This is a genomic window from Massilia sp. PWRC2, assembly GCF_049896725.1.
Lineage (GTDB): Bacteria > Pseudomonadota > Gammaproteobacteria > Burkholderiales > Burkholderiaceae_D > JAFCUW01.
This window is the reverse complement of record NZ_JAFCUW010000011.1, coordinates 57672-170937: the sequence shown is the minus strand read 5'-3', so window position 1 is coordinate 170937 and position 113266 is coordinate 57672. Positions and strand designations below refer to the sequence as shown.

At 62.7% G+C, this 113266-nt stretch carries 109 protein-coding genes and 1 tRNA gene (2 of these 110 only partly in view); 48 read left to right on the top strand and 62 right to left on the bottom strand.

What is annotated here, in order from left to right:
• The 8 genes from dapF to ACP7BZ_RS19940 form a co-directional block, all read left to right on the top strand.
• Positions 1 to 286 carry the 3' end of a diaminopimelate epimerase gene (gene dapF / locus ACP7BZ_RS19975; RefSeq protein WP_426116404.1) on the top strand. It extends 581 nt beyond the left edge of the window, so the window shows 286 of its 867 coding nt (coding positions 582–867); its start codon lies beyond the left edge, outside the window; the stop codon is at positions 284 to 286.
• Between the two features lie 240 nt (positions 287 to 526).
• Positions 527 to 1585 carry a porin gene (locus ACP7BZ_RS19970; protein WP_426116402.1) on the top strand — a complete coding sequence of 353 codons (1059 nt, stop codon included), beginning with the start codon at positions 527 to 529 and terminating at the stop codon, positions 1583 to 1585.
• Between the two features lie 228 nt (positions 1586 to 1813).
• On the top strand, positions 1814 to 3163 hold the full coding sequence (locus ACP7BZ_RS19965) for a porin (protein WP_426116400.1): 1350 nt from the start codon (positions 1814 to 1816) through the stop codon (positions 3161 to 3163).
• 102 nt (positions 3164 to 3265) lie between these two features.
• The gene (locus tag ACP7BZ_RS19960) at positions 3266 to 3928 is read left to right on the top strand and encodes a DUF484 family protein (RefSeq protein ID WP_426116398.1); all 663 of its coding nucleotides are present in this window, start codon (positions 3266 to 3268) and stop codon (positions 3926 to 3928) included.
• Positions 3929 to 3963: 35 nt separating this feature from the next.
• A complete protein-coding gene (locus ACP7BZ_RS19955) occupies positions 3964 to 4896 on the top strand; it encodes a tyrosine recombinase XerC (RefSeq protein WP_426116396.1) in 933 nt (310 codons plus the stop codon).
• A gap of 120 nt (positions 4897 to 5016) precedes the next feature.
• Positions 5017 to 6060: a CobW family GTP-binding protein gene (locus ACP7BZ_RS19950; RefSeq protein WP_426116394.1), complete on the top strand. Its 1044-nt coding sequence runs from the start codon at positions 5017 to 5019 to the stop codon at positions 6058 to 6060.
• Positions 6061 to 6217: 157 nt separating this feature from the next.
• Positions 6218 to 6670, top strand: coding sequence for an RNA polymerase-binding protein DksA (gene dksA / locus ACP7BZ_RS19945; protein WP_426116392.1), 453 nt, complete (start codon positions 6218 to 6220; stop codon positions 6668 to 6670).
• A 234-nt stretch (positions 6671 to 6904) separates the two neighbouring features.
• A complete protein-coding gene (locus ACP7BZ_RS19940; RefSeq protein ID WP_426116390.1) occupies positions 6905 to 8263 on the top strand; it encodes an STAS domain-containing protein in 1359 nt (452 codons plus the stop codon).
• Positions 8264 to 8290: 27 nt separating this feature from the next.
• On the opposite strand, the gene ACP7BZ_RS19935 is transcribed toward ACP7BZ_RS19940, so the two are convergent.
• Positions 8291 to 9190 (bottom strand): LysR family transcriptional regulator ArgP, encoded by a 900-nt coding sequence (locus ACP7BZ_RS19935; protein WP_426116388.1) that lies wholly within the window; start codon positions 9188 to 9190, stop codon positions 8291 to 8293.
• 73 nt (positions 9191 to 9263) lie between these two features.
• Between ACP7BZ_RS19935 and ACP7BZ_RS19930 the strand changes: the two genes are divergently transcribed.
• From ACP7BZ_RS19930 to ACP7BZ_RS19915, 4 genes are all read left to right on the top strand, one after another.
• Positions 9264 to 9914, top strand: a complete 651-nt coding sequence (locus ACP7BZ_RS19930) for a LysE/ArgO family amino acid transporter (RefSeq protein WP_426116386.1) — start codon at positions 9264 to 9266, stop codon at positions 9912 to 9914.
• A 90-nt stretch (positions 9915 to 10004) separates the two neighbouring features.
• Positions 10005 to 10541, top strand: coding sequence for an ATP-dependent protease subunit HslV (hslV, locus tag ACP7BZ_RS19925; protein WP_426116384.1), 537 nt, complete (start codon positions 10005 to 10007; stop codon positions 10539 to 10541).
• Between the two features lie 5 nt (positions 10542 to 10546).
• Entirely contained in the window at positions 10547 to 11887 is a 1341-nt protein-coding gene (gene hslU, locus ACP7BZ_RS19920; protein WP_426116382.1) for an ATP-dependent protease ATPase subunit HslU, read from the top strand.
• Positions 11887 to 12078, top strand: coding sequence for a hypothetical protein (locus tag ACP7BZ_RS19915; protein ID WP_426116380.1), 192 nt, complete (start codon positions 11887 to 11889; stop codon positions 12076 to 12078). Before hslU ends, ACP7BZ_RS19915 begins: the two co-directional genes overlap by 1 nt.
• An 87-nt stretch (positions 12079 to 12165) precedes the next feature.
• Here ACP7BZ_RS19915 and ACP7BZ_RS19910 read toward each other — a convergent pair whose 3' ends face one another.
• Entirely contained in the window at positions 12166 to 12621 is a 456-nt protein-coding gene (locus tag ACP7BZ_RS19910; RefSeq protein WP_426116378.1) for a hypothetical protein, read from the bottom strand.
• A 276-nt stretch (positions 12622 to 12897) separates the two neighbouring features.
• On the opposite strand from ACP7BZ_RS19910, the gene ACP7BZ_RS19905 reads away from it, so the two are divergent.
• Positions 12898 to 13635: a helix-turn-helix domain-containing protein gene (locus ACP7BZ_RS19905; RefSeq protein WP_426116376.1), complete on the top strand. Its 738-nt coding sequence runs from the start codon at positions 12898 to 12900 to the stop codon at positions 13633 to 13635.
• 12 nt (positions 13636 to 13647) lie between these two features.
• Here ACP7BZ_RS19905 and ACP7BZ_RS19900 read toward each other — a convergent pair whose 3' ends face one another.
• The 17 genes from ACP7BZ_RS19900 to gpmA form a co-directional block, all read right to left on the bottom strand.
• Entirely contained in the window at positions 13648 to 15849 is a 2202-nt protein-coding gene (locus tag ACP7BZ_RS19900; RefSeq protein WP_426116374.1) for a patatin-like phospholipase family protein, read from the bottom strand.
• Positions 15850 to 15930: 81 nt separating this feature from the next.
• Positions 15931 to 16539, bottom strand: coding sequence for a type II secretion system protein N (locus ACP7BZ_RS19895; protein WP_426116372.1), 609 nt, complete (start codon positions 16537 to 16539; stop codon positions 15931 to 15933).
• A 23-nt stretch (positions 16540 to 16562) separates the two neighbouring features.
• Complete coding sequence (gspF, locus tag ACP7BZ_RS19890; RefSeq protein WP_426116370.1) at positions 16563 to 17783, bottom strand: type II secretion system inner membrane protein GspF; 1221 nt, start codon at positions 17781 to 17783, stop codon at positions 16563 to 16565.
• 6 nt (positions 17784 to 17789) lie between these two features.
• Positions 17790 to 19217, bottom strand: a complete 1428-nt coding sequence (gene gspE, locus ACP7BZ_RS19885; protein ID WP_426116368.1) for a type II secretion system ATPase GspE — start codon at positions 19215 to 19217, stop codon at positions 17790 to 17792.
• A gap of 12 nt (positions 19218 to 19229) precedes the next feature.
• Entirely contained in the window at positions 19230 to 21521 is a 2292-nt protein-coding gene (gene gspD, locus ACP7BZ_RS19880) for a type II secretion system secretin GspD (protein WP_426116366.1), read from the bottom strand.
• Entirely contained in the window at positions 21518 to 22291 is a 774-nt protein-coding gene (gspN, locus tag ACP7BZ_RS19875; protein ID WP_426116364.1) for a type II secretion system protein N, read from the bottom strand. Before gspN ends, gspD begins: the two co-directional genes overlap by 4 nt.
• A complete protein-coding gene (gspM, locus tag ACP7BZ_RS19870) occupies positions 22288 to 22803 on the bottom strand; it encodes a type II secretion system protein GspM (protein WP_426116362.1) in 516 nt (171 codons plus the stop codon). The genes gspN and gspM overlap by 4 nt, the downstream gene beginning before the upstream one ends.
• A complete protein-coding gene (gspL, locus tag ACP7BZ_RS19865; protein WP_426116360.1) occupies positions 22800 to 24017 on the bottom strand; it encodes a type II secretion system protein GspL in 1218 nt (405 codons plus the stop codon). Before gspL ends, gspM begins: the two co-directional genes overlap by 4 nt.
• A 43-nt stretch (positions 24018 to 24060) precedes the next feature.
• On the bottom strand, positions 24061 to 24981 hold the full coding sequence (gene gspK / locus ACP7BZ_RS19860) for a type II secretion system minor pseudopilin GspK (protein ID WP_426116358.1): 921 nt from the start codon (positions 24979 to 24981) through the stop codon (positions 24061 to 24063).
• Between the two features lie 41 nt (positions 24982 to 25022).
• A complete protein-coding gene (locus ACP7BZ_RS19855; protein ID WP_426116356.1) occupies positions 25023 to 25640 on the bottom strand; it encodes a PulJ/GspJ family protein in 618 nt (205 codons plus the stop codon).
• Positions 25637 to 26014, bottom strand: a complete 378-nt coding sequence (gene gspI / locus ACP7BZ_RS19850) for a type II secretion system minor pseudopilin GspI (protein WP_426116354.1) — start codon at positions 26012 to 26014, stop codon at positions 25637 to 25639. Before gspI ends, ACP7BZ_RS19855 begins: the two co-directional genes overlap by 4 nt.
• Positions 26014 to 26469, bottom strand: a complete 456-nt coding sequence (locus tag ACP7BZ_RS19845) for a type IV pilin protein (protein ID WP_426116352.1) — start codon at positions 26467 to 26469, stop codon at positions 26014 to 26016. The genes gspI and ACP7BZ_RS19845 overlap by 1 nt, the downstream gene beginning before the upstream one ends.
• A gap of 73 nt (positions 26470 to 26542) precedes the next feature.
• Complete coding sequence (gene gspG, locus ACP7BZ_RS19840) at positions 26543 to 26995, bottom strand: type II secretion system major pseudopilin GspG (protein WP_426116350.1); 453 nt, start codon at positions 26993 to 26995, stop codon at positions 26543 to 26545.
• Positions 26996 to 27168: 173 nt separating this feature from the next.
• A complete protein-coding gene (locus ACP7BZ_RS19835; protein ID WP_426116348.1) occupies positions 27169 to 27921 on the bottom strand; it encodes a HesA/MoeB/ThiF family protein in 753 nt (250 codons plus the stop codon).
• A gap of 24 nt (positions 27922 to 27945) precedes the next feature.
• Positions 27946 to 29478 carry a S41 family peptidase gene (locus ACP7BZ_RS19830; RefSeq protein ID WP_426116346.1) on the bottom strand — a complete coding sequence of 511 codons (1533 nt, stop codon included), beginning with the start codon at positions 29476 to 29478 and terminating at the stop codon, positions 27946 to 27948.
• Between the two features lie 56 nt (positions 29479 to 29534).
• Complete coding sequence (locus tag ACP7BZ_RS19825; RefSeq protein ID WP_426116344.1) at positions 29535 to 31007, bottom strand: peptidoglycan DD-metalloendopeptidase family protein; 1473 nt, start codon at positions 31005 to 31007, stop codon at positions 29535 to 29537.
• 5 nt (positions 31008 to 31012) lie between these two features.
• A complete protein-coding gene (gene gpmA, locus ACP7BZ_RS19820; protein WP_426116342.1) occupies positions 31013 to 31759 on the bottom strand; it encodes a 2,3-diphosphoglycerate-dependent phosphoglycerate mutase in 747 nt (248 codons plus the stop codon).
• Positions 31760 to 31878: 119 nt separating this feature from the next.
• Here gpmA and ACP7BZ_RS19815 point away from each other — a divergent pair, with 119 nt between their 5' ends.
• The 5 genes from ACP7BZ_RS19815 (at position 31879) to ACP7BZ_RS19795 (ending at position 34769) form a co-directional block, all read left to right on the top strand.
• Positions 31879 to 32280, top strand: coding sequence for a rhodanese-like domain-containing protein (locus tag ACP7BZ_RS19815; protein ID WP_426116340.1), 402 nt, complete (start codon positions 31879 to 31881; stop codon positions 32278 to 32280).
• Positions 32281 to 32301: 21 nt separating this feature from the next.
• Positions 32302 to 32580, top strand: a complete 279-nt coding sequence (grxC, locus tag ACP7BZ_RS19810) for a glutaredoxin 3 (protein WP_426116338.1) — start codon at positions 32302 to 32304, stop codon at positions 32578 to 32580.
• Positions 32581 to 32704: 124 nt separating this feature from the next.
• Entirely contained in the window at positions 32705 to 33175 is a 471-nt protein-coding gene (gene secB / locus ACP7BZ_RS19805) for a protein-export chaperone SecB (protein ID WP_426116336.1), read from the top strand.
• Positions 33176 to 33291: 116 nt separating this feature from the next.
• On the top strand, positions 33292 to 33750 hold the full coding sequence (locus ACP7BZ_RS19800) for an SH3 domain-containing protein (protein ID WP_426116334.1): 459 nt from the start codon (positions 33292 to 33294) through the stop codon (positions 33748 to 33750).
• The gene (locus ACP7BZ_RS19795; protein ID WP_426116332.1) at positions 33750 to 34769 is read left to right on the top strand and encodes an NAD(P)H-dependent glycerol-3-phosphate dehydrogenase; all 1020 of its coding nucleotides are present in this window, start codon (positions 33750 to 33752) and stop codon (positions 34767 to 34769) included. The genes ACP7BZ_RS19800 and ACP7BZ_RS19795 overlap by 1 nt, the downstream gene beginning before the upstream one ends.
• A gap of 2 nt (positions 34770 to 34771) precedes the next feature.
• Here ACP7BZ_RS19795 and ACP7BZ_RS19790 read toward each other — a convergent pair whose 3' ends face one another.
• The 4 genes from ACP7BZ_RS19790 to mscL are packed head-to-tail and all read right to left on the bottom strand — an operon-like array spanning position 34772 to position 37490.
• Entirely contained in the window at positions 34772 to 35122 is a 351-nt protein-coding gene (locus ACP7BZ_RS19790; protein WP_426116330.1) for a cupin domain-containing protein, read from the bottom strand.
• A gap of 29 nt (positions 35123 to 35151) precedes the next feature.
• Positions 35152 to 35850, bottom strand: coding sequence for a DUF2461 domain-containing protein (locus tag ACP7BZ_RS19785; RefSeq protein WP_426116328.1), 699 nt, complete (start codon positions 35848 to 35850; stop codon positions 35152 to 35154).
• A 32-nt stretch (positions 35851 to 35882) separates the two neighbouring features.
• Positions 35883 to 37058, bottom strand: a complete 1176-nt coding sequence (locus ACP7BZ_RS19780; protein ID WP_426116326.1) for a Do family serine endopeptidase — start codon at positions 37056 to 37058, stop codon at positions 35883 to 35885.
• A gap of 12 nt (positions 37059 to 37070) precedes the next feature.
• Positions 37071 to 37490, bottom strand: a complete 420-nt coding sequence (gene mscL, locus ACP7BZ_RS19775; protein WP_426116324.1) for a large conductance mechanosensitive channel protein MscL — start codon at positions 37488 to 37490, stop codon at positions 37071 to 37073.
• Between the two features lie 287 nt (positions 37491 to 37777).
• On the opposite strand from mscL, the gene petA reads away from it, so the two are divergent.
• From petA to ACP7BZ_RS19745, 6 genes are all read left to right on the top strand, one after another.
• Positions 37778 to 38392 carry a ubiquinol-cytochrome c reductase iron-sulfur subunit gene (gene petA / locus ACP7BZ_RS19770; protein WP_426116322.1) on the top strand — a complete coding sequence of 205 codons (615 nt, stop codon included), beginning with the start codon at positions 37778 to 37780 and terminating at the stop codon, positions 38390 to 38392.
• A 1-nt stretch (position 38393) separates the two neighbouring features.
• Positions 38394 to 39806 (top strand): cytochrome b, encoded by a 1413-nt coding sequence (locus tag ACP7BZ_RS19765; protein ID WP_426116320.1) that lies wholly within the window; start codon positions 38394 to 38396, stop codon positions 39804 to 39806.
• 28 nt (positions 39807 to 39834) lie between these two features.
• The gene (locus tag ACP7BZ_RS19760) at positions 39835 to 40602 is read left to right on the top strand and encodes a cytochrome c1 (protein ID WP_426116318.1); all 768 of its coding nucleotides are present in this window, start codon (positions 39835 to 39837) and stop codon (positions 40600 to 40602) included.
• 109 nt (positions 40603 to 40711) lie between these two features.
• Complete coding sequence (locus tag ACP7BZ_RS19755) at positions 40712 to 41323, top strand: glutathione S-transferase N-terminal domain-containing protein (protein ID WP_054265664.1); 612 nt, start codon at positions 40712 to 40714, stop codon at positions 41321 to 41323.
• 114 nt (positions 41324 to 41437) lie between these two features.
• The gene (locus tag ACP7BZ_RS19750) at positions 41438 to 41929 is read left to right on the top strand and encodes a ClpXP protease specificity-enhancing factor (RefSeq protein WP_426116316.1); all 492 of its coding nucleotides are present in this window, start codon (positions 41438 to 41440) and stop codon (positions 41927 to 41929) included.
• A gap of 18 nt (positions 41930 to 41947) precedes the next feature.
• Positions 41948 to 42023: transfer RNA gene (locus ACP7BZ_RS19745), tRNA-Thr, on the top strand.
• Positions 42024 to 42256: 233 nt separating this feature from the next.
• On the opposite strand, the gene ACP7BZ_RS19740 is transcribed toward ACP7BZ_RS19745, so the two are convergent.
• The 18 genes from ACP7BZ_RS19740 to ACP7BZ_RS19655 form a co-directional block, all read right to left on the bottom strand.
• Positions 42257 to 42517: a hypothetical protein gene (locus ACP7BZ_RS19740; RefSeq protein WP_426116314.1), complete on the bottom strand. Its 261-nt coding sequence runs from the start codon at positions 42515 to 42517 to the stop codon at positions 42257 to 42259.
• A gap of 96 nt (positions 42518 to 42613) precedes the next feature.
• Positions 42614 to 42823 (bottom strand): hypothetical protein, encoded by a 210-nt coding sequence (locus ACP7BZ_RS19735; protein ID WP_426116312.1) that lies wholly within the window; start codon positions 42821 to 42823, stop codon positions 42614 to 42616.
• 1024 nt (positions 42824 to 43847) lie between these two features.
• On the bottom strand, positions 43848 to 50246 hold the full coding sequence (locus ACP7BZ_RS19730) for a hypothetical protein (RefSeq protein WP_426116311.1): 6399 nt from the start codon (positions 50244 to 50246) through the stop codon (positions 43848 to 43850).
• Positions 50236 to 52242 carry a hypothetical protein gene (locus ACP7BZ_RS19725; RefSeq protein ID WP_426116309.1) on the bottom strand — a complete coding sequence of 669 codons (2007 nt, stop codon included), beginning with the start codon at positions 52240 to 52242 and terminating at the stop codon, positions 50236 to 50238. Before ACP7BZ_RS19725 ends, ACP7BZ_RS19730 begins: the two co-directional genes overlap by 11 nt.
• Positions 52243 to 52680: 438 nt before the next feature.
• A complete protein-coding gene (locus ACP7BZ_RS19720; protein ID WP_426116307.1) occupies positions 52681 to 53202 on the bottom strand; it encodes a hypothetical protein in 522 nt (173 codons plus the stop codon).
• 28 nt (positions 53203 to 53230) lie between these two features.
• The gene (locus ACP7BZ_RS19715) at positions 53231 to 53542 is read right to left on the bottom strand and encodes a hypothetical protein (protein WP_426116305.1); all 312 of its coding nucleotides are present in this window, start codon (positions 53540 to 53542) and stop codon (positions 53231 to 53233) included.
• Between the two features lie 2 nt (positions 53543 to 53544).
• The gene (locus tag ACP7BZ_RS19710) at positions 53545 to 54063 is read right to left on the bottom strand and encodes a hypothetical protein (protein WP_426116303.1); all 519 of its coding nucleotides are present in this window, start codon (positions 54061 to 54063) and stop codon (positions 53545 to 53547) included.
• On the bottom strand, positions 54064 to 54333 hold the full coding sequence (locus ACP7BZ_RS19705; RefSeq protein WP_426116301.1) for a helix-turn-helix transcriptional regulator: 270 nt from the start codon (positions 54331 to 54333) through the stop codon (positions 54064 to 54066).
• A 104-nt stretch (positions 54334 to 54437) separates the two neighbouring features.
• On the bottom strand, positions 54438 to 55022 hold the full coding sequence (locus tag ACP7BZ_RS19700) for a recombinase family protein (RefSeq protein WP_426116299.1): 585 nt from the start codon (positions 55020 to 55022) through the stop codon (positions 54438 to 54440).
• Between the two features lie 407 nt (positions 55023 to 55429).
• Complete coding sequence (locus ACP7BZ_RS19695) at positions 55430 to 55897, bottom strand: type II toxin-antitoxin system PemK/MazF family toxin (protein ID WP_426116297.1); 468 nt, start codon at positions 55895 to 55897, stop codon at positions 55430 to 55432.
• A 123-nt stretch (positions 55898 to 56020) separates the two neighbouring features.
• Positions 56021 to 56248 carry a hypothetical protein gene (locus ACP7BZ_RS19690; protein WP_426116295.1) on the bottom strand — a complete coding sequence of 76 codons (228 nt, stop codon included), beginning with the start codon at positions 56246 to 56248 and terminating at the stop codon, positions 56021 to 56023.
• Positions 56249 to 56483: 235 nt separating this feature from the next.
• A complete protein-coding gene (locus ACP7BZ_RS19685) occupies positions 56484 to 56666 on the bottom strand; it encodes a hypothetical protein (protein ID WP_426116293.1) in 183 nt (60 codons plus the stop codon).
• Positions 56667 to 56858: 192 nt separating this feature from the next.
• Positions 56859 to 58148 carry an AAA family ATPase gene (locus ACP7BZ_RS19680; protein ID WP_426116291.1) on the bottom strand — a complete coding sequence of 430 codons (1290 nt, stop codon included), beginning with the start codon at positions 58146 to 58148 and terminating at the stop codon, positions 56859 to 56861.
• Complete coding sequence (locus ACP7BZ_RS19675; RefSeq protein ID WP_426116289.1) at positions 58142 to 58561, bottom strand: helix-turn-helix domain-containing protein; 420 nt, start codon at positions 58559 to 58561, stop codon at positions 58142 to 58144. The genes ACP7BZ_RS19680 and ACP7BZ_RS19675 overlap by 7 nt, the downstream gene beginning before the upstream one ends.
• Positions 58552 to 58755: a DNA-binding protein gene (locus ACP7BZ_RS19670; protein WP_426116287.1), complete on the bottom strand. Its 204-nt coding sequence runs from the start codon at positions 58753 to 58755 to the stop codon at positions 58552 to 58554. The genes ACP7BZ_RS19675 and ACP7BZ_RS19670 overlap by 10 nt, the downstream gene beginning before the upstream one ends.
• Before the next feature lie 107 nt (positions 58756 to 58862).
• The gene (locus ACP7BZ_RS19665) at positions 58863 to 59711 is read right to left on the bottom strand and encodes a hypothetical protein (protein ID WP_426116285.1); all 849 of its coding nucleotides are present in this window, start codon (positions 59709 to 59711) and stop codon (positions 58863 to 58865) included.
• 196 nt (positions 59712 to 59907) lie between these two features.
• Entirely contained in the window at positions 59908 to 60126 is a 219-nt protein-coding gene (locus tag ACP7BZ_RS19660) for a hypothetical protein (protein ID WP_426116284.1), read from the bottom strand.
• A 604-nt stretch (positions 60127 to 60730) separates the two neighbouring features.
• A complete protein-coding gene (locus tag ACP7BZ_RS19655; protein ID WP_426116282.1) occupies positions 60731 to 62062 on the bottom strand; it encodes a tyrosine-type recombinase/integrase in 1332 nt (443 codons plus the stop codon).
• Between the two features lie 566 nt (positions 62063 to 62628).
• Here ACP7BZ_RS19655 and ACP7BZ_RS19650 point away from each other — a divergent pair.
• A complete protein-coding gene (locus tag ACP7BZ_RS19650; RefSeq protein ID WP_426116280.1) occupies positions 62629 to 63678 on the top strand; it encodes a stealth family protein in 1050 nt (349 codons plus the stop codon).
• A 33-nt stretch (positions 63679 to 63711) separates the two neighbouring features.
• Here ACP7BZ_RS19650 and ACP7BZ_RS19645 read toward each other — a convergent pair whose 3' ends face one another.
• Positions 63712 to 64284 (bottom strand): SOUL family heme-binding protein, encoded by a 573-nt coding sequence (locus tag ACP7BZ_RS19645; RefSeq protein WP_426116278.1) that lies wholly within the window; start codon positions 64282 to 64284, stop codon positions 63712 to 63714.
• Between the two features lie 245 nt (positions 64285 to 64529).
• On the opposite strand from ACP7BZ_RS19645, the gene ACP7BZ_RS19640 reads away from it, so the two are divergent.
• From ACP7BZ_RS19640 to ACP7BZ_RS19620, 5 genes are all read left to right on the top strand, one after another.
• Positions 64530 to 64904: a DUF5710 domain-containing protein gene (locus tag ACP7BZ_RS19640; protein ID WP_426116276.1), complete on the top strand. Its 375-nt coding sequence runs from the start codon at positions 64530 to 64532 to the stop codon at positions 64902 to 64904.
• A 134-nt stretch (positions 64905 to 65038) separates the two neighbouring features.
• Positions 65039 to 65269 carry a hypothetical protein gene (locus ACP7BZ_RS19635; protein WP_426116274.1) on the top strand — a complete coding sequence of 77 codons (231 nt, stop codon included), beginning with the start codon at positions 65039 to 65041 and terminating at the stop codon, positions 65267 to 65269.
• 79 nt (positions 65270 to 65348) lie between these two features.
• A complete protein-coding gene (locus ACP7BZ_RS19630; protein ID WP_426116272.1) occupies positions 65349 to 65747 on the top strand; it encodes a hypothetical protein in 399 nt (132 codons plus the stop codon).
• 234 nt (positions 65748 to 65981) lie between these two features.
• Positions 65982 to 66206 (top strand): hypothetical protein, encoded by a 225-nt coding sequence (locus tag ACP7BZ_RS19625; RefSeq protein ID WP_426116270.1) that lies wholly within the window; start codon positions 65982 to 65984, stop codon positions 66204 to 66206.
• 23 nt (positions 66207 to 66229) lie between these two features.
• Complete coding sequence (locus ACP7BZ_RS19620) at positions 66230 to 67003, top strand: GIN domain-containing protein (protein ID WP_426116268.1); 774 nt, start codon at positions 66230 to 66232, stop codon at positions 67001 to 67003.
• Between the two features lie 37 nt (positions 67004 to 67040).
• On the opposite strand, the gene ACP7BZ_RS19615 is transcribed toward ACP7BZ_RS19620, so the two are convergent.
• The 12 genes from ACP7BZ_RS19615 to ACP7BZ_RS19560 form a co-directional block, all read right to left on the bottom strand.
• Complete coding sequence (locus ACP7BZ_RS19615; protein ID WP_426116266.1) at positions 67041 to 68153, bottom strand: LytR C-terminal domain-containing protein; 1113 nt, start codon at positions 68151 to 68153, stop codon at positions 67041 to 67043.
• A gap of 40 nt (positions 68154 to 68193) precedes the next feature.
• Complete coding sequence (locus ACP7BZ_RS19610) at positions 68194 to 69135, bottom strand: type II secretion system F family protein (protein WP_426116264.1); 942 nt, start codon at positions 69133 to 69135, stop codon at positions 68194 to 68196.
• An 8-nt stretch (positions 69136 to 69143) separates the two neighbouring features.
• A complete protein-coding gene (locus ACP7BZ_RS19605) occupies positions 69144 to 70124 on the bottom strand; it encodes a type II secretion system F family protein (protein WP_426116262.1) in 981 nt (326 codons plus the stop codon).
• Positions 70125 to 70148: 24 nt separating this feature from the next.
• Positions 70149 to 71504 carry a CpaF family protein gene (locus ACP7BZ_RS19600; RefSeq protein WP_426116260.1) on the bottom strand — a complete coding sequence of 452 codons (1356 nt, stop codon included), beginning with the start codon at positions 71502 to 71504 and terminating at the stop codon, positions 70149 to 70151.
• 15 nt (positions 71505 to 71519) lie between these two features.
• Positions 71520 to 72698 carry an AAA family ATPase gene (locus ACP7BZ_RS19595; protein WP_426116258.1) on the bottom strand — a complete coding sequence of 393 codons (1179 nt, stop codon included), beginning with the start codon at positions 72696 to 72698 and terminating at the stop codon, positions 71520 to 71522.
• A 70-nt stretch (positions 72699 to 72768) separates the two neighbouring features.
• Positions 72769 to 73041 carry a hypothetical protein gene (locus ACP7BZ_RS19590; protein ID WP_426116256.1) on the bottom strand — a complete coding sequence of 91 codons (273 nt, stop codon included), beginning with the start codon at positions 73039 to 73041 and terminating at the stop codon, positions 72769 to 72771.
• Positions 73042 to 73050: 9 nt separating this feature from the next.
• Complete coding sequence (locus ACP7BZ_RS19585) at positions 73051 to 74565, bottom strand: type II and III secretion system protein family protein (protein ID WP_426116254.1); 1515 nt, start codon at positions 74563 to 74565, stop codon at positions 73051 to 73053.
• Positions 74566 to 74607: 42 nt separating this feature from the next.
• Positions 74608 to 75456, bottom strand: coding sequence for a Flp pilus assembly protein CpaB (gene cpaB / locus ACP7BZ_RS19580; RefSeq protein WP_426116252.1), 849 nt, complete (start codon positions 75454 to 75456; stop codon positions 74608 to 74610).
• Positions 75453 to 76862: an ATP-binding protein gene (locus tag ACP7BZ_RS19575; RefSeq protein WP_426116250.1), complete on the bottom strand. Its 1410-nt coding sequence runs from the start codon at positions 76860 to 76862 to the stop codon at positions 75453 to 75455. The genes cpaB and ACP7BZ_RS19575 overlap by 4 nt, the downstream gene beginning before the upstream one ends.
• Positions 76863 to 76964: 102 nt before the next feature.
• Entirely contained in the window at positions 76965 to 77498 is a 534-nt protein-coding gene (locus ACP7BZ_RS19570; protein WP_426116248.1) for an A24 family peptidase, read from the bottom strand.
• A 131-nt stretch (positions 77499 to 77629) separates the two neighbouring features.
• A complete protein-coding gene (locus ACP7BZ_RS19565; RefSeq protein WP_426116246.1) occupies positions 77630 to 77806 on the bottom strand; it encodes a Flp family type IVb pilin in 177 nt (58 codons plus the stop codon).
• Between the two features lie 321 nt (positions 77807 to 78127).
• Positions 78128 to 79348: an HD-GYP domain-containing protein gene (locus ACP7BZ_RS19560; protein ID WP_426116244.1), complete on the bottom strand. Its 1221-nt coding sequence runs from the start codon at positions 79346 to 79348 to the stop codon at positions 78128 to 78130.
• Positions 79349 to 79612: 264 nt separating this feature from the next.
• Between ACP7BZ_RS19560 and icmF the strand changes: the two genes are divergently transcribed.
• The 6 genes from icmF (at position 79613) to ACP7BZ_RS19530 (ending at position 91252) form a co-directional block, all read left to right on the top strand.
• Complete coding sequence (gene icmF, locus ACP7BZ_RS19555) at positions 79613 to 82909, top strand: fused isobutyryl-CoA mutase/GTPase IcmF (RefSeq protein WP_426116242.1); 3297 nt, start codon at positions 79613 to 79615, stop codon at positions 82907 to 82909.
• A 56-nt stretch (positions 82910 to 82965) separates the two neighbouring features.
• On the top strand, positions 82966 to 83277 hold the full coding sequence (locus ACP7BZ_RS19550) for a hypothetical protein (RefSeq protein ID WP_426116240.1): 312 nt from the start codon (positions 82966 to 82968) through the stop codon (positions 83275 to 83277).
• Between the two features lie 127 nt (positions 83278 to 83404).
• Positions 83405 to 86182, top strand: coding sequence for an XrtA/PEP-CTERM system TPR-repeat protein PrsT (gene prsT / locus ACP7BZ_RS19545; protein WP_426116238.1), 2778 nt, complete (start codon positions 83405 to 83407; stop codon positions 86180 to 86182).
• Positions 86183 to 86278: 96 nt separating this feature from the next.
• Complete coding sequence (wecB, locus tag ACP7BZ_RS19540) at positions 86279 to 87391, top strand: non-hydrolyzing UDP-N-acetylglucosamine 2-epimerase (RefSeq protein ID WP_426116237.1); 1113 nt, start codon at positions 86279 to 86281, stop codon at positions 87389 to 87391.
• 171 nt (positions 87392 to 87562) lie between these two features.
• Positions 87563 to 90268, top strand: a complete 2706-nt coding sequence (prsT, locus tag ACP7BZ_RS19535) for an XrtA/PEP-CTERM system TPR-repeat protein PrsT (protein WP_426116235.1) — start codon at positions 87563 to 87565, stop codon at positions 90266 to 90268.
• Between the two features lie 204 nt (positions 90269 to 90472).
• Positions 90473 to 91252: an N-acyl amino acid synthase FeeM domain-containing protein gene (locus ACP7BZ_RS19530; protein WP_426116233.1), complete on the top strand. Its 780-nt coding sequence runs from the start codon at positions 90473 to 90475 to the stop codon at positions 91250 to 91252.
• 15 nt (positions 91253 to 91267) lie between these two features.
• Here the strand turns inward: ACP7BZ_RS19530 and ACP7BZ_RS19525 are convergent, their stop codons facing one another.
• The 8 genes from ACP7BZ_RS19525 to ACP7BZ_RS19490 form a co-directional block, all read right to left on the bottom strand.
• Positions 91268 to 92821: an FAD-binding oxidoreductase gene (locus tag ACP7BZ_RS19525; protein WP_426116231.1), complete on the bottom strand. Its 1554-nt coding sequence runs from the start codon at positions 92819 to 92821 to the stop codon at positions 91268 to 91270.
• A gap of 126 nt (positions 92822 to 92947) precedes the next feature.
• Positions 92948 to 93943, bottom strand: coding sequence for an EDSAP-1 family PEP-CTERM protein (locus ACP7BZ_RS19520; RefSeq protein ID WP_426116229.1), 996 nt, complete (start codon positions 93941 to 93943; stop codon positions 92948 to 92950).
• A 296-nt stretch (positions 93944 to 94239) separates the two neighbouring features.
• On the bottom strand, positions 94240 to 95331 hold the full coding sequence (locus ACP7BZ_RS19515; RefSeq protein ID WP_426116227.1) for a nucleotidyltransferase domain-containing protein: 1092 nt from the start codon (positions 95329 to 95331) through the stop codon (positions 94240 to 94242).
• The gene (locus ACP7BZ_RS19510; RefSeq protein ID WP_426116225.1) at positions 95328 to 96254 is read right to left on the bottom strand and encodes an HprK-related kinase A; all 927 of its coding nucleotides are present in this window, start codon (positions 96252 to 96254) and stop codon (positions 95328 to 95330) included. The genes ACP7BZ_RS19515 and ACP7BZ_RS19510 overlap by 4 nt, the downstream gene beginning before the upstream one ends.
• Entirely contained in the window at positions 96251 to 96526 is a 276-nt protein-coding gene (locus ACP7BZ_RS19505) for an HPr-rel-A system PqqD family peptide chaperone (RefSeq protein WP_426116223.1), read from the bottom strand. Before ACP7BZ_RS19505 ends, ACP7BZ_RS19510 begins: the two co-directional genes overlap by 4 nt.
• A gap of 42 nt (positions 96527 to 96568) precedes the next feature.
• On the bottom strand, positions 96569 to 97153 hold the full coding sequence (locus tag ACP7BZ_RS19500) for a hypothetical protein (RefSeq protein WP_426116221.1): 585 nt from the start codon (positions 97151 to 97153) through the stop codon (positions 96569 to 96571).
• A 179-nt stretch (positions 97154 to 97332) separates the two neighbouring features.
• Positions 97333 to 97917, bottom strand: a complete 585-nt coding sequence (locus ACP7BZ_RS19495) for an XrtA/PEP-CTERM system exopolysaccharide export protein (protein ID WP_426116468.1) — start codon at positions 97915 to 97917, stop codon at positions 97333 to 97335.
• Positions 97918 to 98149: 232 nt separating this feature from the next.
• On the bottom strand, positions 98150 to 98956 hold the full coding sequence (locus ACP7BZ_RS19490; protein ID WP_426116219.1) for a S1 family peptidase: 807 nt from the start codon (positions 98954 to 98956) through the stop codon (positions 98150 to 98152).
• Between the two features lie 35 nt (positions 98957 to 98991).
• On the opposite strand from ACP7BZ_RS19490, the gene ACP7BZ_RS19485 reads away from it, so the two are divergent.
• From ACP7BZ_RS19485 to ACP7BZ_RS19430, 12 genes are all read left to right on the top strand, one after another.
• Entirely contained in the window at positions 98992 to 99252 is a 261-nt protein-coding gene (locus tag ACP7BZ_RS19485; RefSeq protein WP_426116218.1) for a hypothetical protein, read from the top strand.
• Positions 99253 to 99523: 271 nt separating this feature from the next.
• Positions 99524 to 101065, top strand: a complete 1542-nt coding sequence (locus ACP7BZ_RS19480) for an XrtA system polysaccharide chain length determinant (RefSeq protein WP_426116216.1) — start codon at positions 99524 to 99526, stop codon at positions 101063 to 101065.
• Positions 101066 to 101087: 22 nt separating this feature from the next.
• Positions 101088 to 102140 carry an XrtA-associated tyrosine autokinase gene (locus ACP7BZ_RS19475; protein ID WP_426116214.1) on the top strand — a complete coding sequence of 351 codons (1053 nt, stop codon included), beginning with the start codon at positions 101088 to 101090 and terminating at the stop codon, positions 102138 to 102140.
• Entirely contained in the window at positions 102121 to 103686 is a 1566-nt protein-coding gene (locus tag ACP7BZ_RS19470; RefSeq protein WP_426116212.1) for a TIGR03016 family PEP-CTERM system-associated outer membrane protein, read from the top strand. The genes ACP7BZ_RS19475 and ACP7BZ_RS19470 overlap by 20 nt, the downstream gene beginning before the upstream one ends.
• A 16-nt stretch (positions 103687 to 103702) precedes the next feature.
• Positions 103703 to 104710, top strand: a complete 1008-nt coding sequence (locus ACP7BZ_RS19465) for an XrtA/PEP-CTERM system-associated ATPase (RefSeq protein ID WP_426116210.1) — start codon at positions 103703 to 103705, stop codon at positions 104708 to 104710.
• A gap of 2 nt (positions 104711 to 104712) precedes the next feature.
• The gene (locus ACP7BZ_RS19460) at positions 104713 to 105585 is read left to right on the top strand and encodes an XrtA system polysaccharide deacetylase (RefSeq protein ID WP_426116209.1); all 873 of its coding nucleotides are present in this window, start codon (positions 104713 to 104715) and stop codon (positions 105583 to 105585) included.
• Positions 105582 to 106640, top strand: a complete 1059-nt coding sequence (locus tag ACP7BZ_RS19455) for a FemAB family XrtA/PEP-CTERM system-associated protein (RefSeq protein ID WP_426116207.1) — start codon at positions 105582 to 105584, stop codon at positions 106638 to 106640. Before ACP7BZ_RS19460 ends, ACP7BZ_RS19455 begins: the two co-directional genes overlap by 4 nt.
• A gap of 3 nt (positions 106641 to 106643) precedes the next feature.
• Positions 106644 to 107837, top strand: a complete 1194-nt coding sequence (locus ACP7BZ_RS19450; RefSeq protein WP_426116205.1) for a TIGR03087 family PEP-CTERM/XrtA system glycosyltransferase — start codon at positions 106644 to 106646, stop codon at positions 107835 to 107837.
• Entirely contained in the window at positions 107834 to 109366 is a 1533-nt protein-coding gene (gene xrtA / locus ACP7BZ_RS19445; RefSeq protein ID WP_426116203.1) for an exosortase A, read from the top strand. The genes ACP7BZ_RS19450 and xrtA overlap by 4 nt, the downstream gene beginning before the upstream one ends.
• A gap of 2 nt (positions 109367 to 109368) precedes the next feature.
• The gene (locus tag ACP7BZ_RS19440) at positions 109369 to 110568 is read left to right on the top strand and encodes a TIGR03088 family PEP-CTERM/XrtA system glycosyltransferase (RefSeq protein WP_426116201.1); all 1200 of its coding nucleotides are present in this window, start codon (positions 109369 to 109371) and stop codon (positions 110566 to 110568) included.
• Positions 110553 to 112457, top strand: a complete 1905-nt coding sequence (locus tag ACP7BZ_RS19435) for an XrtA/PEP-CTERM system amidotransferase (RefSeq protein WP_426116199.1) — start codon at positions 110553 to 110555, stop codon at positions 112455 to 112457. Before ACP7BZ_RS19440 ends, ACP7BZ_RS19435 begins: the two co-directional genes overlap by 16 nt.
• Positions 112458 to 112495: 38 nt before the next feature.
• Positions 112496 to 113266 carry the 5' portion of a TIGR04063 family PEP-CTERM/XrtA system glycosyltransferase gene (locus ACP7BZ_RS19430; RefSeq protein ID WP_426116466.1) on the top strand. 444 nt of this gene lie beyond the right edge of the window, so only the first 771 of its 1215 coding nucleotides appear in the window; the start codon lies at positions 112496 to 112498; the stop codon falls past the right edge of the window.

Below are 113266 nucleotides of genomic sequence, written 5' to 3'. Positions count from 1 at the left end.
GTGCCACCCGCGCTTTCCCAAGCGCGTCAATGCCGGCTTCATGCAGGTGATCGCGCGCCATCACATTCGCCTGCGCGTGTTTGAACGGGGCGCCGGCGAAACCCTCGCCTGCGGCAGCGGCGCCTGCGCCGCCGTGGTGGCCGGCATCCGCCGCGGTCTGCTCGACTCGCCCGTGCAGGTCGACGCCCGCGGCGGCACGTTGCGCATCGCCTGGGGCGGCGCCGGCAAGCCCGTATTGATGAGCGGGCCGGCAGAAACCGTTTTTGAAGGCGAAATCACGCTCTGATTTGGTGCATTTTTGCTACTTAAAAGACAACAGTGGTGCAAACTTTGCACCGCCGCGTTTCATAAAAACAACAGCAAAGTCGGAATTATTGGCTTTCGACCAAGTGCTTAGCCCATAATTGACCAATCCGGCATTGTTGACGCAGCAAGCATTTAAGGTTCACCACATCGGCGTGCTCAGGAAATAAGACGCAAGTCGATGATTAACGGATTCTACGATTTACTTTTAAAGGATTGATACATGAAAAAATCACTTTTGGCAGTGGCACTTCTGGGCGCATTCGCCGGTGTTGCACACGCACAAACCGCAGTTCAGATCTACGGCACCGTTGACGCCGGCGTCACCAAGCGTACCGACCAGACCCTGGCCATCGGCAAGCGCGCCAACAACACCCTGGGCTTCAAAGGTACTGAAGATCTGGGCAATGGCCTCAAAGCCCTGTTCCAACTGGAGATTCGCTACGAGCCGGACACCGGTACCATCGAGCAAGGCGCCGGTGGTGTACAGCGCCCATTGTTCCAAGGTCAAAGCCGCGTCGGCCTGCAAGGCGACTTCGGTATGGTTCGTCTGGGCCGTGGTCTGACCGCGTTCCAAGAGTCGAGCACCGCCTTTGAGCCATGGCACGGTCTGCCAACGCCAGCCGGTTTCCAAACCGACCTGCAAGTGGCTGGCTACACCTCGGACCCACTGGGCTACGCTGGTAACTCGACCAACCGCTTCTCGAACGCGATTTTCTACAACTCGCCAGAAGTCATGGGCTTCCAGTTGAACACCACCGTCGGCATGAAAGAAGCGTTCGGCGCTGCTTACACCGGCCGCGGCACCACGCTGTTGCCTCAGTACCCAGTGGGCACCGAAGCATCGGTCCTGCCGTACTCGATCACCGGTACCTACAAAAACGGCCCTGCCGCCATGATGATCGCCAACGAGCGTAACGCCGTTGAGCACCGTCTGTGGTCGATCGCCGGTTCGGTGATGGCAATGCCTGACCTGAAACTGATGGCGTCGTACCAGCGTCAGAACATGGATCACACCAAGCCAGTCAATCCAATCACCAAAGCCTGGATCCTGGGCGCGAACTACACCATGGGCCCAGGCAAAGTTCTGGCCGGTTATGGTCAAAAGTCGCCGGACGGTCTGGCTAAAGTACGTCAGGCATCGCTGGGCTACGAGTACAGCCTGTCGAAGCGCACATATGTGTACGCCGATCTGTCGAACAAAAAAGGTCTGCCAGTCACCGTGCCTGCCACGCCTGGTTCGATCAACACCTACTCGCTGGGTGTGAACCACGCTTTCTAAGCTGATGCGCGGCTCGCCGCGCACAGTGTGAAAACAGCAAAGGGCAAGGATGAGCAATCATCCTTGCCCTTTTTGCATGCATGTTGCACTGCACCGTGTATCTTTTACGCAACCGTGATGCAATCTGACATTTTGCCGCCTATACACGGTCGGTGAACGATGGCATATTGGATTGATACGAATTAGTACGCACGTTCGTTTATAAAAAAATCTAATCTTGGAGACGCAATGAAAACAAAATTCCTCGCCGCCATCGTCGCGACCTGCTTCGCTGCCCCCGTGATGGCGCAATCGAACGTATCGATCTATGGTGTGGCCGACGCCGGCCTGATGAAACAGAGTGGCCAGACGCTGCGCGTGGTCAGCGGCATCGCCGACGGTTCGCGCCTGGGCTTCAAGGGCAGTGAAGATCTGGGCGGCGGCATGCGCGCCATCTTCAACCTGGAAGCGCGTGTCGAACTCGACACCGGCAGCCAGAAACCGACCCTGCTGTCCGACGAGCAAGGCCTGTACCTGACGCGCGGCATGGGTCCGGGCTTTACCAGCGTGCTGGCGCCGCTGGGCGCGGCCAACGCCGGCGCCCTGTCGGCCGGCTTGCTGCAAAGCATACGCGGCGGCTTGCAGGTGAAAAATGCACCGGCCGTCAATCCGGAAGGCGCGCTGTTTGACCGTACCTCCTACGTCGGCCTGGTGACCCCGGGCGGCGCCATCATGCTCGGCCGCATGTACACTCCTGGCTATGAAGTGTTCGCCGCCGCCGACGTCTTCGAAAGCGGCACCGCCGGTACCTGGGGCGGCATCACCGGCGGCACCGCCGGCTTCACCAATCTGGGCGCCGACATCCGCTCGTCGAAATCGATCCAGTACCGCGTGGCCACGCCGGCCGGCTTCGGCGGCTCGCTGATGTACGGCGTCAAGGGCTCCGGTTACCTCAACCGCTACAACAAATTCATGGGCATTGCCGCTACCTACAAGGCCAATGGCTGGGACGTCGGCGTCGCCCATAACCGCAGCTATGACCAGAGCGACAAAGTCAGCCTGATCACCAGCACCATCGGTGGTTCCTACACCATGGGCGATTTCAAATTCTTCGCCGGTTACCACGACCAGCGCAACCGTAACTCGGTACTGCTGGCCGACTACACCGCTGCCTACACCACCAGCATCGCACCGGCAGTGACGGCCCAACTGACCGCCGCCGGCTTGCCAGCGGCCAACGTCACGGCCCTCAGCGCCGGCCTGCGCACTGTCTTCCTCAACAATATCGCGGTCAATTCGCAGGTCGATGCCGCCAGCTACCAGGTCGGTCTGCATTACCGCGTGGGCGCCGGCCGCATCATGGCATCGGTGGCGCACCAAAACGACCGCACGGCGTCCGACAGCGATGCCACCCTGGCTGCCCTCGGTTACGACTACAACCTGTCCAAGCGTACCGATGTGTATGCAGTCTACGCCCACATCAAGAACAAGAACGATGGCCAGTACATCCCTGGCGCCGCCGGTTCGCCGGGTGGCTTTACCAAGACCCCGGGCGAGAGCACCCAGGCGTTCCAGATCGGCGTGCGTCACCGCTTCTGAGCGACGCGCTGCTGCACACGAAAAGACGCCTGCGGGCGTCTTTTTTTATGCGCTGCGTCGGTTAAAATTGCGGACGAACCACAGCCCTCAAAAAAGAATCCCATGATAGCCGCCATTGACCCCGCCGCGCTTGCCCAGTACCTGGTCGACCATCCTCAATTTTTCGAACAGCATGCCACCCTGCTGGGCCAGGTCAAGCTGTCGAGTCCACTGACGGGCAAGACGGTGTCCCTGCAAGAACGGCAGATGGAAGTGATGCGCGACAAGTACAAGGCGCTCGAACTGCAAATGGCCGACCTGATCCGCCTGGCGCAGGAAAACGCCGCCATCGCCAACAAGTTTCATGGCTGGACCCAGGCCTTACTAAAGGCCCAGCATGGCGCCGACATGCCGCGCGCCCTGGTCGATGGCTTGTGCAGCCAGTTCGGCGTGCCGCAAGCGACCCTGCGCTTGTGGAACCTGGCACCGGGCCATAGCACCGAGTGGTACGCGCGCGACGTCTCCGATGATGCCCGCCTGTTCGCCAACAGCCTGCTGGCGCCGTATTGCGGCAGCAACCACGACTTCGAGGCGGTACGCTGGCTCGACGACGCTGGCAGCGTCGCCTCCACCGTCATCCTGCCGCTGCGCAGCGGCGGCACCGCGTTTGGCCTCTTGATCCTCGGTTCGCCCGACAGCCAGCGCTTCCGCGCCGACATGGCCACCGATTTCCTGATGCACATCGGCGAGACGGCCAGCGCCGCACTGGCCGCCCTGCGCGCTTGAACATGGCGGCCCGTCCGGCTGCACTGCCGCCGGGTTTGGCAGAACCACTGGCCGCCTACCTGGCGCAGCTGGCGACGCAGCGCCAGCTGTCGCCGCTCACCGTGGCCGCCTATGGCCGCGACCTGCACGAACTGGCGCAGTTATCTGGCCAGACGGACTGGGTCGCCATCGGCCACCACGACATCCGCCGTTTTGCCGCCAAACTGCACGGCGGCGGCCTGGGAGCGCGCTCGATCGCCCGCAAGCTCTCCAGCTGGCGCGGCTTTTATGCGTGGCTGGCGGGGCAGACGGCGCTGGCCGCCAACCCGGTCGATGGCGTACGCGCCCCGCGCGCGCCAAAAACCTTACCAAAAGCCTTGTCGGTCGATGCCGCCGTCCATTTGGTGAGCAGCGTGGCGCCGCAGCGCGCCGCCGAACCCGACGAACTGTGCAACCGCGCCATGTTCGAACTGCTCTATTCGAGCGGCTTGCGGGTGTCCGAACTGGCGGGCCTGGACAGCGTCTACCAGCGCGCGCCGGGCGCCCAGGGCGCACCCGCGCCGCTCGGCTGGCTGGACCGCGCCGCCGGCGAGGTGGTGGTGACCGGCAAGGGCAACAAGATGCGCCGGGTACCCGTCGGCAGCCATGCGCTGGCGGCCATCGATGCCTGGCTACAGGTACGCCCGCCAGCGCGCGACGGCAGCAACGCGCTGTTTTTGTCGAGCCGCGCCACCCGCGTGTCGCCGCGCCTGATCCAGCTGCGCCTGGCGCAGCACGGCGCCGCCAGCGGCACCACCGTCAAGGTCCATCCGCACGTGCTGCGCCACTCGTTTGCCGCGCACCTGCTGCAATCGTCGGGTGACCTGCGCGCCGTCCAGGACATGCTGGGCCACGCCAGCATCACCTCGACCCAGGTCTACACGGCGCTCGATTTTCAACATTTGTCGGCCGTCTATGACCAGGCCCATCCACGCGCCAAACCAAAATAGGCAGTGGCTCCTTGATGCGTATCAAGCCGAGCATGGCTTTCCGAATCCATTTTAAGAAATACGGCATAATCGCTCGATTCTTCAGCGCCCCTGCGCGCCAGGCTTTTATTTAGGACCACCATGGCATTGATTCCAAGCACCATCCTGACGGGTTTTCTGGGCGCCGGCAAAACCACTTTGCTCAAGCGCATCCTGCAAGAAGACCACGGCATGCGCATCGCCGTCATCGAAAACGAATTCGGCGAAGAAAACATCGACAATGACATCCTGGTCGAGCGCAGCACCGAGACCATCGTCGAGATGAACAATGGCTGCATCTGCTGCACCGTACGCGGCGACCTGATCGAGGCGCTGTCGACGCTGGCGCGCAAGCGCGACGCTGGCGAAGTGCAGTTCGACCGCATCGTCATCGAAACGACCGGCCTGGCCAACCCCGGCCCCGTCGCCCAGACCTTTTTTGTCGATGAAGAAGTGGGACTGTATTACGTGCTCGACGCCGTCGTCACCGTGGTCGACGCCCACCACGCGATGGCGCAGCTGGACCAGTACGAAGAAGCGCAGCGCCAGGTGGGCTTTGCCGACAAGATTCTGATTTCCAAAACCGACCTGGTCGACGCCGGCCAGCTGGCGGCGCTCACTGCGCGCCTGCTGCGCATCAACCCGCGCGCACCGATCGGCCGCGCCGATTTTGGCAAGGCGCCGCTGGCCGAGGTGCTCGACCTGCACGGCTTCAATTTAAATGACAAGCTCGACATCGATCCCGCTTTTCTGCACACCGAGGACGCGCACGTCCACGGCCCCGACTGCGGCCACGGCCATGCACACGATCACGATCACGAGCACGACCACCACAGCGGCCACCACAGCGACGACATCGCCGCCTTCGTCTTCAAAAGCACGCGCGCCTTCAATCCGGAGCGGCTGGACAATTTCCTGGGCGGCCTGGTCAATGTATTCGGCCCCCGCATGCTGCGCTACAAGGGCGTGCTGCTGATGGACGGCGCCGACCGCAAGGTGGTATTCCAGGGCGTGCACCAGATCATGGGCAGCGACATGGGCGCCAAATGGGCCGACGGCGAAGAACGTGGTAGCAAAATGGTTTTTATTGGCAAAGATTTACCAAAGGACGTGTTTATCCGCGGCCTGGAGCAATGTTTGGTATAAACTATCCCGGCTTTGCGACGCGGCACGACAGCCGCGTATGTCGAACCGGCCAGCTAATTGGTCACCGCGGCTGCCTTGGCGCCATCCGGAACATCGGACGGTGCAGCCGAATTAGCTCATCAATGAAACCTCTGTCGTATCGAAGGTAAGCGAAGTCATGACTAAAACAACCAAATCCAATACCGCCGCGACTGCCGAAGTGGTCATCCTGACCGACGATCAAATCCGCGCGATGGGCGAGAAGGACTACATGAACGCCGCCCAGCTGGCGTTTTTCAAATCCAAGCTGCAGCAGCTTGAAAAGGACCTGCTGAAAAACGCCGGCGAAACCACCGAACACCTGCGCGAAACCGTGCTGGTGCCGGATCCGGCCGACCGTGCCACCATCGAGGAAGAGCATGCGCTCGAATTGCGCACGCGCGACCGCGAGCGCAAGCTGCTCAAGAAGGTGCAGCAGTCGATCGCCGCCATCGATGCGGGCGACTATGGCTGGTGCGAAGAAACGGGCGAGCCCATCGGCATCCCCCGCCTGATCGCCCGGCCGACCGCCACGCTGTCGCTGGAAGCCCAGCAGCGTCGCGAATTGAAGCAAAAACTGTACGGCGACTGAGATCGACCCACGATCTTGGCAAAAACGATAAAAAAGCATGCGCTCGCGCATGCTTTTTTTGCATTTGACTCACACTTATTTGACATTTTCGTTCACATTGTTTGGCTAAGTTTTCTATTGGGCTACACTGTAGCCCCACGCCCGAGCATTGATGCCGCGCAGACGATGCTGCCCCGGCGCTGGCGGCAGCGTGCTAATGTCATGCTTTGAGCGGTAACCGCTTACAGGAAGAGAATGGGACTGTTCGACTTTCTCAAGAAAAAAGATAGTGGGCGCGACAACAGCGCCGGCCCGACCACGCGCTTGCGCATGGGCGAACCGTCGCGCCTCGACACCGAGACCGAGCGCGCGCGCCAGCGCGAAATCGCGCGCGCCACCACGGCCAAGATCGATGCCATCGAATCGGCCATGGCCAATGACATCTTTAATGCACCGGAACCAGCCTGGGGCGCGCGCCGTCCCCTCTTGACCACCGCGCAGGCGGCCGCAGCCGATGCGGCCGCCGACGCTGCTGCGGCCGCCGGCAGCGAGACCATCCCCATGTCGCAACTGCCCCATACCGACTTGCTGGCCCACGGCCATCCGCCGCTGGCGGCCAGCCTGGGCGAGCCGGAGACGGCGGCGGTGGTTGACGAAATTGCCATCATGTTCGCGAATAACGAACTCGACATTGCCCAGCACATGTTGCAAGACAGCCTGGCCGACAGCAACGGCGACGACCGCACCGTCTGGTGGATGTTGTTCGACCTTTACCACGTGCGTGGGCGCCAGGATGCCTTCGAGGATTTATCGATCGATTACGCCAGCCGCTTCGAAACCTCACCGCCCACCTGGGCGCCGCTGGTCGCCGCCAACGAAGCGGCTGCCAACCGGCCGTACGCCGGCGTCACCCCCACCGAAGCGTTCGGTCCCGTACTCGATGACAGCATCGCCGCGCAACTACAGCGCCTGCTTGAGCTGGCCCCCACGCGCGCCGCTTGCCGGCTCGAATTCGGCCGCGTCCATGCGGTCACTCCGGAAGGCTGCGCCCGCCTGGTGCAGGCACTCATCGCATTGCGCAGCGGCCCGCGCGAGCTGATCGTCGTCGGTGCCAACGAACTGGCCGAGATCGTGCGCGCCAGCCTCGTCATCGGCGCCCGCGATGCCCCGGAAGCGCCCTGGCTGCTGCTGCTCGAATTGCTGCAGCTGATGGACCGCGAAAAAGACTTCGAAGAAACGGCGATGGACTACTGCGTCACCTATGAACTGTCACCGCCGCAATTCGAGGCGCCGGTCAACGTCGCCACCGCCGTCGCCGCGCGGGCGCCATCGCGCTCCGACCGCTTCATGCTGCCTGCACTGATCGAGGGCAACGCCACGACGCTCTTCGATGCCATCGATGGCTACGTTGCCCAGACCGATCTGGCGGTGCTCGACGGCTCGCGGCTGGGACGCATCGACTACGCCGCCGCCGCTGCCTTGCACCAGCGCCTGCGCGCCCTGACCAGCGCCGACAGGGTGGTCGAACTGCGCGACATCAATCACCTGGTAGCCGCCCTGTTCCGGCTGATGGCGTATGGCGACGTCGCCCGCGTGTTTCCGCACAAGTACTGACGGGCCCGCCCACGCGGGCGGGCCGCTTTAGGGCTGAATCAGGGCGCCAGCGGCGGCCAGCACCTCGCTGGTCAAACCATCGAGCAGGATCGATGCGGCGCGTGCCTGCTGCCAGTACAGGGGGACATCGAGTGGCAGAGCGGCCACCAGTTCGACCAGCGTTCCCTGCGCCAGCTGGTCCACAATCAAGGCCTGCGCATGTAAACCCCAGCCCATGCCGGCGACGGCTGCCATCACAAACGCTTGCGGCGACGGCAGCGTGTGACGCGGCAATTGAACATGGCGCTGACACAGCCGTTGCACCCACTGGGCCTGCAATTCATCCTTGCTGTTAAACATCAAGCTGGGCGCCAGCGCCAGGCTGCTGGCATCTATTCCGTGAGAAAAATAGCGCTGGATAAACCCAGGGCTGGCCGCCGCCAGATAACGCATCGCCCCCAGCGGCCGGCTATTGCAACCGGCTGCCGCCTGCGCGCTGGCAGTCACCGCCGCCAGCACTTTACCGGAACGCAACCATTGCGCCGTGTGCTCCTGATCGTCCACGGCGACGTCCATCAACACCGGGGCGGCGGCGGCGAAGCGCGTCATGGCGGGAGCAAACCAGGTGGCCAGACTGTCCGCGTTGACCACCACCGGCAGCGGGACCAGCAGCGGCCCGCCAGCGTCGACCGCCAGCGTGGGCAGGGCGCCGTGCAATTCGTGCTCGAGCAGGCGCACGCGGTCGACGTGCTGGCACAGGCGGCGCCCCGTTTCAGTGGCGTAGCAGGGCTGGGCGCGTACCACCAGCGCACAGCCAACCTGTTCTTCCAGCAAACGAATGCGTTGCGACACCGCTGACGGCGTCACATGCAAGGCGCGCGCGGCCCGTTCAAAACTGCCTTCGCGTACCACGGCAGCGAGCGCCGCCAGTGAAGCATAGTCGAGCATGAGATTAGGTAAACTTAATTGGCTTTAATAAAGATAGTTTGTCTTTATTGCTGACAATAGGCAAGCTTGCTGCATGACCAATCTGACTTCCCTCCTTTCTTTGATTGCGCCCGCCTTTGTGCAGGGGCTGACCCTGGGCCTGGGCCTGATCATCGCCATTGGCGCGCAAAACGCGTTCGTGCTGCGCCAGGGATTGCGCCGCGAGCATGTCGCCGCCGTCGTGCTGTTCTGCGCCAGCGCCGACGCGCTACTGATCGGCGCCGGCGTGTTTGGCATGGCGCAGGCACTGGGCGAGCGTCCACACATCGCGCGCCTGCTGGCGCTGGCAGGCGCCGTTTTTCTCGCCAGCTACGGCTGGCAAGCGCTGCGCCGTGCGCGGCAACCGGGCACGCTGCAGGCTGGCGCCAAGGACAGCTTGCCCAGCCTGACGGCGGCGCTGGCACAGGCCGCCGCCTTCACCCTGCTCAATCCGCACGTCTATCTCGATACGGTGCTACTGGTGGGCAGCATCGGCGCCCAGCAGGCAACGCCACTGCGGCCGTGGTTCATCGCTGGCGCCAGTATCGCCAGCCTGTTCTGGTTCACCCTGCTGGGCTTTGGCGCGCGCTGGCTGGCGCCCTGGTTTGCCAGACCGCGCGCCTGGCAATTGCTCGATGGCTTCGTTGGTGTCACCATGTGCGTGCTGGCCGCCCTGCTGGTGCGCCAGGTGCTGACAGGTGTTTGAGCCGCCGCGTGGCGCCGCCCGCGCCCCTTGCCGCTTGATATTTCTCCTGTCGCCCCCAGTTTCTTGATATCGGATCATCATGAGGCAGACATGGAACAATTTCACGGCACCACCATCCTGTGCGTGCGCCGGGGCAAGCAAGTGGCCCTCGGCGGCGACGGCCAAGTTACCCTCGGCAACATCGTCATGAAAGGCACCGCCCGCAAGGTACGCAAGCTGTACCAGGGCAAAGTGCTGTGCGGCTTTGCCGGCGGCACCGCCGATGCTTTTACCCTGCTCGACCGTTTTGAAGGCAAGCTGGAAAAACACCAGGGCAACCTGTTGCGCGCCTCGGTCGAACTGGCCAAGGACTGGCGCACCGACCGCGTGCTGCGCCGCCTCGAAGCGATGCTGCTGGTGGCTGACAGCGAGTCGACCCTGGTGATCACCGGCAATGGCGATGTGCTCGAGCCGGAAGACGGCATCGGCGCCATCGGCTCGGGTGGCATTTACGCCCAGTCCGCTGCCAAAGCCCTGCAAGAAAATACTGAACTGGCGCCAGCCGAGGTGGTCAAAAAATCACTGACCATCGCCGGCCAACTGTGCATCTACACCAATTTGAACCACATCATCGAAACTCTCGACTGAGCGCCATGAACCTGACTCCTCTGGAAATTGTGTCCGAACTGGACAAGCACGTGGTAGGCCAAGCCAAGGCCAAGCGCGCCGTCGCCATCGCCCTGCGCAACCGCTGGCGCCGGCAGCAGGTGGCCGAGCCCCTGCGCCATGAAATCACGCCGAAAAACATTCTGATGATCGGCCCCACCGGGGTCGGCAAGACGGAAATCGCGCGCCGCCTGGCGCGCCTGGCCGATGCCCCCTTCATCAAGATCGAAGCGACCAAATTTACCGAGGTCGGCTATGTCGGCCGCGACGTCGACACCATCATCCGCGACCTGATCGACATCGGCATCAAGCAAACCCGCGCCAGCGAAGCGGCCAAGGTGCGCCAGCGTGCCGAAGAAGCGGCGGAAGAGCGCATCATCGATATCCTGGTGCCGCCGGCGCGCGACTTCGGCTTTAATGTAACGGCCACCAGCAGCGACGGCAAGGAAGGCGACAGCACCCGCCAGACTTTCCGCAAGCGCTTGCGCGAAGGCACCCTCGACGAGCGCGAAATCGAGATCGAGGTCGCCGATGCCGGCCCGCAAATGGAAATCATGGCGCCGCCCGGCATGGAAGAAATGACCGAGCAAATCAAGGGCATGTTTTCCGGCATGGCGGGAGCCCGCAAAAAGCCGAAAAAATTAAAAATCAAGGACGCCATCAAGGTGCTGGTGGACGAAGAAGCGGGCAAGCTGATCAACGAAGACGAGCTCAAGCAGAAGGCCATCGCCAACGTCGAACAGAATGGCATCGTGTTCCTCGATGAAATCGACAAGATCGCCTCGCGCTCGGAACACGGCGGCGCCGAAGTCTCGCGCGCCGGCGTACAGCGCGATCTGTTGCCGCTGGTCGAAGGCACCACCGTCAACACCAAGTACGGCATGATCAAGACCGATCACATCCTGTTCATCGCGTCCGGCGCTTTTCATTTGGCCAAGCCGTCCGACCTGATTCCCGAGTTGCAGGGGCGCTTTCCCATCCGCGTCGAACTGGAATCCTTGTCGATCGCCGATTTTGAACGCATCCTCACCAGCACCGACGCCTGCCTGACGGCGCAATACGAAGCCTTGCTGGCGACCGAAAACGTCACCGTCACCTTCCATCCGGAAGGCATCACCCGGCTGGCCGAGATCGCGTTCGCCGTCAACGAGCGCACCGAAAACATTGGCGCGCGCCGGCTCTACACGGTGATGGAAAAGCTGCTCGAGGAAGTATCGTTTACGGCCAGCGAATCGGCTGGCCAGGCCGTCACCATCGATGCCGCCTACGTCAACGAGCGGCTCGACGCGCTGGCCGAGAACGAAGACTTGTCGCGCTACGTGCTGTAATGGCCAACAAGGCGCTGGCCAAACGACAAGTCATGCGGGTCAGCGTGCCACCATCGACGGCCAAGCCGAGAAACCCGGTGGCGGTGGCCGCCAGGCTGCGCGCGGCCGGTCCCCACAAAAAGGGGGCGACGGCGGCGCGCCAGGCGGAAAAGCGGGCGCTGGCCAAGGCCAAGCTGGTGGCGGACGATTGAGCTGCTTGCCGCAAAGGCGGGCGCCTGACCGCAGGGGGACTGGCAGCGCAGGTGCCGGTCCGATTTTTCGTTCACCAAACCCTGTTTTTATTTACGCTCCCAGCCGGCGTCGGCGGGCGGACACGTCACTTCTCGCGCCTTGCTGCTGTCGTGCAAAATACCAGGCACATAGTTATGCGTGCTGCTGGTAACGCAATAACTTTTGCCGCCATACGTCACGCGCTCGATGGTCACGCCATCGGGCGAGCGGTAGTGGTCGATCACGCGGCTGTTTGAGCGGTCAATGAAGGCCGCGCTGGCCGCCTTGTCGAAGCGCTCGAGGGGGGTCTCGGCGCCGCCACCGAAGTCGGGATTTTTTTTGGTTGGCACCGGCTGGTCGGCGCGCATGTCCTTGTCTGCCTCGACCGCTTCGCGCTTGGCTTTTTCAAGATCGGCGACGCCCTTGGCGGTAGGCGCAGGGGCGCTGGCCTGACGGGCAGCAGCGGGGACAGCGCAGGCCGCAGCCAGCGCCGCGCACAACATCAATGGTAGGCAATTTTTCATGGTGGATTGATGATAGCAGACTGGCCCTATTCGGCCAGTGCCCGCCGCTGCAATTGGGGCCGCCTGCGGGCGCCGCAGCGGCGCCCGCGTTCTGGCCATCTGGTACAGGGTAGACGGGTGGCGCCTCGGGGTGCGCCCATGCGAAGCAGTGTCGTCGTTTCCGGGGCGCGCCACCATCGCCTTGTGTAAAGCATCGTGGCACGCTACATTAGGTGCTACATTTCGCTACCATGCTGCGGTAGCCGTCGCCGGCCATCCATTTTCGCAAGGAATTTCATGAGTTCACCCGAACTGGTACTGCAAGTGCTGCGCGCCGAACTGCGCGCCGCCGCCATCACCTATAAAACCCTGGCCGAGCGGATCGGCATGAGCGAGTCGAGCGTCAAGCGCATGTTCGGCCAGAAAGACATGACCCTGTCACGGCTGGCGCAAATCTGCGGCGCCAGCGGCATTGCCATGGATGACGTGCTGCGCCGCGCGGCCGATGTCCAGCCGCACGCCGACACCCTCACCGCCGCCCAGGAAAAAGCGCTGATCGCCAAACCGAAGCTGTTACTGGTGGCGATTTGCTGCCTCGGTCACTGGAGCCTGGAACAGATCGTCGACACCTATGCCATCAGCGAGCCCGAGTGCATCGGTTTTCTGGCCGAACTGGACCGCCTGGGACTGATCGAATTGAAGCCCCTGAACCGCTACAGCCTGCGCGTGTCGAACGCCTTTCACTGGCTCGGTGATGGCCCGGTCCAGCAGTATGTGCGCCAGCATGTGGTGGGCGATTATTTCAGCGGCCACTTCGATGGCGCTGGCGAAACCTTGATGTGCCTGCCGGCGCGGCTGTCGCTGCCCAGCGCCCGCGAGCTGGTGCAAAAAATCCAGCAACTGGCGGCCGAACTGGCGCGCCTGCACCAGCACGACCGCCGACTGCCGAACGATGAGAAAGATGGTTTTACCCTGCTGCTGGGATTTCGCTCGTGGGAATTTGCCGCTTTTACGGAGATGCGCCGGCCCCTTTGAACGGCGCCCGCCTCACCAGATCGGACCGAGGAACAAATACAGCGTGCGATTGCCATCGCGGGTGGCGCCAGCGCCCAGGTAAGCGGGGCCGAAACGGGTATCGACCGACAGGAAGGCGCTGCCAGCCTGCTTGCGCGCGCTGTTTTTGAGCGCCAGTGACTGGTCAAAGCCGCCGCCCGTTTCCAGCGAAAAGCCGGCGCGCAAGGTGCCGCCCAGGGTCACCGGCAAGACGCCGACGCGGCGCGCCAGCACCATGCGGGCAAACACAATGGTTTGCCCTTGCACCGAGTCGGCGGCGGTGCCCGACAGGCGCAAAAAACCGCCCAGACTGAGCGGCGCGGCGCCGCTTTGCGCATGCGCCCATTCGCCATACAGATGGCCGGCCCAGTTATCGGTATGCAGGGCAGTCATGCCCACCACCGAGGAGCGCGCCAGCGAGGCGCCATCGGCCCCCAACGAGCGCTCCACCGAGGCGTCGAGCAACAGCCCGCGGCTGGGAAAGCCCAGCGAGTCGAGGGTGTCGACGCGGTAGCGCACGAAGCGGGTGGTGTCGAAGGTTTTCACGCTGGCGTCCAGCTCGGGCACCACCACGCGTGCGCTGGCGCTCTGGCGGCGCAGACCGAGTTGCAGGTCGCCCCAGTTGCCCAGTTCACGCCCCAGCACAAAGCTGGCGCTGCTGACGTTGTACGCGGCGCGCGCCAGCCGCCGTCCATTCGAAAAAATGTCGCCAGCGGAGGCGCCGTACTGCAGCGCCGGCGCCACATACCATTGGGACCCGGCGCCCAGCGGCTGCCAGAACTGCACGCCGATATCGCGGCGGTCACCAATACCCATCACCGCGCGCACCTCGGCATCCCAGGCGTTGACGGAGGTGCGCACGTACATCAGCTTCATGGCGAAGCTGTTGGCTTCATTAAAATCGCTGGCCAGCTCGAGGCCGACGCGCAGGCGGCTGGTGGCCCACGGCGCTTCGCTGGCGACCAGCGCAACGTTGCGCTTGCCGCCGATGTCGATCACATCGGACTCCACCCGCGCCAGGTCGCCGCGGCCGTACAGGGCGTCGGTGGCGTCGCGCACCTGCGCCATGGTGACCGCCTGGCCCGGCGCCAGGTTGGCCTGCGCCACCAGCACCTGCGGGTTGATGCGCCCGCCGGTGGTGGCGCTCACTTCGCCCACCGGCAGCGCCGAATCGACCAGCGCGGGTGCCGCCAGCCGGCGGTTTTCAAACTGCGCGTAGGCCGCTTCGTCCAGCGCCAGCGCGGCCAGTTGCGGCGCCACCGCGCGCGCCGCCAGTTCGCCGGCGGCGATCGCGCTTTGCACGCGGCTGAAATCGAGAAAGCTGACATCGGGCAGCTGCGGCGCGATCAGGATGTCGCGCGGCGTCAGTTCGCGCAGCGAGCGCTGGACGTTTTGCTCGGTGAGGATGTTGAGCATCTGCTGGGCCACGCCGAGCGCGCTGCCCAGCGTCTTTTCCGGCGCCAGCGGGGTCCCCACATTGACGGCGATGACGATGTCGGCGCCCATCTCGTGGGCCATGCCGACCGGCAGATTGCGCACCAGGCCACCGTCGACCACCAGCCGCTCCTTGATGCGTACGGGGGCAAACACGCCCGGCACGGCGAGCGAAGCGCGCATGCTCAAAAACAGTGGGGTGTCGACCAGTTCGACGGCGTCACCCGTCAACAGGTCCGACGCCACCGAGCGAAAAGGCAGCGACAGCTGGTTCGACGGCAAATCACGGGTACCGGCCGGCAGCAGGCGGCCCAGTGCCTGTTCGAGGGCGGCGTTACCAGCGGCCGATGGTGGCAGCTTGATGCCATCGCGGTGCACGCCGAACTCGATGCGCGACGGCAGCAGCACGTCTTCCTCGCGGCGCCGGTAGGCCAGCAGATCGCGCGCCGGGCGGTCGGCCACCACCTGGTCCCAGTCGGTCTCGCGCGCCATGCGCGCCAGTTCGTCGACCGACGCGCCAGCAGCATAGGCGCCGCCGACCACGCTGCCCATGCTGGTGCCGACGACGATATCGACCGGCACGCGCAATTCGCGCAGCACGCGCAGCACACCGATGTGGGCAAAGCCGCGGGCGCCACCGCCGGAGAGCACGACGGCGATCACCGGGCGCAAAGTAGCGGGCGCGGAAGCTGCAGCAGCTGCTGCAGCGCTGGCAGCCGGCCCCTGCTGCGGGACCGCGCTGCAGACGGCGGGTGGCAGCATTGCCAGCGTCAGGCTCAGGCAGAGGACGCAGCAGCTTCTGCTCGTTGCCAGCACGGCGGGCGAGGCGGCGCGCGCCACCGCTTACTGCAGTACCGGCTGGCCCGTCATGCCGGGCGTATTGCGCAGTGGCGGCGCCAGCGGCATGACGTTCGGCGGCGGCGGTGTAGCGGGCATGGGGGCGCCCGTCATCGACGGCTGCGGCATCTGGATCGGCGCCGCCTGGGGTTGCTGGACTGGCTGCGGCTGCGGCATCACTGGCAACGCTTGCCCCGGCTGGCCGGCCGCAGCAGCGCCAGCGCCGCCAGCGGGCCGGTTATCCTGGGCGATCTCGATACGCCGGCCATCGGAGAGCAGCACGTAACGCGGGTAGACCTGCTGCACGCGCAGGCCGCTGGCCAGCTCGCGGCCCACCTTCAGGGTCAATGGCGTGCCATTGTCGACGACGATGATGGCGGCGCTGTCACGGCCGGCGGCGACCACGCCGAGCAGCTGGTAATTGCTGGCGCTGGCCGCCGGCTGGCCGCCGAACAGGCTGGCCGCCGCATCGATGGCCGGATCGGCCAGCGATGCCACCGGCGCCGTCGCCAGCGGCCGCTGGGCCGGTTTATACAGCTGCATGACCCAGTAAGCGCTCGACGCCGACAGGGCGATCAGCGCCAGTAAAGTCATTAACAGGGGCATGCGCTTCATGGTTTCCTTCGTTGCGTGCGTGCTTAATGCACCAGCTGGTTGATTTCAATAATCGGCATCAGCACCGCCAGCACGATCAGCAGCACCACCACGCCCATGGCGAGGATCAGGGCTGGCTCGAGCAGTCCGGCGATGGTCAGCGCGCGCCGTTCGAGGTCGGCCTGTTGCGAAGCGGCCGCGCGCTCGAGCATGGCGGGCAGCTCGCCGGTCATTTCGCCAGCGCGGATCATGTGCACCAGCATTGGCGGGAAGTGCTTTTGCGCCGACAGCGCGCGCCCCAGGCCGACCCCTTCGCGCACGCTGGCCGCCGCTTCTTCGACCAGCGCCTTCATGGCCGTATTCGACAGGGTATCGCGGCTCGTTTCAAGCGCGCGCAGGATCGGCACGCCCGAGCCGGTGGTAATGGCCAGGGTGCTGGCAAAGCGCGCGGTGTTCATGCTGCGCTCGAATTTGCCGTACACCGGCGCCGTCAGCAGCCAGGTATGAAAGCGCCGTTTGAGCAGCGGGTTGCGCAGCGCGCGGCGCCAGGCGACAAAGGCACCGATGGCGGCGATGGCGACGATGATGCCGTAGCTGCGCACGAAATTCGACAGCGCCAGCATCATCACCGTCAGCAACGGCAGCTTTTGCTTGGTGTTGGCGAATACCGAGACGATCTGCGGCACCACGTAGGTGAGCAAAAAAATGACGATGGCAAAAGCGACCACGGTGACGATGGCCGGATAAATAAACGCGAGGCGCACCTTTTGCACCAGCGCGTTGCTGCGCTCGATGTAATCGGCCAGGCGCGAGAGCACGCGCGCCAGCTGGCCGATCTGCTCGCCGGCGGCGACCAGCGCCCGGTAGATATCGGCAAAGTCGCGCGGGTGGCGCGAGAGGGCGTCGGAGAACGACACACCGCCCATCACTTCGGCGCGGATCGATGCCACCAGGTCGCGCACGAACGGCCGCTCGGCCTGCTCGAGCAGGGCCGACAGCGCCTGCTCGAGCGGCAGCCCCGCTTCGAGCAGGCTGGCCAGCTGGCGCGTGAACAGCGCCAGCTCGACCTGCGAGAGTTTTTCGCCGAAGCCGCGGCTCTTGGCGACACCGGCGGCGTCGAGCTGGGTGGCGATGGCGTCGACGCTGATCGGCGTGAGTCCCTGGCCGCGCAGGTCGGACCTGGCCGAACGGGCGGTGTCGGCGTTGACCACGCCCTTCCTGGTGACACCGCCTTCATCGACGGCTTCGTAGCGAAATGCGGGCATCGGTGCTTAATCCTTGGTCACGCGCAGCAGTTCGGCCTGGGTGGTGACGCCGGCACGCAGAAAGCGCTCGCCGTCCTCACGCATGGTACGCATGCCGGCGTTCTGGCCCGCCACCCGGATCTGCGCTTCGGAGGCGCGGTTGTGAATCTGCGCGCTGATGGCGTCATTCGTCTCGAGCAGCTCATACACGCCGACGCGGCCGTGATATCCGGTGTGGCCACACTTGTCGCAACCGACCGCGCGCCAGTACGGGCCATCCGGCTCGGGCTCCTTGCAAAATTCGCACAGCTTGCGCACCAGCCGCTGGGCCATCACGCCAAGCAGCGACGACGACAGCAAAAACGGCTCGATCCCCATGTCGAGCAGGCGGGTGACGGCAGCGGCGGCGTCGTTGGTGTGCAGCGTTGCCAGCACCAGGTGACCGGTCAGCGACGCCTGCACGGCGATCTGCGCCGTTTCCAGGTCGCGGATTTCGCCGATCATGATGACGTCCGGGTCTTGCCGCAGGATCGCCCGCAGGGCCTTGGCAAAGCTCATGTCGATGCGGGCGTTGACCTGGGTCTGGCCGACACCGGCCAGGTCGTATTCGATCGGGTCTTCCACCGTCAGGATATTGGTGGTCGAAGCGTTCAGGCGAGAGAGCGCGGCGTACAGCGTGGTGGTTTTACCGGAGCCGGTGGGACCGGTGACCAGCACGATGCCGTGCGGCTGGCCGATCATCTTGTCGAACTGCGGCAGCAGGTCGGCGCTCATGCCCAGGTGCGACAGGTCGAGCCGGCCCGCTTCCTTGTCGAGCAAACGCAGTACGGCGCGCTCACCGTGGCCGGTGGGCAGCGTCGAGACGCGCACGTCGACCGGTTTACCACCCACGCGCAAGGTGATGCGGCCATCCTGCGGCAGGCGCTTTTCGGCGATGTCGAGCTGCGACATGATTTTAATGCGCGAGATCAGCGAGGCGTGGATGGCCTTGCGGGGCCGGACGACATCGCGCAGGGCGCCATCGATGCGAAAGCGCACCACCGACGTCTGTTCGAACGGCTCGATGTGAATGTCGGAGGCGCCTTCGCGCAGCGACTGCGTCAGCAACGCGTTGATCATGCGGATCACCGGGGCGTCATCGGACGACTCGAGCAAGTCTTCGATGGCCGGCACGTCTTGCAGCAGTTTAGTCAGATCGAGGTCGGCATCGAATTCATCGACCACCTGCGAGGCGTCGCCGCCGGCGCCGGCGTAGGCCGTGGCAATCGCCGCTTCCAGTTCGGCGCGCTCCATGCGGCGCAGCGCGATGCGGCCGAAACGGCGCGACACCTCGGCAATCGCCGCCGGCGCGGTGGCGCCGGAGACCCATACCTCGACCGCATCGGCGCCGCCATCGACGCTGCGTGCCAAGACACCAAAATCGCGCGCGAAGGCATACGGGAGCAGATTACTCATGTGACCAATCCCTTATTTTTGCACGGGCCGGTACACGGGCGCATCGGTGCTGGCCGGCGCACTCGGTGCGGTGGTCGGTGGCTGCACCGGGGTGCCGCTGTCACCAGGGCGCGCCAGCGTGGACGCGCCCGGCCGCGCCGCTGCCGGCAGGTTTTTCTTGATCGGCACCGCGGCCATCGAGCTGCCCACCGGTGGCTGCCCTTCGGACAGCGGCGGCAGGATCGGCGAGCCCAGTTCTTTCACCAGCACGGTGTCGTCCTTGGGCTGCGCCTGGGTGCCGGTGGCGCGCATGTATTCGTAGCGGTTCATCGCCAGGGTGGCACTGTCTTCCTTGCTGCGCACGATGACGGGACGCAGGAACACCATCAGATTGGTCTTGGTGCGCTTTCTCGACTGGTATTTAAACAGGTTGCCGACGATCGGCAGGCTGCCCAGGCCCGGCACTTTTTCCTCGGTCGCACTGGCGTCATCCTTGATCAGGCCACCGAGCACGATGATCTGGCCATCGTCGGCCAGCACATTGTTTTCGATGATGCGGATGTCGGTGGTCACGCCGGCCGGGTCGAGGCGGCTCGACTGCACCACGCTGGAACTCTCGTTGTAGATCGCCAGCTTGATGGTGCCGCCTTCGGAAATCTGCGGCCGCACCTTTAAGGTCAGGCCGACATCGCGGCGGTCGATGGTCTGGAACGGGTTGGTATTGGTGCCGCCAGTGGTGGTGAACTGGCCGCTGATGATCGGCACGTTCTGGCCCACCTTGATGGTCGACAGTTCGTTGTCGAGGGTGAGCATGTTCGGTGTCGACAGGATATTGCCGTTGTTGTCGTTTTCCAGCGCGTGGGCGATCGCCCCCAGGCCCAGCGCGCCATTGATCTGGCGGAACAGACCGATCGACAGACCGGCGCCGGGCGCCGTTTTGCCGTTGCCGGCAATCAGGCCTGCCAGACCATTGCCGCTGGTGGCGTTGAAATTCTGGATGCCACCGACCCGGTAATTGCTGGTCGAATCGCCACTGGCAGCGAGCCACTGGACGCCGAACTCGGACGCCTTGTCGGAATTGATTTCGACCACCAGCGCCTCGATATACACCTGCGCACGGCGCACGTCGAGCTGGTCGATGACGGCGCGCAGGTTGCGGTACACCGCTTCGCTGGCGGTGATGATCAGGGTGTTGGTGGAGGCATCGGCCTGGATAAAACCGGCGCCGGTGGCGCCGCTGGTGCTACCGAGGGTCTGGCCCGGGCTTTGCGCGTTGAGGGTGCCGCCGCCCTGGCCCAGAGCGCCGCCCTGCTGGCCGGCACCTCCTGCGCCACCAGCGCCACCACTGGCGCCGGTGCCAACCGAGCCGCCCGCGGTGCCCTGCTGGGTCTGCGGTAACGAGGTATCCGACGACACCACCGCGCGCAACGTTTGTGCCAGCTTGGTGGCATCGGCATTTTTCAGGTAGACCACGTGGACGTTGCCCGCTTCCGCGGTTGGCTGGTCCAGTTTGGAAATGAGCGACTTGGCGAGATTGGCGCGCGCCGCCGACGGCGCCCGCACCACCACCGAGTTGGTGCGTGGATCGGCCAGCACCGACACGCGGCCGGAATCGCCACCCGGTGCCGGTTCCATCAGGCGGCTGACCATCGCCGCGACATCGCTGGCAACCGCGTAGCGCACCGGCACCACGTCGAGGTCGGCGGAAACGGGGGCGTCGAGCGCGGCAATGATTTTCGACAGGCGGTTCAGGTTGTCGGCGTAATCGGTGATGACCAGGCTGTTGTTGCCCGGGTTGGCCATGATCGAATTGTTCGGCGAAATCAGCGGCCGCAGCACCGCCGTCAGATTGGCCGCCGACTCGTAATTGAGGCGGAAAATCTGGGTGGCGATCTGGTCGCCGCCGATCGGCCGCGCGCCCACCCCCACGCGGGTCGGCGACGATTGCAGCTTCGCTTCCGCTTCCGGCACCACCTTGGCAAAACCGTCACCGGTGACGACGGCAAACCCCTGCAGGCGCAGTTGCGAAGTGAGCAGGGAAAACGCCTGCGATTTCGACAGCTGGCGCTCGGACACCAGCGTCAGCGTGCCTTTGACGCGCGGGTCGATAATAAAGGTCATGCCGGTGTAATGGCCGACCGCCTTGATGACCGACTCCATGTCGGCATTGACGAAATTGAGGGCGGCGCCGGAAGCCGGTCCTTCCTGCGCCAGCGCAGGCGCTGCAGGGAAAACGGCACAGGCGGCGCAGGCCAGCATGGCGCCGGCGGCAAGCCGGCGCAGCGCGGGAACGGAAGGGGAAGGTGTGACCAATTTTGTCTTCATTTGAACTCTAACGCGATAATGTTCTTGCCGCCTACCAAACGGCGCTGGCCCAGCAAATTGAGCATGTTGCCCAGCGTCTCTTCATATCCATCGGCCGCCGCCGCCTGGCCGGCAAAGCGCAGCCGGCCATTGTCGAGCGCGCCGTTACCCGACAACAGCAGGGCGCCGCGCACCGTCGTCAGCAGCAGTTGCGCCTGGGCGCCATGCCAGTCCATCACCAGCTGATAACTGCCCAGCGGCTTGACGGCCGACATGCGCGAACCCATATCACTCATCGACAGCACCGTGCGGCCGTTGACGCTGATCGTATGGCCCAGTCGCAGCAGCTCGAGCGTGGTCCATGACAGCCGCAGGGTGCCGCTCGGCGCCAGCGTGTTCAACGGCGCTCCCAGGCCGGCCAGACCAGCGGCCGGCAACAGCAATTCGGCGGGACTGACCTGCCACTGCGACCAGCTGCCCTCCACGTGCACACTTTGCGAGAACGCCTGCGGGTTGGCCAGGTCGAGCGCCACGTGGCCGAACAGCACCAAGGGCGACAGCTGCCAGCTAAAACGCCCTGGCAACAGCGGCGTCACAGCGCCCCCTTCACCGGGCGCGCCACCGATAAACGCCGAGCCTCGCCACAGCGTACCTTGGGCATCTCCCAGAGTCAAACGGCCACCCGTCTGCTGTTCCACCAGCGGCGCCAGCCAGCTGGCCGGAAAGCCCACCAGTACCGTCGCCAAGGCCGCCAGCACGGCGGCCGCACACCATAGCACAGCGCGCTTCATCGGGCGCCCGGTTCCTGGCGCAGTGTCAAGGTCGCATCGACCTTGCCACCCTCGCCCGCCGCGCTGATGCTGGCGTCCTGCACATTGATGCGGCCGTCGCGGCGCTGGGCGTCGAGCCAGCCGACCAGACTGGCAAACGGCACGCCCGTGAGCGTCAGCTTGGCGAACTCGCCTGTCATGCTCAGCGATTGCGCCGTCATGCCCATTTGCGTCAGGCTGGCAGCGAGCGCTTCACGCGACATCGGTGCCCCCTGCGCTGGCGGCAGGCGCGCCAGCTCGCTCGCTTCCAGCGCCATGCTGCGCAACTGGGCGGCATCCTGGCGCAGCTGCGGCAAGGCTTTTTGCAGCTGGCTGCGGCCAGTAACGGCAGGGTTGATGAACAGCACATAGATCAGCGCGCCCGCCACCACGCCGGCGCCAATCGTCAGCAACTTGCGCTCCTGCGCCGTGCGCGCCAGCCACGCCAGCGTCAGTTGCGCCTTCACCTGGGCAATACGGCTGGCAGCGTTCATGGCTTGGCTCCCGGCGTCGATTTGAGCAGCCACACGGCGGGGGCTGCCTCGGTGAGGTTCAGGTTGCGCGTGGCCAGGCTGCTTTTGAGCTGGGCCAGCACGCCGGGATCGGCCGACTCTGGCTTGATTTTAATGGTCAGGGTTTGCTCCTTGAATTCGAGGCCATTGATGCCCAGCGGGCGCGGCAGCGCGCGCGCCGCTTCGCCGAAGGCTGCCGCCAGCCAGGTAAATTCGGTCGGCCCGACCTGGCCGATGGCGGCCTTGGCGCGCGCGTTATTCATGCGCATCTGCACCATCGGGTCCTGGATCACCGTGTCTTTCGGGTAAGCCGCGCGGAAGGTTTGCAGCATCGCCTGGCGGATGCCATCGGCTTCGCGCTTCATGCGCAGCCACTCGATATTCACGCCGACCAGGTTGACGACCACCGCCAGCAGCGCCAGCGCCATCGGCCAGCGCCAGCGCGCCCAGTCGGTGGCGCGGGCGCCGGCCGCGCCCAGCGCCGGCACCATGTCGAGCGCGCTGGTCTTGGCGCCGGCCACCCAGTGCGCCCAGCTGTCGGCTTCGACGGCAACCGGCGGACTGGCGTCGCCCGCCAGCGCCTGGTAGACAGCCAGCTCGGCGGCCGGCACATACAAGGTCAAGGGGGCGTCGCCGGCCAGCGCGCGCGCCGTTTGCACCGCCAGCTCGGGACTCGCTTCCAGCGCCAGGCCGATACCGTGGTAGAGGCCGTCACGCAGGGTCAGTGCGTGTTGCCCGATCAGGCCGCTGACCTGGCCCGGTGAAATGGGCAGGCACAGCTGGGCGGGAATGGCAGTGACGGCGCGCGCGCCCAGCGCCAGCATGGTGCGCACCAGCGGCTCGAGCAGCGCGCGCTGGACCACGGCGACGCTGCGCACGCCGTCGGCCGACAGCACCGGCGCAGGTGTGAGCACGCAATCGTAAGGGTCGCCCAGCACCTGTTCTTCGACCAGCCCGGGCAGGGCCGCTTTCAGACGCGCGCCCGACAGGGGCGGCGCCTTGACATGCAAAATCGTGACGTCCGCGGCGGCGAGCAGCAGCACCACCCGGCGCACCGCGCCGACCAGGTCGCCCAGGCCGCGCAGGGCGCCTTCGCCCTGCTGGCCGATCAAGCCGCTGTCAGCGACCATGGCATAGCGGGCCAGCGCCCCCTCGCCATCGGCCCGTGCCGGCAGGCGAATATATAAAGTACTCAAACGATCTCGCTTTCTGCGTTTGTTTTTGACGGTGTCAGTGCCATTAATTTTGGCGCGTCCATAGTACCGTGGTCTGACCGCCCAGGTTGGACTCAATCAGCGATTCGGCATCGAGGGCGGCGCGGTCGAGGCGGATGCGGCTGTGGGCCAGAAAATAGCTGCTCATCACGTTCACTTTTGCGCCATCCATGAAGACCGTGCCCGGATTCAAGGTGGTGAAATTGGTCGGGCTGATGGCCGGTGTCTGCTTGCGTTTTTCGACAATCGCCGCGGCCTGGCTCATCGAACAGTTTTGCAGCACGGCGCTGAGCACTTCGGCCGGCGCCGTGTTGACATTCACCGCCGCCGACGCCGGCAACACGATGACGAATTCGCGCAGCCGTTCGACGGCATCGAGGTTGAGGCCGGTGACGGCCAGCAAATCGTTGACTTGGACCAGGCCCATCGGCACGTTGGTGGCGCTGCGGCTGACGCTGCCTTGCGCCCCCGCGGTCGGCGCCGGGTTGGCGCTGGCGACCAGCTGGGCCACCTTGACGGCCAGGCCCGGATCGAGCTGCAGATTGCTCAGCAGGCGCTTAAAAATGGCAATCTGCTCGGCGTCGGCGACGCCGTTTGCGGCCAGCAAATTGAGGTTGTAGCGCGCGGTGGCGTCGCTCAGGCTGCCCGACAGGGTGGCGTTGAACACTTCGTTTTCCAGCCGTTCGCGCTCGATGTACTGGTCGAGCCGGGTCTCGGCCAGTGGCGTGGTCCACACCTGGTCGAGCGAGGTGTACTGGGCGGCCTGGCCGCTGCGGCTTTTAAGAATCAGGCTCGACAGCTCGAGCGCGCCGCGCAGGATCCACTGCGTTTGCAGGTGCAGGCGCTGGTTTTCCATCGAGCGCACCTGCACCTGCTGCTGCCAGAACAGGCTGGCGACGATGGTCACCGCCAGCGTGGTCAGCAGCAAGGCGGTAATGACGGCCACGCCGCGCTGTTGACAGCGATACGTCAATGGGCGGCGCACCATCAGGCGCCGCCGAGCAGAAAGGTTTTGACCATGGGCGCCGCCAGGTTTCTCGTTTGTAGCACCACCTGCAAACCATAACGGGCGCCGGGCGTCACAGCAGCGGGGGCGACCAGCGGCGCCTGGATCGCTTGCCATGCATTGTTCGCCCAGTTTTGCACATTGATGCCCGTCACCCCTGCCTGCAGGGCCACCGGCGCGGTGGTGTCGGCGTCGCTGGTGGCCGCCTTCCACATCACATCGAGTTCGGTCATGTTGCGGGTGGCGCTCGATTCGCGCCGCAACAGCACGCCGTCGCGTACCCGGTACGACACCACCTGCAGGCGGGTCGGTTCATTTTCCACCATTGCCAGCCGCACCATGGTCAGGCGCTCCTGGTCGAACAGCAAGTACGGGCGGGTGCCCAACAACACGCCGTCGACGGGAATATGTTCGCAATCGCTTTGCATCTGGGCGAAGGCCAGCTGCATGCCGCGCGTGACTTCCATCTGTTCGGTGAGCGACACGCGCGCGCGCACGATGCCATCGAGGCCGCGCCAGCCCAGCACGGCGACCATGGCAAGGATGCTGATCGCCACCAGCAGTTCGATCAGCGTAAAGCCGCGTGCAGGCGTCCTCATGGCGGCGCCACCAGTTGCACCAGCTTGACGATGCGGCGCTCGGGGTTTTTCAGGTCATACACGCTCACTTCGACGCGCCGCAACAGGGGATTGGGACTGACCAGCACTTCTTCGTCGCACACCAGCTGCAAATCGCCCTGCGGACAGTCGTATCTTTGCTTGCCGATGGCGGGAAACACGTGTTGCAGGCGCACTTGCACCAGGCGGTTCTCGGCCGACCAGGTGGCCATCATGGCGCTGCGCAAGCCGGCGCTGTTGGCGGCCAGGCTGCCGACCGCGCGCAGCGACGCCCCCAGCGCGGTGCCGACGATGACCAGCGCCACCAGCACTTCGAGCAGGGTAAAGCCACGTTGACTGGGAAAGGGTTGCCGCATCACTGCTCCACCACAAAATGGCCGATGCCGTCGGCGCGGATGGCAACGCGGGCATTGCCGGCCACTAAAGTGAGCAGAAACGGCTTGTCGACCGGCTCGCGGCCAAAGGTGATACGCAGCGGCGCGCCCGGCACGGTGGTATTCGGGTCCATCAGCAGGGTCACCGGGCCATCCTTGAATGCGCGCTGGCGCAATAAATCATCGTCGACGATGGCATCCCAGCGCGTCTCGTTGCGGACAATAAAACGGTATTGAAGCTCGTCAGCCTCGAAGGCGACCAGGCGGTTGCGCACGATGGCTTCATCGCGCGCCAGCTGCAGCAGCAGGGCCAGGCGGCTGGCCTCGTTTTGCAGGTGCTGCTGCGGGCTGGGAATGGCGTTGAGCGAGACCAGCCCCAGGGTGATGCCGATGATGACCATCACCACCATCAGCTCCACCAGCGTGAAGCCACGCATGCTGCGAGTCAAAGGAACAGGCACGCTGGCCTCGGCAAAATAATGGTCGTCAGGTGGCGGCCTGGTTAATCAATCAATTGTCCCAGGAGCCGATGTCGGCATCTTCACCGGTTCCGCCCGGCTGGCCGTCGGCGCCCAGCGAAAACAGGTCGACTTCGCCATGCACACCCGGTTGCATGTACTGATAGGCATTGCCCCATGGGTCTTTCGGCAGCTTGTCGATGTAGCCACCGGCTTTCCAGCCGTTGGCGGCGGGGCCGGCGGTCGGCTTGGTGACCAGCGAGACCAGACCCTGCTCGGTGGTGGGGTAGCGCTGATTGTCCAGTTTGTACAATTTGAGCGCCTGCATCAGGGTCGAAATATCGACCTTGGCGGCAGTGACGCGCGATTCGCCCGTGCGGCCCATCAGCTTGGGCACCACCAGGGCACCGAGAATGCCGATGATGACCACCACCACCATGATTTCCACCAGGGTGAAGCCGCGCGCGCGGCGAATCGAAGGCTTGTTGCGGAAAGCACTATGCATGATGTCTGTCGTCAGTACCGAAAGGAGTGAAGTATAAGGGGGTTTCAGTGGCGGTGGCGCGCTGGCGGCGCTTTTACCGTCGATCTGCAGCCGATTTACACCGGTAAGCTATTGTAAGTGGCGCGCCACCGTGAAGGCGATGGCAGAGCGATATCGTCAGCGCCGGTCAGACACTAGCCACGCGCCGCGCACACCGGACAGGCCGGATCGCGCGCCACGCTGATGCTGGTCCACTCCATCGCTTTACCATCGAGCATCAGCAGGCGGCCCGCCAGCGACACGCCGATGGCGGCGAGCAGTTTTAAGGCTTCCGCCGCTTGCATGGCGCCAATCACCCCGACCAAGGGCGCGAACACGCCCATCGTGCTGCAGGCAGCGTCTTCAAAGCCGGCGCCCGGTGGAAACAGGCAGGCGTAGCAGGGAGAGGCAGCGTCGCGCGGGTCGAATACCGATAGCTGGCCATCGAAGCGGATCACGGCGCCCGCCACCAGCGGCACGCCAGCGGCCACGCAGGCGTGGTTGACCGCGTGGCGGGTGGCAAAATTGTCACTGCAATCGAGCACCACGGTGGCGCCGCTGACCAGTTCGGCCAGGCGGGCACCGGCCAAGCGTTCGCGCACGGCGACGATGTCGATTTCAGGATTGATTTGCAGCAGCGCGATTTTGGCCGAATCGACCTTGGGCTGGCCGATGCGCCCGGTGGTGTGGACAATCTGCCGCTGCAGATTGGTCAGATCGACCTCGTCATCGTCGACCAGCACCAGTTGCCCGACGCCGCTGGCCGCCAGATACAGGGCGGCCGGCGAGCCAAGGCCGCCGGCGCCGATCACCAGCACGCGCGCGTCGAGCAGGCGCTGCTGGCCTTCGATACCGACTTCGTCGAGCAGGATGTGGCGCGAGTAGCGCAGCAGTTGATGATCGTTCACGTCGCCTGATATACCCTGTTCGCCTTATTTGACAGGCTTGCCCTTGATGTCGGCCGGCTTGACGGCATCGTCGCCAGTCTTGCCGTCGAAGGTAGATACGGGCGTCGGCAGCAGCTTTTGCGCATCGACCACTTCGATGGCGGGGGCCGGCGCCAGTTTGACCGGCAAGCCCTTGAAGTGATTGAGCGCTTGTTGCAATTGAAAATCGTCCTTGCCGCCAAACTCGACCGGCTTGCGGTTTTTCAGGGCGGCGGCGCGTTTTTCCATTTCCAGCATATCGATGCGGGTCTTGGTTTCGGCGACCGCCTTGTCGCCTTCGCTGCCCAGGTGACGCTCGAGATCGGCCTCGTGCTCGCGCAAGGCATTAAAACCGTCGTCGTTGGCCGTTTCGTCGACCATCAGGTCGGGCATGATGCCGCGCGCCTGGATCGAACGGCCCTTGGGCGTGTAGTAGCGCGCGGTGGTGAGCTTGACGGCGGTGTCGGGAGTGAGCTGGCGCAGGGTTTGCACGGATCCTTTGCCAAAGGTCTGGGTGCCCATGATGATGGCGCGCTGGTAATCCTGCAGGGCACCGGCGACGATTTCCGAGGCCGAGGCCGAGCCGGTATTGACCAGCACCACCATCGGCACCGTTTTTAAGCCGGCCGGCAATTTGGCGAGCGGATCGTTGCCGCTGCGGCCGACGTAAAATTCGCGGCGCCCATAAAAACTCTGGTTGGAATCGGGCAGCTGGCCCTTGGTCGAGACGATTTCCTGCTCTTTCGGCAAGAACGCGGCCGATACGCCGATGGCGCCCGGCAGCAAGCCACCGGGGTCGTTGCGCAGGTCCAGCACCAGGCCCTTCAGGTGGGGATCCTGGGCGTACAGGGCGCTGGCCTTGGCCGCCAGTTCGTCGAGCGTCTGCTCCTGGAACTGGCTGATGCGCAGCCACGCATAACCGGGTTCGACGATTTTTGCCTTGACACTCTTGACCTGGATTTCCTCGCGGATCAGGGGGATGGTCAGCGCCTTGTCTTCGCCCTTGCGGGCAATCGTCAACAGCACCCGGCTGCCCGGTGCGCCGCGCATTTTTTTGATCGCTTCGTCGAGCGTCAAGCCCTTGATGGCGACGCCGTCGATACGGGTGATCAGGTCGCCCGACTTGACACCGGCACGCCAGGCTGGCGAATCTTCGATGGGCGAGACGATCTTGACATAACCGTCTTCGGTCGACACTTCGATGCCGAGACCGACAAACCGCCCCTGCATGCTCTCGCGCATTTCCTTGAACGCCGTCTTGTCCAGATAGACCGAATGGGGATCGAGCGAGGACACCATGCCGCCGATGGCTTCGGACAGCAGTTTTTTGTCGGCGACGGGCTCGACGTAGTCGGACTTGATCAGGCCGTAAACATCGGCCAGCTGGCGCAGTTCATCGAGCGGCAGGGGCGAGCCGGCGGCTTTCTGGGCGACGGCGGGAAACTGGAACGACAGGGCGACGCCAGCGACCACGCCAAGGCCGATCAGGCCGGCGGTACGGGTGCGTTGGCGCAGTTTGCCAGGTGTTGAAGAAGTCATGCGTTGCCTTAGTGGGGTGCGGATCGCGAGTGAACTCGCGGGTCGAATGTCATTGATTAAAATTTGATCCAGGCGGATGGGTCAAAGGCCTGACCCAGGTGCCTGAGTTCAAAGTATAGACCCGATTCTTCGCGCCCGCCGGTGTTGCCCGCGCTGGCGATGGTGTCGCCCGCCTTGACTACCTGACCGGCCTGTTTGAGCAAGCTTTGGTTATTCCCGTAGATTGACAGGTACTGGCCGCCATGGTCGACGATGATCAGGTTGCCAAAGCCACGCATCCAGTTGGCCCACACCACGCGGCCGCCGGCGACCGCGTGGACGTCGGCGCCCTCGGCAGCCTGGATGAACACCCCTTTCCAGGTGGCCTCGCCCCGTTTGGCGCCGAAGCGGGCGGCCAGCCGGCCCGCCACCGGCGCGCGCAGCTGCCCTTTCAGGCTGGCGAAGGCGCCATCGGGCGCCGCTGGCGCCAGCGCGACGTCGGCCGGCCGCGCCGCCGGTTCGGGCGCGCGCTCGGGCTTCGGTTGCGGCTGCGCTGCCACCCGCGGCGGCTCGTCGTTGTCGATCGGGTCCGGCTGGAAGGCCGGTTTGCCAGCCGGCGCCGTGCCCGGCTTGGGCACGGGCTTCGGCCTGGCTGCTTCGCGCGCCAGCCGTTCGCGTTCCGCCTTGCGGCGCGCGTCGGCCAGCAGGCGCGCTTGTTCCGCGGCCTGGGCCCTGGCGGCGGCGACCGCAGCGAGGCGACGTTGCTCGGCGGCCGCCGCTTCAGCCTGCTGTTTGATTAATTTGGAAAGATTATCGACCAGCGCGCTCATGCGCTGTTCGTCGCGCTGCAAATTGCCCACTTCCTTGCGCTGCGCCGCCAGCTGCGTCGACAGCGAGCGCAGCAATTCGGCGCGGCGGCCCTTTTCCTGTTCCAGCTGGGCTTTTTTTTGCTGCTGTTCGGCAGCAATTTCGAGCAATTCATCGCGGGCGTTTTGCGCCGCTTCCTGGTTGGTCTCGACCGCCGCCAGGTTGGCGCGCAGCGAGTCGAGCAGGCGCGCCTGGGCTTGCGACAGGTAGGCCATCAATTGCAGGTCGCGGTTGATGCGGTTCGGATTGTCGCCCGACAGCAGCAGCTTGATGCGGTCTTCGTTGCCGGCCACGTATTGCTGGCGCAGCAGCTTGGACAATTGCTGCTTTTGCGCGGCGATGGTGGCGCTCAGTTTGGCGCTTGCGACAGCCAGTTCGGCAATTTTGACGTTGGTGTCGGCCTGCTCATCCTTGAGCTCGCGCAGCGCCCGGTTGGCGTCCGAGATCGCTTCTTCGGAGGCGGCCAGGGTATCGGCCGCGCTCTCCTTCTGGCTCTCGGTTTTGCTGATGTCTTTCTTGAGCGACTGTAACTTTTGGACGATGCCGGCGCGATTCGCTTCGGCCACGGCCTTTTGCTTGCTGCGCTCGGTCGGCTTGGCCGGCGCCGCCTGCGCCAAGGCGCAACTGGCCAGGGCCAGCAGCGCTGCGGCGCTTACTTTGTTGACAAAAAAATAAAATGACAAAATACTTACTTCGCCTTACCTTGGTTGGCCACGGCGGCAGCGGCGGCGGCGATGGCGGCGGCGTCACCGAGGTAGTAATGTCGGATCGGTTTGAGATCGGCGTCGAGTTCATACACCAGCGGCTGGCCGTTGGGAATATTCAGGCCGACGATATCGGTGTCGCTGATGCCATCGAGCATTTTGATCAGCGCCCGCAAGCTGTTGCCGTGGGCGGAAATGAGGATCTGGCGGCCGGCGCGGATGGCCGGGGCGATCTCCTTGTCCCACACGGGCATGACGCGCTCGACGGTGTCCTTGAGGCACTCGGTGAGCGGGATCGCTGCCGGCTCGAGGCGGGCATAGCGGGGATCATGAAACGAGGTGCGCTCGTCGCCGGCGGCCAGCGGCGGCGGCGGCGTGTCGTAGCTGCGGCGCCAGACCAGCACCTGGGCGTCGCCATACTTGGCCGCCGTCTCGCCCTTGTCGAGCCCCTGCAGGGCGCCGTAGTGACGCTCGTTGAGGCGCCAGTCGTTGACCACCGGCAACCACACCATGTCCATTTCTTCCATCGTCAGCCACAGCGTACGGATGGCGCGCTTGAGCACCGAGGTGTAAGCGAGGTCAAACGTAAAACCGGCCTCCTTGAGCACCTTGCCGGCCTGTTTCGCCTCCAGCACGCCCTTGGCGGTGAGGTCGACGTCGGTCCAGCCGGTGAAGCGGTTTTCCAGGTTCCAGGTCGATTCGCCGTGGCGCATGAATACGATTTTGTACATAGATTCTTCTGTAGGTGGCAGGTGGATCGGGCGGGCGCGGCCACAAAAACAAGTTGGCCCAATTCGCTTTCGCCTTCTATTTTATAATGCGCAGATTAAGTTAACCCACTGGACGCCTTGTGAAATTTATTCTGGACCATATTTTTACCGTTGTCGTCGTCCTCATTTCGGGCGGTTACTTGCTCTTTGCCGGGCTGGGACGGGGCGGCAAGCGCGCCTCGCCGCTCGAAGTGACCCAACTGATCAACCGCGGCAAGAGCACCGTGGTGGACGTGCGCACCCCGCAAGAATTTGCCACAGGGCATTTGCGCGACGCCAAAAACATTCCGCTGGCAGACTTGACGGCGAGAATCGGCGAACTCGAGAAATCGAAAAACCGCGCCATCGTCGTCGTTTGCCAGTCCGGCGCGCACGCTGGCAAGGCCGTGCGCCAACTGGGCGCGGCCGGTTTTGCCGACGTCGTCCGTCTCGATGGCGGCATTGCCGCCTGGCAGACCGCCGGCTTGCCCATCGCTAAATAAACCAGTTCAGGAGTTTCAACCATGACCACCCAAGCCCACGTTGTGCTGTATCACACCGCCAGCTGCCCCTATTGCGTACGTGCCGAGCGCCTGCTCGAAGCGAAAGGCGTCACCGCCATCGAACGGATTCGCGTCGATCTCGACCCGGAACAGCGTACCATCATGATGCAACGGACCGGCCGCCGCACGGTCCCGCAAATCTATGTGGGCGACACCCATGTGGGCGGTTTCGATGATTTGTATGCGCTAGATCAGGCCGGCCGCCTTGAACCCTTGTTAAATGGGCTTGCGCCCGCCTAAATGGCATGCTGTCTTCTCGCTATTGTTAGCAGGGTTGTTTTGATACAATTACCACCGCATTTGCTCACACGCATATACGGAACGGCGCCCTGCCTTTTCCCTTATCTCTCAACGAAAGCGTTCCATGTCTGACGAAAACCTGCAACCCGTATTCCAAATCCAACGCGTCTACCTGAAAGACATGTCGCTGGAACAGCCGAATTCCCCTGGCATTTTCCTCGAGCAAGAAGCGCCTACCATCGAAGTCTCGCTCGACGTCGGCGCTGAAGCCATCGCCGACGGCATCTACGAGTCGACCGTGACGATCACCGTCACCGCCAAGATCGGCGAAAAAGTCGCTTTCCTGGTCGAAGGCAAGCAAGCCGGTATCTTCGAAGCACGCAACATCCCTGCTGACCAGCTCGACCCGCTGCTGGGCATCGGTTGCCCGAACATCGTCTACCCTTACCTGCGTGGCAACATCGCCGACGTCATCACCCGCGCCGGCTTCCCACCAGTGCACCTCGCCGAAATCAACTTCGAGGTGTTCTATCAGCAGCGTCGCGCCGCCCTGGCCGAGCAGGCAGCCGCCCCGGAAGCGCCTACGCTGAACTAAGCGACGGCGCTACCAGCGAGCGCCTTTGCAAGTTTTCGAGCGGGACAGGCCAACAGCCTGTCCCGTTTTAGTTTGCTGCGCTCACCCTGCTTTTTATGCCACTTTCGAGACTGTCGATGACACGCACGCGCCCTGCTCCACTCCTTGCCGCCGCTACACTTGCACTGGCACTGGCCTTGCCGGCGTCTGCCGTCGACTTCAAAAGCATCGGCGCCGCCCCCGCCATCCTCTACGATGGGCCATCGAGCAAGGCCGGCAAACTGTACGTGGCACCGCGCGGCATGCCCGTCGAGGTGGTGATCAGCTCGGGCCCCTGGCTCAAGGTGCGTGACATGAATGGCGACCTGGCCTGGGCCGAAGCGAAGGCCGTCAGCGCGCGCCGCATGCTGGTGGTCCGCAGCGCCAGCGCACGCGTGCGCGCCAGCGCCGACGACAATGGCGCCATCGTCCTGACGGTCGAGCGCGGCGTGCTGCTCGAACTGGTGGAAGCGGCGCCGACTTCGCTGTGGCTGAAAGTACATCACCGCGACGGCGCCAGTGGCTTCGTCAAGGCAACCGACGTCTGGGGGACCTGATGGCCAACATTACCGTACTGGGCGCCGGCGCCTGGGGCACTGCCGTGGCCCTGTCGCTGGCCAGCCGCCACCAGGTGTGCCTGTGGGGCCGCGACAGCGCCGCCATGGCGACGATGGCGGCGGCGCGCGAGAACGGCCCCTACCTGCGCGGCTTTAGCTTGCCGGCCACTATGACGGTGACGGCCGACTTCGACGCCGCCCTGGCCCACGTGGCGGTCGGCGCGCTTGATGACGCGACCGCCACCCCGCTGCTGATCGCCGCCTGCCCGGTGGCCGGCCTGCGCCCCCTGCTGGGACAATTGAAAAGCCGCCCGATTCCCAACCTGGTGTGGTTGTGCAAGGGGTTTGAGTACGGCAGCGGCCTGCTGCCGCACCAGGTGGTGGCCGAGGTGCGGGGCGAGCCGGTGGCGGGCGGCGCCCTGTCGGGTCCGTCGTTTGCGCAGGAAGTGGCGCAAGGTTTGCCGTGCGCGCTGACAGTCGCCTCGGACTGCGCCGAATTGCGCCAGCGCGTGGTCGCGCTGGTCCATGGCGGCAACATGCGGGTCTATTCGTGCGACGACCTGGTGGGCGTCGAAGTGGGCGGTGCCGTCAAGAACGTGTTGGCGATTGCCACCGGCGTCGCCGACGGCCTGGGCCTCGGCCTGAACGCGCGCGCCGCCCTGATCACCCGCGGCCTGGCGGAAATCACCCGCCTCGGCACCCGGCTGGGCGGGCAAGCGGCCACCTTCATGGGTTTGACGGGCATGGGCGACCTGATCCTCACCTGCACGGGCGACCTGTCACGCAACCGCCGGGTGGGCCTGGAACTGGCCAGCGGCAAGAAGCTCGACCAGGTGGTGGCAGAGCTGGGCCACGTTGCCGAGGGGGTGCCGTGCGCGCGCGCTGTGCGTGCGCTCGCTGCCAGGCTGGGCGTCGACATGCCGATCACCAATGCGGTGGCCGGCGTGCTATTCGATGGCGATGACCCCAGCGCCATGGTGGCGCAGTTGCTGGCGCGCGACCCGCGCGGCGAATCCTGAACTTAGACGGCTGACGGACCTGGCGGGCGCGCCAGCAGGATGGTCATCAGGCCGACCGCATCGTCGACCGCCCGCACCGTGTGCGGCACGCCGGCGGCCAGATACAACATTTCGCCGGGCCGTAAATTGGTGAGGCGGTCGTGGGCCTCGACCTCGATCTCCCCTTCGAGACACTGCAGGGTCAGTTCGCCGTCCACCTTGTGCAGCGGAATGGGGCGCTCTTTCGGCAACACCAGCCGGATCAATTCCATGTGCGCGGTCTTGACCAGGGCCACCGAGGTGAAGAAGGCGATGTCGTCATCGCCGCGCGACAGCGCGATCTTGTCGCCAGATGCTGCGTGTTGCAATGCCATGGTGTGTCCTGATCAATGAAATGGTGTGATTAAACCTGTTCGGCGTCGTCAAACGTTTCCGGTACTGCCCGCAGCCAGCTCACCAGCGCCTGCGCATCCTTGAAGCCAGCCGCCACCTGCGGCACCAGCTTGTCGGGCTCGTTGAGCGCCAGCTTGACTTCGGTCCACACAAAGAAGCCCTTCATTTTGAGGTACTCGACGTGCACATGGTCCGCATCGAAGCCTTTTGGCGGCCGTTGCAGGACGTGGTCGTGATCAAAACCGTCGAAGGTCTGGCGCAAGGCTTTATTTTTGATCAATTTTGCAAAACCTGTCGCATCGTTGACCACGTGCTGGCGGATCGCCTTCAGGCGCGCCGGCGGCGGCAGGTACTCGCCGGCGCCAAAGCCGAGCGTGCCGTCGCCCTCGATATGAAAATAATAGGTGGGACCGCCGCCGGCGCTGGGGCGGCGCAGGTCGTTCGGCGTCAGGCCGGCAGAAAAGCGGGTTTTATAGGGGCGCTTGTCATGCGAAAAACGGATGTCGCGGTTGATGCGGAACAGCGCTTTTTTCGGGTTGCAGGCGGCGATCGGGCGGTCAAACTTGCCAATCTCGGCGATTAGCTGGGTCACCACGGCCAAAAATTCTTCCCGCAAGATGTCATAGCGGGGCTTGTTCATGATGAACCAGGGACGGTTGTTATTGTCTTTGAGCTCGGTCAGATATTGGGTCAGGTCGCGCAGATGCATGGGTCACTATCGAAATGGTGGGATCCGTCATCTTACTCGTCATCGGCGCTGGGCTTCGGCCGTGGACGCTTGCCGACGACAACATCGAGGGTCAATTGCTGGTTTTTGCGAATCACCGTGAATTGCGCCTTTTCACCAGGCGGCAGGGAAGAAATCAGCGTCAGCATCTGGTTGGTGTCGCCCACCGGTTTGCCCTGCGCGGCAGCGAGAATGTCGCCGGGCCGGATGCCGGCGCGCTCGGCCGGACCACCGCGCACCACGCCGGCAATGATGGCACCACTCTTGCGGTCGAGGCCGAAGCCCTCGGCCAGTTCGGGCGTGATGTCCTGGGTTTCGATGCCGATCCAGCCGCGCACCACCTGGCCGTTCTTGATGATGGCATCCATCACCGATTTGGCGGTACTGACGGGAATGGCAAAACCGATGCCGACCGAGCCGCCCGACTGCGAATAAATCGCCGAATTGATGCCGATCAGGTTACCGGCCACATCGATGAGGGCGCCGCCCGAGTTGCCAAAATTGATGGCGGCGTCGGTCTGGATAAAATTTTCGAACTGGTTGATGTGCAAATTGTTGCGTCCCACCGCAGAGACAATGCCCATGGTGACGGTCTGGCCCACACCAAAAGGATTGCCGATGGCCAGCACCACATCGCCCACCCGCGCCTGCTCCGAACTGCCCAGCACGATCACCGGCAAATTGCGTTCGGCGATGCGAATCACCGCCAAATCGGTTTCCGGGTCGGTGCCGACCACCTTGGCGGCCGCCTTGCGGCCATCGGCCAGCACCACCTCGATTTCATCGGCCGCTTCGACCACGTGATTGTTCGTCAGGATATAGCCGTCGGGACTGACGATCACCCCCGAGCCCAGGCTCATTTGCTGCTCGGTGCGGGGGGCGCGGTCACCAAAGAAGCGACGGAAAAACGGGTCGCGCATCAAGGGATGGTTTTGCGGTAAGGCTTTACTGGTGAGAATGTTGACCACGGCCGGCATGGCGCGCGCGGCGGCATCGCGGTAACTGCCGACCCCGGCGCCCCTGGCCGAGGCGGCGGGCGCCTGCAATACCGGCACCGTGCTCGACGGCGTGACGCCTTCGAGACGGGCGCCGGAGCGCGACAGCCACTCGGGCCGCAGGGCCTGCACCACCATGAACAGCGCCAGCGCCACCGTGATGACCTGGGCGAACAGCAGCCACAATCGTTTCATCTACGCAGATCCTTAGCGGCGCAGGGCGTCGCGGATTTCACGCAGCAGCAAGACGTCTTCCGGCGTGGCGGGCGCGACCGGCGCGACCGCTGGCACTGGCTTTTGCAGGCGGTTAATCATGCGCACCATCTGGAAAATAATGAAGGCGAGCAAAATAAAATTCAAGGCGACCGTCAAAAAGTTGCCATACGCAAGCACGGCGCCACCTTTTTTTGCCTCGGCCAGCGCCAGCCCGTAAGCCTGGCCATTCAGGGGCACATAATAATTGGCGAAATCGAGACCGCCGAACAATTTACCGATGGGCGGCATGATGATGTCTTGTACCAGCGAATCGACAATTTTGCTGAACGCCGCGCCGATAATGACACCAACGGCCAGATCAATCACATTGCCCTTCATCGCAAACTGCTTGAATTCGCCCATCATGCTCATACGATTTCCCCAATAAATGTTAAAAATGATACATCATCATACCGCGAAGTGACGCGCAACGGCAGCCCGGCGACGCCCTTCGCCGGGCTCGCGCTAACATAAGGAGACGTTGCCGCAGCAGGGGCGCCGCCATTTCGCTGCATCGCAGCACGCGAATGCCGAATCTATGATAGGTAGCTTGCAACTTTTTATTTAATTCGCTATCGGCTTACCTTATAATTTAAGGTTGCTAGAAGTTCAGCATGGCTTCTGGGAGTTTCGTATTTTGACTAAACTTGGGGTTGGTTATGAGTAACGAAAAACAGGTCGATCCAGGCCGTCGGGGACTAATGGTCGCCACGTGCGCAGCTGGTGGAGTTGTTGGTTTGGCCACGGCAGGTGCTCTGGTCAGTACGTTCCAGCCATCGGAGCGCGCCAAAGCGGCAGGCGCCCCGGTCGAAGTAGATATCTCCGACGTTGCTCCCGGCACCATGAAAGTGGTCGAATGGCGCGGCAAACCCGTGTGGATCTTGCGCCGCACCCCTGACATGATGGCCTCCCTCGCCAAGAACGACGACAAGGTCGCCGATCCCAAGTCCGAAAAATTTTATCAGCTCGACGTCCCGGCCTATGCCAAAAACGAGCAGCGCGCCCGCGCCGAGCACAAGGAAGTGCTGGTGGTGGTCGGTATTTGCTCGCACCTCGGTTGCTCGCCGTCGTCGCGCTTCGCCGCCGGCGCCCAGCCGAGCCTGCCCGACGACTGGAATGGCGGCTTCCTGTGCCCCTGCCACGGCTCCACCTTCGATTTGTCCGCGCGCGTGTTCAAGAACAAACCGGCGCCGACCAATCTCGATGTGCCGCCGTATATGTACCTGTCGGACAACCGCATCGTGATCGGTAAAGACGAGAAAGGCGAGGCATAACATGGCAGCGTTTAAAGAAACCAAGTTCCCGGCCAATGCGCCGGTGGCAGAAAAAGCCGTCGGCTGGATCGATGACCGCTTTCCCCTGTCCAAACTGTGGAACGACCAGTGGGGCAAGTACTACGCTCCCAAAAACTTCAATTTCTGGTACATCTTCGGCATTCTCGCCACCTTTATTCTGGTACTGCAGATTGTTACCGGCATTTTCCTGACCATGCACTACAAGCCCGATGCCAACCTGGCGTTCGGCTCGGTCGAGTACATCATGCGCGAGGTGCCATGGGGCTGGCTGGTGCGTTACATGCACTCGACGGGCGCCTCGGCGTTTTTTATCGTCATTTACCTGCACATGACGCGGGCCCTGCTGTACGGCTCGTACCGCAAGCCGCGTGAACTGCTGTGGCTGTTCGGTTTCGCCATTTTCCTCGCGCTGATGGCCGAAGCGTTCTTTGGCTACCTGCTGCCGTGGGGCCAGATGTCGTACTGGGGCGCCCAGGTGATCGTCAACCTGTTCGGCGCCATTCCCCTGATCGGGCCGGACCTGTCGCTGTGGATTCGCGGCGACTACGTGGTGTCGGATGCCACCCTGAACCGTTTCTTTGCCTTCCACGTCATCGCCATTCCGCTGGTCATCCTCGGACTGGTGGCGGCCCACCTGATCGCCCTGCACGAAGTGGGCTCGAACAACCCCGACGGCATCGAAATCAAGGACACCCTGGGCGCGGATGGTCACCCGCTCGACGGCGTGCCGTCGCACCCGTATTACACCTTCCACGACCTGTTCGGCGTCTCGATCTTCCTGCTGATTTTCAGCGCAGTGATTTTCTTTGCGCCGGAAATGGGCGGATATTTCCTGGAATATAACAATTTTATTCCCGCCGATTCGCTTAAAACGCCGACCCACATTGCCCCCACCTGGTATTTCACACCGTTCTACTCGGTGCTGCGCGCCACCACGGCGGACTTCATGTATGTGCTGATGGGGGTGGTGGCGGCCTATGTCGTGTTCCTGTGGCTCAAGTCGCGGCTGTCCTTCGTCACCAAGATCGTTGTCGCCATCATCGGCATCGTGCTGATCATCGGCATGTTGCCCTCGGTGCTCGACGCCAAGTTCTGGGGCGTGGTGCTGTTCGGCTCATCCGTCATCATCATCTCCCTGATGCCGTGGCTGGACCACTCGCCGGCCCGCTCGATCCGCTATCGTCCCACCTGGCACAAGCTGGTGCTGGCGGTATTCGGTTTATCCTTCATCACCCTCGGCTACCTCGGCACCCAGCCGCCGAGCCCGATCGGCGGCGTGGTCTCGCAGGTGTGCACCCTGCTGTACTTCGGCTTTTTCCTGCTGATGCCGTGGTGGAGCACGATGGGCACGTTCAAGCCCGTGCCCAAGCGCGTGACCTTCCATCCGCACTGACCGCCCCCAGAGACGAGGATAGCCCACCATGACTTTTGTGAAAAAATTACTTGCGACCCTGGCGCTGACCGTGCTGCCGGCGCTGGCGCTGGCCAACGAAGGCGGCTTTGCCCTCGACAAGGCGCCCGAGCGGGCTAGCCTGTCGTCGCTGCAAAACGGCGCCAAGCTGTTCGTCAACTATTGCCTTAATTGCCACGCCGCATCGAGCATGCGTTACAACCGCCTGAAGGACCTGGGCCTGACGGACGAGCAGATCAAGGGCAACCTGCTGTTTGCCGGCGACAAGGTGGGCGACTTGATGACCACCGCCATGCGCCCGGCCGATGCCAAGGCCTGGTTCGGTGCGGTGCCGCCCGACCTGTCCGTGATTGCCCGCGCCAAGGCATCCTCGGCCGGCAGCGGTGGCGACTACCTGTATACCTATTTGCGCACCTTTTACAAAGATGACACCCGGCCGACCGGCTGGAACAACATGGTGTTGCCGAACGTGGCAATGCCCCATGTGTTGTGGCAACTTCAGGGCGTGCGCACCGTCAAGATGGCGGAAGAAAAAGACCCGCACGATCACAGCAAGACGGTGCACAAGTTTGCCGGATTCGAACAAGTCACGCCGGGCAGCATGACGGCGGCCGACTTCGACACCGCCATGGCCGACCTGGTCGGCTATCTCGAGTGGATGGCTGAGCCGGCCCAGCAAACGCGCAAGCGCCTGGGCGTGTGGGTACTGTTGTTTCTGTCGCTATTCGTGCTGTTGACCTGGCGTCTGTCCGCGTCCTACTGGAAAGAAGTCAAGTAATTCACCTATACTACTGCGCCAGCATTTCTCGCCCGTAGACTGTCTCGGGCGATCATTTTGGGGTGAACGTTCGCGTCTCACCCCCTTTGTTTCTAAGGAACTATAAACCATGATGGTTCTCTATTCGGGCACTACCTGCCCCTTTTCCCAACGCTGCCGTCTGGTACTGTTCGAAAAAGGCATGGACTTTGAAGTCCGTGACGTCGACCTGTTTAACAAGCCGGAAGACATTTCAACGATGAATCCGTATGGCCAGGTCCCCATCCTGGTCGAACGCGAATTGATTCTGTACGAATCGAACATCATCAATGAATACATCGACGAGCGTTTCCCGCACCCGCAACTGATGCCTGCCGATCCGTTGATGCGTGCGCGCGCCCGCCTGATGCTGTTCAATTTCGAAAAAGAGTTGTTTGTCCACGTCCACGTGCTCGAGAGTGAGCGCGCCAAGGCCAACGACAAGAGCCACGACAAGGCGCGCGCGGAAATCCGCGATCGCCTGACCACGCTCGCACCTCTGTTCCTGAAGAACAAGTACATGCTCGGCGACGAGTTTTCGATGCTCGACGTCGCTGTCGCGCCGCTGTTGTGGCGCCTCGACCACTACGGTATCGAGTTGTCGAAGACGGCAGCCCCACTGATGAAATACGCCGAGCGCATCTTCTCGCGCCCTGCCTACATCGAAGCGTTGACGCCATCTGAAAAAGTCATGCGCCGTTGATGTCTGACGGACACGCATGAGCTTGCACGCTGGTGGACGACGCTGTTCAAGCAATCGTCGTAGACTGGCGTGCAATCCTGCATCCCTTGCAATTCTGTATGAAGCATTCCCACCATGGCTGACATTTCCACCAAACCTTACATGCTGCGCGCCATCTACGAATGGTGTACCGACAGCGGCTTCACCCCTTACCTTGCGGTAAAAGTCGACGCCACCACCACGGTGCCGCGGGAATACGTCAAAAAGGGCGAAATCGTCCTCAACATCAGCTTCGGCGCCACCTCCGGCCTCAAGATGGACAATGATGCAGTGCGTTTCCACGCCCGTTTCGGCGGCGTCTCGCGTGAAATCTACGTCCCGGTCCACAATGTGCTGGCCATTTATGCCAACGAAAACGGCCAGGGCATGGCATTCGACGTCACCGATGCTGCGGCCGAGCCGAACGCTGTCGCGGGCGTCGAGAACGCGGCACCGACCCTGGCCTCGGTACCGAGCAGCAGCGCCGACACCGGCAGCGCCGTGCCCAAGGTATCAGCGGCGCCCACCGGCAATGATGACGAACCGCCCAAAAAAGGCGGCAGGCCAACCCTGACGGTCATCAAATAGCGGTATAATTTCGTCCACGCCGACTTAGCTCATTTGGTAGAGCAGTTGATTTGTAATCATCAGGTGGCCAGTTCGAAACCGGCAGTCGGCACCAGAATAAGGTAGTAAAATCAAAGACTTGCACGCTTCGGTTTGTGAGTCTTTTTGTTTTAAAAGTCGGATTTCCTTCATGGGTACCCCAGGGGTACCCCAAGTCGATAAATGCATGGCGCTCACCGATGCGCCGATCTCCGCCCTGCTCAGCCGGGACCAGGCGCACCAAAGAAAAAGCCCAGCGCTGTGGCTGGGCTCATGTATTCAGATGGTCACCGATGTCCTTCGCATAGCCTAGAGGGTGGTTGCGGCCTCCTGCGCTTGCTCAAGCAAAACCTGAGCAGCCCATAGTGTGCTGCTGAGCACCGCCGGGGGCATTGGGGTACCTTCGTCCAGGTCCTCGAGGTTCGCGAGTATGTAGCCCAAAATGCCCAGCACCTGGTTGTGCCGCGCGTTGATGGTGTCAATGCGGTCGAGATCGTCGGCGCGGCGTGCTACCTGCGCTTTTGTTCGTGGTTGCGCGCACTGCCCGGTGCTAAAATCTGATTCAGCCATTTCCTTACTCCTAGTTTGGATTTTGGTTAGGTGGCCTGGGCTGCGTCAACAGCCCGAGTCGCCGATTCCTGATGCCGTCAGGTCGGTGCTACAAACCTATTTGCTTGGCTCGATCAACCGAGCCATTCGCTTTATTTCCAGTGACATTGCCAAGAACCGCGCCGCCCACCCGGGTATCGGCGTGACGCCGTTCACCCATCGACTTGGCGTGTTCTTGCCGACGTCTGCCATGCGGCAAAAATCCGATTGTTTCCAGTCCAGTTGCGCCAGGGCGGCGGTAAATTCTTGCGGGGTCATAGTATTCATGCGCCGTTGCGATGGGTAACAATAGCACAAAAATGTCTGAAAGATGACGATTTGTTGATTTTTATCACCATTTTTGTATGGTGTGCAATCCCCGCCAGTCACCCGCCTGGTGCGGACCAGTATGGCCGCCTGCCGCGACGCTGGGCGGCCACGCGGGGTATTTGTTGTGCTTGTTTTACATCTGGCTTTTCTTAGCGCCCGAAGATTTTCCCGCCACCTTCGCACGCTGAACGAGAACAATCTCTATCAAGCCGGGTCTGCTTCTTTCGATAAAATCCCGTGCGCCGGTAACGCCTGCTATATCTGCGAGAGGGGAAAGGCTCGACAGGCACCTGGCCTGAACGCCCGCGGCGATTGTATTTGCGTCGGACCGGCCATCGTCGAGCGCGGTCGCAGACTTTGCCGCGCAAAGCCGAAAAGCCGTGGCCCATTCGGTAAGCGCAGCCCTATATTCGTCGGGTGAGAGTGACGGTTTCACCGTTGGAAGCGGCGCCGTTGGCGCTTGCGTCGTGCGGCATCCCGCAATGAAAGGGGCAAGGTTTGGGTAGGCGGAACAATCGGGCGAGGGCGCCGCGTCCTGCGCATTTACAGACGACGCTAAGACCCACAGTAGAAAACCGTACAGTTTCATATTTGTACCCTAATGTTGCTTATGTGGCCATGATGGTAGCACGTTGCCGATGGCCCAAAATGCGCATTGTGGTTCGCCGAAGTGGTGCGGGTCGAGGACGGAGCCGCTAAGCGCCTGCAGGTTGGCGCCCAAGCCAGGCCGGCACGAAGCCAGCTGGTGAGCTCAACCTCGCAAACGCGTTGCACGGCGATTTGATCCGCAACTTCGACGACCAGATATTTCCAGCGGGCGCACCCTTTATCCCAATCACTACCTTCCGCGCGGATAGCATACCGCTTACCGCCCCTTGCTGGCCGGGCTGGCGGTGCCCGTAATCACGCCGCGCGCCGTGTCCGCGGCGCCGGTCGGCCGGGCCTTGCCGGTGCTCACCTCGGTGGCGTACACCAACGGCCTTCAGTGCTTTTTCGCGCCGTGGCCAGTGGCGACGCCCTTTGCGTATTCGGCAGCATCGGCCGGGTGCTCTTTGCCCGCCGCGACGTCGGCCGCGTATTGCGCCGACGTGCCCAGCTGGCCCAGCCCTGGGATGTGCAGCCCCATGCCCGCGGCGTTGGCGATGTCCTTGATCGGCGCCTTCACCTCTTTGCCCTCGGCTAGGTGCTTGACATCAAGCGCGGCTTTGACGATGGTGCTCATCCACGACTCGGCGCCGACCACGCCCGCGTGCGAGTAGCCTTCAAACATGGCCACTGCGTCGCGCACAAAAGGCACCATACCGGCCACCTCGCCCGCCACGGCTTTGCCCGCCCACTTCGCCCAGCCTTCTTCGTCATCGGGCGCGCCGTGGGTCAGCGTGTGCGCCCATATCGCCGGCACGATCAGCGCCATAAAGGTACGCGCCAGCACCACCGGCTTGTTGATGCCAGGGGTGCCCAGCTTGTCGTACCCATCCATCGCCTGGCCCAGGGTGTTGTTCATGAAGCCATAGAGAGTCGTGAACATTTTCAAGGCCTCGGAACTGGTGTTCATCACCATGCTGCGCGCCGTCTCGACGTTGCTGCCGTGCGCCTCGCGCACGATCTTGTTGGCGTAGTTGACGGCCTGCGCCTCGGTCATCGGCTTGCCCGTGCCGCCTTGGTTGACCGGCACGCCCTCGGTGATGGCGCGGTCGTAAGCCGCCCACGCCGTCGGCACCGCCGTCATCATGTCGGACCAAGCCACAGCAGCGTGGCCGAAGCGCTCGGCCTGCGATTGCAGGTGTTCTTTCTCGAACAGCGCGGTGCTGGTCACCCGGAAGTCGCGGTCTTGCTGCAACAGGCGGGCGCGAATCTCGCCGAACTTTTCCTGCGCGTCGGTGATCTGCGCCGTGTAGTCGGTGCCCATCGACGCCGAGCGCGACGCCAAGTACTTTTCGCCGCCGCCGACGAAGTATCCCATCGTCTTGATACCGGCGCTGCCGCCGTGCTTGGCCACCGTCGACGCGCGCAGCGCGATGGCCGTCATCACCATGCCGGTGCGGGTGTACTGCAGGAACTTGCCCAGCGCGCCCACCTGCTGGTCGCCGTTCTCGGAGTTCACCACCTTGCCCAGCCATTCCTGCAGCGAGCGGTACGCTTCCGGCCCATAGGCGGTGCGGAATGCGGCGCGAAACTCTGGGTGCTCCAGGATCTTGTTCACGTCGATGGCCACCTCGCGGTACGCCAGATCGTGGATTGTCTCGTGCAACCGGGTGGCGATATGGTGGAAGTCGAGTTCCACCCGATCGGTGTAGCCGTCGACGCGGCCATTCATCGAGCCGTTGGTGGTCGTGTCGGCCTTGAAGTAGCCACGGCCAAACAGACCGTCGGACGGGTCGACCGCGCGGATCTGCGCCTCTTTCTCGCCGCGACGCGAGCGCAGCGAATCGTAGGCGATCGCCGCATATCCGCCGCGCTGTTCGCCGAACTTGGTGGGGAACGCGCGCGGTTCGATCTTTTCGGGCGACGTGTTGCCCAGGCGGCGGTTCATCGCTTCCATGTCGGGCCAGTGCTTTTCGTATAGATCCCAAATGCCTTGCGTTGCGGCCCAGTCCTTTTCTGTCATGTGGTTGTGCAGGAACGACCAGACGGCTCCCGGCTTCCAGCCCCACCCGGCCGACAGCTTGTTAAAGTTCGACTCGTTGCCGACGTGGATGGCGATACCGATCATCTTGGCCCGAGTGATACGAAGCATTTTGGGATTGCCCGGCGTGCTCTTGTCCGGGTCGACCAGTTCCTTATTGGCCACCATGTTGCGCAGACTGTCCTGCCACTCTTTGCCCTGGTCCTGCGCCAGCCGCTTGAAGTCCTCCGACAGCCCTTTGAGCATGTCGACCTTGTGGTAATTCGCGTTGATCACTGGCTCGAAAATACTCTCGCCCATCGGGCCCAGCAGTTCGTGCATGTCGTACTGGTTGCGCTTGAACTCGGTCGGTTTGAGCTGGGCAGCGGCGGCGCGGCGCCAGGCGTTGAGCTTGTCCAGCGCCTGCGCGAACACGTTGTCGCTGCGCTCGTCCGCCCGGTCGAGCAAGTCGTCAGCAGTGAACCGCTCGCCGCGCTCTTCCAACTTCGGCACGATCTTGCTGGCCACGTAGTCGTCGAGGTCGACGCGCTCGCCGCCGATCGTCAGTTCCTGGCGCTTTTTGCCGATGAACTCCATTGCCTTGACGCTGTCGATCAGTCCACGGAACTGTTCGACGGTCATGTCCTTGAAGTGCATGCGCACGCCGGGGTCGAGCATGTCGACAGACACGGGCGGCGCGTAGCCCAGTTCCAGCTGCGACTCGATCCACTCTTTCAAATTGAACTGTTTGCGCGTCAGGCCGTCCGGCACCTTCTGGCGCAGATCGAACCGCGACAGCAGGTCGTCGATCTGGTCCCGAATATCCAGCGCGATCTTACCCCGAATACTGTCCTTGTCGAATTTTTTGAGGTAGTCGACACCCTTTTGCACCTCGGCCACGGCGTCGGTGGCCGCCTTGAACAGTCGGTTGTTGAGCAGCGCGGCGCGCTGCGCCTGCACAGCACCGGCTGGGTCCTTCGGCGCCAGCTTGATTACCTCGCGGTTCGCGCGCGCTTCCTCGGCCATGTGCTGGGCGGGGCGCAAGTCGCGCACCCGCTTGGCCGCGATCGCCGCCTCGGCCGCTTGCTTGGCCGCCTCGGCCAGCTGGCGTGCGGGGATCGGCGACTTACTCAGCATTTTCAGGCCGGTGGCCATGAACCGGGCGCGCGCCTCATTGTGGATTGCCGCCTCGGCCGCGCGCTCAATGCTCGGCCCGTCGATCAGTTCACCATGGCGCTCGAGCATGCGCTGGTCGGTCATGCCGTCGATCTGGTCTTTTAGCTTGCCGGCGGCGTCGATGGCCTTTTTCATTTCCTTGCCGTCGGTGAAACCGAACATTTCGGCCACAATGTCGTTGTCCACCTTGGGTTTGACCGGGCGCGGGGTCTCCTGCTCCCACGCGATGGTGCGCCGCTCGGCTTCGTTCTCGATCGCCCGTTTGTTCTTGGCGAGGAACTGGCCTTTTTTGATGCCCTTGACGGCGGCGCCTTCGGGCGTGGCCAGATATTCGGCCTTGACCGTCTCGGCCAGCGCCACGCGCTGGGCGTCGCGCTCGGCCGTCCATGCTTTCTGTTCGGCCGCTGGCGCCGGGTCGGTGCCGTCCTTGCGTTTGAGGTAAGCCTCGGCCTCGCGCACCGGGTCCGCTTCCAGCTCCTTGGCGACCTCCTCGCGGATCGCCTTGCGCTGGGCGTCGGCCTGCGTCTGCAATGCCTTCATCGCCTTGCCCTTGGCGTTGCTTGCCCACTTCATATCGCGCATGCTGCGCGCGCTCATGTCGTTGACGGCTTGCTCGGTGGCCTCGGCGCCCAGCGCCTGATAGGCGGCGAACTGTTCGGCGCTGGTGCCTTCCGGTGCTTCGGTCAGCGGCAGGTAGCTGCGCGCTTGCTCGGCTTGGCGGATCGCTTCGTCGCTGGCCAGCAGTCGGTCCATGACCTGGCGCACCTCGGGCGTCAGTTCCACCGTCATGTTCGACAGCGACTTGTAGACGCTCACCAGCCAGCTGCGGAACCGCGAGAACAGGCCCTGCAGTTCGAGCGACGGGGCTTTGCCTTCCATCAGGTACTTTTCAAAGCCCTCGGCGAATTGCTCATGGCCGGCGCGCTTTTCTTCGAGGGTCTTTGCCGACCAACTGGCCGCGCGCTCTTCGGGCGTGGCGCCAGCCTCACCGAACGACTGCAGCAGGGTGTCGAAATCCTTGCGGATGCCCTCGGGCGCATCGGCCGCGCTGGCCATATCGTGCATCGTTTCGAGGAAGAAGTGCCCCGACTCGTGCAGATAGGTGGACAGGTCCGCATTTTTCAGCAGGCTGATCGTATTGGTTTCAGGGTTGAAGCCGCCACGGTTGCCCTGGTAGAAATTGTTCAGGTCTTGGTCTATACTGGTGTGCGAGATGTCGGCGGGGCGAGCTGTGTCACCCCCGCTGGTAACGCCGTCAGTGTCTGTCCTCGTGTCGGCGACATCTCCCCCTTTCTTTTCAAACGCGGTCATCAGCCAGTTCTTGGCCTCGCCGTCCCAAGTCAACCGCACGCCGGCGCGGTGATCGGCTGATTCCAGGTTGACGCGGTTTGCGCTGCGCGACTTGACGCTCATCCCCGACAGAATCCCCTGTAGGTCGTCGAGCACCTCCGGGTGGTATTTGACGAGTTTGGCCAGTCCGTAGCCGTCGCTCGCCCCGGTGCCTTCTTTACCCCATACCAGATCAATGTCGCCGACGTCCGGGTGGCTGAGCGCGCTCACGGCTTCGCCCGATTGCTGTTCTTTCAGATGCGCGATTGCGCCAGCGGCGTCGCCTTTAAATTGCCGGGCGATCGGGCCGAACGGGCCATCGGTCGGTGACTGGTCCAGCCCCTTGCCGCTGCCGATCGCCTCACTGGTGATCTTGAGCGGATATTTCTCGAATAGTTCGGACGGCGTCATGCCGGCGCGCTCGGCCTGGGTGACGTAAAAATCGCGCGTCAAGGCCGCGTAGGCCTTGTTCACCTCGGGCCGGAACCGGCCGTTGGCGTTGAGCTGGTCGAGCACCTTATCGTGCACCACCTGGCCGTCGACCTGCGCCGCGTCGTGCTCGCCCTTGCCCGCCACCAGCTTCTCGGCCAGCGGCCCCATTTCGGCCTGCATGTTCTCGAGGTGCGCCTGGCCCTGCGCGTAGGTCATGCCCTCGGCCTCGGCCTTCAAGTGCGGCAGCAGCGCGGCGTCCATCTTGCCGCCGGCGATGTGCGTCGCGTAGTCCTCGACCGGGATGCGGATATCGCCGTTGAGGTGCACGGCCTGCTCGAACTGGGCGGCCACCTCGGGCATGCGCTCGGCCAGCTGCTTGATGTCGACACCCGACTGGTTGAGCACTTCGGCGAACTTGTTGGCGTCGACATACACCTCGTGCAGCTGGTCGTCCTCGGTGACGCTGCGCACAAATTGCTTGAACGCTTCCGGGTCGCGCTCGCGCGTCTTGCTTGCGCCCGCCAATTCGCCCAGCGCTTGCAGCGCGCCGCCAGCGTCAACGGCGGCCTGCGCCTTGTTCGCGTCCTCGAAGCCCTTGCGCACGTCGGGGTGGTCGGTGAACCAGTTCCCCGTGGTGCGCCCGGCGCCGTGGGCGGTGAACAGCACGTTCATGCCGTAGCCGAACAGCTTGTCCTCGAGCGGGCGATCGTCGAACGGATTGGCGCCAGAGATCGCGTCCTGCGCGGCGCTGACGCCGACGGCGCGGCCCAGCCATTGGGCGATCGTGTTATCGGGTAGCAGCTTACCGGCCGCGCCGAACACCCCGCCGACGGCGGCGCCGCTGGCGGTGGCGTGGCCCAGCTTCGCGGCACCCTCGCCCACGGTATGCGAGTCGAGCACGGCGCCGCCGGCCTCCTGCAGGCCGCTGGCAAGGCCCAGCGTCGCGGCCTGCTGCACTACCTGCTTGGCCAGGCCGGTGGCCCATGCTTCCCCAGCGGCAGCGCCCAGCGCGCCGGCACCCGGCACGGCGCCGATGGCGGCGCCCGCCAGCTTGGCCGGGCCGACGACGAAGCCGGCAAGACTGGCGACGGCGCCGGCCGTGGACGACTGCCAGGTGTGCGGTTTCACCTGCACGTTCGGCTGCATGATGCCCAGCGACGCGGCGCCCAGGAACCGCTCGGCGGCCACCTGGGGGATCTGCGACATGCCGCCAACAGCTTGGCGCGACTGTTCCCACGCCTGATTATTCAAGTCGTCGATCTGCGCCTGGGTGGCGCCGGCCTTCGGGCGCAATTCGGGATTGCTCGCTCGCGCCGCCATGATGGCGTTGGCCTCGGCCGCCTGCTGCTGGAATCGCTGCTGCTGCGCATTCGGGCCGCCCACCATGCTGGCCCACCAGTCGACGAGACGGTCGCGCACGGTCGGCGCCGCCGGTGTGGTGGCCACCATCATCGGGCCGGATACGGCAGGCGCCGGCGACGTCGGCACCGCGCGCGCGGCCTGCTCGACGGCGGCCAGCGGGGCGATGTCGTCGTGGCTCTTGGCCACGTTGTTCGGGTCGACCATGTATTTCGACAGCGCCGGGTAGTCGCTCACCATCTTGTCGGCGTCCATGGATTTGAGGGCGGCCTGTTGCTTGATGGCGTCGGGCTGGGCCTGCACCGTCTCGACCGGCACGCCCACATACTTGGCCAGGTGCTGGTATTGCGCGGCCTGGTCGGGGTTCTGCCCGACGGCGAACTGCACGTTGTTGCGGATCTGAACGGCGGTGTTCGTCGCGTCGGTGTGCAGGACAGACGCGACAGCGGCGTCGAAAGGGTTTGCGGTGTTATCGGGCATTCTTGACATTCCAGTAGGTGCGCATGATTTGGTCTTCGGTCGGCTTGGTGTTGCCGCGCGCGGCGAACGAGGCGCGGATCTGCTTCAAGGCGTCGTCGGGGATATCGCCCGACTTCATGCCAAGCAATGGCGTTTGCGACGAGCCGGCCGGGATGAAGCCCAGGAACGTGCTTTTGAACGACAGGTTTTTCGCCATTGTCTGGTCGACAAAATCGCCCACCTCCTGCGCCGTCATCTTTCGGCCGAGCTGCTTTTGCTGGGCGAAAATGCCGTCGGTGACGAACTTCTGGATGCTGCCCACGCGCGCCTTTTCCTCGAGCGACTTCGGTTTCGGGTCGACGCCGATCGCTTCGAGCCGGCTGTTCAGCGCGGTGTTGAGCGCGGGCCGGTTCACGGCACCGCTGGACATATCCTCTTTGCCGTCAATCTCGGATTGGCGCAGCGCGGCGATGCGCTTGCCGTCGGTCTGCGAAAACTGGGTGGTCACGAAGTGGTTAAACACCGACTGCGGCATTTTCGCCAGCTCGCCGGGGTTGGCCACGGCGTCAAGGTAGGCCGGCATGTTGGTGACGTTCTCACCCTTGGCCACCTTCTTCGAGAACTCGATCAGGTTGTCGAATTTGTCGGGGGCGGCCTGCGTCACCGCTTGCGCCAGGTTTGGCGGCAGCGCCGCCATGGCGCCGTTGTTTTGGATCAGCCACTGCTGCGCCGCCTGCATCGCGTTCTCGCCCTTTACCTTGCGGTCGGCTTGGAAGTCGGCGTACATGCGCGTGCCCTCAGCCAGCGCGGCGGCAAGCACTCGGGGGTCGGGATTTGGTCCCAGCTTGGCGCGAATCGAGGTGTGCACGTCCTGCTGCGATGGGATCGTGGGAATCGGCGGTTTGTTGTAGGCGTCCACCGCCGTGGCCAGCTTCGCTTGGTCGGCCGTCGAGAGCTTCGACACCCAGTCGCCGCCCTTGCCCGCGCTCTTGATGGCGGCGTCGACGACGTCGGCGTCGATCGCCGTGGCCGCCAGCACCTTGGTGGAATCACCCGCGTACTTCGTGGCCAACGCGTTGACGTACGTGGCGGCGTGGACGTCCTTCGTGTTATCGGTCACACCCGCCGCGTTCATGATGTGCACCGCTTGCGGCGGCGAGGCGCCACGCTGCACGTCGTCCATCGCCGATTGTGCCGTGCTGGTGGCGACGCGCGCGCGCACGTCGCTCTTGATCGCGCTGTTTACCTTGAGCAGATCGTCGGCGGTCATCTCACCCTTCTTCGCCTCGATGTGCGCCAAGGCCTGAGCCGGATTGTTGTTTTCCAGCGCGGCGGCAATCACACCCGAATGAATGGCGCTCGTGGTTTCCTTGATCTTGGCCGTCGTCAGGCTTCCAGGCTCGCCGTTAATCTGGCCCGCCTTCCACACGGCGGCGCTCGCGCTCTTGATCTGTTCGCCGATCTTGTCGGGGTTATCCCACGCCAGTTTCGCGGCATCCGCCGCCAGCTTGATCGCGCCCTGCTGTGTCTCCATTCCGTAGCTGCGGAATTCCTGCAGCATATGCCGCTGCACGTCGCCGCCGAAGCTGGTGGCCATAGAAGCCGCCTGCTCGTTGAACACCCGGCGCTGCGCGTCGTTGCCAAGGCCGCCGGAAATCTCTTTCAGCTTGTCTTGAAACTCTTCGGTGTAGCGCTGCGATAGCGAACGGCCCAGCGGGTCCGGTGCCAGAGCGGCGGCGCCCTTCTTGTTAAGAAAGCCAGTGTCAGGGTCGTAGGTACGCGCAAGTTGTTCCTGCAAGGCTTGGTTTTTCGCGCCGTCGACCATGACCTGGTTGGCCATGCCCTGCGCGTTCACCTCTTCCTGCGAGAGGAAGGCACCGACGTTCTGCACGGTTTCGCCAAGCGCGCCCATCTGGCGCGCACCGATGGCGGTGTCGGGGGCGTTGCCCTGACGGTAGGGGGCGGGCGAGACGCCCGGCAGCACCTGCGCGGTGTCATACGTTGGCACTGTTGGCAAATTATTCTCCCAATTTTGGTTTAGAAACCGCTGCTCGGCGCGTCCGGCACTTTCGGCACGCACGGCATTGCCGTCGGCCCTCCGATGTCACGTAAAGATTCCCGCCTGAAAGCGCGTGCCCTCGGATGCAAACCACTTTTCTGGCGTTAATCCCGGCCGGGTTTGCCCCAAGCCGGACGCTTTCAGCTACCGATATCACGTTCAAATGCGCGGGGTTCACACACTTTTTGTTTTTGCACGTGGGTGTGAGGGTGTGCCCGGCCGGGATAGCCCCTTTAAAATGCTCGAAGAACGCGCGTGTGGGCGAGACAGCCACCCCGTCGATGCTGGTTTTCCCGTGCCCCCGTTGACCCACGGCGCCTTTCCAGATCCAGCAGGGGCCGGTCGTATCGACGTCCACGACCAGCATTCTTTCGACTGAATTTTTAGGGCGCCCCATCAGCTATTCCACATGCTTGAAAATTGGTTCTTGATGGTGGTGCCGAAATCGGGCGTGCCGTTCGCTTTCGCTTTGGCGTCCCATTGCTGGCCCACCTTGGTGGCGCCGGTCAGCAGCGAAGTGCCGGCGGCCATCCACGGGCTGATCGAGTCTGCTGCCGAGTCCTGCCGCCGGGCGTCATCGAGGAGACCCTGTTGCTGGGTGCGGTAGCCCCACGCCTGCATCATGGCGGTGTCGTGGATCTGCAGCGCGTCGCGCTCGCCCATCATCGTGGTGGTGGCGAGCACGTCGTTGGCGTTGCCCTCGCCCAGGTCCACGCCGTTTGCCGCCATCTGCGCGCGCTGGGTGCCTTTGAGCTGGGCGGTCTTGAGGCGCTGGTTGCCCTCGACGGTCTGGCCGTGGGTGACGGTGTCGGACGCTTGGCGCCCGGCGAGCACCGCATTGGAGCGCGACACCGACGCCTGGTATTCAAGCGACGAGCGCTGTCCTTGCGCCTGCTGATAAGCGCCTCCTGCGGTCATCACAGCCGCCATCGCGTCGAGCCCCATCTCAGCCGCCGAGTAGAGTTGACCGCCCGAGGTTGAGCGTCGCCGGATCAACGCCACTGGCGCCGGTGAGGAAGGTCTGCGCCACGCCCGGCGCGCCGCCGGCCTGCCCGGCACCAGCTTGCCCAGCCTGCACGCCTTGGACCATCGGCGCTTTCGACGCCTGCGGGCGGTTGGCCTCGGCCTTGGCGGCCGATTCCTTCTGTGCGTTCAGCGCGTCATCGGCTGCAGATTTTTGCTGGTGCGCGCTGTACATGCTGGCGCCGCCACCGATGGCCGCGCCAATAAGCGCCATGCTGACTGGATCTATACCCATGATCAGATTCCTTTTCCGTAAAGAGTATTCATAGGGGCATAGCCCAATGCGGGTAAAAGCGATTCCAGCGAAGTTCCGGGTTCTGCGTTCCACGTGATCATCGCCGCACCGTGTCTGGCGGCCGCGGCCTCCGTGGCGCGCATCAATCCCACGCCGTTGAGGCCCTTTCGGTATGGCTTGCTGAGGAAGAGTGAGTCGTTGCTCAGGGTGCGCACGTCACCGTGGTGCGGGTGGTTGAACAGAACGCCCACCGAATAGCCGACGATCTGGTCGCCGTCGTAGGCGACGATGCAAAGTAAAATCCCTGCTGCTTCAAGGCCGCGGTAACGCGCCTCGTCCAGCCTGAGGGGCATCGCTTTTGCGTCGAGCACCAGCTCTTCCCAGTGTTCGCGCATCAGTTCTTGCACGACCGGCAGCTTGTCGACCATGCTGGTCTCGACGAATCGCAATCCTTGTGGGGCGTGCACCAGCGGGCGCGCCGAAATGGCCGCCGCGGCGACATTCGCCGAGAATGAAGACATCTAGGCACCCCCAGTTGTGGAATCGATGAGTGCCCCAGCTCGCGACGCAGACGGCCAGCGCATTGCGGGAGGCGGCAGCGGACCGCGCGGTCGGCGCGTGATCCATTCCTCCACTTCGGCCTCCACAAACGCTATTCGGCGCGGCGCCACCTGCACCGCGCTGACGAACTCACCGCGGGCGATCATTCGGCGGAGCGTGCTCTTGCCCACGCCCAGCTTGGTAGCGGTGGCGGTGAGGCTTATCAACTGGGGCGCGGGGTGTGGTGGCATGTCTTGAAGCGTAGCGGCCTCTCCTGAAGTCACGTACACCTTGCGCGGACCCCAAACGAAAGAGCCGCCCGAAGGCGGCTCGTGTTGGTGGACCGTGCGGCCGGTCAGGCTGCGGCGCTTGCGTCGGGCTTCGCGATTCGCATCACGGTGGCGCGTGAGAGGTTGTGCAGGCGGGCCAGCGCGCTGATCGACACGCCGCTCGCGTGCGCCTCAGTGATCGCGCGGCGATCCGCGTCTGTGGTCAGCGTCGGGCGGCCCAGCGTCTTGCCCTCAGCCTTCGCGCGCGCCAGCCCGGCTTGGGTACGTTCGACCAGCAGGTCGCGTTCCATCTCGGCGACGGCCGCCAACATGTTCAGCATAAGCTTGCCGGCGGCCGATGCGAGATCGAGCTTACCCAGCTGCAGCACGATGACTTCGATGCGGCGCGCGGCCAGCGCTTTGATCGTGGCGCCGATGTCCTGCGCGTCGCGGCCGAGCCGGTCGAGCTTCGTCACCACCAGGGTTTCGCCGTCTCGGATCTGCTGCATCATCTTGGCGAACTGGGGCCGCTGCGCCGCCGGCACCTTGCCGCTGACGCCCTCGTCGGCAAACCAAAAGCCGATCGCGTAGCCGGCGGCCTCGATCTCCCGGCGCTGATTCTCCGTGGTCTGGTCCCTGGTGCTTACCCGCCCATATGCAAATACCGCCATTGCGTTCCCCTGTGAATACCTGTTCAATTAAGTATCAATATATTTGAACATGTTCATAAGGTCAAATAGTATGTTTTGAACAGTCGCTTGTACAAGGTTTTACCTGTGTTCAAATACGGTCGATTTTGAACAAGAGGCAACGGGAGGGAGCACAATGCATAGACACATGCGGGCTGGCCAAAACGATGGCGCAAAAGACAAAGGGCACTCCGAAGAGTGCCCTGTTCACAGAGTCAGCAGGCTTGTCGTCGCCGGGCGCTGAACCTGGCTTCTGTTTCCAGAAGGCTTCAAGTCCCATATGGGTACCCGAACATTATGCCACAAACGCCGTTTTTGTTAACACGCCTGTGTGTATCAGTTTGTGTCCCTACGTGTCGCTACGCATCCCTACGCGTCACAGTAGACCATTATTTGATTGCATCAAAGGGAACATTTTCGACGATCTCGGGAGCTGCCCCGGCAATCGTCAAGGCGGCGGGTTGCAATCCGAGTATGGTGTTTTTCAACTGTAGCGCATTGACAACGCACAAGCGAATTGCATTCAGATCGGCGGTCGTCACTTCGGGGACAACACGTTCCCATCCATTTTTCAATCGATCCATTCGAGAGATCGACACGGTCGCCAACATATCGCATTTAGCCCAGCATTTCTTCGATTTAAGAGCAGGGACTGGGTTCTTTGGAAGTTGGTAGTGATGTGGCTCCATCACGTCAGGTTCCGTCGTACTGAGGGGAACGACAGTTACCAACATCTTATTAGCCCTGTTCCTTGCGATGACGACCACCGGGCGTTTTTTCACCATTTCGGGTGTTACGAATCCTTCGAAGTCGCACATCAAGACACCACCTACTTTGGGTTGGAAAGACAATGCCATAACCGCCTGTTAGTTGTTCATTCTGTAAGGCAGTCATTATAGGCCGCGCTAGCAAAGTTATTCACAGGGCATCAGCGCAAAAAGGTGGGTATTGAAAGCGCCACGCCGAACGCACGAAGGTTGCTAGACCAAGTCGTCTACGCCGGCCGCCAGCTCCGCCTCGACTAGACCAGGCTTAGCAAGCCGCGTCCGGATCTCTGCCAGTATCGAGTCGACGGCACTGCGGTACTTGGACCGGATATTCTCCTGCGTGAGCAGCCAGAGCAGATACTGGGTTCGCATCGCGCTGATCGGTTGCCCTTTGTTTTTTCCCATGGGCAGCGTCGGCTGCGTAAGTGTGTCTGATTTCATGGTGTCGCGTCCTTTAATAAATCGGTGCTGCTCTATATCGCGCGTACGCGCTTGCGCACGCGCCTGAAGTGTAGGGTTTGAAGCGCGCAGCGTCTCACCCGCGGCGCCCCCTATATCGCGCCCGCCTGGGCGTGTAGTGCTCCCGAAACCCCTATATCCTGCGCGCATGCACGGGCGAAGCAAGCGGGAATGCTTCTATATCGCGCGCACACCCGGGGGTATGGCGCGGAAATCCTCATCGACGCTGGTACTTGCAAATTTTTGCCACCGACGATTTGCTCACCTCGAACTTATCCGCCAGCCATTCGTAGGTTCGGCCTTGCTCGCGCATATCGCGCATCACCTGGACCTCTTCGTCGGTGAGTACTGCGTTCTGGTGATCTTCACCTACACGGCGGCCAATCGGGATTCGCTTCATGGGCTGTTCATTCGCATAAAACCGCAAGTGGTAATTTTTTGCGCGCAGATTTTTACGTGCATGCTGCGTCCGGACATCGAACCGGACATCGAAAAAAGCTTGAATGTCCTCCTATGAAAGGACCGGACAGGGCGGACAGACACTCCCACCATCTATGATGGGGGGTGGTGTCCGATGTCCGATTTACGATTCCTACACCTCGACGCCCCCATCCGAACGCGATACGACACTGTCGGAATCGATACGGACGACACCGCTTTCCAACAAAGTGGTGAGCGCGCGGTTAAATGCTCGCGCCGTCGATTCGGCATTTTTCCCCTCGTTCGACTTGTGCGCCAAAAATTCCTTTTTCAGATCGCCTTTCGCTGACGCGCCCGACTCGGTAAGCAGGGACAGGACGAGCGCCGCGGCGGTGTCGCCGTTCGTGCCCGCTGCCTTCCTGATGCGGTGGCCGTGCTCCCCGTCTGTCACCACCAGGCTGGTCAGGGTGCGCCCTAGGGCATCGGTGAAGCCGTCGAGCATGAAAGGGGTTAGGTCGAGGTGCACCGGCTCAAAACTGGCGCCGCTGCGCATCTTGGCGCTGGTCAGGGTGACGGAACTATCTTGCCCGCGCCGATCGACCTCGATCATGGTGTCACTATCCCCCAGCTTCGCTAAGCTGCCCATGTAGGTGTCGCCGCCCTTGGTGGTGTGGTCGACCACCAGCACTGTCACCGTGCCGCCCGCGGCAGCCGCCTTTTCCTGCAAGTCGCGCAGAGTTTTCACGTATCGGCTTACTGTCGCCTTGGTATCGTCGGCGCTGGTCTGGCTATAGGTGTCGATCACCACCAGGACATTTCTGGCGATAGCGCGGGGGACGCCCCCGGGCATTTGCAAGTTCATATCCTCGAACACTTGCGCGATGGCTTCATCCCAAACGGAAAATCTTGGGCGGGATAGGCGAAGACCGTACTTTCTGGCGTCATCTCCGGCTGATGTCTCGTCGAGGAAGTCGAATTCCGTGCGCTCATCCTCGGTCAAATACCCGTTCATCGAATTCGCGTAGTAGGACTGAATTTCTGGAAAGTCGATTGCACCACCCCCGCGGCCGTCATAGGTTACGTCATTAACCAGCGCCAGCAGCGTGGCCAGGCCTTGCGGCTCGTCGAGTCGGGGCCGAATCTGTACGATCAGCATCGGCCCGGTGTCGCCAGCGGCGAGGTCGGCGGCAGCGCGTCGGACGTGAATGTCGTCGTCGCCTTCGCCGGCGATGTACAGCACCACGGCCTGATCAGTCTCGCGTCCGTGCCAGGGTCGGCCACTGGCGACGCAAGTCGCCATATCGAGCGCCAAGAAAGTCTTGAACGAGGACGGCGCGGCAACCATCCAGTTGATTGACCCAGCGGGAATGATCCCGTCGACCAGCCACTTCGTCTCGCTCACTCGTTGCAGAGCCGCGAGCGGGCTCCAATCGCCCAGGGCATTCCATTTCTCGTTCAGCATGGCGCACACCCATCTTCCATGCGCTGTGGCTGTGCAAGGAGCACGTAGCGCGCCACCTGCTCATGCCTAAGCCCATCGGGCCCGATCAGGTTCTCACGCCGCGATGCGATGCGCCAGCCGGCCGATCGCAGGTCATTGATGCGCGCGGCCAGGCGTGGATAGCCGGCCGCGGCGCCTTCGTAGGTGCCGAGACCGCGCGGGCCCAAGTAGGCCAGTGCCTTGCGTAGGGTGGCGTTCTGGACCTGGCCTGACGTGCGCGCCAGCCCCAGCCCATTGGCCTGTAGCTCTTGCACCAGCTTGCTGATATGATCAGCACCGCAGTCGAATACTTTGCTTTGCCCCGTCGCACCGCGCCCGCCAGCATGGTCGACCTGAGCGCCTCCGTTATCGGGGGCGTTTTGCTTTATGCGCATGGCGTCACCCCGCGCAGGACGTCGGCGATTGCTGCCGCGGGCCAAGCCAAGCGCCCATTGATGCGCACAGGCTTTACCGGGCCGGTGTTTGTCCATGCCCAGCGGTTCAGGGTATGCGGCTTGCGGTTGAACGCGGCGGCTGCAGCGGCGGTGGTGAGCGTTTCGGGCATTTCCGATTTGTGATCTTGCGTCATGTCGTGACACCTTTTGTGATTGCGGGTGATGCAAAATGTATGCGTCCTGAAATGTGATTGCCAGCGCCCCTGTGTTTCCCCTGTGGGTCCCTGTGATTGGCCTCGGGCTATCCATTGGAAACCGCCTTTCGCCACTCACCCACCCGGGCCTCGAGCTGCGGCATGGTCAATTCCTTTTGCTCGCCGCTGGCGTCTTCCCACTTCACCCCGCCGGCCACCGCTGACAGCAATGAACCTTTCCGCCTTGCGTCAGGATCGCTGGCGCGGACCTTCAGTTCGGCCATGACCGGCACAGGCGAGGCGCGCTGTCCTGCCTCCGCCAGGTCGTAGCAGACCGACCAGATCAGCGCCGTGAGCGTGTCGCCGCCAGCGGGCTCTTTGCGCTTTGCGGGGCTGGGGATATATCCTTGGATTGCGCGAGCTGGCGCTGCGGTATCGTCGGGCGCCTCGCGGCCGGCGGCGCCCACCGTCGACTGCCACCAGGCCGCCAGGATGTAAAGTCCCCGCGCGCAGATGCGCACCTGCGCCTGATTGACCATGGCACCATCAAGCACGATTTCGGCGTACTCGTCACCCTCGTAAGGGTCGGTCAGGCGCGGCAGGTTCAACTCGGTGCAGTCGTAGGTGAGCAGGTCGAACAGCTCGTAGCTGTCGAGCGCGATGATGCGCTCCGCCTGCGTGACGGGCCGGTCGGTGTAGCCGTCGAGGCGCCACTGGCGAAGCCGCATTTCTACGTCGCGGGGAATGATCACCTGAACGATCCGCTCCGCCTCGCGCGCGGCCGCCGTGATGCCTTGCGCAGCCGGTTCATCGCCCTCGCCGCGGGGGCGCTCGGCGGCCCACTGGAAATTGAACGCATGGCCTAGGACCTCGCGTTCGGTCATCGTGGCGCCCGACAATTCAGACATCCACTTGGCAGCATCGGACAGCGTGCTGATAGGCACGGGTGGGCGCATAAACACTCCTTCAAGTGTCACCTTCGAAATGAGGGCCCCAGCCAGGCCGAGGAAGGACTCGGCTTTTCGCCCGCTAAAGCTAGGCTGGGGCTTAGACGGTTACCGCAAGTGCGGCGTCATAGTGGGCATGTGGGGGTGTCGTCGGCGGGGCCGATTGGCGCGCCGGCGCCGCTGGTGGCGCACGCGTATAGCAGCCTCATGCGTCCGCCAGCCTGGGCGCGGGCCCGTCGGCGTCGAACAACAGATCCAGCGCGTCGCTGATTCGCCCACTGATTGCGCCGATCGCCATCGCGGTTTCGCCGTCACGGCCTTGCCGCTCCCCTCGACCAACTTGTTCGGCCAGGTCTAGCAAAGTGGTTTGGGCGGCAACGAGCATTCGCTGCGCGTTCAAGAGCAGCGCCACCTCGGCGGTCATCGCGCGCCCTGGGATGGCTGAGGGCTTGCGGCCGTCTGGCTTCCGTTCAAAATGCGCTTGAGGTCGGACACGGCCCAAGCCAGGCGCCCATTAATGCGGGCGGGGCGTAGCGGGCCCGTCTCTTGGCAGGCCCAAGTGCGCATGGTTTGTGGCGAGCGGGAAAGATGGAAACCGGCGCAGGCCGTTTCGACATGGCTGCGGGTTTCAGACTCGAGGGATGGAAATGTGTGCATGATCAAAACCTTTTTAGGTTAGATCTAGCCCATCGCTTTTCGAAAGCGGAAATGCAAACGGACTAGACATAGCGGTTGTATGTTTAGTCCGTGTTCCCTTGTCAACTTCATCGCTGCCCCCGTATGGGTGCTTAGCAGCTGATGAACGTAGGATGTCACACTCTTAATATTGCAGCTCCCCCGCATCGGACAATCCAAGGGTGTACTGCGATATAGTTCGCGTTAAGGTCGGCGAGAGACCATCTGTTTCAATATTATCATCGGAAGCGAAAAATTGTCAACGCCCATGTATACTTTCGTATGCCGATTGGTAGCGATCTGCTGATCGAGGCCGCTTTACATATCAGGGCCGCCGCCAACATTAGGCTTGCCTAGCTGTTAGCGGACACAACCCGCAGCCCCGGGGCCTCTGGCATAAACTCAATGCCCGCCTGCTCAAGCATCCAGGATTCGATCTTTATGTGCCACTTGCGTAAAAGATCGAGCGGCCGTCGAATGTAGTTCTGCTCGCGCACTCCTTGGGGCGCGTGTCCCTGGATCTGGGCGGCGATACCGGACGGTGTTTCTGTCCACTCGCACAGGGTTGCAAAGCTGCGACGCAATCCGTGCAAGGTCAGGTGCGGCAGGCCAGCGATGGCCACCGCCTCGTTGTGGGCGTGGCGTGGCTCTGCGATGTAGCCAGCGGCTGCGGCGGGGCTTGAGAACACCCATTCATTTCGGCGCGGCAGGTTGGCCAGCAGGTGCGCAACGTAGGGGGTCAAGGGCACCATCCGAAAATCTTCAATCTTGTCGCCCAGCTTCATGCTGCACCACTGGAAATCGACGTCGACCCAGCGCAAGGCGGCCAGCTCTTCGCGCCTCGCGCCAACGAGCAGCAGCGTTTGCAAGTAGGCGGCGATAACCGGATTGCTGATTTTTTGCACGGCGCCGAACCAGGCGGCCAGCTGCTCGCGCTGCAAAAGGTCGTGCTTCACCTTTGGCTTGCCCAGACTTTCTCGTGCCTTGCTGCTCTTGGCCGCGTTGCCATTTACGATTTGCGAATAAAGGGGGTGGCCGGCGCACCAGTTCAGGAAGGCTTTGAGCAATCGCAAGGCTAAGCGGGCGCCGCTGGGGCGCGTCGCCGCTTCCAGCCTCGCCCACGCCTCGACCCGTTCCGCGCTCAGCTCAGCCAGGCGCACGTCCGCGAACGCGGCGAGCGGTCCAGCTTTCGTCTCTTTCTTGCTTCGCTTGCGCGCCTCCCCGCCGGCGTGAATCAGTTTCGAGTGAGAGGCAATATGAACCGCCGACCACAGTGGGGACCGCTCTGCGACGTACACGGGCCAAACCGCACCAAGGGTGACTGACTCGCGAAGCTGGCGGGCCTGGGCGGCGGCGTCTTCTTCGCGCTCGCGGTCGCGCTCGTCTTGCTCCGCCCTCAATCCTTTGGCCTTCACTTGCCGCGGGTCCTGCCCGCTGTCGATCATTATTTTGAGGCGCCGCGCCTCCGCTTGGGCAAGAGGAATCGACCAGGTGCTCGGCGTGCCAATTTTAATGCGAATGACCTGGCGCTTTAATTTGCCTTGAAAGATGTAGGACTTCGCACCAGTCGCCGTCACGCAAAGGCCGAGACCCGGCGCGGCGCTGTCCCACAGGAATGCGCGCCCACCGTCTGCACCGCATTGAAACTCCGCCACCCGGCCGGCTGTGAACTTTATCTTTGCCACTGTCAGGCCCTCATTTCAGCATCGGTACCCCACGGGTACCCCAAAAACGAGTATAGACCGCAATTTACCAGTATGCAAATCTATACCGATCAACTGCCAAGTCCTTGATTTTATTGATATTACGACTAAAACGATATACAGATCAACGCCCCTAAATACTTAAATACGGGGATTTGTAATCATCAGGTGGCCAGTTCGAAACCGGCAGTCGGCACCAGAATCGCCTAATAGGTCAAAGGGTTATAAGCATCGGCTTGTAACCCTTTTTTTGTCGCCATCACAATCGACCGTTGCACGCCGCAACGGCAGCGTCCGTATCAGCACCCGAGCGCGCTGATTGCAGCGCCGCTGCAGCGCCGGCATGAACCGTTGCTGACTCTACGATTCTGCACCCAACTCTTGCAAATTTATATCGTTAACAATTCAGGTTGTTTTGCTTTCAGTATAATCCCAGCAATTCCAGGGAGAAATACCATGACTACCCGTCGTCCCGTCGTTGCATCACTACATGGCGACTCAGCCAGCTTTTGCCATGTGTCCGTCTGCCTGCTTCGCGGTGCTGCGCCATGCCACCTCGCCTGAGCCAGCGCCACCCGCTGCAGCCTGACGCTGCCGCCATCGACATTGTGTATCTGTGGGTCGATGGCAGCGATCCATCGTGGCAAGCGCAGCGCCGCGCGGCGCAGGCCCGTGCGGCCGGACGCAACGATGAGGCGCCGTATGCCGACGTCTCCGGCCGCTATCGCGACAATGGGGAATTGCGCTACAACCTGCGCGCGCTGCAACAGTTTTTTCCTGAGCATGGGCATGTGTACATCGTTACCGCCGGCCAGCGTCCCGGCTGGTTGCGCGAGGGACCCGGCATCAGCATCGTCGATCATCGTGCATTGATGCCGGCAGCGGCATTGCCGGTGTTTGACTCTGGCCACATCGAATCGTACCTGCACCACATCCCCGGCCTGTCTGAACGCTTTGTGTATCTCAATGACGATGTGTTTCTCGGCGCACCGTTCGATCCGGCCTGGTGGTTTTCCGACAGCGGCGTTGCCGTCTTCAAGGAAGCGGCGCTGCTGACCGACTATGCGGCCATGCAAGCCCATGAGAGCGCCCTGGTCAATGCCTCACTGCTCTCGCGTGCATGGCTGTCCGCGCGCGATCCAGGCTACCGCCACAACCACCGCATTTTTTCGCACTCGCCGCGGCCGATGCTGCTGAGCGTGATGCGCCAGCTCGAACAGGATGCGCCTGAACTGTTCGCGCAGGTACGCAGCACCGTGTTTCGCTCCTGGGCAGTGCCACCGCTGATTCCCGACCTGGTGCCGCGCTCGATGGTGCAGAGCGGGCAGGCGATCGTGCGCGAATGCGCCTCGATGTATCTGTCGAGCGGCGCTGCCGACGCCCCTGCACAATTTGAGGAATTGCTGGCACGTTGCGGTCATCTGCACTTTTTTTGCATCAATGACACCAGCGACAATGCGGCGGCAGACGCCCCCGAATTGCTGCGGATTGAACGCACATTGGCGCAACTGCTGACGCAACCGTCACCGTTTGAAATGGAAATTAGTCCGGCGGCCGCGGCGGCCATGCGCGACGATCCGCTGGCAGTGCCCGGCTGAGGGAGCGGCGGCGCCGCTCAAGGATGCTCGATCTCAGGGCGCCGCGCCAAGGGGCAGCCAAATTTCGTTGCGTCGCATAAACCACGGCGTAAACGGCGCGTTATAACGCGCGTACACGGCGTCGCCCGACGCCACCAGTCCGGCGCGCTGCAAGCCATCGAGCAGCTTGGCGTGGTGTTCACGGTAGTTTGCTTTGGACCAAAAGCCCGAATAACGGATGGCCGCCACGCGCCGCGGCGGCATTTCGCGCAATCCGACACGGGCGTCCAGCGGCCTCGGTGCAGCGGCCAGCGTCACGCCGCGCGGTAACACGAATTGCACCAGAAATCCGCCTGCTGCGGCCTGTTGCATCACCGGCGCCGTCATAGCCAGCTTGACGGGAGCGGCCGTCTGCGTGACCGGCGCTGTCATCGCGAACTTGCTTGCGCCCACATTGTTGCCGAAAATATAGCTTGCCAGAATCGGGAATGCCGCATTCCCCGCCTCTTCCGCGCTGCCCGCCACCAGCACCTCGGCGACCGTGTATGCGGCATACTCGCGTATCTCGATGTCGCCAAACTGGCCGGTGACCTTGTATTCGGGCTCTTCTGTCGCGTGACTTGTCATGGGGAAGGCGACCATTGTGAGAAATGTCAGAGCGGCGCCCAGGGCGACGCGCCAGGCCCGCGCGCGTCGCCGCGGTCGTTGCAGTGGTCGCAGTGGCAAATCAATCGTCATGTGCGGGCGCCGGCAGCGGTAGGAGTGGACCTTGATCGTATCATGCGCGGGGGCGACGCGCTGGTGCAGGCGACGCATGCCATGGGCGATGCCGCCCCCCTGTGGCGCGGGATAAACCGGTATAGTGGACACCCATGAAAATTCTCAACGTCCCCTACGCAGAAAAAGATCAGGCGAAGGCGCTCGGCGCCCGCTGGAACAAGGAACGCCGCAGCTGGTATGTGCCCGATGGCCAGTCCACGGCACCGTTTGCGCAATGGCTGCTGTCGCCCCAGCCGGGCGCGGACGGCGCCGCCGCTGGCGCCACCGTGTCCGACAAGGCGCGCATCGATGCATACGCTGGCGAGCCGGTGGTCGGCGCGCATTACCTTGAACTAGAGCATGATTGCAGCCCATTCGTTGCATGCGATCACTGCGCGCCCCTGCTGGTACGCAGCGGCTGGCAGGCAGCACATGGCGCCAGCACGGCGCTGATGGCGTCGGTGCGCGCAAGTCGTCCCACTAGATAACAGGCGGCGGCGGCCGGGTGCGGCACGCATTGCCGGGTAGGAGGGCGCTTACTTGCAGCCGGGTGTGGCTCCCTAGGATTGTTCCGGCCTGGGGCCTACACTGTCTGTTGTTCACCAGACTGGGAGTGAGTGCCATGAAACATATCCACATCGACAGTGCCACCGAACTGACGCAGATCGCCAGTGCGCTCGGCGTCAAGGATGTCTCCGTATTTCTGGCCGGCGTCGAGGATGGTTTCGACCAGGGCGCCGCGCCGGCAGTGGTCATGCAGTACGACGAGCCCTTCCTGCAATGGGAATACGATACTGGCTGCCACGTGGGCGCCTGCATCGCAGCACGTGACGGTAGCAGCGAACTGCACTGATATCGGCCACGACGGCAGCGCCTCACTGCGCGGCCACGCCTAGCACAATGCCGTGCGACGCTCTTTTTGGGAGGTTGCCATGCCACTCGCTCCTGGCTCACGCCAGTCCGCCCGTCACTCCCGCTATCGCGCGCCACTGCTGGTGCTCGGTGCGGCACTGTTGCTGATGCTGGGCGGGTGCGCCGTCTATCCCGCCACCGGGGTGGGATATAGTGACGCCACAGTCGCTTATTCGAATTCATCGGTGCCGATGGGGGCGGCGCCGGTCTATCTACCGTATTCGGCAGACCCATACTATGGCGGACCGCCAGTGCGCCTGGACCCCTGGTATGGCTACGGCGGCACCCGCTATCACGCCAGCCCGCGCTATCACGGTGGTGCACGCAATAACTTTCACGGCGGTGCGCGTCGCCATGGCCGCGGCAACAGCCGGCCACACGGCGGTGGGCGCCCGCGTGCGGGCGGCCGCCATCGCTGATGTATGTTCGCTGTGAGCCGCACAAGCGCACCGCTAGGCCACGCCAAGGCATGGCAAGGCAAGGCAAGGCAAGGCGCTGCATCGTACCGTCACGCCAAGTCGCTGGCGCCGGCCATTGCCGTTTATCACCCCCTGTACCAGCGTTCGTGCAGTCTGTCGCAATGTGACGGACTGGTTGTAAGTGGCTGGCTATAGTTCACACAAGCCAGAACATTTACGAACAAGGACCCCAGCATGAACGCCGCCAAACACATGGAAATCATCTTCATCGCCGCCCTCGCCCTGGCCTCGGTCAGCACGCTTGCGGGGGCCAGTGTGCCCGCTCATCGCAGCACGCCGATCGCGCCCATGGTGCGCACACAGGTCAGCGTGATGACCGCGCCTGGCGCCCCCATGACGGTGGTGACCATCACGGCAAAACGCCTCAGCGCCGCCCAGAAAGCTGCACTGGTCAATTGATCTAACGGAAGGGGAGCGTCATCATGTTCAGATTGATCAGCAGCACCGTCCTGGCAATTGGCCTGGCGACCATCACCGCCAATGCTGTTGCGCAGCAACAGAGCAGCGAGACGCGCGCTGTCGATGCCCGCATTACCAGGATCAAGCTCGGTGGCGTGATTGACTTGCGCCTCAAACAAGGGCCGGTGGCATCGCTGCTCATCGTCGGCGACGCTCGCTATGTTCCCAAAGTCGTCACCACGCAGCGTGGTGATACCTTGCTGATCGAATTAGAGCGTGAGCGTCATCTGCATGTCGGCAAGGATCAAAAGGATCGCTTGAGCGCCGAGCTGACCCTGCCGAACTTTACTGAACTGGTGTCGCAAGGCGTGGGCGCTGCGGAGATTAGCGGGTTTACCGGCCAGCAGGTGCACCTGGCGCTCGATGGCGCCGGCACGGTGGTGATGACGAGCCGCTATCACAACGTCGATGCCCGCCTTAGCGGGGTCGGCAGCATGACCTTGCATACCGCCGACAGCGACAAGGTCGACTTGAACTTGCGCGGCGCCGGTCAGATCGAAATCAACGGCTCGAGCAGGCTGCTCACGGCACGACTAGGTGGCGTGGGCAGCCTGGAAGCGCGCGAACTGCGCGCCGATAGCGTCGACCTCAAACTGACGGGTCTGGGCAGCGCCACCGTGTTTGCCAAGAACCATGCCAACTTGATCTTGAGCGGCCTCGGCTCGGCGACCGTGTACGGCAAGCCGGCCACGCGCAAGGCGACATCGACGGGACTGGGCAGTGTCAATTGGGATTGATTGGTGGCGATCACTGCTGCCAGATGACGCGCCGGGATCAGCCGGCCCGGGCAGTACGATCGAGCGCAGCGCGAATCACCCGGCGCGCCTCGCTCTGCGTGCGCGCCAGATCGCGCCCCAGTACCAGGCGCAGATCAACGTTGGCGCCGGGCACTGCCTGCACCGCTTCGCCGCCGAACTGGTCGGCCAGGTGCGAAGCAGCGCTGCTGAAACCACGGCGAAATTCAACCCGCGTCTGCGCTACCCTAAACCCTGTTTGATTCGTTAAGCGCACCACGCGGGTGTGTTCGTCGGCAATGCTCGCCGACAGCGCGCGGGCCATGCCGGTGACACCGTTGCCGTTGCGGATTTCGACGCGCACCGGCGGCGGCGCCGCCACCTCGTCCTCCGACCGCGTGGCTACGGGACGCGCGCGCGGGCTAGCGGCAGCAAACTGGGGCCGCTGCAGTTCGAACGTGGCCTGGCCGGTCTGGCGCACTTCACTGGCCGGCAACGCAACACCGTCGTGGCGATGCGTTGCCGGCGCCGTCGACGCGGTCGGCATGATGGCCGCGCTGGCCATCGCCAGAGCGCCGTCGATGTCGGTTACCGCCGCTAGCGGGGTCGCAGCGGTCAGCAGGTAATCGCGACGCAGATCGTGCTGCTCGAGCATCTGCGCCTGGCGCAGCATGCGGTCGGCGCGCTCGTCCTGGCCCAGCTTGGACAGTGCGTTACCCAGGTGGCGCCAGGCGCGGGCGCTGAACGGATCGAGCGCGCACGCCCGTTCGAGCGAGGCGACGGCCAGTTGATAGTCGCCGTTGAGCAGGTAGGCGTAGCCAAGATTGCCGTGAATAAAAGCGGTGGCGGCGCTGTCAGCAGCGCTCATCGACAGCGCGTGCCACATGCCGATCGCCTTCGCCAGCTGGCCCTGCTCGGCATACAGCGTGGCCATCCCGTTGGTGGCGTTCAGGTGGCGCGGATCGGCGCGCAGTGCGAGCTGATAACTGTCGAAGGCAGCCGGCAGGCGCGCTGCCAGGTGCTGCTGGCGCGCCAGCAAATAGACATCGTCGGCACTGATGAACGGCGCCTTGCCGACATGGCCCAGGTCGGCACAGGCAAACAGCAGCGTGCTGGTGCAGGCGGCGGCGAGGGTCTTGACGGTGAGATGCATGGCAATCCTCCAAGGTGATGGTGGCACTGGCGCGGCGACGTCAACTGGTACCAGCCAGGGTGGGCATCAGGGTGTGCACGATCTGGATCATCGCCGGGCCGATCAGCACCATCAGCACCGTCGGAAAAATGCAGAAGATCAGCGGGAACATCAATTTCAGCGCGATCTTGGCGGCACTTTCTTCAGCGATCAGGCGGCGCTTGGTGCGCAGGTTGTCCGCGTGGACGCGCAGTGCCGCGCCCATGCTGGTGCCGAAGCGCTCCGACTGGATCAGCATGACCACCAGCGTGTCGACGTCTTCGACGCCAGTGCGCAGGGCAAAATTGCGCAGCGCTTTTTCTTTCGAAAAACCAGCGCGCATTTCCATCAAGACCAGCTGCAGCTCCTGCGCCAGCACCAGGCTTTTGATATGGATTTCGCCAGCCACCTTGATCAGTGCACGCTCGAGACTCAAACCGGCCTCGACGCACACGGTGAGCAGGTCGAGCGCATCGGGAATGCTCTCGAAAATGTCGCGCTGACGGCGCCGCACCAGGCGCGTTAGCACCAGATTGGGCAGGTAATAGCCGGCACTGGCGCAAACAAATAGCACGAGCATCAGGCGCTGGCCGGCCAGCAGGTGTTCTGTGAGCACCAGCGCCAGCGCCACCAGCGCCGGCAGACCCAGTGCCAGCACCGTCTTGGAGGCAAAATACAAGGTCGGCGCCGACTGCGTGCGCCAGCCGGCGTTCATAAAGCGCGTGCGCAGCGCCGATTTTTCCCAGCCTTCCTCGGGCAGCGATAGCCTGGTAAACGGCTCGGCGACCTTGGCGACGCGCTCGACCCAGCCGCTATTTTCGAGCTGTGTGGAGGCTGGATGGTCGGCAAAGGTATCGAGCCGGTCGCGGATCGGCCGTGGCGACACGATCATCAGGCATGCTGCAGCGACGCCGCCGACGACGACAAAAACAATCAACAGATAGATCAGCTGGGATGCGTCCATCGCGGCTCCTAGATGCGGATATGAATGAGCTTGCGCAGCCACAGCACCCCCAGCAACAGCATGCCAGCGCCGTACCACAGCATGCGCACGCCGATCGGGTCGGTCCACATGACGGTGATGTAACTGGGGCTGGTGAGCGTCATCAGCAGCAGCAGAGCAAACGGCAGCAGGCCCAACACCCAGGCCGACATGCGTCCCTCGGCTGACAGTACCCGCACCTGGCCGATCAGTTTGAGGCGGGCACGAATGATAGAGCTGATGTTGGTGAGGATTTCAGCGAGGTTGCCGCCGGCCTCACGCTGGATCAGCACGGCGACGACGAGATAGCGCAGATCGGTCAGGGGAACCCGGCTGGCCATATTGGTCAATGCGTCATGCATCGGCACGCCGTAGTTGATTTCCTCGTGGGCGCTACGAAATTCGCCGCTCAGGGGTTCGGCCAGTTCGGTACCGACCATTTGCAGCACGTTGTTGAACGAGTGGCCGGCGCGCATGGCGCGAGCGAGGAAGTCGGCCGCTTCGGGTAGCTGCAGTTCGATTTTGCGCAGTCGCTGGGTGCGTTCGCGGCGCAGCAGGCCATACGGGAGCGACATGCATGCCAGCGCTGCCAACATGCGTAACGCCAACGGCACCGATGGCCACAGTTGCACCAGCAGCAAACCGGCGCCCAGCAGAGCGGCGCTGCTGGCAAAAAACTGGGCGACCGTCCACTTCATCCCTGCTTGCTGGAGCAGCGTGTCGATGGCGCGCGCGGGCGCGAGCTGATGCAGCAGGCGGTCGATGCCATCGCTTTGACTGTAGCGCCGCTGCTTGAGGATCGAAATGCGCTCGGCCACCGTGCGCGGACCACCCGACATCAGGCGCAAGCGCCGTTCAATGCGCCGCGCGGCGCCGCCGTGGCTGTCGATCCACCACAGGTACGCGCCCTCCGCCAGCAAAATCGCGGCGGCGAAAATGAGTACTGCAAAACCGTAAAAAATGCCATCCATATCGGCCCCGTCGATCGGTGAGAATTATTCGAACATGCGGTCAGGGTTGTAGACCGCGTCGGCAACCTGGGCGCCAAACTGGCGCAAGCGGTCGGCGAAGCGCGGGCGCACGCCGGTGGCACGAAAGTGACCGAGCACCCGGCCGTCGGCGCCGACCCCGGTCTGCTCGAATCGAAAAATTTCCTGCATGGCGATGATGTCGCCTTCCATGCCGGTAATCTCTTGCAGGCTGACGATCTTGCGGGCGCCGTCGGTCAGCCGGGTCACCTGCGCTACCACGGTGATGGCAGAACAGATCTGCTGGCGGGTGGCATGCACGGTCAGGTTGGCGCCGGCCATGCCGACCATGTTTTCCAGCCGCGCCAGCGCATCGCGCGGGGAATTCGAGTGGATCGTCGCCAGCGAACCTTCGTGGCCGGTATTCATCGCCTGCAGCATGTCCATCGCCTCGGGACCGCGCACTTCGCCCAGGATGATGCGGTCGGGCCGCATGCGCAGGGCGTTGCGCACCAGCGCGCGCTGGGTCACTTCGCCTTTACCCTCGATGTTGGCAGGGCGCGTTTCCAGGCGCACCACGTGCGGCTGACGCAGTTGCAGCTCGGCGGCGTCTTCGATGGTGACGATCCGCTCGTTAGCGGGAATAAAGCCTGACAACAGGTTGAGCAAGGTGGTCTTGCCGCTTCCGGTGCCGCCCGAGATCAGGATGTTGACCTTGGCCATGCCCAGACCCTGCAGCACCTGCACCATGGGTGGCGTCACGCTTTTGTAATCGAGCAGGTTCTGCACCGTCAGCGGCTGCACGGAAAAGCGCCGGATCGACAGGATCGGACCATCGACCGCCAGCGGCGGAATGATGGCGTTCACGCGCGAGCCATCGGCCAGGCGGGCATCGACCATCGGGCTCGACTCATCGACCCGCCGGCCCACCCGCGAGACGATTTTTTCGATGATCTTCATCAAGTGCGCATTGTCATGGAAGGTCACCTCGGTCAGCTCGAGCCTGCCGCGCCGTTCAACGTAGACGCGCGCGCAGGTGTTGACCAGAATATCGGAGACGGTGGGGTCGGCCAGCAAGGGCTCGAGCGGACCGAAGCCGAGCATTTCGTGCTGGATGTCGAGCACCAGATTGTGTCGCTCGCTCTGGTTGAGGACGATCCGCTCCTCTTCGATGATGCGCTGGATCAGCAGCGCCAGCTCATGCTTGAACTGCTCGGCCGTCAGACGCTTGAGCCGCTCGAGGTCGATGCGGTCGAGGATCATCTGGTGCATGCTTTTTTTCAGGTCCTGGTAGGCCTGATTGAACGCATCGGACAGCGCTGTTGCCGCTGCCGGCGCCACCTGCGCCACCTCCGTTGTTGCCAGCCGTTCGCGTAAAGTCATGATCGCTCCGTCAAGTTAGAGGTCGTGGTCACCGCGTCCAAAAATACGCTCGAACAAGCCCTTGTTTTCCGTGACCCGGCGCGTCACCACCAGATCGACCAGTTCAATCAGGCTGCGCGCTACTGCGGACGAGCGCGACAGCTGGAGCACTGGCACCCCCTGATTGACCGAATCGGTCACCGCCATGTAATCGTTGGGGATGGTGTGCAGCACTTCGGCGCCCAGGGCCGCCTGCAAATCCTGCAGCCGCAGCTTGCCGCCCTTCTCGTAGCGGTTGACGATCAGCCGGGTGTTGTCGGTGGGGTAGCCGAGTGAACGAAATATATCGAGCAGGCGGCGGCCATCGCGGATGTCTGGCAGGGCCAGTTGCAGGATCGGATAGATGGCGTCGGCATTGTCGAGCGCGCGCAGCGAAATGGCATCGATCTGGCGGCCGACGTCGAGCACGATGAAATCGTAATGCTGGCGCGCCACGCGCAGCAGCGTATCCATCTGCTCGGGCTTGAGGTTGCCCGCCTTGAGCGGATCGTCGGCCGCCGCCAGCACGCCAAAGCCGGTGCCCACGCTGACCAGGCACGATTCGAGGAAGGGCCCGTCGATACGGGCGATCTGGCCGCAGACGTCGGCCAGCGTCATGACCGGTTTCTGGTCCGATACATACAGGGCGGCATCGCCGAACTGGCCGTGCAAATCGATCAGAATGACTTTTTTATTGGCCAGGGTGGCCAGCGCATGGCCGAAATTGGTGGAGATGAAGGTGGCGCCGCTGCCACCCTTGCAGGCGATGAAGGCCAGCACTTTACCGTCGTGCAGGGCCTGGATGGCGCTAGTGTGGGTGATGCGGTCGAGCGCTTCGTGGAACGCCTGGTGCATCAGCGGCAATTGCAGCACTTCGCGCACGCCAGCACGCATGGCGCGAATGAGCAAATCATGCTGGTCGATGGCGCCAGTGAGCAAAATGAATTGGGCCGCCGCGTACTGCTTGCACAAGCGATCGAGCAGGCCGGCCTCGGCGGCGTCGCCATTGTTGGCGTCGATAATCACCAGTTCGGGCGACTCGGCCAGTATACGGTCAAGCGCATCGCGCAGGCTGGCCCGGATGGCGCCGATACGCAGCGGTGGCACCCGGGCGCCGCCTTGGGCAGCGATGTCGTCGTGGAGCAGGCCGTCGCGGCTGATCAGCAAGGTATTCATCATCGTTTCCCAAAACAGGCGCTGGCATCGATCTGCCGGGCCGCTGTCAGTGGCGGCCCCTGCGGCCGACTCATCGGCGTTGCACCAGCGTTGTATCGGCGCCGGTGGGTTTGGTGCCGAACGATTTTTCGTATTTTTGTTGCGCCTGCAATGCAGCGGCGCCATCGATGCCGTTCACCGGATTGGCGTTGCGTACGGCGTCAGGATGGGCGATCTGCGAGGCCAGCGTGGCGCGCACCGCCAGCGCGCCGGCAGTGTCGTCCGACAACGATGGAGTGGTGCAGGCAGACACGCCCACGGCCAGCAGGACGGCGGTGTAGCGCAGCGGAAAATGGGGCATCATGGTGGCTCCTTATTTGAGTTCGAAACCGCCACTGGCGGCGGGTACAGCGGCGGGCGGCGGCGGCGCAGATACAGCCGCTGGCGGCGCTTCGATCTGACCGTTCAGCAGACGCTGGGCACGTCCAGGCGGCGTCACCGTGTCGGTCGGCAGGCTGTAATTGGGCGGCAGCGGCTTGACCAGGTGCGGAGTGATCACGAACAGCAATTCACTGCGTTCTTGCTGGAAATCCGTACTACGAAACAGCGCCCCCAGGATCGGCACTTCGCCCAGCAGCGGCGTCCCCTTGGCACCACTACTCATGCTGCTCTTGATCAAACCGCCGATGGCGAAACTCTGGCCGTCGTACAGCTGCACCGTGGTGCTGGCGCGCCGCGTGGTAATCAGCGGCAAAATCAGATTGCCGGCCACTCCGCTGGCAGAAAAGCCGATCCCTTCGCGTGAGACTTCAGATACTTCCGGTGCCACGTGCAGATTGATGCGCCCGCCAGGCAGGACGGTGGGGGTAAACCGCAGGCCAACGCCGAACTCGCGTTCTTCCAGAACGATCTTGTTATTGTCTTGCGAGACTGGGATAAAGATCTTGCCACCGGCGAGAAAGGTGCCCTCCTGACCGCTGATGGCCATCACGTTCGGTTCGGCCAGGATGCGCACCAGGGCGTTGTCGCGCTGCGCCTCGAGCGACAGCCTAGTACCGTTACTTTTGAGCGCATCGATGCTGCCACCATTACGGCCGGTCAGAAAATTGGCCACCAGAGTGGCCGCCCAGCTGCCGGAATGCAGGTTGATGATAGAGCCCGCTTCGAGGCGCTCGAGCAGGGTTTTCGATACCTCGGCCACTTTGACTTCCAGCATCACCTGCTGCGGCGCACTGACGCCCAACATATTGATCACCCGCACGCCGGTGCTGGCGCTGCTGGTCGCGCCATCGCTGGGCGCGGCAGGATCGGTCTTGCCGACGGCCGTCAACGGTTGCACGGGGCGCCGCACGAAGGCGCCGGCCAGCTCGATGACGCGGGCCACCGTGGCAGCGTCGCTCACGGTGCCACTGATGACCAGTGCGTCGGCGGCGGCGGTGACGCTGATCTGTTTTTCTTCAGGCAACAACGCGGCAAGGGTCGCCTGAAATGCGCTGGCGTCCATCGTCACCACCAGATCGATCACGCTGCAGGCGCCGCTCTTGCCCTGGATGATCATATTGGTACTGCCGATATCGATACCGGCCAGATACAGCGTGTCGGGCGACACCAGCATCGCCTGGACGACGCCGGGGTTGCCCACACTGCGGTGCAACAGGGGCTCGGGCAGCCGCATCATCGCCGATTTGCCCAGCTGTAGCGACATGCTGGCCGGCTTGGCGGCGTCACCGCTGCAGCGCGGGCCCACGTCGCCGCGTTGGACCAGCGGCGCGGCAGCTGGCTTGACGGCCACGGCAGCGTCTGCGCTTGCCGCGCCCATCGTCAGCGCGATGCCACTCATAAGGCAGCGGGCCCGCATCGAAGCCTGCTGTCTGACGCTGTTGTCCATGACGGTCATCCTGTAAAAAAGTAGTCAATAAAACAGGGGAAATCAGAAACACTCTTGCGATATGTTCACGCCGTTGAGCACGCTGACGCAATGGCGTTTAACCAGCACCACCGGTCGCGTTACCGGTCGTGGCAGCGCTTTCGGCGGGGCCGCCGCCGCCAGCTTGAGCAGCGGCGCTTCGTCGAGCAGACTGCGCTTGGTGGCGCCGTCGCTGTGGGTGTCGTTCTTGTCGACCTGGTTGCGCAGCGCCAGCGACAGGGTGCCGACGCTACGCGCCAGATCAAGGTGCTCGGCCTGCTCTGGGGTGACTTCCAGGGTGACGGCGTTGACCACGCGCGGCTTGGTTTCATCGCGGCCGATATCCTGGGCGACTGCCAGCACGAGGATGCGCTCAAGGACGATCTTCGAGACATTCAACTCGGCGGAGCGCTCGCCGGTAGGAGAATCTTTATGGGTGCTGACGATGACGTCGACAAAATTGCCGGGCAGTGCGAAGCCGGCGACACCGATGACGTCATTAACGCGCACCGTGATGGCGCGCTTGCCTTCGGTGATGACGGCCGACAAGCCGCCGGCGGTGCCATCTGGTGCCAGCTTGGCTTCGCTGACGGGGTCACCGCGCAATACGTTGGTCTTGAGCACGCGCCCGGTCGCTTTGACGGGATCGACAAAACTACCGGCAGGCAAACTGCCTTTGGGCCAATCGGCCAGTTTTAGCATTTCCGGTGTGAGCCGCTGTCCGGGCGTGATGTCGGTGGCGGCGACGACGATCCGGCTGGCGCTGGCGTTAGTGGCATCACGATGCCGCAGCCACTGTGTGGCCAGCGCCACCGCTGCCAGGCCAAATGCGATGGCCACCGCCATCCTCACGATTGCACGCTGGTTCTTCATGATGTCTCTCCCAACAGGACGTGGTCGCGCACGGCGGGCACCGTGCGCGGCGGATAAGCGGCAAACAGGCTGTGCCATGCCTGCTCAAGCGAGGCGGTATTGAGCTGCGCTGTGCGGCCCGCAAAACTGGCGGCGTCGACAATTCGCGCGACCAGTTCACCTGGCAGGGCCACCAGCAGTGGCCGGCCCGAAAGCGCATGCAAATGCTCGAGCAGATAGCGGGCTGCGGCCTCATCGTAGGACACCTGCTTTAACGCGCACTGGCGACGCAGCAAGGCAAGGTAGCTGGCCGCTGCGACGGCGCCAATCTCGATTTTGTAGGCAATGCGACGCAACGAGCGGGCGTCGAACAGCGCGTGCGGCGCGTCACTGGTGGTCAATACCGTCTTGGCCGTAAATGGCACTGTCTCGCCACGGCCCCCCTGCAAGGTCAACACATCGACGCCGTGCTCGAGGGGACCGGCCAGACGGTTGAGCAGGGCAGCGGCTACACAGCGTTGACTGCCAAGGTCATCAACGATCAGCAAGCCACCACTCGCTTGCAGCTGCACTGGGGCGTAATAGATGCCGTTGATGGCATCGAAACGGCAATCGAGCATCGGGGGCGTCAGTTCGCTGCCCACTTGCAGCAGCGGCCGCTGGCAGATCAGCCAGCGGCTGTCGTTGCGACGCTCGTCGAACAGGCGGCCCTGCGCGGGCGCGGGCGCCAGATGAATCAGTGGATCGTAGAACTGGACAATTTGCTCATCGATGAGCACGGCGTAAGGCACACCAACGACGCCCTGCAGCAAGCGGCCCAGCTTGCGCGCCACTGTGGTTTTGCCGCAGCCGGTAGCGCCGTAGAGCAGCACGGCACGCCCCGATTGCAGGGCAGCGCCCAGCTGGGCGCGCAGCACGGCGTCGACGATGCCGTCGCCGCCACCGTCGCCCAGCGCCGCTGCCAGTTCGGCGTCGCCCACGTTGGCAGCGCTGGCGTGGCGGCGGGCGTCGCGGATGATGACCTCGCGTAATGCGTCCAGCGTGACTGGCGCCGGTCCCACATAGCGGCATTCGGCCAGTGCAGCGGCGGCGAAAGCGTGGCCGGCAGCGGTCAGCTGATACTCGATATCGATGTCGGAATCGCCGCGCCTGGCCACTTCCACCAGTTGATCCGCCAACATCAAGGCGAGCGCTTCGCGCAGCACGCTCACCGACAGGCGCAGTTTGCCGCCCAGTACAGGCAAATGGGCTTTGCCGAACCGCGCGATGGTTTTCGCCAGCAGCGCCAGCACCAGCGGCCGTTCAAGGCCGGTGTCGCGCAAGGTCGCCGGCTGCAGCGGCACAATGGCTTCGATGTCGGCCTCCGGCGGCACGGCACGACCGGCGACCGGGGATGCTGCAGTGACAAATGAGGCTGCCTCGAACATCTATCCCTCCAGGAAATCTGTATTGCTATGCAACATTAAAACGATTGTAGCGAGCCGGCCCGTTAAGCCATTTGACACTTAGCAAGGAAGGACTTGACGAACTCAACAGTGACGCTGGGCCAGGAAAAACAGGGTGGCGCTGGCGATCGCCAGCCCGTACGGCAGGTTGCCCACACTGCCTTTCGGTAGCGCTTCAGGGGCCAGATGCACACCGGCCAAGCGCATCCACCATGGCCGCAGCAAGGTGGCCACATTGCGCCACGCATCGCGCCAGCGACCACGCCAGAGCAGCACTGCCAGTCCCATCACGCCGCCAGCGCACACCGTGAGCACGGCCAGCCACAAGACTTCACGAGGTGATAGAAACAGGCCCGCCGTGGCCAGCAGCTTGACGTCGCCGGCGGCCATGCCGCGCAGCAGATACAGGGGAAGAAAAACGGCCAGACCAGTCGCAGCACCGCCCAAGGCAGTGAGCAGATGGGCGGTCGGATGGGGACCGGCCAGGTGCAGGCCAATGGCGCCAAGCCCACAGAGCATCAATAAACGGTTGGGGATGCGGCGGCTGATCAAATCGGTCGATGCGGCAAGCACCACCGTCACGACCAGCAACAATTCGGCGTACAAGGGAGAGGTCATGGTCGCTCCAGGCACAGGACAACACGAGGAAACAGACCGCCCGAAACACAGGCGTTGACAGACAGAGACAAGAGAAGCCACCGGCCGGCGTCCCGCCCGGTGGAGTGGAAAATCTGTTACCTGACTATTTTTTAGACTTTCACTTTTTTCGCAATTTCACCGAAGGTGGTGTTCAGTTCTGTACCCAAAGCTCCTGCCCCCACCACAATGGCAACGCCGACCAGTGCAGCAATCAGGCCATATTCAATGGCGGTAACACCGTTTTCATCGGCGACGAAGTTTTTAACTGCAGATACGAATTTGCTCATGATGTACTCCACTTGTTGATAGAAGGGAACTAATTCTGACACCGCCATTGGTCCCGATATGCTGCCTATTTCCAAGACCTTCGCTGTGCTTTCAAGGACTGCAGCGCCATTGAAGCCACTATAGATGCCAATTAATCAGGACAAATTGAGCGGGCACAAGCTTTCTTTCCAGTATATTTAATTACATTGAGGTAATTATTAATAAAATTTAGGAAATATGCGCGACGGGCCGACCGGGCAGCACGGGCCTGCCCGTTGCCATAGGCAGCGGGTGGTCAGCGATGAGAGAGGTGGATGGCGGCGCGCAGCGCCTGGCAATGCTTAAACCAGACTCATGAACTGCATCGGATCAAGCTGCCACTTTTTCGGCGATTCATGGCTGATGATCTTGTCGCCGCCGCCGAAGCCATTCGGACGCGACAAATCAACCAGTTCCGGCCGGATATAGCTGTTGTTCTTGCTGCTGAAGAACACATTGACCTTGGGCTGCAGCAAACTGGTGGGGTGCGCTTCGATCACCACGCCCAGCCGGCCCGACTGCAGCATCACCATGGTGCCGACCGGATAGATGCCGACGCAACGCATGAATTCCTGCACATAGCCGGGATTGAAATGGAATTTGCTCCACTCGTAAATCTTGCGCAGCGCCTCGGCGGCCGACAAGCCCTTGTGATAACAGCGATCGGCCGTGATGGCGTCATACACATCGACAATGGCCGCCATTTGCGCCAACTCGCTGATCTGGTCCTGTCCCTGCTTGTGCGGATAGCCGCTGCCATCGCGCCGCTCGTGATGGTGCAGCGTGATATCGAGGGGAATCGGGCCGATGCCGGGGGTCTTGACGAGGAAATCGTAACCATCCTGCGGATGCTTTTTGATGATATCGAATTCTTCTTCCGTCAGCCGCCCCGGCTTGTTAAGCACATGATCCGGCACCATGGCCTTGCCGGTGTCGTGCAGCAAGCCACCCAGGCCGGCTTGATACGTCGTTTCAGCATCGAGATTGCGCGAGCGCGAAAACGCCACCAGGAGGGTACACACGGAAACCGAATGCAAAAAGGTGTAATCGTCCGCGCCCTTGATGCGCAGCAGGCTGGTCAACGCGCCTGGATTGCGCAGGATCGACTCCGTGATGTTCTCCACCATCGGGGAAATCTGGTCAAGCTCGACCGCGATACCCAGGCGCGCATCCTGCATGACGTTGCGCACCAGGCCGGCAGCCTGACTGCGAATCTGCCGGGCGCGCTGCAATTCTTCGCCAATACCAACGCGCATCTCGCGCACCGGCGCTGCCGCCAGCTGGGCCAGCTCGGCCTCGGTGCAGGCCTGCGCTTCGACCAGCGTCATGGCATCTTGCACGTCGAGTCCGCGACCGCTGTCGATCACCACGTCGTGGATGCCGGCATCATGAATGCGACGAATCTCCTCGTCGGTGCTGACCAGAAAACGGTTGCGCACGAATGGATGTGTCATCCAGTCACAACTGAGGTCATGAATGTACATACCCAGTTTCAGCTGGGAGGCGTCGATCTTCTTGAGCATGATGGTACGACTTTCGAGCAAACTGGGCAGGAACCCACAATCTGGGCACGCCACAAGTATAGCGCTTTTATTGCTCATAAGCATTTAACTACGACAAATGCGCGGCAAGTACACGATACAACTATCGCTGTGTTGCGTGTTGACGACCGCGCCAACCGAATCGGCGTACCCTGTACGGCAGAGCATGGCCGGCGCGGTTGCACCGCCGTTACGCTTGACGTTAACGTAAACGTCATATACCGTACAAGATCACCGAGGACCACTATGAACGACATCACGACCGCCGCAAAGCTGCAAGCCGCCGACATCCCGAAATTGGCCAACAAGGTGCGTTTCGTCACCGCCGCCTCGCTGTTCGATGGCCACGATGCGTCGATCAACATCATGCGCCGCATCTTGCAGTCGAACGGCGTCGAAGTGGTGCACCTGGGCCATAACCGCTCGGTCGACGAAGTCGTCACCGCGGCGCTGTCCGAGGATGTGCAGGGGATCGCCATTTCCAGTTACCAGGGCGGCCACGTCGAGTATTTCAAATACATGATCGACCTGTTGCGCCAGCGCGGCGGTGCCCATATCAAGGTATTCGGCGGCGGCGGCGGGGTGATCGTGCCCAGCGAAATCGCCGAGCTGCACGCGTACGGCGTCACAAAAATTTTTAGCCCGGAAGATGGCCAGCGCATGGGCCTGGTCGGCATGATCGAGTCCATGGTGCAGGCGTGCGATATCGACCTGTCAACCTACTCCCCCACCAGCCTGGCTGCGCTGCGCGGCGGCGACATCGCCAGCCGACACCGCCCGCTGGCGCAACTGATCACGGCGCTGGAAAACAACAAGGCCGCCCCCGCCCTGCGCCAGGAACTGCTCGATCACGCCGCCACGTTGTCGGTGCCGACGCTCGGCATCACCGGCACCGGCGGCGCCGGCAAATCGTCGCTGACCGATGAGTTGATACGGCGCATCCGCATGGACCAGGGCGACGCCCTCAACATCGCCATCATCTCGATCGACCCGTCGCGCCGCAAGTCGGGCGGCGCGCTGCTGGGCGACCGCATCCGCATGAATGCGATCAACCCGTGGAACGGCGCCAGCCGCGTATTTATGCGCTCGCTCGCCACCCGTGAAGCCGGTAAAGAGATTTCGCCCGCGCTGCCCGAAGTGATTGCCGCCTGCAAAGTCGCCGGCTTCGACATGGTGATCGTTGAAACCTCCGGCATCGGCCAGGGCGACGCCGCCATCGTGCCGCACGTCGACGTCTCGATGTACGTCATGACGCCCGAATTTGGCGCCGCCTCGCAGCTGGAAAAAATCGATATGCTCGATTTCGCCGATTTTATCGCCATCAATAAATTCGACCGCAAGGGCGCCCTCGATGCGCTGCGCGACGTCGCCAAGCAGTACCAGAGAAACCGCGAACTGTGGAGCGTGCCACCCGAGCAGATGCCGGTGTACGGCACCCAGGCCTCGCGCTTCAACGACGATGGCGTCACCGCCCTCTACCAAGGCTTATTACCGCGCCTGGCCGCCCACGGCCTGCAGGTGCAGCCGGGGCGCCTGGCAACGGTGGCTGCGCGCCACTCGAGCGCCAAGCATGTGATCGTGCCGCCGGCGCGCGCGCGCTACCTGGCAGAAATCGCCGACAGCGTGCGCGCTTACCACCAGAACACCCGCAAGCAAGTGCGCCTGGCGCGCGAACGCCAGCAGCTCAGCGCCAGCGGCCGCATGCTGGCCGCCGCCGGCCACACTGCCAACGCAGCCGATATTGCTGCGCTGATCGGCGAACGCGACGCCGCCATGGATGCCGGCGCCAAACAACTGCTGGCCCAGTGGCCCGACCTGCAGGCCGCCTATGCGGGCGACGATTACGTCGTCAAAATCCGCGACAAGGAAATCCGCACCCGCCTGGTCCAGCACACCTTGTCCGGCACGGTGATCCGCAAAGTGGTGCTGCCGACCTATGAAGACGATGGCGAAGTACTCAAATTCCTGATGCTGGAAAATGTCCCAGGCTCGTTCCCGTTCACCGCCGGCGTGTTCGCTTTCAAGCGCGAGGGAGAAGATCCCACCCGCATGTTCGCCGGCGAAGGCGACGCCTTCCGCACCAACCGCCGCTTCAAGCTGGTATCGACCGGGATGGACGCCAAGCGCCTGTCGACCGCCTTCGACTCCGTCACCCTGTATGGCGCCGACCCCGCCGTGCGCCCCGACATTTATGGCAAAGTGGGCAATTCGGGGGTATCGATTGCCACCCTCGACGACATGAAAGTGCTGTACGACGGTTTTAATTTGTGCAGTCCCTCGACCTCGGTGTCGATGACCATCAACGGCCCGGCGCCGACCATCCTGGCGATGTTCATGAACACCGCCATCGACCAGCAGATCGACCAGTTCGTCGCCGATCACCACCGCCAGCCAAGCGCCGACGAAGCCGCCAAAATCCGCGCCTGGGTGCTGGCCAACGTGCGCGGCACGGTGCAGGCCGATATCCTCAAGGAAGACCAGGGCCAGAACACCTGCATCTTCTCCACCGAATTTTCGTTGAAGGTGATGGGTGACATCCAGGAATATTTCGTGCACCACCAGGTGCGCAATTTTTACTCGGTGTCCATTTCTGGTTATCACATCGCTGAAGCCGGCGCCAATCCCATCTCGCAGCTGGCCTTTACGCTGTCGAACGGTTTTACGTTTGTCGAAGCGTATCTGGCGCGCGGCATGCACATCGACGATTTCGCGCCGAACTTGTCCTTTTTCTTCAGCAACGGCATGGACCCCGAGTACACCGTCCTTGGCCGCGTCGCCCGCCGCCTGTGGGCAGTGGCCATGCGCGACAAATACGGCGCCAACGACCGCAGCCAGAAACTCAAGTACCACGTACAAACCTCGGGCCGCTCGCTACACGCCCAGGAAATTGATTTCAACGATATCCGGACCACACTGCAAGCGCTGATCGCCATCTACGACAACTGCAATTCGCTGCACACCAACGCCTACGACGAAGCGATCACCACGCCGACCGACGAATCGGTGCGGCGCGCACTGGCCATCCAGCTGATTATCAACCGCGAGTGGGGTCTGGCGAAAAACGAAAACCCGAATCAGGGCGCCTACATCATCGACGAGATGACCCAGCTGGTCGAGGAGGCGGTGCTGCAGGAATTCGAACGCATCGCCGAACGGGGCGGCGTGCTGGGGGCGATGGAAACTGGCTACCAGCGCGGCAAGATCCAGGAAGAATCAATGCTGTACGAGCACCAGAAGCACGACGGCACCCTGCCCATCATTGGCGTGAACACGTTCAGGAATCCAAAATCGACCGGTGTCGTCCAGCAAATCGAACTGGCGCGCTCGACCGACGACGAAAAGCAGTCGCAGCTGACCCGCCTCGAGCAATTCCATCAGCAACACGCCAGCGCTGCCCCTGCTGCCCTGGCCGCGCTGCAGCAGGCAGCGATTAACAACGCCAACGTCTTCGAGCAATTGATGGAAGCGGTGCGCGTGTGTTCGCTGGGCCAGATCACCACCGCGCTGTTCGAAGTCGGTGGCCAGTACCGCCGCAATATGTAGGGGCGGCCCGCCAGCTGCCCGTTACAATGAGGGCAAGCCCACCAAGGGAGTGTGCCATGCCGATTGTGCCCAGCCAGCTGGCGGCGTTGATGCAGGAAGTCGAACTGCAAGACCCGATCGATTTCGCCGACCTGCCGTTTAACGAAACCGACCTGCGCGAGTTGGTCGCCGGCCACCTGTGCGAGATGGCGGCGACAATGGAGCAGTTCAGCAGCGAAGACAGGGTGCTGACCCTGCTCGCGGTAGCCGCCAAGCTGGTGCTGGAAAACCTGGTACTGCATCTGCAGTTGCTACACCGACATGGCCTGCCGCTCGGTGACAGTGTCGAATCCTTACTGGCGCGCCTGCGCCGGGGCGATGCCGGATAGGTGAAGCGGCGGCGAATTCGCAACACCGAGAGAATGTTACGGAAATAATCGGTTCTCTGAGGTATTATTGGCTTCTTAGAAATATTCGCCCGAACGCCGTCCTGGCCAGGGCCAACCAAGGATTCCCATGCCGTATTTCGTAAGCCAACGGGCCATTCACGCCTCCTTCCTTGTTTCCGCACTGGTGCTGTCGGCTGGCATGACGGCCTGCAGCAAGACCGAGACGGCGGCATCGCTGATGAGCGAAGCACAACAGTATGAGAGCAAGGGTGACGTCAAAGCAGCCTTGATTCAGTTAAAAAATGCGGTGGCCAAGGCACCCGATGATGCCGAGGTACGCTTGCGCCTGGCCAGTTTTTATCTGAGAAACAACGATCCGGTATCAGCGGAAAAAGAAGCGCGCAAAGCGAGCGAACTCAAGGCGGACGCCGTCCGGACCATGCCCCTGCTGGCGCGCGCACTGGTATCGCAAGGTGAAGGCCAAAAAGCCCTCGATGAGACGTCCTTGCTCGAAGCGAGCAGCAATGCCGACCTGCTGTCGGCACGGGGCGACGCCTATCTGACCCTGGGCAAGAACGACAAGGCAAGCGAGAGTTACCAGCGCGCGCTGACCAGCCAGCCGGGCCAGGCCGACGCTTTGCTGGGCCTGGCCCGGCTGGCGGCGATTGGCAAGGATTTCGACAAAGCTGACCAGCTCACCACGCAGGCAGCCGCCGCCAATCCAAAGAACGCCGATGTTTTCATGTTCAAAGGCAACCTGATGCGTGCCCAGAACAAGTCGCCAGAGGCGCTGGCCGCGTTCAGCCAAGCCATCACCATCAAGCCGGACATGGTGCCAGCGCGCATCGAGCGGGCCAACCTGGAACTGGCTGCCAAGCAATATGACCTGGCGAAGGTCGATATCGATGCCGCCCGCAAAGCGGCCCCGGGCGCGCTGCCGCCGCTGTATGCCCAAGCCTTGCTTGATTTCAGCCAAGGCAAATACCCAGCCGCCAATGAAAGCATCCAGAAAGTGCTGAGCAAGGCGCCGACGCACTTGCCATCGATGCTGCTGGCCGGCGCCATTGAATTGAACCTTGGTTCGTACAAGCTTGCCGAACAGCATCTGACCAGCTACCTGAACGGCAACCCTGGCAACGACTATGCACGCAAATTGCTGGCGCAAACGCAGCTGCGTTCGGCCCAGCCGGACAGCGCTGGCGCGACCCTGGCACCGCTGCTGAAAAATGGCGGCTCTGACGCACAAACGCTGGCGCTCGCTGGCGAGTCGGCATTGCGCTCAAGAGACTACGGCAAGGCCACCGAATACCTGGAAAAAGCGGCCGCACTGGAGCCGACGTCATCCTCATTGCGCACCTCGCTGGGCCTGTCAAAACTGGCACAAGGCAACAGCAGCGATGGCATCAGCGAACTGGAGAAAGCCAGTGCCCTCGATCCGAAATCGGAACAAGCCAGCGTGGCGCTGGTGCGTTCGGAACTGCAGCTAAAAAATTACGACAAGGCACTCGTTGCCGTCAAGGCGGCGCTGGTGGCCCACCCAGACAGCGTCAACCTGCGCACGCTCGAGGGTGGCACTTACCTGAGCAAGCGCGACCTGGTGGCTGCGCGCGTCAGTTTTGACAAGGCCGCCACCGGCCACCCGGCGCAATTTGGCCCCGTCATGAGCCTGGCGCAAATCGACGTCGCCGAGAAAAAACCCGATGCTGCCCGTGCCCGCCTGCTCGCTTACGCCGAGAAAAACAAGGGCGCCAACGCGCCGCTGGCGCTGGCCGCATTGGCCATCAGCCAAAAAAATACCGCTGAGGCAACCACCTGGATGGAAAAAGCGGTGGCCGACAATCCCGACGATCTGGGTGCGGGCACCCAGCTGATCGGCCACTATCTGGGCACCAAACAAGCACCGAAGGCACTTATTCTGGCGCGCAAGTTACAGGCTGCCAACCCCAGCAAGCCCGAATTGCTCGATGCCCTGGGACAGGCCCAACTCGCCTCCAACGACGATGCCGGTGCCCTCGACAGCTATAGCAAACTGACCGGCCTGTTACCGCGCTCGGCAATGGCGCAGCTGCGCCTGGCGGCCGTTCACCTCCGGCTCAAGAACGAAGCGGCGGCTGCCGAGGACGTGAAAAAGGCCCTGACATTCGAGCCGAACAACGAGCGGGCGCAACTGGCACAGATTGAAATGGCGATGGCCGGCAACAAGCCGGAACTGGCGCTGACACTGGCGCGCACGATGCAAAAATCATCGCCAAAATTACCGCTCGGCTACGCCATCGAGGGCGAGATCCTCATGCGCCAAAAGAAATTCGACGGCGCCACGCACGCGTTCGAACAGGCGCACGGCCTGGCCAACAATAGTGGCAGCCTGATCAAGACGGCCAACGCCCTGCAGGCGGCGGGCAAGAACAAGGACGCCGAAGCCAAACTGCAAAGCTGGCTGGCAAGCCACGCAAACGATCCGGCAGTCACCATGTATCTGGGCGAACTGTTGATGTTGCGCAAGGATTACAAGGGCGCCAGCACGCGCTTCGAAGCGCTGCTCAAAACCGCACCGAATGATGCGCTGGTCCTCAACAACCTGGCCTGGGCCTACCAGCAGCAAAAAGATCCACGCGCGCTGGCAACGGCAGAAGCGGCCGTCAAGGCGGCGCCCGAATCGGGCGCGGTGGTCGACACCCTCGGCTGGATGTTAGTCGAGCAAGACAATGTCGCACGGGCGCTGCCGCTGTTGCAAAAAGCCGTCACACTCAGCCCGAACTCACCCGAACTGGGCTATCACCTGGCTGCCGCGCTGGCCAAGTCGGGCGACAAAGCTGGCGCCCGCAAAGCGCTCGACAAGGTATTGGCAAGTCCGACCCCGTTTGCCCAGATCGAGGAGGCCCGCGCCTTGTCGAAGAGCCTGTAATACATTCGAACCGCCCCCGGGGGCGGTGATCGAATGCGGTACAGTAAGGCCTCGCATTGCTGCCCCGACCGAATCGTATTTTTAGGAAAGTATTTTATGCTGGTATATCTGGTGGCGGGTGCCCGTCCGAACTTCATGAAAATTGCGCCCATCGTGCGCGCCCTGCAGGCCCAAACGGTGCTGCAGTTCAAGATCATCCATACCGGCCAGCATTACGACCGCGACATGAACGAGGTATTTTTCGAAGAATTGGGCATTCCCCAACCGGATATATTCATGGGCGCCGGTGGCGGCAGCCATGCACAGCAGACCGCCAAGATCATGATTGGCTTTGAAGAACTGTGCGTGGCCGAGCGTCCTGCCGCCGTACTGGTCGTCGGCGACGTCAATTCCACCCTGGCGTGCTCGATCGTTGCAAAAAAACTCAATATTCCGGTGGCGCACGTCGAAGCGGGTTTGCGTAGCGGCGATATGACGATGCCAGAAGAAATCAACCGGCTCGTCACCGATAGCATTTCCGACTGGTTTTTCGTCACCGAGCCGGCTGCGCTGGCGCACCTCAAGCGCGAAGGCAAGGCCGATTCGGCAGTGCATTATGTCGGCCATGTGATGGTCGACAATGTACTGTTCCAGGCCGAACGCCTGACCCATGCCGATACCAGCACCTACGAAACCGCATCGTTCAAGGCGGCGCAGCAGGGCGCCAAATATGGCGTCGTCACCTTGCACCGTCCCAGCAATGTCGACGACGAATTTAACTTCAGCCGTATCGCCGGCGCCTTGAAGACCATCTCGGCGACGCTGCCGCTGATCTTTCCGGTGCACCCCCGCACCCGCGCCAATCTCGACAAATTCGGCATTGATCTGGGACCGCACATCACGCTGGCGGGGCCGCAAGCCTACATGGCTTTTCTGAATTTATGGAAAGACGCTGCGGTGGTCCTTACCGACAGTGGAGGCTTGCAGGAAGAAACCACGGCGTTGGGCGTGCCCTGCATCACCATCCGCGAAAATACCGAGCGGCCTGTCACCGTCGACGAAGGCTCGAATGTCCTCGCTGGCACCGACCCGCAGACCATCATCGACGAGACCCACAAGATCCTGCGCGGCGAAGGCAAGCAGGGCCGCCGTCCGCACCTGTGGGATGGTAAAGCCGCCGAGCGCATTGTCGCCATCCTGGCCGGTGAGCTGCAAGCCCTGAACGGCTAAAGCGCCGCCACCCGGGCGGGCGGGCCGATCATGGATCGGCCCGCCCGCCGGTACCGTGAAAATTGTCAAAATGAGCAGCTGCGATGAAGGATTTCGTATTCCTTCAGGTATTATTTCGTAAGAAAAATTAGGTCTGCGCGTTCCTCCCGCGGCCGTCACTTAGGGGTTTACATGTCACGTCGCGCTTCCACACGGGCCACCAGCGCCTCCGCCCTGTTGATGTCGGCTTTGCTGCTGACCGGCCTGCCCGGCTGTGGCAAAACCACCCATAGTACGGCGTCGCTGATTGGCGAGGCCGACAGCTACCAGTCAAAAGGGGATAACGCCGCCGCCCTGATCCAGCTAAAAAATGCCGCTTCGCAAAGTCCCGATGATGGCGAAGTGCGCATGCGCCTGGCAACCGTGTATACCGCCGTCGGTGACATTCCTTCGGCCGAAAAAGAGATTCGCCGCGCCATCGCGCTCGGTCTGCCGACCGAGCGCACCGCGCCCGTGTTGGTAAAAATCTTGCTGGCGCAAGAGAAGCCACAAGAAGCACTGGCAGAAAGTGAAAAAGCCAATGCCAAGCCAAGTACCGAACTGACGGCAGTACGTGGCACCGCCTATCTGATGAGTGGTCAGCTGGACAAGGCGAAAGCGGCGTTTGATCAAGTCATTGCAGTGCAGCCGAGCAACGTCACCGCCCTGCTGGGCCTGGCTGGGCTGGCGGTGGCGCGCAACGACATTGCCAGCGCCACACGCTACGCCGATGACGCCATCGCCAAGCATCCTGCCAATACCGATGCGCTGCAGTTCCGCGTATCACTGCAGCGCAGCCAGGGCAAGAATGAAGAAGCGATTGCCACCCTCGCCAAGATCGTCGCCCTCGAGCCAAAGCACCGCAGCGCCTACCTGGACAAGGCCAACCTGGAGATTGCCACTGGCAAAACCGACGCCGCCAAGGCGGACATTGCCAGTGCCGCCAAGATCACCCCAGGTTCGGTGATGGTCAATTATTTGCAAGCACTGCTCGACTTTAACTTGGGCAAATACCAAGCCTCGCTCGACAGCATGCAAAAAGTCTTGCGCGTTGCCCCCGACCATCTGCCGACCCTGTATCTGGCCGCTTCCGCCGAAATGCGCCTGGAAATGTATGACCAGGCCGAGCGCCACTTCCGCAGCTATTTGCTGGCGCGCCCCGATTTCGCCCCCGTGCGCGGCGCCCTCGCCGCCCTGCTGGCCAAAGTACAGCGCCCTGCTGAAGCGCTGGTGGTACTCGATCCCTTGCTCAAAAATGCAGAAGGGAACGCCGAGTTGCTCACCCTGGCCGGGCAAGTCTTTCTGCAAATGGGCGATTATCCAAAAGCGAAAACCTATTTCACCAAGGCGCTGGCGCTGCAACCGAAACAGGCACCGCTGCATATGGGCATCGCGATGACCAAGCTGGGCACCGGCGATACGGCCGGCGCGTTGGTTGACCTGCAACAAGCGATTGACATGGACCCGTCGCAAGAAGATCCCGCCATCTTGCTGGCCGACACTGAACTGGGTTTGCGCCATTTCGATAAAGCCCAGGCCGCAGTCGATGGCTTGCTCAAGGTCAAACCAAACAGCGCCATCGCCCATGATGCCAAAGGCCGCATTTACAGCGCCAGCGGCGACACCGTCAATGCGTACGCCGAATTTGACAAGGCACTGGCCGCCCAGGCCGATTATTTTCTGGCGGCAGGCCATGCCGCCCGTCTGGCCTTGGCCAACAAACAGCCGGAGGTTGCCAAGCAACGGCTGCAAGCGTTCCTGGCCAAGAACCCGACCAGCACCATCGCCATGAGTTCGCTCGCCGAACTGGCGGTGTCGCAAGGCAAACCTGAGGAAGCCCGCAGTCTGCTGGAAAAGGCCGCCATCGAGCAGCCCGACTCCGTGCCCCTGGGCTTGGCACTAGGCCGCCTGTATATGCAGCAAAACGCCGCTGCCAAGGCAGAGGCAGTGGCCAGAAAAATGCAGATTGCTAACCCGAGCGATCCGATGTTGGCCGACCTGTTAGGCCAAGCGCAGGCCGCCAGTGGCAATCCGCAAGGCGCGCTCGAGTCATTCAGCAAGCTGGCCAGCCTCGCCCCCAAATCGGCCCAGGCGCAATACCGGATGGCAGCGATGCACCTGCAGTTAAATAACGGCACCGCAGCGGTCGAGGACTTGCGCAAGGCCGTGGCGCTGCAGCCGAATTTCCACGATGCCAATGCGAAACTGGCGCTGTTGTTGCTGGAACGCGGCGACAGCGCAGACGCGCTGACGATTGCCCGCCAGCTGCAAAAAACTGCCGGTCAGGCGGCCACCGGTCACCTGCTCGAAGGCGACATCCTGATGGTACAGAAAAAGCCTGACTTGGCCACGGCGCAATACAAGCTGGCAATCGGCACCGCCGATAGCGCACCGGTGGCGATCAAACTGTTCCAGTCCATGGTGGCAGCGGGCAAGACCAAGGCGGCCGACGAGTTGATTGCGCAGTGGGAAAAAACCCACGCCGATGACTTGCTGGTGCCAATGTTCCGCGCTGAAACGACATTGAAACGCAAAGATTATCTGGGAGCGGCATCGCAGTTTGAGGCGCTGCTGAAGCGCTCACCCAACAATCTGGCCGTGCTGAACAACCTGGCGTGGACCTACCTGCAGCTCAATGACCCCAAAGCCCTGCAGACGGCCGAGCAGGCCAGCGCCCTCGCGCCGCAACAGCCCGAGGTGATGGACACCTTGGGCTGGATCCTGGTGCAGCAAAACAATACGGCGCGGGGACTGCCGATTTTGCAAAAAGCCGCGTCGCTGGCACCAAAAAATAGCAGCATCCGTGCCCACCTGGCTGCGGCGATGAGCAAGCCGAGTGCCGCCGCGACGGCAAAATAATCGTGATCTGAGCGCTTGCATTGGGATTGTGCGCCGTCAATGTCAACGGCGCGCACTATCACGACACAAGAGTTTCCGCGTGGTAAAATTACTTGCCAGTCGAAAAATACGGTGTTACCATCGAGCGATTGATAGCAAATATGCAATTCTAGACCGCCCCGGATACGACATCTTGGCGGTCAGGGGCGCTTCAACGGGGAGACGATGATGACGACGATGACGCGCGACAATAAACCAGTTGAAATGGTCGGCTTTGACTCGGAAGTTGACCAACCGTTTGCCGATAATACCGTCGGCACAGCGGACGGCGGCACAGAGTGTGCTAGCATCCACGACGTGGCTATCAACAACAAAACATTTGGCATTCGCGTGGCCGATACAGATGAAGGACGCAGTTCTGCCAGCTTGCTGATTAACAAGATGTATGCCTGGCGCGGTTATGCCGGCACTCACAAGGTCGAAGACCGCCCCAATCGCATCACCCTTTCTGCCAATGACGGCGGCGTGGTGCGCGGGACGGTCACTCTGAGCATTGATTCAGAAATCGGTATTTTGGCAGACGAAGTGTTCAAAGATCACATCGACCAGTTCCGCTCGCGCGGCGCGAAGGTTTGCGAGATTACCAAACTTGCATTCGATCCTGCGGAAGGCTCGAAGAAGGCGCTCGCCTCGCTTTTCCATATCCTGTTCATCTACGGCCGCTACCTGCACAATTGCACTGACGTCTTTATTGAGGTCAATCCCCGTCACCGCCGCTATTACGAAACCATGCTGGGTTTTAAGCGGCTGTGCGAAGTGCGCAGCAATCCGCGCGTCAACGCCCCTGCTTACCTGCTGTGGACCAGTATCGACAATGTCCAGCGCGAAATCGAACGGCTGGGCGGCACCAGCAGCAATCCCGGCACCGAGCGCTCGCTCTACCCGTATTTTTTCTCGCCAAGCGAAGAGCGCGGTATTGCCCACCGCCTACTCAACATCGGCTGACACCGTTCCACGACATCAGCGCGCCAGATTGTAGCGCCCCGGCGCGATGATATTGTCCGGATCGAGTTCGGTCTTCAAGGCGCGCACCGTCTCCCAGTAATCCGGCTGTCCTGCTACCATCCCCGCCATCATGTCAGCGCGGGCGCGGTACACTTCCAGGCCAAGCGCGCGAATGCGCTCTAGCAGCGCATCGGCGCAGGCATGGGCGCGCGCCGTGGCGGCGCTGTCGGTGCGGTCAAACAGCAGATTAATCACCGCCACCATCGACGTTGCTGTCTCGATATTGAGGGTCATGTACAGGCGTTGGCCATGGCGCTGGGCGAGCGCCTCCAGATCGGCGATGGTGGCGGCGACGAAAGCGCCTTGCAGCGGCAACGCCGGATTGATGTACAACAAGCCGCAGCTGGACTGGTCAAGCTGTTCGGCCGGCAAATGCGCGGCATTTGCCAGCCACAGCAGATTGTCAATCGCCGCATCCGTGGGCACGCCCAGCGCCAGCCCGTGCAGGGGACGCACGGCGGCGATGGCAGCGGCGCGCGCGCGTGCCGGCCGCCAGAAGCGCAGCGCGTGCAACAAGCGGTAGCCGCGCGCCAGCTTTTGCTCGGTCACCACGGTCACCTTGGCCAGCGATTTCATGCGGCGACGGATTTCCGCCATGTTGGCCTTGACCTGCGCCGCCGTGCCGGTGACTGCGCCGAGGCTGGACCATTCGCCGGGGGCGATGGTGATCAGCACCGCCTGCGCCTCGGCAAGCAGGCGCTCTGGCGCCACCCCATATTCCTTCAAGTAGGCGGTGATGCCATACATCAGTGTCGCATGGGTGCGGGCCTGGTTGCCGAGATGGGTGACCGACTCGACACATCCCTCACGCTTGAGCGCGGCGAGCTGATCGATGAACTGCGGCAGCTGGGCAGGGTCGCGCAAGGACAGCGATAGCGCCACCTGGCACGGCCGCCGTGGCACCAGCCGGAAGCAGGCACTGGTGACGATCCCGAAGTTACCTTGAAAAAACAGACCATCGAGAATCGGGCCGGCGCCGTACGGGTGGCTGTGCGCCAGCGGCGAGTGCTCGCCCAGGCGCCGAAAACCGGTCTGCAGGATCTTGCCTGACCCGCACACCACTTCCAGCCCGAACACGTCTTCCTTGCGTGGCCCGAAATAGCCGACACCACGATCGAGCGCGTTGCCCAGAATACTGGTGGCGCGCGCCGATCCGGTGACATTGAACGTGAGTTCGGGACAATGTGCCTGCAGGTAGTCGTAAAGCTGCTGCTGGGTCACTCCCGGCTCGATCACCGCCACCGGATTGGCCAGCGAAATGGCGCCCGCATTGAGGATGCGGTTCATGCCACTGAGGTCAACCAGCGCGCAACCGGGCAGTACCGGTGACTTGCCGCCGTAGCCAAAATTCAAGCCCGTCGAGACAGGGTACAAGGCCGTGCCGTCCCGCCGCGCCTGTACGACCAGTGCCGCCACCGCAGCGACACTGGTGGGCCGGTGCAGGCCCGCTAGCGGCTGCGCATGACCGCTGATGTTATCGGTGCTGCGAGAAGACGTGGCATCAGTCATGGGAAGGAGCGGCGTCCGAATAAAACCCTATCCTAACCGAAACTGTTCCGTAAAAGCAAAAACCTCCGCCGGTAAGGGCGGAGGTTTTCAGGGCAATGCCTGCGTAGCGGGGCCACGCCTTGGTCATTAACCGCGACGGCGACGGGCGACGCCCAGGCCCAGCAGGCTCAGACCGATCAGCAGAACGCTGGCTGGCTCTGGCACTTCCGACGCCGACGACAGCGACGACTGGGTCACGGTGACGGTGTAGGTGAAGCCAGCACGCAACACGCGCGAATCCGACAGGGCGGTACCGCTCTGGTTGACTTCTTTATTACCAGCGGCGCTGAAGCTGCTGAAGTTGCCATTCAAGATGGTCGGTGCGAATGTCATGCTGATGAAATCAGGATCGTTGCTGCTCAGCTCCAGGATAAAGCTGGTGCCGGCGGTTGCGATGCCTTTGGTGTTGACATTGGCAGGATCAATGAAGACTTTGCGGAACACGTCGTAGCTCAGCGAGAACTGGGCGTTGACCGAACTTCCGACGTCAGCGCCACTGAGCAGCTGGAACGAAGTCGACGACTGCGCTTCCACGCCGTTGTTGATGCTGCCGCTCGCACCACCTTTGTTGGTTGAGGCGGCAACCGACGAATCGGCGCGGGTCAGACCGTTGGCGCCTGGGCCGCTCACGGCGGTACCGGCGATGACCATGTCACCCATTGCAAAGTTCAGGGTTGGGGTCGAGATGTGCGTGTGCAGGTTGTTTTCAGGCTGGGCATCGGTGGTACCGACAGCCTGGCCGCCGGCGGCGTACAGGGCAGCGGCAGCGGCGCAGTCAGGACCGGCGCAGCGATATTTGACGTCGATGGTATCGACGTTGCCGGTGATGCTGCCGTCGCCAGCGCCGATGGCTTGCACGTTGTTGAAGTTGGCGGCTGCCGAACCGGTGCGCTGATCACCAACGATTTTGATGCCGCCAACGATAGGCTGACCAGGGGTCAGGGTGCCGTTGCCGGTGGTTGCGGTTACCAGCGCCAGGCCGGTAATGGCCAGGTCAGCCACGCCCAGGACACCAGCCGAAGCAGGTACGGAGACGACAGCGCTGGCGATGCATGCCGCGAGGAAGATTTTTTTGAGATTCATGGTAAGGCTCCAGGGTGGAATTCGTTGACTTGCTTGTCGGTGTATAAGCAGGTACCGTGCCAGCCAATCTAATATGATTAAAATCAATGAGTTATCCAGGTGTTCCTCGATGCCACATCATGCACTGTAAGATTTCCCGACATTATTGAACGAAAATTAATTTACAGATGCAACATCAGGCTGGACGGATTGATCACCATTCGCTGCGCGAAGCTTGCCAAGCGAATATTGATTGATACCGCGTGGGGCGTCAGCGGCCGGTTGCGCTGCGCAAGCCGATGCCAGCCCCCAAAAACTCACGCTGCTGGCGTGGTCTTGGGAGTAACAAATGCTTTGTGAAAAAGATGGCGCGCCAACATCAGCGGCGGCATGCGCAACCAGTTTCCCCTGACATACAGCAGCCAGCGCGACGCCCGCGTGCCGGTACGATCACAGCTGGCGTGATCAGGCAACAAGGCGCGCTGAAACAACCCATCCATCAGCGCCCGCAGGATGGCGTTCGGACTGCCGTTGGCAGTGGCGGCGGCCATGACGGCGGCCGGTACCGGCGTGCCGAACAGCCAGGCGGCATAGCGCAAGGCATAAAACAGCGGCCGCTGCAATTCGAGGACGACGGCACGCGCCGCCAGCCGCTGCCAGCGATCGGCATCGAAAGCGCGCAGCATGCGGTCGATATCGACCATGTCGCGCAGGGCCTTGTCGGTCTCACCGTCATAAAACAGGTGGGTGGCGCTGTGCAGCAACATGTCGACGGGATCGAGCGTTTGCAAGATCAAGGGCAGATCGGCCGGCACCGTCACCGCCGCTTGACGCAGCAAGCGTGGATCGGGATGGTGGCGCGCGGTCGGTGGCAGGATGGCGTGGTGGACATCGATCATGGTTTGCCGCTTGACATGCTGCATCGGCGGCAACTCGTGCATCCATTCGCGGTAATAGCGCTGATCGTATTCGTCGTGGTGGCCGCCGCGCCAGCCGTGCATCAACAGGGCATGTTCGACCTCTGCCAGTTGTTCTTTCGGCACCAAGATATCGATGTCGGAAAACAAGCGGCCGCGAGCCGCCGCTGCGCCGCTGGCAACATAGGCTGCGCCCTTGAGCAAAATCAGCGGCATAGCGAGCTTGCCCAGGGCGGCGGCAATCTGCGCCACCTCCCAGTGCACGGCATTGGCATGGCGTTCGGCAAGCCGGCGCGCCCATGCCAGGTGGGTGCGCGCCGGCGCCGGCACCTGATCGATCACACCGGCCTCGTCGAGCGCCGCCCACAGGCCGGCACTCAGGTTGGCGGCCAGCGCCTGGCGCAAGATCATGTCCCAGTCGGCCAGGCTGAAAGGAGCGAGGGCGGCGGGCGCGCGCAGCACCCGCACCAGCAAGGGCAGCGGCCGGCTCATGGCTGCGATGGCCGCAACCCGGCGAATATGTCGATCGCTTCGTCGATCACGCTGTAACGAAAACTGAAGGCATCGCTGCGCTCGATCAGCGCCGCCAGTGCATTGAAGCCGTCGGCGCCCAACAGGCTGAAATTGAAGGCGTTGTCGGCCAGCTGCATGAAAGCCCGCGCACGCGCCATCGGCGTCAACACGGCCGCTTCGCCGGCGGCGTACTGCGGAAACACGATCCACGCCGGCCGTGCCGTTTCACCGGCGCGCGCCACGCTGCTGGCCGGCGGCTTCAGGTGCGCCACCGTGCCCTTATGGGTGTAATCGGCGGGCGGACTGAACACAGGCGCCGGCAGGTAGGCGCGCATGATGTCGATCGAGGCATTTTTCAGGCTGATGGGGCGCGGCAACGGCACGATCTGGCCGTCCGTCAGGCGGATCAGCGTTAATTCGTCCGACAGCAAGCGCCAGCCGCGGTGCACCAGCGCGGCGCACAGGGTGCTTTTGCCGGAACCGGGCGGGGCTGGCAAAATCGCCGCGCAACCATCCTTCTCGATGACGGCGGCGTGAATCATCAGGTATTCGTGGGCGCGGCTGGAAACACACCAGTTGAGCATCCATTCGAACATCGCGTAGCCCTGCTCGAACGGCAGCGGCGTGAACGGACGCTCGCCATCATTGGTAAACCGCACTTGCGGACGCCACCAGCGGCGCCAGCCGGTCGAGCTGTGAAAGCCGAGGTGAAAATCGGCAAACTCAGTCGATTCGGCAAGGCTATAGTCGGCATACATCAAGCCGATGCCATGGGCAATCGGCGCATTAACGGCAGCAATGTGGTTAATAAAAGGGCCGGTGCGCAGGTACAGGCCGGGACCGGCCAGGCGCTGGCGCAGCTCGGCCGCCGACAGGCTGGCCACCGTTGTTACTTCGCTCACGCCAGCGCCTCGATCAGTTCGCAGCCAGCCAGTCCGGCCAGCACCCGTTCGAGGGCATCGACTTCGTCGGCATCGTCGAGATTGAATCGACTGGCCAGGGCCGCCGTGTCCATCGGCTCGGCGCTGTTTTGCAGGCACACCAGCACGTCGTAGCCATTCGCGTCGAGCAGGTGGCAGTCGCCTGACAGATTATTGAAAACCACGCATTCGTCGCCCCACTGGCGGCGCAGTACCTGCTGCCCGGGGCGCAGCCGCCAGCGTCGCGCTGGCACTGAGGAAGAGGAAGAAAGCAAAACGTCGACTTGCAGCGAAACTCAGGATTCCATGTAAGTCGATTGCAAATACGTGGTCAGCTCGGCCATGCTCCAGGTGACGGTGGCGCTCGGCTTGTATTGATACTTGCTCTGGATTTCGGTGTACATCGAAATCACGTCTTCCAGGGTGAGGAAACCGATTTTGCCCGACTGCACGTTCATATAGGTGGCGACCAGCGCCGCGCCGAACTTCGAGATATCGTCGGTGTTGGTATTTCCCAGCACGTCCTTGAGCGATGTCGATGCGTAGGTGGCGTTTTTGCACGGGAAGATGTGACCGAAGCACGCACTTTGGCTGCACGGCCAGGCGCCGCTCTTGTACCACGTCAAGGGACCGACACCGGAACAAGCCGCGCTGTCGCTCGGATGCACACTGCCCAGCTTCGACATATTGCGCGAAGGCGACTTGCAGGTCAGCGCCGCCATGCCCGGCTGGCTGACCAGGGTCAGCACCACGCCCGTCGAGCCAAGAGCGGCGGTTTTGGCAAAGCGACGGCGGGCGTTGCCAGCGGCCGACAGCGAAGCGGCGGTATGCTCGGGGACTGCGGGCTTGCCGCCATCGCCTGGGGTTTGTTCTATAGACACGCTCATTCCTTCAAATGGTAGCAGCAGCAGGGAAGCATGAACGCTCTCCCGATTACAGTGTAGCAACAGCGTAGCAATATTCGTTCCAGCTGCCGCCATCCAAAAACTCTGTTACTTTTCAAGGACTTGCAGCGCAACTCCCGACAATAAAATTGCAGGGTGTAAAAATTCTCGACAGCTTAAAAGAAGCTTTCCGGGATCACCAGGACGTCGCCGGGACGCACCGCGATGTTGGCGGAAATGTCGCCATCCTTGATCAAGTCATTCAAACGCACGGGAACTTTTTGCATCTTGCCGTCGACATTGCGAATAATGCTGGCCTTGTTACCGGACGCAAATTCCGTAATGCCACCGACCGCGATCAACACATCCATCAGCGACATATCGCGCCGATACGACAGCGCTTGCGGCTTGGCGGCCTGGCCGATCACCCGGATTTGCTCGCCATAGGTGCCAACAAAACTGGTCACGATGACCGTCACCACGGGCTGCTGGATATATTTGCTCAATGCGGTTTCAATATCGCGTGCCAGTTGCGTCGACGTCTTGCCGCTGGCATCGAGGTCTTCCACCAGCGGGGTCGTGATTTTGCCATCCGGACGCACCGGCACCGACATCGACACTTCAGGATTGCGCCACACCGTGATCGACACGGTATCGCCCGGGCCGATCAGATAGTCGTGCGCAGGCGCGGCTGGCGTCGCCGGGGCTGCCGCCAGGGGAGTGCTGGCGCAACCCGTCAATGCCACAGCGCCGCACAGCATGGCAACGATGGCCAGCGACTTGATGGTGCTTGTTTTAAAAATATTCACGTCAGAATCCCCTAAATGGCAGGCGGCGGCGCGGCGTGCGCGACCACAAATGCGTTTTTGTTAACCGGACTGCACTAGCGAGAGCGCCCGGGAATTGTAATTTAAATACTTTTTAATGCGCTGTATTTTACCCCATCCAACTTGCAGCAGCGGCGCACGACAGCTGAAAATATTTTCTTCAAGCCTATTTTTGTTGCAATAAATCACGCACATAGCTGACCGGTATGGCGTATGAAATGCCACTCGGATTGGTGATGGCAGTTTCCTTCAGACCTTTAACAAAGGTCATATTGATTACTGCCAGCACCACGCCGGTGCCCGGGTCATACACCGGGCTGCCACTGTTCCCGGGGTAAGCGGTGCCATCGAGCTGATAGATCTGAAAAGGCGGACGCTGCAACTGAGCAATCATGCGCACATCCAGCGATTTTGAACTGAGCGACGGCATCACGATCGGCGTAATGGCCGCGAGCAAGGCGCGGTGGGTGGCCGGATGCAAACCGAGCACCATCCCCAAGGGAAAACCCGTAAATACCAGGTCCATGCCTTCTGCGGCATCACTGTCCTGCCCCAGTTTCACCGCCGGCAAGGGGGCGCCAGTGAGCCGTAAATGGGCCAGGTCATGGGTCTTGTCGATGGCCACCACGGTGGCGGCACGGAACTCGGTCTCGTTGCCGCGCCGCACCAGTACACCCAGTGCCTCGCGCTTTTCCGTATCGATCACATCGGGCACCACGTGCGCATTGGTAATCACGCTCAAACCGTCGCCGACGACGAAGCCGGTGCCAGAAAAATTGACGGCCGGACTACGCGTCTTGACAAAGCTGCCCACCCCCACCACCGAGGGTTTGAAGGCGGCGACGACAGCAGGCAAGTCAGCGCCGTGCGCGCTGCCCAGCAGCAAGCAGCCGAGCATCACGGCCAGGCCGGCGCCCCGCCCGAAGCGGTTAGTGGCGCAGGTGCCACGAAATTGCAATAAGTGTATCAACATAAAGTCGTCGAAAGCAGGGAGTAACAACAGTCGGCGTGCGCACCAGCTCAATTTTGCTTTATATACACACGTATTCGTGCCCGACGATAGCAGATAAAGCGCTACCACCGCCGATGCGCCAGCGCCATGATGCCGTCCTTCTGCTGGTCCGGGGGCGCGGTGAATGGTCGCACAGATCACCCCTAAAAGTAACGGAAAATCAGAAAAATAATATCAAATTTACACTGCAAGTGGTGCTGCACCACTTGCAACATGCGCAACACTTTGTGTTAATTGCATTATTTCTGGCGTTTTAACGAGTGCAACAATACAATGTGTGACTTCTAAACCAGATATTTTTTAGCCTCGGCATTGACTAATCCATCACAATTTGAGGATGTCCAAAGAGTGCTTGGCAATATTGTGGAAGACGCCGTGGTTTTTCTTGCACGGTAAGCATAGTTTTTCTATTACGCAATTGCAATTGCTTTCGGTACAAGCGATGATACGTTCAATTCCCTGCGCGTCCCATGGCTCCGCTAGCGCGCGCCCAACCCCCTGCAGCACCCAGATGGCGAGATTACCGAGATGGCAGAACTGACAGCCGTAGTATTAGCGTTCCTCAAAGCGATCGGCAAATACCGCTGGTATGCCGTGATCATTTCCTGGGTCGTCGCCATCATTGGCTGGGCGGTCGTCTATAAATTGCCGAATGATTATCAGGCATCGGCCCGGGTCTACGTCGATACCCAGAGCATCCTCAAGCCGCTGCTCTCTGGCATGACCTCGATGCCCAACCTCGATCAGCAGGTGGTGTTCATGCGCCGCACCCTGATCAGTCGCCCGAATGTCGAGCGCGTCATGCGCATGGTCGACCTCGATGTCAAGGCCACCAATGCCAAGGACCATGAAAAGCTGGTCGATGAGCTGATTGAAAAGATCAAGATTCTCGGTACCGAGCGTGACGACATTTACACCATCACCTATAACAACCCCAACCCGAAGCTGGGCAAGGATGTGGTGCAGTCGCTGCTGACGATTTTTGTCGAGGGCAGTTTCGGCGGCAAGAAGCAGGATTCTGAAAAAGCCGTGCAATTTATCGAAGACCAGATCAAGGGCTACGAACAAAAGCTGACCGCCGCTGAAACGGCCCTCAAAGATTTTAAAATTCGCAATATGGGCATGCTGCCAAAATCGGGCGGCGACTACAGCGGCAAGATCAGTGACCTGGCCGATCTGCTCAACCAGGCCAAGCTCGAACTGCTCGAAGCCGAACAGGGCCGCAACGCCATCAAGCGCCAGATCACCGGCGACGAGCCGGCACCGGTGGTCAGTGCCGACGCGGTCGACAACAACGACGTCAACCCGGAACTGGCCTCACGGATTGCCGCCATTAACAAGCAACTCGACGCCCTGCGCCTGCAGTACACCGAAGCCCACCCCGACATCGTTGCGTCCAAGCGCCTGCTGGCCAGCCTGGAAGCGCAAAAGTCGGCGGAAGCGAAAAAACGCAAGAAAAGTGGCGATCCGGGCGCCAATTACAGCCCCATGCTGCAGCAAATGAATGTGGCGCTGTCGGTGGCCGAAGCGCGCGTGGCATCGCTGCGCGCCCGTGTCGACGAGTACAGCTCGCGCATGGCACGCATCCGCTCGAGCAGCGCCGAAGCGCCGGAAGTGGAAGCACAACTGGCCCAGCTCAACCGCGATTACCAGGTCAACCAGAGCAATTACCAGAAACTGCTGGAACGGCGCGAGACGGCCAAGCTGTCGGGCGACCTCAGTTCGGCCACCGACATGCTCACTTTCCGCGTGATCGACCCGCCGACGGTGCCGCTGACCCCGGCCGGGCCGAATCGTCCACGCCTGTTTTCGCTGGTGTTTGCCGGTGCGCTCATTGCCGGCCTGGCGGTCGCGCTACTGCTCAGCCAGATCCGACCGACCTTCCTCAGCCAGGCGTCGCTGCGTGACGTCACCGGCATTCCAATTCTTGGCAGCATCGGCATGAACTGGACCAACGAGCAAAAAGTGAAACGCCGTGGCCGCCTGTATGCAATGGGCGCCGCCGTTTTTGCCCTGTTCGGGGCTTACGGCGCCGTCATGGCCGCCATTCTGATTCGACCTTCGCTGTAAGCGGACGAGCACGGGAGCAATTGTGAGCATTATTGAAAAAGCGGCACGCCGCATCGACCAAAAGAAGGAGGCCCAGGCGGCCTCCACGGCCACCCTGCAGGCCGCCGACACCGACGTCGTGATCGACGCCGACAGCGTCGCGGCGCCCCCCAGCGCGGCGTCGCCGCAGGCGACCGTGATCGCGGCCACGCCGGTCGCGCTGCCAGTAGCAGCGCCCGCAGTTGCGGCGACCGTTGCAGCGACCGTTGCGCCGGCAGTTGCGCCCGTCCGCCCCGCCAGCCTGCCCGAACTGTCCGTCGAGCCGGTGGTGCTGGCCGAAGCGGCGCCGGTCAAGCCGCGCAAGGCCAGCACCCGCAAGGTCGAGCTGGACCTGAACCGCATGCGCGACATGGGCATGGTCACCGCTGCTGGCGGCCGTACCCTGCTGGTGGAAGACTTCCGCATCATCAAGCGCCCGCTGATCAAGCGTGCCTTTGCCGAGCCCGATGTCGGCCAGCCGCCCAACAACTTGATCATGATCACCAGCTCGGTACCGGGCGAAGGCAAGACCTATTGCGCCATCAACCTGGCCATGAGTATCGCCATGGAGCTCGACCATACCGTGCTGCTGATCGATGCCGACGTCGCCCGCCCGTCCGTGCTGCGCACGCTCGGCCTGCCGGCACAGCGCGGCCTGATGGATATTTTGCTCGACGACAAGCTCGAGCTGTCCGATGTCATGCTGCGCACCAACGTCGACACCCTCAGCCTGCTGCCTGCCGGTACCAGCACACCGCGCGCCACCGAGCTGCTGGCCAGCCAGACGATGAAAGCCTTCGTCTATGAAATCGCCAACCGCTACCCCGACCGCATCGTCATTTTCGATTCACCGCCCCTGCTGCTCACTTCAGAAGCGCACGTGCTGGCCAGCCACATGGGCCAGATCGTGCTGGTGGTCGAATCGGAAACGACCACCCAGCATGCGGTCAAGGAATCGCTGCGCCAGCTCGAAGGCTGCAGCAACGTCAACCTTATTTACAACAAGACGCGCGAGTTCCCGGGGATCGAAGAGACGTATGACTATCACTACGGCTAAATGCCGCAGCGGCGGCCTGCCGCCACGGATCGTGCTGTCGGTGCCGCTGGCACTGCTGGCGGTGGTGCTGTCGGCACCGGCACGCGCGCAAATTCGGCTGCAGCCGGCCATCGATGTGCGCGAAACCTATTCCGATAACGTCGGCCTGCAGCCCGATGAGAACGCGCACGGCCAGTTCATCACCGACGTCACCCCGTCGATTGCGCTGACCTCCAACAGCCGTCGGCTTAAGCTCAACGCCAATCTGGCGGCGCACCTGTATGCCTACAGCGGCGAGCGCCAGGCGAACACCTCGAGCAGCAGTATCCAGGCCAGCCTGAATGGCCGGCTGACGGGGGTTGAAGATCTGCTGTATGTCGACGCCAGCGCCAGCCGTTCGCGCCAGGCCATCTCGGCATTCGGCCAGCAGTCGCAAAGCAGCTACAGCACCGCCAACCAGGATGACGTCTCGACCTGGCGCATCAGCCCCTACCTGGTGCGCCACTACGGTTTTGGCGATGGCGAACTGCGCTACACCCACGACCAGGTCAGCAGCGGCGGCAATTTACTCAACAACAGCACCGGCGATTCCCTGCAGTTTCGCCTGGGCAGCGGCGCTACTTACAGCAAGTTTGGCTACGATGCCCTGGCCTACCACCAGGATCTCGACAGCGGCCAGGCGGGCAAATCGGCCACCGACAACGCCAGCCTGACGCTGCGCTACCGCCTGCTGCCCACCTTCAGTCCGTATGCCCGGGTCAGCTATGACCGCTATACCTACGACGGCCTCGGCGGCAGCAACGCCGGCAAGGGCTATGCGGCTGGCTTTACCTGGCGGCCATCGGCCCGCACCAGCGTCGACGCCAGCGCCGGCCGCCGGTATTTTGGCAAGACTTATTCGCTCGACCTGACCCAGCGCAGTCGCCGCACCGTGATGCGCGCCAGCTACAGCGACGATATCACCACCTCGCGCGGCCAGTTTTTGCAGCCAAACACGGTCGACACTGCCAGCCTGCTCGACGCCAGCTTTGCCGCCGCCTTCCCCGATCCGGTGGCGCGCCAGCAAGCCATCGATGCGTATATCCGCGCCAACGGCTTGCCCACCTCGGTGGTCAACAACGTCAATTATTTTAGCAACCGCCTGCTGTTGCAGCGCAGCTTGCAAGCCTCGATCGCCGTCAACGGCGCGCGCAGCACCGCCATTGTGTCGTTCAACAATACCAAGCGCAACGCGCTGTCGACCGCCAGTGCCGACGGCAGCCTGGCCACGCCGGCCTTTCCCAACCTGAACGACGATGTGCGCCAGCGCACCGTGACGGCGGCGCTCAGCTACCGCCTGTCGTCGCGCAGTGCAGCGACCTTGCAGGCCAGTACGTCGCGCTCGCAGTCGCCCGGCGTGAATGTGGCGCAAGAGCAGAATCTGCTGTCGTTGAATCTGAGCCACCGCTTTCAAACCAAACTGACCGGCAACGTCGAGCTGCGCCATAATCAGGGCAAAACCTTCAGCCAGGATGGCCGTACCTACAAGGAAAACGCCATCAGCGCTTCCCTTTCCTACAAGTTATAGTCGAATCGAGCCCGCGATGTATGAAACTTATTATGGCCTGTCGGCCAAACCGTTCCGACTGCGTCCAGATCCCCATTTCTTTTATGGCAGCAAGGGCCACAAGCGTGCCATGGCCTACCTCGACTATGGCTTGTCGCAGGGCGAAGGTTTTATTGTCATCACCGGCGAAGTCGGTGCCGGCAAAACGACGTTGGTACGCAATCTGCTCAACAACATGCCGTCCGAACAGATCATTGCCGCCAACATCGTCAACACCAATCTCGATTCGGACGACACCTTGCGCATGGTGGCGTCGTCGTTTGGTTTGCCTTATGAAAACGCCAGCAAGCCCGATCTGCTGACCCGCCTGGAAGCATTCCTGCGCGAAGCAGACCGCGCCGGCAAACGGGCCCTGCTGATCGTCGATGAAGCACAGAATTTGACGCCGAAAACCGTCGAAGAGTTGCGCATGCTGTCAAATTTCCAGACCGACGACAAGTCGCTGCTGCAAACCTTTCTGCTGGGTCAGCCGGAATTTCGCGCCACCCTGCACAGCGCCAGCATGCTGCAATTGCGCCAGCGCGTCATCGCCAGCTATCACCTCGGTCCGATGGATGCACCGGAAACCCAAGCCTATATCGAGCACCGCCTGCGCACCGTCGGCTGGCACGGCGATCCATCGTTCGCCCCGCAAGCGTACGCCGCCATTTATGCCTACACGGGCGGCATTCCGCGCAAGGTCAACACCCTGTGCGACCGCATTTTGCTGATGGGCTATCTGGAAGAACTGCACGCCTTCTCCGGCGACGACGTTGCCGAAGTGATCCGCGACATCGACGATGAATTCGAGCTGCCACCAGGCGCTGCCGAAGCGGCGCGCGCCGAGGTGGCCGAGCCGATGGCGGCCGAAGCGATCGGCTCGTCGGGCCAGATGGACGAGCGCATGGTGCGGCTGGAAAAATCGATCGTCTCAGTGCTGTCGATCCTCAAAAAGATCGTCGCCACGCCAAATAGCACGGTCTCTTCGGTGGAACAGTCGAAATGAATATGCATCCCCTGCCTCAGCCGGCCGCGCCGGGCGCCGTCATCAAGAATGCGATGACGATCGACGTCGAGGATTATTTTCAGGTATCGGCCTTCGCCCCCTACATCGACCGCGCCAGCTGGCCCGCGCGCGAATGCCGGGTCGAAGCGAATATCGAGCGCATCCTCGCCGTGCTGGCCAGCGGTGGCGTCCACGCCACCTTCTTTACGCTGGGCTGGATCGCCGAACGCTACCCGCAGATGGTGCGGCGCATCGTCGCCGGCGGCCATGAACTGGCCAGCCATGGCTACAGCCACCTGCGCGCCTCCGACCAGAACCGCGCGGAATTCGACGACGACATCATCCGCAGCAAAGCGCTGCTCGAAGACATCGGCGGGCAGCAGGTGATCGGTTACCGCGCCCCCAGCTTTTCGATCGGCCGCGCCAACCTGTGGGCGCTCGACGCCCTCAAGGAAGCCGGCTACCGCTACAGCTCCTCGATTTACCCGATCGCCCACGACCACTACGGCATGCCCGACGCCCCCCGCTTCGCGTTTTATCCGAACGGCCCGGACGGCTTGCTGGAAATTCCCATCACCACCGTGCGCCTGCTGCAAAAAAACCTGCCGGCCGGCGGCGGCGGCTATTTCCGCCTGCTGCCCTATGTGCTGTCGCGCTGGATGATGAACAAGGTCAACCACGACGACCGCCAGCCAGCAATTTTTTATTTTCACCCGTGGGAAGTCGATCCGGACCAGCCGCGGCCGCCAGGGGTGGGCGCCAAGAGCCGGTTCCGCCATTACGTCAATCTGGCGCGCATGGAAGGCCGCATCGCCCGCCTGACGCGCGATTTTTCCTGGGACCGCATGGACCATATTTTCCTGGGACCTCGATGAGCATGGTTGTCGACGCCGCGCCCCTGTCTGTCAAGCTGATGCAGCCGACCGACCGCGCCCGCTGGGACGCGTTCGTGCGCGCCTGCCCGCAAGCGACGTTTTTTCATCTGTCCGGCTGGCAGAGCGTGATCGAGCAATCGTTCAAACTCAACACCTGGTTTTATTATGTCGAGCAGGCCGGCCAGATCGTCGGCGTGCTGCCGCTGGCGGAAATTAACAGCCGGCTGTTCGGCCATGCGCTGGGCGCCATGCAGTTTTGCGTCTATGGCGGCGTCGCCGCCACCGTCGACGCCGCCCGCCCCCTGCTCGACGCCGCCGCCGAACAACTGGCGCGCGAGCTCGGCGTTGGCCACCTCGAATACCGCAACATGGTGGCAGCCCACCCGGACGACCCCGGCTGGCAGTCGAAGGAACTGTACGTCACCTTCCGCAAGGCAATTTCTGCCGATGACGAAGAAAATCTCAACGCCATTCCACGCAAGCAGCGCGCGATGGTGCGCAAGGGCATCAAGCTGGGGCTGGTGGGCGAACTCGACGACAACGTCGACCGCATGTTCGAAGCGTATGCCTCCAGCGTGCACCGGCTGGGCACGCCGGTATTCCCGAAAAAATATTTCGCCATGCTGCAGCAGGAATTTGGCCACGAATGCGAAGTGCGCGTGATCACCCAGAATGGCGCGCTGGTCGCCGCCGTGCTCAGTTTTTACTGGCGCGACGAAGTGGTGCCGTATTACGGCGGCGGCATGCCGCTGGCGCGCGCCGTCGCCGGCAACGATTTTATGTACTGGAATTTGATGCAGGCGGCCGCCGCGCGCGGCGCGCGCCTGTTCGATTTCGGCCGCAGCAAGCTCGGCACGGGCGCCTACGACTTCAAAAAGAACTGGGGTTTTACGGCCCAGCACCTGCCGTATGAATACAAGCTGATCAACGCGACCGCGCTGCCGGACAACAACCCGCTCAATCCCAAGTACGCGCTGTTCATCAAGATCTGGAAGAAGTTGCCGCTGCCGCTGGCCAATCTGATCGGCCCGCATATCGTGCGCAACCTGGGTTAGCCTGTGGACGATCTGCTGCTGCTGATCCACCGGATGCCGTATCCGCCCAACAAGGGCGACAAGATCCGCTCCTACCACCTGCTCAAGCACCTGGCGCAGCGCTACCGCGTGCACCTGGCCACCTTCATCGACGATGCCGATGACTGGCAGCACGTGCCAACTGTACAGGCACTGTGCGCCAGCAGCCATTTCGCCCCGCTCCACCCCAAGCTGGCGCGCCTGCGCAGCCTCGGCGCACTATTGGCTAACCGCTCGCTGTCGCTCGATTATTACCGTGACGCCGGCCTGGCGCGCTGGACGGCGCAGGCCATGGCCAGCCACCACATCAGCCGCATCGTGGTGTTCTCGTCGGCCATGGCGCAGTACGCCGAGCCGTACGCGCAGGCGCGCCGGGTGGTCGATTTTTGCGATGTCGATTCCGACAAGTGGCGCCAGTACGCCGAACAAAAATCGTGGCCGATGAATATGCTGTACCGCCACGAAGCGCGCCAGCTGCTCGCGTACGAGAGAACGGTGGCGCTGTCCTGCGACGCCGCCCTGTTCGTCTCGGCGCCGGAAGCGGACCTGTTCAAGCAGCTGGCGCCAGAAAGCGCGGATCGCATCGGCTATTTTAATAACGGCGTCGACACCGACTATTTTTCGCCGGCACGCCAGTACGACGATCCATTTGGCGCCGGCGAGCGGGCCATCGTCTTCACCGGCGCCATGGATTACTGGCCGAACATCGACGCCGTCGCCTGGTTCGCCAACACTATTTTTCCATTGCTGCGCAGCCGTTTCGGCGACGCCCGCTTTTATATCGTGGGCGCGCGTCCCAGCGCGGCCGTGCTGGCGCTGGCGCAACTACCCGGCGTGATGGTTACCGGCACGGTGCCCGATGTACGCCCCTACCTGGCCCACGCGGCGGTCGCGGTGGCGCCCTTGCGCATCGCCCGCGGCATTCAAAACAAGGTGCTCGAAGCGATGGCGATGGGCTGCGCCGTGGTGGTGTCGCCGCAGGCACTCGAGGGAATTGAGGCGACGCCCGGGGTCGATGTGCTGCTCGCCGATGGCGCTGACACTTTTGCCGACCAGGTGGCCAGCCTGCTGCTTTCTCCGCAAGACGCCATCGGAGCGATCGCTCGCGCCACCGTCCAACAACGTTATAGCTGGCCGAGCAATCTGGCCCACATCGATGCGAGGCTCGAATGCACATGAACCCCAATCTGACCCTGGAGCAGGCACCCGTGCAACGCTCGCTGCTGGTGCCGGCGCTCCTTATACTGATCGCTTTCGTGGCGCCGTTTTTGCTGTATTTCGAGACGGCCCGTTCGATCGTCGCCATCTGGTCGCGCTCCGAAACATTCGCCCACGGTTTTATTATTCCGCCCATCTGCCTGTGGCTGGTATGGCGCCAGCGCGCCAATTTTTACAGCATGCCGTTGACGCCCTGGTGGCCGCCCGTGGCCCTGCTGTTCATGGCCGGCATGCTGTGGACCATCGCCGGCGTTGCTGACGTCCAGGTTGTCCAGCAATATGCCCTGGTGCTGATGATTCCGATCACTGCGCTGGCGCTGTTCGGCCGCCGCCTGGCGCTGTCGCTGGCCTTTCCCCTGTTATTCGTGCTTGCCGCCGTGCCATTCGGCGAAATATTTATTGATCCGCTGATTTCTTTCACCGCCGATTTTACTGTCTGGTGTCTGCAATTGATTGGCATGCCCGTGCTGCGCAACGGCACGGTGTTTGAAATCCCGTCCGGCAACTGGTCGGTCGTCGAAGCCTGCAGCGGCGTGCGTTACCTGATTTCTTCGGTCACCATCGGCTGGCTGTACGCCTACCTGACGTACCGCTCGAACCTGCGCCGCGGCCTGTTCGTCGCCTTCGCGGTGCTGGTGCCCATTGTCGCCAACGGCCTGCGTGCCTTCATGATCGTCATGATCGGCCACCTGAGCGGCATGCGCCTGGCAGTCGGCGTCGACCATCTGATTTACGGCTGGCTGTTCTTCGGCCTGGTGATGTTCTTGATGTTTTGGATCGGTAATTTCTGGCGTGAAGATGTCGAACCCGCCACCGTCAGCGCCGGCCGCCCGCTGCTGTTGGCGCCGAACGCCAGCATCGCCACGCTGACCGTGGCACTGGTAATCGCAGCGGCCATCTGGCCGGCCCTGATGGCCTACGCGCAGCAAGCCAGCTACAACCCCAGGCCGGTGGTGCTGGCGCCGCCGGCGATCAGCTGGGCAATGGCCCCGGCCTCTTCCAGCTGGGAACCCGCCTACGCCAGCCCGGATGCCCGCAGCACCGCCACCTACAGCAGCGGCGCCGTTCCCGTCACCCTCCACGTGCTGTATTACCGCAATCAAACACGCGGCAAATCGCTCGTCAGTTCGACCAATCGCCTGACCGGCGGCGAAAAAGGGGCGTTTCACGAAACCGCCGCCACGCTGCGCAGCGAATTGATCGATGGCACTGCCCTGCCAGTGCGCGAGGGCAAGCTCAAATCTGCCGGCGGCAATATCCTGGTATGGCAATGGCATGTGGTCGATGGTCAAGCCACCGTCAGCAACGTCGTCGGCAAACTGCGCCAGGCACGGGCAAAAATTGCCGGCCGCGCCGATGACGGCGCCGCCATCCTGCTGTCCGCACCGTACGACGAGCACCCGGAACAGGCCCGCGCTGCGCTGAACGCCTTCGTGCAGGCCAATCTGGCGCCGCTCAACGCCGCCCTTGCCACCACCCGGGCGCGCTGAACATGGCCGACGTCGCCGTCCTCGATGATCCGACCGTGCCGCTGGTGGTGCACCTGATCTACAAGCTCGACTTTGGCGGCCTGGAAAACATGCTGGTGCAGCGCATCAACCGCATGCCAGCGACAGCCTACCGGCATGCCGTGGTGGCGCTGACCGACATCACCGATTTCGCCAATAAAATCAGCAAACCCGGGGTCGGCCTGTACGCCCTGCACAAGCAGCCCGGCAGCTCGCCCGGCACCCACCTGGCGCTGTGGCAGTTGCTGCGCCAGCTGCGTCCGGCCGTGCTGCATACCTACAACCTGTCGGCCATCGAATACGCGCCGGCGGCGCTGCTTGCCGGCGTGCCGGTGCGCATCAACGGCGCCCACGGCCGCGAACTGAGCGATCCGGACGGATTGAATCCGCGCCACAAGCTGCTGCGCCGCCTGATGCTGCCGTTTTACGACTGCTGTTACGGCAATTCGGCTGATCTGGTGGCCTGGAATCGCAGCGTGATCGGCGTGCCCGAGCATAAAAGCTGCCTGCTCGGCAATGGCATCGATACCGATCGATTCCAACCGGGTCCGCGCGCTGCGCTGCTGGCGGCCAGCGGGTTTGCCAGTGACAGCATGGTGATCGGCACCGTCGGCCGGGTACAGGCGGTCAAAGATCACGCCGGCCTGGTCGATGCCTTCATCGCCTTGCGGGCCAGCATGCCGGCGCAGGCCGCAAGGCTGCGCCTGGCCGTGATCGGCGACGGTCCCCACTTGGCCCAATTGCGCGCCAAGGTCAGTGCCGCCGGCCTCGATGGACAAGTCTGGCTGCCGGGTGCGCGCAGCGACGTCGCTGCCCTGCTGGGCGGCGTCGACGTCTTTGCCATGTCGTCGCTGGCCGAGGGCACGCCCGGCTCGGCGCTCGAAGCGATGGCCTGCAGCCTGCCGGTGGTAGGCACACGCGTCGGCGGTTTGCCCGAGGTAATCGATGACGGCGTCAGCGGCCTGCTGGTGCCGCCTGCCGACCCCGCCGCCATGGCCGCTGCGCTGGCGCATTACGTGGCGTCTGCGGAACTGGCGCGCCAGCACGGCGCCGCCGGCCGCCAGCGCGTCATGCGCCTGTATAACCTGAACGCCATGGTGGCCGCCTACCAGGGCCTCTACGATAAATTGTGCGAACGCAAGACAGCATTTAGAAAGCAAGAAAAATCATGTGTGGAATCGTAGGCATGTTTGACACGCGCGGCGCGCGTACCATCGACCCGGTGCTGCTCAAGCGTATGAACGAAACGCAGCACCACCGCGGCCCCGATGAAGGCGATATTTATACGGAGCCGGGCGTCGGCTTCGGCCACCGCCGCCTGTCGGTGATCGACATCGCCAGCGGCCAGCAACCGATGTTCAATGCCAGCGGTGACGTCGGCGTGGTGTTCAACGGTGAAATTTATAATTACCCCGAATTGACCGCCGAACTGCAGGAACTCGGCTTCGTTTTTCGCACCAAGAGTGACACTGAAACCATCGTGCATGCCTGGGAAGCGTGGGGCGAAGCGTGCGTGCACAAGCTGCGCGGCATGTTCGCCATCTGCATCTGGGACCGCAACAAGCAAACCATGTTCATGGCGCGCGACCGCCTCGGCGTCAAGCCGTTTTACTATGCCCTGCTACCGGACGGCATCTTTATCTTCGGCTCCGAACTCAAATCGCTGCGCGCCCACCCCGACCTGCCGCACGCCATCGACCCGCAGGCGGTCGAAGACTATTTCGCCTACGGCTACGTGCCCGAGCCAAAAACCATTTACGCCGGCGCCAAGAAACTCGCGCCCGGCTTCATGCTGACCATCCGCATCGGCCAACCGGTGCCGCAGCCGGTGCAATTCTGGGACGTGCCCTTCAAACTGCACGCGCCGATGTCGCAGGCCGATGCCGAAGGCGAATTGATCGAGCGCCTGCGCGAGGCCGTCAAGATTCGCTTAAAAGCCGAGGTGCCGCTCGGCGCCTTTCTGTCGGGCGGGGTCGATTCCAGCGCCATCGTCGCCATGATGGCGGGCTTGATGAAAGACCCCGTCAACACCTGCTCGATCGCCTTCAAGGAAAAAAGCTTCGACGAATCGGCTTACGCCGAACAGGTGGCGCGCCAGTACCACACCGAACACCACACGGAAACCGTCGACACCGACGACTACGCCCTGCTCGATACCCTGGCCGACCTGTACGACGAGCCGTATGCCGACAGTTCCGCCATCCCCACCTACCGCGTCTGCCAGCTGGCCAGAAAACGGGTGACGGTGGCGCTGTCGGGCGACGGCGGCGATGAAAACCTGGCCGGTTACCGGCGCTACCGCTACGCCATGGCCGAGGATGCCGTACGCTCACGCATCCCCTCCAGCCTGCGCAAGCTGGTCTTCGGCCCGCTGGGCAAGTATTACCCGAAAGCGGATTGGGCGCCGCGCGTGCTGCGCGCCAAGACCACCTTCGAGGCGCTCTCGCGCGACCTGGTGGAAGGCTATTTCCACGGTGTCTCGATCATGTCCGACGCCATGCGCGCGCAGCTGTTCGCGCCCGCCTTCCAGGCCAAGCTGCAAGGTTATCGTGCCATCGAAGTAATGAAAGGCCACGCCAGCAAATCGCCGACCGACGATCCACTGTCGATGATCCAGTATCTCGACATGAAGACTTATCTGCCAGGCGACATTCTCACCAAGGTGGATCGGGCCAGCATGGCCCACGCGCTCGAAGTACGCGTGCCATTACTCGACCACAAGCTGGTCGAATGGATTTCCGGCCTGCCGCCATCGATGAAATTGCAGGGTAGCGAGGGCAAGTATATTTTCAAGAAAAGCCTGGAATCGTACCTGCCCGACGACATTCTGTACCGTAAAAAAATGGGCTTTGCTGTGCCGCTGGCAGCCTGGTTTCGCGGCCCGCTGCGCCAGCGCGTGCGTGACTCGCTGCTGGGACCGTCGCTGGCGTCGACCGGCATTTTCAACCAGGCTTACCTGACGCAAATGGTCGAGCAGCATGAATCGGGCCGCCGCGACTTCAGCGCACCGATCTGGACTGTCTTGATGTTCGAAGCATTTCTGCGCAAGGAAATGGAAGGGGAAGCCGCATGAGTGCCAACCCGGTCATGGTCAGCGCCGTCCAGGCACCCCTGCGGGTGCTGCATGTGCTCGACCACTCGATTCCCCTGCATTCAGGCTACACTTTTCGGACCCGCTCGATCCTGCAACAGCAACGCGCACTCGGCTGGGAAACCTTCCACCTGACCAGCCCGAAACAGGGGGTCACCCAGGCCGCCCACGAACAGGTCGATGGCCTCGCCTTTTACCGCACCAGGCCCGCCAGCGGCATGCTCGACCGGCTGCCCGTATTCAATCAGCTGGCCGTCATCAACCGCCTGGCCGAACGCCTGCTGGAAGTGGCGCGCGAACTCAAGCCCGATGTCATCCACGCCCACTCGCCGGCCTTGAATGCGATCGCCGCCCTGCGCGTCGGCAAACAGTTGAACATTCCCGTGGTCTATGAAATCCGTGCCTTCTGGGAAGACGCCGCCGTCGATCACGGCACCAGCACGGAATGGGGGCTGCGCTACCGCGTCACCCGCGCCATGGAAACCCATGCCTTGCGCCATGTACAGGCGGCCACCACCATCTGCGAAGGCTTGCGGGCAGAGATCGTCGGTCGCGGCATTCCCGCCAACAAGGTCACGGTGATTCCCAACGCCGTCGATATCGGCGATTTCAGTGTCGATGGCGCGCGCGACGAGGCGCTGGCAACCCAGCTGGGCCTGCAGGGCACCTCCGTGCTGGGCTTCATCGGTTCGTTCTATGCCTATGAAGGCTTGAACGTGCTGCTCGACGCCCTGCCGCGCATGCTGGCAGTCAATCCGGCAATTCGCGTGCTGCTCGTTGGCGGCGGCCCG

What these genes read in the sequence shown, in the direction of transcription:
- ACP7BZ_RS19970 (WP_426116402.1), top strand. Translation starts at nt 527, where the DNA reads ATGAAAAAATCACTTTTGGCAGTGGCACTTCTGGGCGCATTCGCCGGT.
- ACP7BZ_RS19965 (WP_426116400.1), top strand. Translation starts at nt 1,814, where the DNA reads ATGAAAACAAAATTCCTCGCCGCCATCGTCGCGACCTGCTTCGCTGCC.
- ACP7BZ_RS19960 (WP_426116398.1), top strand. Translation starts at nt 3,266, where the DNA reads ATGATAGCCGCCATTGACCCCGCCGCGCTTGCCCAGTACCTGGTCGAC.
- ACP7BZ_RS19950 (WP_426116394.1), top strand. Translation starts at nt 5,017, where the DNA reads ATGGCATTGATTCCAAGCACCATCCTGACGGGTTTTCTGGGCGCCGGC.
- dksA (WP_426116392.1), top strand. Translation starts at nt 6,218, where the DNA reads ATGACTAAAACAACCAAATCCAATACCGCCGCGACTGCCGAAGTGGTC.
- ACP7BZ_RS19940 (WP_426116390.1), top strand. Translation starts at nt 6,905, where the DNA reads ATGGGACTGTTCGACTTTCTCAAGAAAAAAGATAGTGGGCGCGACAAC.
- ACP7BZ_RS19935 (WP_426116388.1), bottom strand. Translation starts at nt 9,190, where the DNA reads ATGCTCGACTATGCTTCACTGGCGGCGCTCGCTGCCGTGGTACGCGAA.
- ACP7BZ_RS19930 (WP_426116386.1), top strand. Translation starts at nt 9,264, where the DNA reads ATGACCAATCTGACTTCCCTCCTTTCTTTGATTGCGCCCGCCTTTGTG.
- hslV (WP_426116384.1), top strand. Translation starts at nt 10,005, where the DNA reads ATGGAACAATTTCACGGCACCACCATCCTGTGCGTGCGCCGGGGCAAG.
- hslU (WP_426116382.1), top strand. Translation starts at nt 10,547, where the DNA reads ATGAACCTGACTCCTCTGGAAATTGTGTCCGAACTGGACAAGCACGTG.
- ACP7BZ_RS19915 (WP_426116380.1), top strand. Translation starts at nt 11,887, where the DNA reads ATGGCCAACAAGGCGCTGGCCAAACGACAAGTCATGCGGGTCAGCGTG.
- ACP7BZ_RS19910 (WP_426116378.1), bottom strand. Translation starts at nt 12,621, where the DNA reads ATGAAAAATTGCCTACCATTGATGTTGTGCGCGGCGCTGGCTGCGGCC.
- ACP7BZ_RS19905 (WP_426116376.1), top strand. Translation starts at nt 12,898, where the DNA reads ATGAGTTCACCCGAACTGGTACTGCAAGTGCTGCGCGCCGAACTGCGC.
- ACP7BZ_RS19900 (WP_426116374.1), bottom strand. Translation starts at nt 15,849, where the DNA reads ATGCTGCCACCCGCCGTCTGCAGCGCGGTCCCGCAGCAGGGGCCGGCT.
- ACP7BZ_RS19895 (WP_426116372.1), bottom strand. Translation starts at nt 16,539, where the DNA reads ATGAAGCGCATGCCCCTGTTAATGACTTTACTGGCGCTGATCGCCCTG.
- gspF (WP_426116370.1), bottom strand. Translation starts at nt 17,783, where the DNA reads ATGCCCGCATTTCGCTACGAAGCCGTCGATGAAGGCGGTGTCACCAGG.
- gspE (WP_426116368.1), bottom strand. Translation starts at nt 19,217, where the DNA reads ATGAGTAATCTGCTCCCGTATGCCTTCGCGCGCGATTTTGGTGTCTTG.
- gspD (WP_426116366.1), bottom strand. Translation starts at nt 21,521, where the DNA reads ATGAAGACAAAATTGGTCACACCTTCCCCTTCCGTTCCCGCGCTGCGC.
- gspN (WP_426116364.1), bottom strand. Translation starts at nt 22,291, where the DNA reads ATGAAGCGCGCTGTGCTATGGTGTGCGGCCGCCGTGCTGGCGGCCTTG.
- gspM (WP_426116362.1), bottom strand. Translation starts at nt 22,803, where the DNA reads ATGAACGCTGCCAGCCGTATTGCCCAGGTGAAGGCGCAACTGACGCTG.
- ACP7BZ_RS19855 (WP_426116356.1), bottom strand. Translation starts at nt 25,640, where the DNA reads ATGAGGACGCCTGCACGCGGCTTTACGCTGATCGAACTGCTGGTGGCG.
- gspI (WP_426116354.1), bottom strand. Translation starts at nt 26,014, where the DNA reads ATGCGGCAACCCTTTCCCAGTCAACGTGGCTTTACCCTGCTCGAAGTG.
- ACP7BZ_RS19845 (WP_426116352.1), bottom strand. Translation starts at nt 26,469, where the DNA reads ATGCGTGGCTTCACGCTGGTGGAGCTGATGGTGGTGATGGTCATCATC.
- gspG (WP_426116350.1), bottom strand. Translation starts at nt 26,995, where the DNA reads ATGCATAGTGCTTTCCGCAACAAGCCTTCGATTCGCCGCGCGCGCGGC.
- ACP7BZ_RS19830 (WP_426116346.1), bottom strand. Translation starts at nt 29,478, where the DNA reads ATGACTTCTTCAACACCTGGCAAACTGCGCCAACGCACCCGTACCGCC.
- gpmA (WP_426116342.1), bottom strand. Translation starts at nt 31,759, where the DNA reads ATGTACAAAATCGTATTCATGCGCCACGGCGAATCGACCTGGAACCTG.
- grxC (WP_426116338.1), top strand. Translation starts at nt 32,302, where the DNA reads ATGACCACCCAAGCCCACGTTGTGCTGTATCACACCGCCAGCTGCCCC.
- secB (WP_426116336.1), top strand. Translation starts at nt 32,705, where the DNA reads ATGTCTGACGAAAACCTGCAACCCGTATTCCAAATCCAACGCGTCTAC.
- ACP7BZ_RS19800 (WP_426116334.1), top strand. Translation starts at nt 33,292, where the DNA reads ATGACACGCACGCGCCCTGCTCCACTCCTTGCCGCCGCTACACTTGCA.
- ACP7BZ_RS19795 (WP_426116332.1), top strand. Translation starts at nt 33,750, where the DNA reads ATGGCCAACATTACCGTACTGGGCGCCGGCGCCTGGGGCACTGCCGTG.
- ACP7BZ_RS19790 (WP_426116330.1), bottom strand. Translation starts at nt 35,122, where the DNA reads ATGGCATTGCAACACGCAGCATCTGGCGACAAGATCGCGCTGTCGCGC.
- ACP7BZ_RS19785 (WP_426116328.1), bottom strand. Translation starts at nt 35,850, where the DNA reads ATGCATCTGCGCGACCTGACCCAATATCTGACCGAGCTCAAAGACAAT.
- ACP7BZ_RS19780 (WP_426116326.1), bottom strand. Translation starts at nt 37,058, where the DNA reads ATGAAACGATTGTGGCTGCTGTTCGCCCAGGTCATCACGGTGGCGCTG.
- mscL (WP_426116324.1), bottom strand. Translation starts at nt 37,490, where the DNA reads ATGAGCATGATGGGCGAATTCAAGCAGTTTGCGATGAAGGGCAATGTG.
- petA (WP_426116322.1), top strand. Translation starts at nt 37,778, where the DNA reads ATGAGTAACGAAAAACAGGTCGATCCAGGCCGTCGGGGACTAATGGTC.
- ACP7BZ_RS19765 (WP_426116320.1), top strand. Translation starts at nt 38,394, where the DNA reads ATGGCAGCGTTTAAAGAAACCAAGTTCCCGGCCAATGCGCCGGTGGCA.
- ACP7BZ_RS19760 (WP_426116318.1), top strand. Translation starts at nt 39,835, where the DNA reads ATGACTTTTGTGAAAAAATTACTTGCGACCCTGGCGCTGACCGTGCTG.
- ACP7BZ_RS19755 (WP_054265664.1), top strand. Translation starts at nt 40,712, where the DNA reads ATGATGGTTCTCTATTCGGGCACTACCTGCCCCTTTTCCCAACGCTGC.
- ACP7BZ_RS19750 (WP_426116316.1), top strand. Translation starts at nt 41,438, where the DNA reads ATGGCTGACATTTCCACCAAACCTTACATGCTGCGCGCCATCTACGAA.
- ACP7BZ_RS19740 (WP_426116314.1), bottom strand. Translation starts at nt 42,517, where the DNA reads ATGGCTGAATCAGATTTTAGCACCGGGCAGTGCGCGCAACCACGAACA.
- ACP7BZ_RS19735 (WP_426116312.1), bottom strand. Translation starts at nt 42,823, where the DNA reads ATGAATACTATGACCCCGCAAGAATTTACCGCCGCCCTGGCGCAACTG.
- ACP7BZ_RS19730 (WP_426116311.1), bottom strand. Translation starts at nt 50,246, where the DNA reads ATGCCCGATAACACCGCAAACCCTTTCGACGCCGCTGTCGCGTCTGTC.
- ACP7BZ_RS19720 (WP_426116307.1), bottom strand. Translation starts at nt 53,202, where the DNA reads ATGACCGCAGGAGGCGCTTATCAGCAGGCGCAAGGACAGCGCTCGTCG.
- ACP7BZ_RS19715 (WP_426116305.1), bottom strand. Translation starts at nt 53,542, where the DNA reads ATGGGTATAGATCCAGTCAGCATGGCGCTTATTGGCGCGGCCATCGGT.
- ACP7BZ_RS19710 (WP_426116303.1), bottom strand. Translation starts at nt 54,063, where the DNA reads ATGTCTTCATTCTCGGCGAATGTCGCCGCGGCGGCCATTTCGGCGCGC.
- ACP7BZ_RS19705 (WP_426116301.1), bottom strand. Translation starts at nt 54,333, where the DNA reads ATGCCACCACACCCCGCGCCCCAGTTGATAAGCCTCACCGCCACCGCT.
- ACP7BZ_RS19700 (WP_426116299.1), bottom strand. Translation starts at nt 55,022, where the DNA reads ATGGCGGTATTTGCATATGGGCGGGTAAGCACCAGGGACCAGACCACG.
- ACP7BZ_RS19695 (WP_426116297.1), bottom strand. Translation starts at nt 55,897, where the DNA reads ATGGCATTGTCTTTCCAACCCAAAGTAGGTGGTGTCTTGATGTGCGAC.
- ACP7BZ_RS19690 (WP_426116295.1), bottom strand. Translation starts at nt 56,248, where the DNA reads ATGAAATCAGACACACTTACGCAGCCGACGCTGCCCATGGGAAAAAAC.
- ACP7BZ_RS19685 (WP_426116293.1), bottom strand. Translation starts at nt 56,666, where the DNA reads ATGAAGCGAATCCCGATTGGCCGCCGTGTAGGTGAAGATCACCAGAAC.
- ACP7BZ_RS19680 (WP_426116291.1), bottom strand. Translation starts at nt 58,148, where the DNA reads ATGCTGAACGAGAAATGGAATGCCCTGGGCGATTGGAGCCCGCTCGCG.
- ACP7BZ_RS19675 (WP_426116289.1), bottom strand. Translation starts at nt 58,561, where the DNA reads ATGCGCATAAAGCAAAACGCCCCCGATAACGGAGGCGCTCAGGTCGAC.
- ACP7BZ_RS19670 (WP_426116287.1), bottom strand. Translation starts at nt 58,755, where the DNA reads ATGACGCAAGATCACAAATCGGAAATGCCCGAAACGCTCACCACCGCC.
- ACP7BZ_RS19665 (WP_426116285.1), bottom strand. Translation starts at nt 59,711, where the DNA reads ATGCGCCCACCCGTGCCTATCAGCACGCTGTCCGATGCTGCCAAGTGG.
- ACP7BZ_RS19660 (WP_426116284.1), bottom strand. Translation starts at nt 60,126, where the DNA reads ATGACCGCCGAGGTGGCGCTGCTCTTGAACGCGCAGCGAATGCTCGTT.
- ACP7BZ_RS19650 (WP_426116280.1), top strand. Translation starts at nt 62,629, where the DNA reads ATGCCACCTCGCCTGAGCCAGCGCCACCCGCTGCAGCCTGACGCTGCC.
- ACP7BZ_RS19645 (WP_426116278.1), bottom strand. Translation starts at nt 64,284, where the DNA reads ATGACAAGTCACGCGACAGAAGAGCCCGAATACAAGGTCACCGGCCAG.
- ACP7BZ_RS19640 (WP_426116276.1), top strand. Translation starts at nt 64,530, where the DNA reads ATGAAAATTCTCAACGTCCCCTACGCAGAAAAAGATCAGGCGAAGGCG.
- ACP7BZ_RS19635 (WP_426116274.1), top strand. Translation starts at nt 65,039, where the DNA reads ATGAAACATATCCACATCGACAGTGCCACCGAACTGACGCAGATCGCC.
- ACP7BZ_RS19630 (WP_426116272.1), top strand. Translation starts at nt 65,349, where the DNA reads ATGCCACTCGCTCCTGGCTCACGCCAGTCCGCCCGTCACTCCCGCTAT.
- ACP7BZ_RS19625 (WP_426116270.1), top strand. Translation starts at nt 65,982, where the DNA reads ATGAACGCCGCCAAACACATGGAAATCATCTTCATCGCCGCCCTCGCC.
- ACP7BZ_RS19620 (WP_426116268.1), top strand. Translation starts at nt 66,230, where the DNA reads ATGTTCAGATTGATCAGCAGCACCGTCCTGGCAATTGGCCTGGCGACC.
- ACP7BZ_RS19615 (WP_426116266.1), bottom strand. Translation starts at nt 68,153, where the DNA reads ATGCATCTCACCGTCAAGACCCTCGCCGCCGCCTGCACCAGCACGCTG.
- ACP7BZ_RS19610 (WP_426116264.1), bottom strand. Translation starts at nt 69,135, where the DNA reads ATGGACGCATCCCAGCTGATCTATCTGTTGATTGTTTTTGTCGTCGTC.
- ACP7BZ_RS19605 (WP_426116262.1), bottom strand. Translation starts at nt 70,124, where the DNA reads ATGGATGGCATTTTTTACGGTTTTGCAGTACTCATTTTCGCCGCCGCG.
- ACP7BZ_RS19600 (WP_426116260.1), bottom strand. Translation starts at nt 71,504, where the DNA reads ATGACTTTACGCGAACGGCTGGCAACAACGGAGGTGGCGCAGGTGGCG.
- ACP7BZ_RS19595 (WP_426116258.1), bottom strand. Translation starts at nt 72,698, where the DNA reads ATGAATACCTTGCTGATCAGCCGCGACGGCCTGCTCCACGACGACATC.
- ACP7BZ_RS19590 (WP_426116256.1), bottom strand. Translation starts at nt 73,041, where the DNA reads ATGATGCCCCATTTTCCGCTGCGCTACACCGCCGTCCTGCTGGCCGTG.
- ACP7BZ_RS19585 (WP_426116254.1), bottom strand. Translation starts at nt 74,565, where the DNA reads ATGGACAACAGCGTCAGACAGCAGGCTTCGATGCGGGCCCGCTGCCTT.
- cpaB (WP_426116252.1), bottom strand. Translation starts at nt 75,456, where the DNA reads ATGAAGAACCAGCGTGCAATCGTGAGGATGGCGGTGGCCATCGCATTT.
- ACP7BZ_RS19575 (WP_426116250.1), bottom strand. Translation starts at nt 76,862, where the DNA reads ATGTTCGAGGCAGCCTCATTTGTCACTGCAGCATCCCCGGTCGCCGGT.
- ACP7BZ_RS19570 (WP_426116248.1), bottom strand. Translation starts at nt 77,498, where the DNA reads ATGACCTCTCCCTTGTACGCCGAATTGTTGCTGGTCGTGACGGTGGTG.
- ACP7BZ_RS19565 (WP_426116246.1), bottom strand. Translation starts at nt 77,806, where the DNA reads ATGAGCAAATTCGTATCTGCAGTTAAAAACTTCGTCGCCGATGAAAAC.
- ACP7BZ_RS19560 (WP_426116244.1), bottom strand. Translation starts at nt 79,348, where the DNA reads ATGCTCAAGAAGATCGACGCCTCCCAGCTGAAACTGGGTATGTACATT.
- icmF (WP_426116242.1), top strand. Translation starts at nt 79,613, where the DNA reads ATGAACGACATCACGACCGCCGCAAAGCTGCAAGCCGCCGACATCCCG.
- ACP7BZ_RS19550 (WP_426116240.1), top strand. Translation starts at nt 82,966, where the DNA reads ATGCCGATTGTGCCCAGCCAGCTGGCGGCGTTGATGCAGGAAGTCGAA.
- prsT (WP_426116238.1), top strand. Translation starts at nt 83,405, where the DNA reads ATGCCGTATTTCGTAAGCCAACGGGCCATTCACGCCTCCTTCCTTGTT.
- wecB (WP_426116237.1), top strand. Translation starts at nt 86,279, where the DNA reads ATGCTGGTATATCTGGTGGCGGGTGCCCGTCCGAACTTCATGAAAATT.
- prsT (WP_426116235.1), top strand. Translation starts at nt 87,563, where the DNA reads ATGTCACGTCGCGCTTCCACACGGGCCACCAGCGCCTCCGCCCTGTTG.
- ACP7BZ_RS19530 (WP_426116233.1), top strand. Translation starts at nt 90,473, where the DNA reads ATGATGACGACGATGACGCGCGACAATAAACCAGTTGAAATGGTCGGC.
- ACP7BZ_RS19525 (WP_426116231.1), bottom strand. Translation starts at nt 92,821, where the DNA reads ATGACTGATGCCACGTCTTCTCGCAGCACCGATAACATCAGCGGTCAT.
- ACP7BZ_RS19520 (WP_426116229.1), bottom strand. Translation starts at nt 93,943, where the DNA reads ATGAATCTCAAAAAAATCTTCCTCGCGGCATGCATCGCCAGCGCTGTC.
- ACP7BZ_RS19515 (WP_426116227.1), bottom strand. Translation starts at nt 95,331, where the DNA reads ATGAGCCGGCCGCTGCCCTTGCTGGTGCGGGTGCTGCGCGCGCCCGCC.
- ACP7BZ_RS19495 (WP_426116468.1), bottom strand. Translation starts at nt 97,917, where the DNA reads ATGCTGTGCGGCGCTGTGGCATTGACGGGTTGCGCCAGCACTCCCCTG.
- ACP7BZ_RS19490 (WP_426116219.1), bottom strand. Translation starts at nt 98,956, where the DNA reads ATGTTGATACACTTATTGCAATTTCGTGGCACCTGCGCCACTAACCGC.
- ACP7BZ_RS19480 (WP_426116216.1), top strand. Translation starts at nt 99,524, where the DNA reads ATGGCAGAACTGACAGCCGTAGTATTAGCGTTCCTCAAAGCGATCGGC.
- ACP7BZ_RS19470 (WP_426116212.1), top strand. Translation starts at nt 102,121, where the DNA reads ATGACTATCACTACGGCTAAATGCCGCAGCGGCGGCCTGCCGCCACGG.
- ACP7BZ_RS19465 (WP_426116210.1), top strand. Translation starts at nt 103,703, where the DNA reads ATGTATGAAACTTATTATGGCCTGTCGGCCAAACCGTTCCGACTGCGT.
- ACP7BZ_RS19460 (WP_426116209.1), top strand. Translation starts at nt 104,713, where the DNA reads ATGCATCCCCTGCCTCAGCCGGCCGCGCCGGGCGCCGTCATCAAGAAT.
- ACP7BZ_RS19455 (WP_426116207.1), top strand. Translation starts at nt 105,582, where the DNA reads ATGAGCATGGTTGTCGACGCCGCGCCCCTGTCTGTCAAGCTGATGCAG.
- xrtA (WP_426116203.1), top strand. Translation starts at nt 107,834, where the DNA reads ATGAACCCCAATCTGACCCTGGAGCAGGCACCCGTGCAACGCTCGCTG.
- ACP7BZ_RS19440 (WP_426116201.1), top strand. Translation starts at nt 109,369, where the DNA reads ATGGCCGACGTCGCCGTCCTCGATGATCCGACCGTGCCGCTGGTGGTG.
- ACP7BZ_RS19435 (WP_426116199.1), top strand. Translation starts at nt 110,553, where the DNA reads ATGTGTGGAATCGTAGGCATGTTTGACACGCGCGGCGCGCGTACCATC.